Source organism: Exiguobacterium sp. J17977, assembly GCF_018616375.1.
Lineage (GTDB): Bacteria > Bacillota > Bacilli > Exiguobacteriales > Exiguobacteriaceae > Exiguobacterium > Exiguobacterium mexicanum.
This window is the reverse complement of the sequence record NZ_JAEQBB010000002.1, coordinates 57,081-170,473: the sequence shown is the minus strand read 5'-3', so window position 1 is coordinate 170,473 and position 113,393 is coordinate 57,081. Positions and strand designations below refer to the sequence as shown.

The 113,393-nt window shown below is 50.6% G+C and carries 129 protein-coding genes and 1 tRNA gene (2 of these 130 cut by a window edge); 73 read left to right on the top strand and 57 right to left on the bottom strand.

The window, feature by feature from the left end:
• Positions 1-1,472: the 3' portion of a methyl-accepting chemotaxis protein gene (locus KNO58_RS04390; RefSeq protein WP_214752066.1), read on the top strand. The gene continues 508 nt to the left of window position 1, outside the view; only the last 1,472 of its 1,980 coding nucleotides appear in the window; the start codon falls outside the window, past its left edge; the stop codon is at positions 1,470-1,472.
• A 65-nt stretch (positions 1,473-1,537) separates the two neighbouring features.
• Here the strand turns inward: KNO58_RS04390 and KNO58_RS04385 are convergent, their stop codons facing one another.
• The 4 genes from KNO58_RS04385 to cls (KNO58_RS04370) form a co-directional block, all read right to left on the bottom strand.
• Positions 1,538-1,960 (bottom strand): RrF2 family transcriptional regulator, encoded by a 423-nt coding sequence (locus KNO58_RS04385; protein WP_214752065.1) that lies wholly within the window; start codon positions 1,958-1,960, stop codon positions 1,538-1,540.
• Between the two features lie 3 nt (positions 1,961-1,963).
• Positions 1,964-2,524, bottom strand: a complete 561-nt coding sequence (locus KNO58_RS04380; protein WP_214752064.1) for a class I SAM-dependent methyltransferase — start codon at positions 2,522-2,524, stop codon at positions 1,964-1,966.
• 138 nt (positions 2,525-2,662) lie between these two features.
• On the bottom strand, positions 2,663-3,568 hold the full coding sequence (locus KNO58_RS04375) for a GGDEF domain-containing protein (protein WP_214752063.1): 906 nt from the start codon (positions 3,566-3,568) through the stop codon (positions 2,663-2,665).
• A 231-nt stretch (positions 3,569-3,799) separates the two neighbouring features.
• On the bottom strand, positions 3,800-5,257 hold the full coding sequence (cls, locus tag KNO58_RS04370; RefSeq protein WP_214752062.1) for a cardiolipin synthase: 1,458 nt from the start codon (positions 5,255-5,257) through the stop codon (positions 3,800-3,802).
• A 95-nt stretch (positions 5,258-5,352) separates the two neighbouring features.
• Between cls (KNO58_RS04370) and KNO58_RS04365 the strand changes: the two genes are divergently transcribed.
• From KNO58_RS04365 to KNO58_RS04350, 4 genes are all read left to right on the top strand, one after another.
• On the top strand, positions 5,353-5,778 hold the full coding sequence (locus KNO58_RS04365) for an OsmC family protein (protein ID WP_214752061.1): 426 nt from the start codon (positions 5,353-5,355) through the stop codon (positions 5,776-5,778).
• A 79-nt stretch (positions 5,779-5,857) separates the two neighbouring features.
• Positions 5,858-6,346 carry a GNAT family N-acetyltransferase gene (locus KNO58_RS04360; protein ID WP_214752060.1) on the top strand — a complete coding sequence of 163 codons (489 nt, stop codon included), beginning with the start codon at positions 5,858-5,860 and terminating at the stop codon, positions 6,344-6,346.
• A gap of 59 nt (positions 6,347-6,405) precedes the next feature.
• Complete coding sequence (locus KNO58_RS04355; protein WP_214752059.1) at positions 6,406-7,404, top strand: Gfo/Idh/MocA family oxidoreductase; 999 nt, start codon at positions 6,406-6,408, stop codon at positions 7,402-7,404.
• Positions 7,405-7,632: 228 nt separating this feature from the next.
• Positions 7,633-8,679: a lipid II:glycine glycyltransferase FemX gene (locus tag KNO58_RS04350; RefSeq protein ID WP_214752058.1), complete on the top strand. Its 1,047-nt coding sequence runs from the start codon at positions 7,633-7,635 to the stop codon at positions 8,677-8,679.
• A 40-nt stretch (positions 8,680-8,719) separates the two neighbouring features.
• Here KNO58_RS04350 and KNO58_RS04345 read toward each other — a convergent pair whose 3' ends face one another.
• A complete protein-coding gene (locus KNO58_RS04345) occupies positions 8,720-9,754 on the bottom strand; it encodes a PTS sugar transporter subunit IIC (RefSeq protein ID WP_214752057.1) in 1,035 nt (344 codons plus the stop codon).
• Positions 9,755-10,005: 251 nt separating this feature from the next.
• Between KNO58_RS04345 and KNO58_RS04340 the strand changes: the two genes are divergently transcribed.
• Together KNO58_RS04340 and KNO58_RS15420 are read left to right on the top strand one after the other, a co-directional pair.
• Entirely contained in the window at positions 10,006-12,669 is a 2,664-nt protein-coding gene (locus KNO58_RS04340) for a cation-transporting P-type ATPase (RefSeq protein ID WP_214752056.1), read from the top strand.
• A gap of 56 nt (positions 12,670-12,725) precedes the next feature.
• Positions 12,726-12,860: a hypothetical protein gene (locus KNO58_RS15420; protein ID WP_260570643.1), complete on the top strand. Its 135-nt coding sequence runs from the start codon at positions 12,726-12,728 to the stop codon at positions 12,858-12,860.
• Between the two features lie 72 nt (positions 12,861-12,932).
• Here KNO58_RS15420 and KNO58_RS04335 read toward each other — a convergent pair whose 3' ends face one another.
• The 3 genes from KNO58_RS04335 to KNO58_RS04325 all read right to left on the bottom strand — a co-directional run bounded on the left by KNO58_RS04335 (position 12,933) and on the right by KNO58_RS04325 (position 14,402).
• Positions 12,933-13,205, bottom strand: a complete 273-nt coding sequence (locus KNO58_RS04335; protein WP_251026078.1) for a hypothetical protein — start codon at positions 13,203-13,205, stop codon at positions 12,933-12,935.
• Positions 13,206-13,325: 120 nt separating this feature from the next.
• Positions 13,326-13,958 carry a hypothetical protein gene (locus KNO58_RS04330; protein WP_214752055.1) on the bottom strand — a complete coding sequence of 211 codons (633 nt, stop codon included), beginning with the start codon at positions 13,956-13,958 and terminating at the stop codon, positions 13,326-13,328.
• Positions 13,959-14,045: 87 nt separating this feature from the next.
• Positions 14,046-14,402 (bottom strand): PilZ domain-containing protein, encoded by a 357-nt coding sequence (locus KNO58_RS04325; protein WP_214752054.1) that lies wholly within the window; start codon positions 14,400-14,402, stop codon positions 14,046-14,048.
• A gap of 146 nt (positions 14,403-14,548) precedes the next feature.
• On the opposite strand from KNO58_RS04325, the gene KNO58_RS04320 reads away from it, so the two are divergent.
• Positions 14,549-14,797, top strand: coding sequence for a hypothetical protein (locus KNO58_RS04320; protein WP_214752053.1), 249 nt, complete (start codon positions 14,549-14,551; stop codon positions 14,795-14,797).
• A gap of 33 nt (positions 14,798-14,830) precedes the next feature.
• On the opposite strand, the gene KNO58_RS04315 is transcribed toward KNO58_RS04320, so the two are convergent.
• The 5 genes from KNO58_RS04315 to KNO58_RS04295 all read right to left on the bottom strand — a co-directional run bounded on the left by KNO58_RS04315 (position 14,831) and on the right by KNO58_RS04295 (position 20,139).
• Complete coding sequence (locus KNO58_RS04315; protein WP_214752052.1) at positions 14,831-15,526, bottom strand: queuosine precursor transporter; 696 nt, start codon at positions 15,524-15,526, stop codon at positions 14,831-14,833.
• 775 nt (positions 15,527-16,301) lie between these two features.
• A tRNA-Thr gene (locus KNO58_RS04310) sits at positions 16,302-16,372 on the bottom strand.
• 110 nt (positions 16,373-16,482) lie between these two features.
• The gene (locus KNO58_RS04305) at positions 16,483-18,858 is read right to left on the bottom strand and encodes an immune inhibitor A domain-containing protein (RefSeq protein ID WP_214752051.1); all 2,376 of its coding nucleotides are present in this window, start codon (positions 18,856-18,858) and stop codon (positions 16,483-16,485) included.
• Between the two features lie 136 nt (positions 18,859-18,994).
• Positions 18,995-19,789, bottom strand: coding sequence for a class I SAM-dependent methyltransferase (locus KNO58_RS04300; protein ID WP_214752050.1), 795 nt, complete (start codon positions 19,787-19,789; stop codon positions 18,995-18,997).
• Positions 19,790-19,827: 38 nt separating this feature from the next.
• Positions 19,828-20,139 carry a hypothetical protein gene (locus tag KNO58_RS04295; protein ID WP_021067357.1) on the bottom strand — a complete coding sequence of 104 codons (312 nt, stop codon included), beginning with the start codon at positions 20,137-20,139 and terminating at the stop codon, positions 19,828-19,830.
• Between the two features lie 180 nt (positions 20,140-20,319).
• On the opposite strand from KNO58_RS04295, the gene KNO58_RS04290 reads away from it, so the two are divergent.
• From KNO58_RS04290 to KNO58_RS04245, 10 genes are all read left to right on the top strand, one after another.
• A complete protein-coding gene (locus KNO58_RS04290) occupies positions 20,320-21,183 on the top strand; it encodes a cation diffusion facilitator family transporter (protein ID WP_214752049.1) in 864 nt (287 codons plus the stop codon).
• Positions 21,184-21,269: 86 nt separating this feature from the next.
• On the top strand, positions 21,270-21,746 hold the full coding sequence (locus tag KNO58_RS04285) for a GNAT family N-acetyltransferase (protein ID WP_214752048.1): 477 nt from the start codon (positions 21,270-21,272) through the stop codon (positions 21,744-21,746).
• A gap of 47 nt (positions 21,747-21,793) precedes the next feature.
• On the top strand, positions 21,794-22,780 hold the full coding sequence (locus KNO58_RS04280; protein WP_214752047.1) for a LacI family DNA-binding transcriptional regulator: 987 nt from the start codon (positions 21,794-21,796) through the stop codon (positions 22,778-22,780).
• 108 nt (positions 22,781-22,888) lie between these two features.
• The gene (locus KNO58_RS04275) at positions 22,889-23,833 is read left to right on the top strand and encodes a carbohydrate kinase family protein (RefSeq protein ID WP_214752046.1); all 945 of its coding nucleotides are present in this window, start codon (positions 22,889-22,891) and stop codon (positions 23,831-23,833) included.
• On the top strand, positions 23,830-25,260 hold the full coding sequence (locus tag KNO58_RS04270; RefSeq protein WP_214752045.1) for a sucrose-specific PTS transporter subunit IIBC: 1,431 nt from the start codon (positions 23,830-23,832) through the stop codon (positions 25,258-25,260). The genes KNO58_RS04275 and KNO58_RS04270 overlap by 4 nt, the downstream gene beginning before the upstream one ends.
• 19 nt (positions 25,261-25,279) lie before the next feature.
• Complete coding sequence (locus tag KNO58_RS04265) at positions 25,280-26,698, top strand: sucrose-6-phosphate hydrolase (protein WP_214752044.1); 1,419 nt, start codon at positions 25,280-25,282, stop codon at positions 26,696-26,698.
• A 107-nt stretch (positions 26,699-26,805) separates the two neighbouring features.
• Entirely contained in the window at positions 26,806-27,093 is a 288-nt protein-coding gene (locus KNO58_RS04260; protein ID WP_214752043.1) for a hypothetical protein, read from the top strand.
• Positions 27,094-27,174: 81 nt separating this feature from the next.
• A complete protein-coding gene (locus tag KNO58_RS04255) occupies positions 27,175-27,591 on the top strand; it encodes a YhfM domain-containing protein (protein WP_214752042.1) in 417 nt (138 codons plus the stop codon).
• Positions 27,592-27,617: 26 nt separating this feature from the next.
• The gene (locus KNO58_RS04250; protein WP_214752041.1) at positions 27,618-28,331 is read left to right on the top strand and encodes a hypothetical protein; all 714 of its coding nucleotides are present in this window, start codon (positions 27,618-27,620) and stop codon (positions 28,329-28,331) included.
• Positions 28,332-28,392: 61 nt separating this feature from the next.
• Entirely contained in the window at positions 28,393-28,800 is a 408-nt protein-coding gene (locus KNO58_RS04245; protein ID WP_214752040.1) for a YhfM domain-containing protein, read from the top strand.
• A 23-nt stretch (positions 28,801-28,823) separates the two neighbouring features.
• Here the strand turns inward: KNO58_RS04245 and KNO58_RS04240 are convergent, their stop codons facing one another.
• A complete protein-coding gene (locus KNO58_RS04240; RefSeq protein ID WP_214752039.1) occupies positions 28,824-29,669 on the bottom strand; it encodes an alpha/beta fold hydrolase in 846 nt (281 codons plus the stop codon).
• Between the two features lie 115 nt (positions 29,670-29,784).
• On the opposite strand from KNO58_RS04240, the gene KNO58_RS04235 reads away from it, so the two are divergent.
• The 3 genes from KNO58_RS04235 (at position 29,785) to KNO58_RS04225 (ending at position 32,627) form a co-directional block, all read left to right on the top strand.
• Positions 29,785-30,780, top strand: coding sequence for a helix-turn-helix transcriptional regulator (locus tag KNO58_RS04235; protein ID WP_214752038.1), 996 nt, complete (start codon positions 29,785-29,787; stop codon positions 30,778-30,780).
• A gap of 219 nt (positions 30,781-30,999) precedes the next feature.
• Entirely contained in the window at positions 31,000-31,860 is an 861-nt protein-coding gene (locus KNO58_RS04230) for a metal-dependent hydrolase (RefSeq protein WP_214752037.1), read from the top strand.
• 8 nt (positions 31,861-31,868) lie between these two features.
• Positions 31,869-32,627, top strand: coding sequence for a DUF817 domain-containing protein (locus tag KNO58_RS04225; RefSeq protein WP_214752036.1), 759 nt, complete (start codon positions 31,869-31,871; stop codon positions 32,625-32,627).
• 39 nt (positions 32,628-32,666) lie between these two features.
• On the opposite strand, the gene KNO58_RS04220 is transcribed toward KNO58_RS04225, so the two are convergent.
• Positions 32,667-33,074: a hypothetical protein gene (locus tag KNO58_RS04220; RefSeq protein ID WP_214752035.1), complete on the bottom strand. Its 408-nt coding sequence runs from the start codon at positions 33,072-33,074 to the stop codon at positions 32,667-32,669.
• Positions 33,075-33,645: 571 nt separating this feature from the next.
• Between KNO58_RS04220 and KNO58_RS04215 the strand changes: the two genes are divergently transcribed.
• The 6 genes from KNO58_RS04215 to KNO58_RS04190 all read left to right on the top strand — a co-directional run bounded on the left by KNO58_RS04215 (position 33,646) and on the right by KNO58_RS04190 (position 37,823).
• Positions 33,646-34,059 carry a hypothetical protein gene (locus KNO58_RS04215; RefSeq protein WP_214752034.1) on the top strand — a complete coding sequence of 138 codons (414 nt, stop codon included), beginning with the start codon at positions 33,646-33,648 and terminating at the stop codon, positions 34,057-34,059.
• A gap of 263 nt (positions 34,060-34,322) precedes the next feature.
• Complete coding sequence (locus KNO58_RS04210; RefSeq protein ID WP_214752033.1) at positions 34,323-35,183, top strand: ABC transporter permease subunit; 861 nt, start codon at positions 34,323-34,325, stop codon at positions 35,181-35,183.
• A complete protein-coding gene (locus tag KNO58_RS04205) occupies positions 35,183-36,223 on the top strand; it encodes an ABC transporter permease (RefSeq protein WP_214752032.1) in 1,041 nt (346 codons plus the stop codon). Before KNO58_RS04210 ends, KNO58_RS04205 begins: the two co-directional genes overlap by 1 nt.
• Before the next feature lie 235 nt (positions 36,224-36,458).
• A complete protein-coding gene (locus tag KNO58_RS04200) occupies positions 36,459-36,875 on the top strand; it encodes an SRPBCC family protein (RefSeq protein WP_214752031.1) in 417 nt (138 codons plus the stop codon).
• 80 nt (positions 36,876-36,955) lie between these two features.
• Entirely contained in the window at positions 36,956-37,573 is a 618-nt protein-coding gene (locus KNO58_RS04195) for an HAD family hydrolase (protein ID WP_214752030.1), read from the top strand.
• Between the two features lie 7 nt (positions 37,574-37,580).
• Complete coding sequence (locus KNO58_RS04190) at positions 37,581-37,823, top strand: hypothetical protein (RefSeq protein WP_214752029.1); 243 nt, start codon at positions 37,581-37,583, stop codon at positions 37,821-37,823.
• 81 nt (positions 37,824-37,904) lie between these two features.
• Here the strand turns inward: KNO58_RS04190 and KNO58_RS04185 are convergent, their stop codons facing one another.
• The 3 genes from KNO58_RS04185 to KNO58_RS04175 form a co-directional block, all read right to left on the bottom strand.
• On the bottom strand, positions 37,905-38,324 hold the full coding sequence (locus KNO58_RS04185) for a DUF7674 family protein (RefSeq protein WP_214752028.1): 420 nt from the start codon (positions 38,322-38,324) through the stop codon (positions 37,905-37,907).
• Between the two features lie 59 nt (positions 38,325-38,383).
• Complete coding sequence (arr, locus tag KNO58_RS04180) at positions 38,384-38,800, bottom strand: NAD(+)--rifampin ADP-ribosyltransferase (RefSeq protein ID WP_214752027.1); 417 nt, start codon at positions 38,798-38,800, stop codon at positions 38,384-38,386.
• A 140-nt stretch (positions 38,801-38,940) separates the two neighbouring features.
• Positions 38,941-39,387, bottom strand: coding sequence for a GNAT family N-acetyltransferase (locus KNO58_RS04175; RefSeq protein ID WP_312845890.1), 447 nt, complete (start codon positions 39,385-39,387; stop codon positions 38,941-38,943).
• Between the two features lie 91 nt (positions 39,388-39,478).
• Here KNO58_RS04175 and KNO58_RS04170 point away from each other — a divergent pair, with 91 nt between their 5' ends.
• From KNO58_RS04170 to KNO58_RS04150, 5 genes are read left to right on the top strand one after another with little or no spacing between them, the layout of a single operon-like run.
• Positions 39,479-40,006, top strand: a complete 528-nt coding sequence (locus KNO58_RS04170; protein WP_214752026.1) for a Rossmann-fold NAD(P)-binding domain-containing protein — start codon at positions 39,479-39,481, stop codon at positions 40,004-40,006.
• 53 nt (positions 40,007-40,059) lie between these two features.
• Positions 40,060-41,073, top strand: coding sequence for a phosphotransferase (locus KNO58_RS04165; RefSeq protein WP_214752025.1), 1,014 nt, complete (start codon positions 40,060-40,062; stop codon positions 41,071-41,073).
• A gap of 29 nt (positions 41,074-41,102) precedes the next feature.
• Entirely contained in the window at positions 41,103-41,762 is a 660-nt protein-coding gene (locus KNO58_RS04160) for a hypothetical protein (RefSeq protein ID WP_214752024.1), read from the top strand.
• Entirely contained in the window at positions 41,753-42,448 is a 696-nt protein-coding gene (locus tag KNO58_RS04155; protein ID WP_214752023.1) for an HAD family hydrolase, read from the top strand. The genes KNO58_RS04160 and KNO58_RS04155 overlap by 10 nt, the downstream gene beginning before the upstream one ends.
• Before the next feature lie 28 nt (positions 42,449-42,476).
• Positions 42,477-43,499, top strand: a complete 1,023-nt coding sequence (locus tag KNO58_RS04150) for a serine hydrolase domain-containing protein (protein ID WP_214752022.1) — start codon at positions 42,477-42,479, stop codon at positions 43,497-43,499.
• On the opposite strand, the gene KNO58_RS04145 is transcribed toward KNO58_RS04150, so the two are convergent.
• Both KNO58_RS04145 and pyrH read right to left on the bottom strand, forming a co-directional pair.
• A complete protein-coding gene (locus KNO58_RS04145; protein WP_214752021.1) occupies positions 43,492-44,328 on the bottom strand; it encodes a GGDEF domain-containing protein in 837 nt (278 codons plus the stop codon). The genes KNO58_RS04150 and KNO58_RS04145 overlap by 8 nt on opposite strands.
• Positions 44,329-44,539: 211 nt before the next feature.
• The gene (pyrH, locus tag KNO58_RS04140; protein WP_214752020.1) at positions 44,540-45,277 is read right to left on the bottom strand and encodes a UMP kinase; all 738 of its coding nucleotides are present in this window, start codon (positions 45,275-45,277) and stop codon (positions 44,540-44,542) included.
• A gap of 143 nt (positions 45,278-45,420) precedes the next feature.
• On the opposite strand from pyrH, the gene KNO58_RS04135 reads away from it, so the two are divergent.
• Entirely contained in the window at positions 45,421-45,867 is a 447-nt protein-coding gene (locus KNO58_RS04135; RefSeq protein ID WP_214752019.1) for an NUDIX hydrolase, read from the top strand.
• Positions 45,868-45,913: 46 nt separating this feature from the next.
• Here KNO58_RS04135 and KNO58_RS04130 read toward each other — a convergent pair whose 3' ends face one another.
• From KNO58_RS04130 to KNO58_RS04120, 3 genes are all read right to left on the bottom strand, one after another.
• Positions 45,914-46,615 (bottom strand): class I SAM-dependent methyltransferase, encoded by a 702-nt coding sequence (locus KNO58_RS04130; protein WP_214752018.1) that lies wholly within the window; start codon positions 46,613-46,615, stop codon positions 45,914-45,916.
• A gap of 313 nt (positions 46,616-46,928) precedes the next feature.
• Positions 46,929-48,152, bottom strand: a complete 1,224-nt coding sequence (locus tag KNO58_RS04125; RefSeq protein WP_214752017.1) for an MFS transporter — start codon at positions 48,150-48,152, stop codon at positions 46,929-46,931.
• Between the two features lie 100 nt (positions 48,153-48,252).
• On the bottom strand, positions 48,253-49,494 hold the full coding sequence (locus KNO58_RS04120; protein WP_214752016.1) for an MFS transporter: 1,242 nt from the start codon (positions 49,492-49,494) through the stop codon (positions 48,253-48,255).
• A 122-nt stretch (positions 49,495-49,616) separates the two neighbouring features.
• Between KNO58_RS04120 and KNO58_RS04115 the strand changes: the two genes are divergently transcribed.
• Complete coding sequence (locus KNO58_RS04115) at positions 49,617-50,411, top strand: helix-turn-helix domain-containing protein (protein WP_214752015.1); 795 nt, start codon at positions 49,617-49,619, stop codon at positions 50,409-50,411.
• Here KNO58_RS04115 and KNO58_RS04110 read toward each other — a convergent pair.
• A complete protein-coding gene (locus KNO58_RS04110; RefSeq protein WP_214752014.1) occupies positions 50,408-50,809 on the bottom strand; it encodes a group-specific protein in 402 nt (133 codons plus the stop codon). The genes KNO58_RS04115 and KNO58_RS04110 overlap by 4 nt on opposite strands.
• Before the next feature lie 196 nt (positions 50,810-51,005).
• On the bottom strand, positions 51,006-51,455 hold the full coding sequence (locus tag KNO58_RS04105) for a hypothetical protein (protein WP_214752013.1): 450 nt from the start codon (positions 51,453-51,455) through the stop codon (positions 51,006-51,008).
• 126 nt (positions 51,456-51,581) lie between these two features.
• Between KNO58_RS04105 and KNO58_RS04100 the strand changes: the two genes are divergently transcribed.
• The 3 genes from KNO58_RS04100 to KNO58_RS04090 are packed head-to-tail and all read left to right on the top strand — an operon-like array spanning position 51,582 to position 53,239.
• Positions 51,582-51,884, top strand: a complete 303-nt coding sequence (locus KNO58_RS04100; RefSeq protein ID WP_214752012.1) for a hypothetical protein — start codon at positions 51,582-51,584, stop codon at positions 51,882-51,884.
• A 58-nt stretch (positions 51,885-51,942) separates the two neighbouring features.
• Positions 51,943-52,530 (top strand): hypothetical protein, encoded by a 588-nt coding sequence (locus KNO58_RS04095; RefSeq protein ID WP_214752011.1) that lies wholly within the window; start codon positions 51,943-51,945, stop codon positions 52,528-52,530.
• Positions 52,520-53,239, top strand: coding sequence for a hypothetical protein (locus KNO58_RS04090; RefSeq protein ID WP_214752010.1), 720 nt, complete (start codon positions 52,520-52,522; stop codon positions 53,237-53,239). The genes KNO58_RS04095 and KNO58_RS04090 overlap by 11 nt, the downstream gene beginning before the upstream one ends.
• 12 nt (positions 53,240-53,251) lie before the next feature.
• Here the strand turns inward: KNO58_RS04090 and KNO58_RS04085 are convergent, their stop codons facing one another.
• The gene (locus tag KNO58_RS04085; protein WP_214752009.1) at positions 53,252-53,569 is read right to left on the bottom strand and encodes a hypothetical protein; all 318 of its coding nucleotides are present in this window, start codon (positions 53,567-53,569) and stop codon (positions 53,252-53,254) included.
• Between the two features lie 157 nt (positions 53,570-53,726).
• Between KNO58_RS04085 and KNO58_RS04080 the strand changes: the two genes are divergently transcribed.
• From KNO58_RS04080 to KNO58_RS04015, 14 genes are all read left to right on the top strand, one after another.
• Positions 53,727-54,116: a DUF5412 family protein gene (locus tag KNO58_RS04080; protein ID WP_251026076.1), complete on the top strand. Its 390-nt coding sequence runs from the start codon at positions 53,727-53,729 to the stop codon at positions 54,114-54,116.
• A gap of 39 nt (positions 54,117-54,155) precedes the next feature.
• Positions 54,156-54,839, top strand: a complete 684-nt coding sequence (locus KNO58_RS04075; RefSeq protein WP_214752007.1) for a hypothetical protein — start codon at positions 54,156-54,158, stop codon at positions 54,837-54,839.
• Positions 54,840-54,892: 53 nt separating this feature from the next.
• Complete coding sequence (locus tag KNO58_RS04070) at positions 54,893-55,174, top strand: hypothetical protein (protein WP_214752006.1); 282 nt, start codon at positions 54,893-54,895, stop codon at positions 55,172-55,174.
• Positions 55,175-55,207: 33 nt separating this feature from the next.
• Complete coding sequence (locus KNO58_RS04065; protein ID WP_214752005.1) at positions 55,208-55,456, top strand: hypothetical protein; 249 nt, start codon at positions 55,208-55,210, stop codon at positions 55,454-55,456.
• A gap of 164 nt (positions 55,457-55,620) precedes the next feature.
• Positions 55,621-56,331 carry a DUF2750 domain-containing protein gene (locus tag KNO58_RS04060; protein WP_214752004.1) on the top strand — a complete coding sequence of 237 codons (711 nt, stop codon included), beginning with the start codon at positions 55,621-55,623 and terminating at the stop codon, positions 56,329-56,331.
• 55 nt (positions 56,332-56,386) lie between these two features.
• Complete coding sequence (locus KNO58_RS04055; protein WP_214752003.1) at positions 56,387-56,920, top strand: DUF2199 domain-containing protein; 534 nt, start codon at positions 56,387-56,389, stop codon at positions 56,918-56,920.
• A gap of 15 nt (positions 56,921-56,935) precedes the next feature.
• Positions 56,936-57,697, top strand: coding sequence for a hypothetical protein (locus tag KNO58_RS04050; RefSeq protein ID WP_214752002.1), 762 nt, complete (start codon positions 56,936-56,938; stop codon positions 57,695-57,697).
• A 25-nt stretch (positions 57,698-57,722) separates the two neighbouring features.
• On the top strand, positions 57,723-58,232 hold the full coding sequence (locus KNO58_RS04045; RefSeq protein WP_214752001.1) for a GNAT family N-acetyltransferase: 510 nt from the start codon (positions 57,723-57,725) through the stop codon (positions 58,230-58,232).
• A gap of 39 nt (positions 58,233-58,271) precedes the next feature.
• Entirely contained in the window at positions 58,272-58,652 is a 381-nt protein-coding gene (locus tag KNO58_RS04040) for a hypothetical protein (RefSeq protein WP_214752000.1), read from the top strand.
• Between the two features lie 183 nt (positions 58,653-58,835).
• Positions 58,836-59,630 (top strand): hypothetical protein, encoded by a 795-nt coding sequence (locus tag KNO58_RS04035; RefSeq protein ID WP_214751999.1) that lies wholly within the window; start codon positions 58,836-58,838, stop codon positions 59,628-59,630.
• 12 nt (positions 59,631-59,642) lie between these two features.
• Positions 59,643-60,125, top strand: a complete 483-nt coding sequence (locus KNO58_RS04030) for an SRPBCC family protein (protein ID WP_214751998.1) — start codon at positions 59,643-59,645, stop codon at positions 60,123-60,125.
• A 7-nt stretch (positions 60,126-60,132) separates the two neighbouring features.
• Positions 60,133-60,609 carry a GNAT family N-acetyltransferase gene (locus KNO58_RS04025; protein ID WP_214751997.1) on the top strand — a complete coding sequence of 159 codons (477 nt, stop codon included), beginning with the start codon at positions 60,133-60,135 and terminating at the stop codon, positions 60,607-60,609.
• Positions 60,610-60,628: 19 nt separating this feature from the next.
• Positions 60,629-61,609, top strand: coding sequence for a Gfo/Idh/MocA family protein (locus KNO58_RS04020; RefSeq protein WP_214751996.1), 981 nt, complete (start codon positions 60,629-60,631; stop codon positions 61,607-61,609).
• 61 nt (positions 61,610-61,670) lie between these two features.
• Positions 61,671-62,036 carry a hypothetical protein gene (locus tag KNO58_RS04015; protein ID WP_214751995.1) on the top strand — a complete coding sequence of 122 codons (366 nt, stop codon included), beginning with the start codon at positions 61,671-61,673 and terminating at the stop codon, positions 62,034-62,036.
• Here KNO58_RS04015 and KNO58_RS04010 read toward each other — a convergent pair.
• The 5 genes from KNO58_RS04010 to KNO58_RS15370 form a co-directional block, all read right to left on the bottom strand.
• Positions 62,030-62,575 (bottom strand): ATP-binding protein, encoded by a 546-nt coding sequence (locus KNO58_RS04010; protein ID WP_214751994.1) that lies wholly within the window; start codon positions 62,573-62,575, stop codon positions 62,030-62,032. The genes KNO58_RS04015 and KNO58_RS04010 overlap by 7 nt on opposite strands.
• A 66-nt stretch (positions 62,576-62,641) precedes the next feature.
• Positions 62,642-63,454, bottom strand: coding sequence for an SDR family NAD(P)-dependent oxidoreductase (locus KNO58_RS04005; protein ID WP_214751993.1), 813 nt, complete (start codon positions 63,452-63,454; stop codon positions 62,642-62,644).
• A 67-nt stretch (positions 63,455-63,521) separates the two neighbouring features.
• Complete coding sequence (locus KNO58_RS04000; protein ID WP_376778140.1) at positions 63,522-64,070, bottom strand: AAA family ATPase; 549 nt, start codon at positions 64,068-64,070, stop codon at positions 63,522-63,524.
• A gap of 79 nt (positions 64,071-64,149) precedes the next feature.
• Positions 64,150-64,440, bottom strand: coding sequence for a hypothetical protein (locus tag KNO58_RS15375; RefSeq protein ID WP_251026074.1), 291 nt, complete (start codon positions 64,438-64,440; stop codon positions 64,150-64,152).
• Positions 64,433-64,906 carry a class I SAM-dependent methyltransferase gene (locus tag KNO58_RS15370; RefSeq protein WP_251026073.1) on the bottom strand — a complete coding sequence of 158 codons (474 nt, stop codon included), beginning with the start codon at positions 64,904-64,906 and terminating at the stop codon, positions 64,433-64,435. Before KNO58_RS15370 ends, KNO58_RS15375 begins: the two co-directional genes overlap by 8 nt.
• Before the next feature lie 184 nt (positions 64,907-65,090).
• Here KNO58_RS15370 and KNO58_RS03990 point away from each other — a divergent pair, with 184 nt between their 5' ends.
• Positions 65,091-65,657 (top strand): histidine phosphatase family protein, encoded by a 567-nt coding sequence (locus KNO58_RS03990; protein WP_214751991.1) that lies wholly within the window; start codon positions 65,091-65,093, stop codon positions 65,655-65,657.
• A 159-nt stretch (positions 65,658-65,816) separates the two neighbouring features.
• Here KNO58_RS03990 and KNO58_RS03985 read toward each other — a convergent pair whose 3' ends face one another.
• Together KNO58_RS03985 and KNO58_RS03980 are read right to left on the bottom strand one after the other, a co-directional pair.
• Positions 65,817-69,197: a dynamin family protein gene (locus KNO58_RS03985; RefSeq protein ID WP_214751990.1), complete on the bottom strand. Its 3,381-nt coding sequence runs from the start codon at positions 69,195-69,197 to the stop codon at positions 65,817-65,819.
• A gap of 17 nt (positions 69,198-69,214) precedes the next feature.
• Positions 69,215-69,835: an NAD(P)-dependent oxidoreductase gene (locus tag KNO58_RS03980; RefSeq protein ID WP_214751989.1), complete on the bottom strand. Its 621-nt coding sequence runs from the start codon at positions 69,833-69,835 to the stop codon at positions 69,215-69,217.
• A gap of 219 nt (positions 69,836-70,054) precedes the next feature.
• Here KNO58_RS03980 and KNO58_RS03975 point away from each other — a divergent pair, with 219 nt between their 5' ends.
• The 4 genes from KNO58_RS03975 (at position 70,055) to KNO58_RS03960 (ending at position 73,914) form a co-directional block, all read left to right on the top strand.
• Entirely contained in the window at positions 70,055-71,101 is a 1,047-nt protein-coding gene (locus KNO58_RS03975) for an FUSC family protein (RefSeq protein ID WP_251026072.1), read from the top strand.
• A 58-nt stretch (positions 71,102-71,159) separates the two neighbouring features.
• Positions 71,160-71,831, top strand: a complete 672-nt coding sequence (locus tag KNO58_RS03970) for a WGR domain-containing protein (protein WP_214751988.1) — start codon at positions 71,160-71,162, stop codon at positions 71,829-71,831.
• A 74-nt stretch (positions 71,832-71,905) separates the two neighbouring features.
• The gene (locus tag KNO58_RS03965; protein ID WP_214751987.1) at positions 71,906-72,415 is read left to right on the top strand and encodes a PH domain-containing protein; all 510 of its coding nucleotides are present in this window, start codon (positions 71,906-71,908) and stop codon (positions 72,413-72,415) included.
• A complete protein-coding gene (locus KNO58_RS03960) occupies positions 72,412-73,914 on the top strand; it encodes a PH domain-containing protein (RefSeq protein ID WP_214751986.1) in 1,503 nt (500 codons plus the stop codon). The genes KNO58_RS03965 and KNO58_RS03960 overlap by 4 nt, the downstream gene beginning before the upstream one ends.
• Before the next feature lie 208 nt (positions 73,915-74,122).
• On the opposite strand, the gene KNO58_RS15415 is transcribed toward KNO58_RS03960, so the two are convergent.
• Positions 74,123-74,245, bottom strand: a complete 123-nt coding sequence (locus KNO58_RS15415) for a hypothetical protein (RefSeq protein ID WP_260570668.1) — start codon at positions 74,243-74,245, stop codon at positions 74,123-74,125.
• Between the two features lie 286 nt (positions 74,246-74,531).
• On the opposite strand from KNO58_RS15415, the gene KNO58_RS03955 reads away from it, so the two are divergent.
• The 8 genes from KNO58_RS03955 (at position 74,532) to KNO58_RS03920 (ending at position 80,365) form a co-directional block, all read left to right on the top strand.
• Positions 74,532-75,794: an NCS2 family permease gene (locus KNO58_RS03955; RefSeq protein WP_214707809.1), complete on the top strand. Its 1,263-nt coding sequence runs from the start codon at positions 74,532-74,534 to the stop codon at positions 75,792-75,794.
• Positions 75,795-75,858: 64 nt separating this feature from the next.
• The gene (locus KNO58_RS03950) at positions 75,859-76,467 is read left to right on the top strand and encodes an Imm64 family immunity protein (RefSeq protein WP_214751985.1); all 609 of its coding nucleotides are present in this window, start codon (positions 75,859-75,861) and stop codon (positions 76,465-76,467) included.
• A gap of 78 nt (positions 76,468-76,545) precedes the next feature.
• On the top strand, positions 76,546-77,034 hold the full coding sequence (locus KNO58_RS03945) for a DUF3916 domain-containing protein (protein ID WP_214751984.1): 489 nt from the start codon (positions 76,546-76,548) through the stop codon (positions 77,032-77,034).
• Positions 77,035-77,133: 99 nt separating this feature from the next.
• Entirely contained in the window at positions 77,134-77,595 is a 462-nt protein-coding gene (locus KNO58_RS03940; protein ID WP_214751983.1) for a DinB family protein, read from the top strand.
• Positions 77,592-78,323, top strand: coding sequence for a hypothetical protein (locus KNO58_RS03935; protein ID WP_214751982.1), 732 nt, complete (start codon positions 77,592-77,594; stop codon positions 78,321-78,323). The genes KNO58_RS03940 and KNO58_RS03935 overlap by 4 nt, the downstream gene beginning before the upstream one ends.
• Positions 78,316-78,807, top strand: a complete 492-nt coding sequence (locus KNO58_RS03930) for a GNAT family N-acetyltransferase (protein WP_214751981.1) — start codon at positions 78,316-78,318, stop codon at positions 78,805-78,807. The genes KNO58_RS03935 and KNO58_RS03930 overlap by 8 nt, the downstream gene beginning before the upstream one ends.
• A 5-nt stretch (positions 78,808-78,812) precedes the next feature.
• Complete coding sequence (locus tag KNO58_RS15460) at positions 78,813-79,781, top strand: barstar family protein (protein WP_312845867.1); 969 nt, start codon at positions 78,813-78,815, stop codon at positions 79,779-79,781.
• 29 nt (positions 79,782-79,810) lie between these two features.
• Positions 79,811-80,365 (top strand): suppressor of fused domain protein, encoded by a 555-nt coding sequence (locus KNO58_RS03920; protein WP_214751979.1) that lies wholly within the window; start codon positions 79,811-79,813, stop codon positions 80,363-80,365.
• 52 nt (positions 80,366-80,417) lie between these two features.
• Here the strand turns inward: KNO58_RS03920 and KNO58_RS03915 are convergent, their stop codons facing one another.
• A complete protein-coding gene (locus KNO58_RS03915; protein WP_214751978.1) occupies positions 80,418-81,128 on the bottom strand; it encodes a GntR family transcriptional regulator in 711 nt (236 codons plus the stop codon).
• A 162-nt stretch (positions 81,129-81,290) separates the two neighbouring features.
• Here KNO58_RS03915 and KNO58_RS03910 point away from each other — a divergent pair, with 162 nt between their 5' ends.
• Entirely contained in the window at positions 81,291-83,180 is a 1,890-nt protein-coding gene (locus KNO58_RS03910) for a beta-glucoside-specific PTS transporter subunit IIABC (protein ID WP_214751977.1), read from the top strand.
• A 12-nt stretch (positions 83,181-83,192) separates the two neighbouring features.
• On the top strand, positions 83,193-84,647 hold the full coding sequence (gene bglA, locus KNO58_RS03905; protein ID WP_214751976.1) for a 6-phospho-beta-glucosidase BglA: 1,455 nt from the start codon (positions 83,193-83,195) through the stop codon (positions 84,645-84,647).
• Positions 84,648-85,002: 355 nt separating this feature from the next.
• On the opposite strand, the gene KNO58_RS03900 is transcribed toward bglA, so the two are convergent.
• The 5 genes from KNO58_RS03900 to KNO58_RS03880 all read right to left on the bottom strand — a co-directional run bounded on the left by KNO58_RS03900 (position 85,003) and on the right by KNO58_RS03880 (position 89,958).
• A complete protein-coding gene (locus tag KNO58_RS03900) occupies positions 85,003-86,127 on the bottom strand; it encodes an HNH endonuclease (RefSeq protein ID WP_214751975.1) in 1,125 nt (374 codons plus the stop codon).
• Positions 86,128-86,239: 112 nt separating this feature from the next.
• A complete protein-coding gene (locus KNO58_RS03895; RefSeq protein ID WP_214751974.1) occupies positions 86,240-88,096 on the bottom strand; it encodes an AAA family ATPase in 1,857 nt (618 codons plus the stop codon).
• Between the two features lie 298 nt (positions 88,097-88,394).
• Entirely contained in the window at positions 88,395-89,261 is an 867-nt protein-coding gene (locus tag KNO58_RS03890; RefSeq protein ID WP_214751973.1) for an AraC family transcriptional regulator, read from the bottom strand.
• An 89-nt stretch (positions 89,262-89,350) separates the two neighbouring features.
• Complete coding sequence (locus tag KNO58_RS03885) at positions 89,351-89,566, bottom strand: hypothetical protein (protein ID WP_214751972.1); 216 nt, start codon at positions 89,564-89,566, stop codon at positions 89,351-89,353.
• 65 nt (positions 89,567-89,631) lie between these two features.
• Entirely contained in the window at positions 89,632-89,958 is a 327-nt protein-coding gene (locus tag KNO58_RS03880) for a hypothetical protein (protein WP_214751971.1), read from the bottom strand.
• Positions 89,959-90,070: 112 nt separating this feature from the next.
• On the opposite strand from KNO58_RS03880, the gene KNO58_RS03875 reads away from it, so the two are divergent.
• A complete protein-coding gene (locus KNO58_RS03875; protein ID WP_138859434.1) occupies positions 90,071-90,334 on the top strand; it encodes an excalibur calcium-binding domain-containing protein in 264 nt (87 codons plus the stop codon).
• Between the two features lie 220 nt (positions 90,335-90,554).
• On the opposite strand, the gene KNO58_RS03870 is transcribed toward KNO58_RS03875, so the two are convergent.
• Together KNO58_RS03870 and KNO58_RS03865 are read right to left on the bottom strand one after the other, a co-directional pair.
• Positions 90,555-91,535 carry a S1 family peptidase gene (locus KNO58_RS03870; protein WP_214751970.1) on the bottom strand — a complete coding sequence of 327 codons (981 nt, stop codon included), beginning with the start codon at positions 91,533-91,535 and terminating at the stop codon, positions 90,555-90,557.
• A 266-nt stretch (positions 91,536-91,801) separates the two neighbouring features.
• Positions 91,802-92,659, bottom strand: a complete 858-nt coding sequence (locus KNO58_RS03865) for an alpha/beta fold hydrolase (RefSeq protein ID WP_214751969.1) — start codon at positions 92,657-92,659, stop codon at positions 91,802-91,804.
• A 194-nt stretch (positions 92,660-92,853) separates the two neighbouring features.
• On the opposite strand from KNO58_RS03865, the gene KNO58_RS03860 reads away from it, so the two are divergent.
• The gene (locus tag KNO58_RS03860) at positions 92,854-93,612 is read left to right on the top strand and encodes a glucose 1-dehydrogenase (RefSeq protein WP_214751968.1); all 759 of its coding nucleotides are present in this window, start codon (positions 92,854-92,856) and stop codon (positions 93,610-93,612) included.
• A 33-nt stretch (positions 93,613-93,645) separates the two neighbouring features.
• Here KNO58_RS03860 and KNO58_RS03855 read toward each other — a convergent pair whose 3' ends face one another.
• Complete coding sequence (locus tag KNO58_RS03855) at positions 93,646-94,443, bottom strand: AraC family transcriptional regulator (RefSeq protein WP_214751967.1); 798 nt, start codon at positions 94,441-94,443, stop codon at positions 93,646-93,648.
• 140 nt (positions 94,444-94,583) lie between these two features.
• Positions 94,584-94,844, bottom strand: coding sequence for a DUF1294 domain-containing protein (locus KNO58_RS03850; RefSeq protein ID WP_251026070.1), 261 nt, complete (start codon positions 94,842-94,844; stop codon positions 94,584-94,586).
• 208 nt (positions 94,845-95,052) lie between these two features.
• On the opposite strand from KNO58_RS03850, the gene KNO58_RS03845 reads away from it, so the two are divergent.
• Entirely contained in the window at positions 95,053-95,835 is a 783-nt protein-coding gene (locus KNO58_RS03845; protein ID WP_214751966.1) for a LysM peptidoglycan-binding and 3D domain-containing protein, read from the top strand.
• A 45-nt stretch (positions 95,836-95,880) separates the two neighbouring features.
• On the opposite strand, the gene KNO58_RS03840 is transcribed toward KNO58_RS03845, so the two are convergent.
• Complete coding sequence (locus KNO58_RS03840) at positions 95,881-97,095, bottom strand: cation:proton antiporter (RefSeq protein WP_214751965.1); 1,215 nt, start codon at positions 97,093-97,095, stop codon at positions 95,881-95,883.
• Positions 97,096-97,243: 148 nt separating this feature from the next.
• Between KNO58_RS03840 and cls (KNO58_RS03835) the strand changes: the two genes are divergently transcribed.
• On the top strand, positions 97,244-98,710 hold the full coding sequence (cls, locus tag KNO58_RS03835) for a cardiolipin synthase (protein ID WP_214751964.1): 1,467 nt from the start codon (positions 97,244-97,246) through the stop codon (positions 98,708-98,710).
• Positions 98,711-98,759: 49 nt separating this feature from the next.
• Here cls (KNO58_RS03835) and KNO58_RS03830 read toward each other — a convergent pair whose 3' ends face one another.
• From KNO58_RS03830 to KNO58_RS03810, 5 genes are all read right to left on the bottom strand, one after another.
• Complete coding sequence (locus tag KNO58_RS03830; RefSeq protein WP_214751963.1) at positions 98,760-99,737, bottom strand: hypothetical protein; 978 nt, start codon at positions 99,735-99,737, stop codon at positions 98,760-98,762.
• Entirely contained in the window at positions 99,734-100,762 is a 1,029-nt protein-coding gene (locus KNO58_RS03825) for a DUF58 domain-containing protein (protein WP_214751962.1), read from the bottom strand. Before KNO58_RS03825 ends, KNO58_RS03830 begins: the two co-directional genes overlap by 4 nt.
• Before the next feature lies 1 nt (position 100,763).
• Entirely contained in the window at positions 100,764-101,672 is a 909-nt protein-coding gene (locus tag KNO58_RS03820) for an AAA family ATPase (RefSeq protein ID WP_029595449.1), read from the bottom strand.
• A gap of 96 nt (positions 101,673-101,768) precedes the next feature.
• Positions 101,769-102,464: an amino acid ABC transporter permease gene (locus KNO58_RS03815; RefSeq protein WP_128122477.1), complete on the bottom strand. Its 696-nt coding sequence runs from the start codon at positions 102,462-102,464 to the stop codon at positions 101,769-101,771.
• Positions 102,465-102,470: 6 nt separating this feature from the next.
• Positions 102,471-103,319: a transporter substrate-binding domain-containing protein gene (locus tag KNO58_RS03810; protein ID WP_214751961.1), complete on the bottom strand. Its 849-nt coding sequence runs from the start codon at positions 103,317-103,319 to the stop codon at positions 102,471-102,473.
• A gap of 714 nt (positions 103,320-104,033) precedes the next feature.
• On the opposite strand from KNO58_RS03810, the gene KNO58_RS03805 reads away from it, so the two are divergent.
• Complete coding sequence (locus tag KNO58_RS03805) at positions 104,034-104,573, top strand: GNAT family N-acetyltransferase (RefSeq protein ID WP_214751960.1); 540 nt, start codon at positions 104,034-104,036, stop codon at positions 104,571-104,573.
• 156 nt (positions 104,574-104,729) lie between these two features.
• Here KNO58_RS03805 and KNO58_RS03800 read toward each other — a convergent pair whose 3' ends face one another.
• Genes KNO58_RS03800 through KNO58_RS03790 form a run of 3 tightly spaced genes read right to left on the bottom strand, consistent with a single transcriptional unit; the run spans position 104,730 to position 106,539 of the window.
• Positions 104,730-105,179 (bottom strand): GNAT family N-acetyltransferase, encoded by a 450-nt coding sequence (locus KNO58_RS03800; protein ID WP_131472669.1) that lies wholly within the window; start codon positions 105,177-105,179, stop codon positions 104,730-104,732.
• A gap of 17 nt (positions 105,180-105,196) precedes the next feature.
• Positions 105,197-105,913: an MBL fold metallo-hydrolase gene (locus KNO58_RS03795; RefSeq protein ID WP_214751959.1), complete on the bottom strand. Its 717-nt coding sequence runs from the start codon at positions 105,911-105,913 to the stop codon at positions 105,197-105,199.
• 14 nt (positions 105,914-105,927) lie between these two features.
• Complete coding sequence (locus KNO58_RS03790; RefSeq protein WP_214751958.1) at positions 105,928-106,539, bottom strand: NUDIX hydrolase; 612 nt, start codon at positions 106,537-106,539, stop codon at positions 105,928-105,930.
• A 142-nt stretch (positions 106,540-106,681) separates the two neighbouring features.
• Between KNO58_RS03790 and KNO58_RS03785 the strand changes: the two genes are divergently transcribed.
• Entirely contained in the window at positions 106,682-107,188 is a 507-nt protein-coding gene (locus KNO58_RS03785; RefSeq protein ID WP_214751957.1) for a DinB family protein, read from the top strand.
• 41 nt (positions 107,189-107,229) lie between these two features.
• Here KNO58_RS03785 and KNO58_RS03780 read toward each other — a convergent pair whose 3' ends face one another.
• The 4 genes from KNO58_RS03780 to KNO58_RS03765 all read right to left on the bottom strand — a co-directional run bounded on the left by KNO58_RS03780 (position 107,230) and on the right by KNO58_RS03765 (position 112,905).
• On the bottom strand, positions 107,230-107,895 hold the full coding sequence (locus KNO58_RS03780) for a hypothetical protein (RefSeq protein WP_214751956.1): 666 nt from the start codon (positions 107,893-107,895) through the stop codon (positions 107,230-107,232).
• A gap of 100 nt (positions 107,896-107,995) precedes the next feature.
• Entirely contained in the window at positions 107,996-110,401 is a 2,406-nt protein-coding gene (gene parC / locus KNO58_RS03775) for a DNA topoisomerase IV subunit A (protein ID WP_214751955.1), read from the bottom strand.
• 2 nt (positions 110,402-110,403) lie between these two features.
• Entirely contained in the window at positions 110,404-112,371 is a 1,968-nt protein-coding gene (gene parE, locus KNO58_RS03770) for a DNA topoisomerase IV subunit B (RefSeq protein WP_214751954.1), read from the bottom strand.
• A gap of 129 nt (positions 112,372-112,500) precedes the next feature.
• Positions 112,501-112,905 carry a CoA-binding protein gene (locus tag KNO58_RS03765; RefSeq protein WP_021067467.1) on the bottom strand — a complete coding sequence of 135 codons (405 nt, stop codon included), beginning with the start codon at positions 112,903-112,905 and terminating at the stop codon, positions 112,501-112,503.
• 353 nt (positions 112,906-113,258) lie between these two features.
• On the opposite strand from KNO58_RS03765, the gene KNO58_RS15455 reads away from it, so the two are divergent.
• Positions 113,259-113,393, top strand: partial view of a GGDEF domain-containing protein gene (locus KNO58_RS15455; protein ID WP_214751953.1) — the start only. Its footprint extends 921 nt past the window's final position; the window shows 135 of its 1,056 coding nt (coding positions 1-135); the start codon lies at positions 113,259-113,261; the stop codon falls past the right edge of the window.

Sequence of the window (113,393 nt, the reverse complement as noted above, 5' to 3'; positions counted from 1 at the left end):
CAGGGACGGACGGTCGCGGGGTCATTGCGGTCGACGTCGACGTCGACGATATCGCGGCCGTCGCGGCGAGCATTCAAATCGGGAAAGAAGGTTACGTAACGATTCTTGATGCGTTGCAACAGTTCGTCACCCATCCGACGATGGCGGCCGGTGAGAAAGGGGAAGGCGAATGGATCGAACCGCTCTATGCGGAAGATACGGGCCGCTTTGCCTATGAGTTCGAAAATAAAGGCAAACAGATGGACTTCATGACGAACGAGTTGACGGGATGGAAGATTGCCGGGACGTTGTATGATGAGGAAATCACGGATGAGACGTCCGGAATTCTTTGGACGACCGTTGGGGTCATCGGCTTGATGCTCGTCTTGGCAACGGGACTGCTCTATGTCATCTTACGCTCGATTTTGCGACCATTGAACCGTTTGACGGTCGGAGCTGAACGGATTCAAGCCGGTGATTTGACCGAAGATATCGTCGTCGAGTCGAATGACGAAGTCGGTCGTGTCGCCGCGAGCTTCAACGAGATGACGCGTTCCTTGCGCGCCATCATCCAAAATCTCGATCAATCAATCGGACAAGTCGCCGCCTCGTCACAGGAACTGATGGCGAACTCGGCACAGAACACGGCCGCCTCGGAACAAATCGCCGGTGCGGTCCAACAGATGGCCGCCGGGGCGGATGACTCGAAACGTCAACTCGACGATAACGCTGTCTCGCTGCAAGCCATCACCGGTGGTATCATGCGTATCGCCGAAAGCTCGACCGACGTATCCGAGCTGTCCCGCGAGACGGCGCTCGAGGCCGAGAACGGGACGACGGCCGTCACGGAGAATGTGGCTCAGATGCAAGCGATCGACTCGTCGGTCGAGACGTTCGGGAAAGTCATTCACTCGCTCGCCGAACGGTCGAACGAGATCGGGAATATCGTCGACGTCATCAACGGCATCGCGACCCAGACGAACTTACTTGCTTTAAACGCTGCGATTGAAGCGGCCCGGGCCGGCGAGAACGGCAAAGGTTTTGCCGTCGTCGCGAGTGAGGTACGGAAACTCGCCGAACAGTCGCAACAGTCGACAAAGCAGATTTCCGAGTTGATTGACAATATCAAACAAGAGACGGAGCGTTCGGTCCAGTTGATGAAAGAAGTGTCGGCCCATACGAAAGCCGGGCTCGAGACGACAGAAAACACGGCCAAGCGTTTCCGAACGATTATGAACCAGACGCAGGCGATGACGCCGCGCATCGAGGACGTGACGGCGACGGTCGAAGAGATTGCCGCCAACGTCGAAGAAGTCTCGGCCGCAGCGACGCAAATCGCCCATATTGCCGACGAGAACTCGGTCGCTTCGAAGCAAGTGGCGGCGACGACCGAGGATCAACTCGGTTCGATGGAAGAAATCGCCCAATCCGCGAAGTCGCTTGCGGATATGGCCGAAGAGTTGCAGGAGCTTGTATCACGCTTCAACGTATAATGAAAAAAGGGATGATGATCTGCTCGAGGCAGATCACCATCCCTTTTTGTTGTTACAAATATGCTTCACTGACTGATGACCGATTGAATGCTCTGGTTGGAAAGATATTCATAGAATTGTGTTTCAGCGCTATCCATGACGCGCTTGATTCGGCATTCCGAGGCAGGTGTTTCCTGGACGAGCATGTTGTGTTGTTTGGACGTCGTGTTCGAGCATTCGAACAGGTGTTGACGGCCCTCCAACGCGAGAATGACATCGAGAAACGAAATACGGGATGCCTCGCGTGCCAGTTCATATCCTCCTTTTGCGCCAGGAACCGCATTGACGAGTCCATCTTTACGCAAGTTGGTCATGATTTTTGACAGATAGGTTTCCGATACGTTCAACACATCAGCCAGCTGTTTGATCCCGGTCGGTTCGGACGAATTGAGGTGTGCCAAATAAGCCAACGCATGAAGGGCGTAGTCCGTACTTTTAGAGAATTGCATGGATCATGACTCCTTTTTGGCAATAATGATATAGACTGGTTGATTCGCAATCGTCGAATCGGGGTGAACGATTTCAAGGATATTGAATCCGCTCGCCCGCATCGATTGCTCCATCTCGTTGGCAGTGACGCGGGGTCCTCGTGCCGTAGCCTGTTTCTCCAATTCGAGACATAAGAAGCGTCCGCCAGGTTTTAAAGTCCGGTAAATTTCTGTGAGGGCGTCATGCAGAGGAGATACTTCGTGAAGCGAAATCGAGGCGACGGTCTTGTCAATCGTGCCATTAGCCAAAGGTAGCTTTCGAAAATCTGCGAGAAGGGGAGATACATTTGTGAGTCCTAGTTTCAGCGCTTTCGTCTCGAGGTAATCGAGAATGCTTTGATCGTGATCGGCTGCAAACACCCGTGTGACCAAAGGAGCGAGTGGGAGACTCAAATAACCGGTCCCTGCGCCTAAATCGAGAACGTGGTCATCAGGTGCCAAAGACAAGTAACTTAATACTTCTTCTGCCGGCATCCGTTGAAGGGAGTCGAGTCGGGCCGCTTTTTTAGTGACTTGCTCATGCATGATAAACACTCCTTTAATTATAGATATAACGAGTCTGTAATAACTATAATCAATTTTCTCAAGGTTGTAAAGGCTAGCCATCTTGACGGAATCGGATGTCCATATAAAAAAGGATGCACGGGCGCATCCTTTTGCGAACTATCGCTTGCTCGACACTTGGTTACGACCACGGTTCTTGGCGACGTAAAGTGCCTCGTCCGCGTCTTGGAGCGCCTGTTCGACCGTCTTTCCGCCCTCGAGCGAACTGACACCGAACGAGCAGGTGACGCGTGGAACGGGGCCGAACGGTTCAGCATTAATCTTTTGCCGGAGCTTATCGGCGAGCTGGACGCCATCGGCGAGCGTCGACTGGGGGGCGACGATTAAAAATTCTTCACCGCCCCAACGCCCGATTGAGTCCGACTTGCGGATGTTGCGCCTGAGCAATTGGGCGATCGAGCGCAAGACGAGGTCACCGGTCGGGTGACCGAACGTATCGTTGACGAGTTTGAAATAATCGATGTCGAGCATAATCACTGCGGCGGGTGCCCGTTTGTCGACCGTCTCTTGGGCCGTCGTCGAGAGGACGTCGCCGACTTTCTTCCGGTTATACAGTTCTGTCAATGGATCGAGCGAGGACAGGTGTTCCATCCGTTCTTCATAACGCCGTTGCTCGGTCGCATCTTCTAAAATCCCGACACCGCCATCGAGATCACCGTCTGGCGAATAACTTGGGGACATCGTCGTGCGAATGAAGCGAGGTTGCCGTTCCGGCGGTTTATACCAGCCGGCCATGCGAATCGTCTGTCCGTTCAAGACGTTGCGGATGGCAGCTGCCAAATCGAACGCAGATGACGAGCACCGCTCTAGCGATAGACTCGAAATCGGCAATATACCCAACAAATCGATGAAAGCTTCATTATAGCTGACGATCTGGCCGTGCAGGTTGAAGGCGAACAAGCCAATCGGAAGCTGGTCCCATGAGGAAGGATCGGGTTTCGTGGTGTCTCGGTCTTGGTGAATGGGTTCATGATCAGCCATTGTATGACATATGCGTGAACGCATACTTCCTCCTTTCCTAGCCGTAGCGGTAGTGTAGGACGTTAGTACTGATACTTTATACCCTAATTTGGGAAAGAACTAGCGAGTATTCTTTAAAAAGCTAACAAAATTTAGAATATGACGAGAAATCGTCACAGCTTGTTGTGAGATGATCTTTCAGCTCCACCAGATCAAAATCGCCCCATCATGTCGATGGCTAATCCGACACGATAGGGCGACTCAAAAGAATAGAGATTATAAGATTGGACTGAGCAATCGTGACACGCCTTCGCGCATCCGGACGGTCCATTTCCGGGCTGCGTAATCATCGACCGTGTACTTCCGGCTGACGGCGACGTCTGATTCGAACAGTGATGCGAGTTCGAGCGCGACCCGCTCGTCATAGATGACGGCGTTCACTTCAAAGTTCAAGCGGAAGCTGCGGGCATCCAAGTTCGTCGTCCCGACGGTTGAAATCTCGTCATCGACGACGAGCGTCTTGGCGTGCAGGAACCCTTCCCCGTACATATACACGTTCGCCCCATAGTCGAGCAGTTCGCCGAGGAATGACAGCGACGCCCACATGACGAACGGATGGTCGGGCTTGCCGGGTATCATGATGTCCATCTTGACGCCGGACAGGAGCGCCATCTTACAGGCGTCCATGAAACTCGCGTCCGGGATGAAGTAAGGCGTCTGAATAATGACGCGCTCTTTCGCCGACATAATCATTTTAATCATCATGTTTTTCAAATGTTCCGTGTCCGAGTTCGGACCGCTCGTCACGATTTGCATCGGCGATTTGTCCTTGATGTCATGGCGGGCGAAACAGAACGAGTTCTCCGGGTCATGATGTTTGCTGCCGGAATAGTTCCAATCGAGGATGAACCGGTGTTGTAAATGATAGACGACGTCCCCTTCGACACGAAGGTGTGTATCGCGCCAGTAACCAAACTTCTCGACGAGGCCGAGGTATTCGGTGCCGACGTTGAATCCACCGACGTAGCCGATTTTGCCGTCGATGATGACGACTTTCCGGTGGTTCCGGTTGTTCAATTTAAAGTTGATCAGGCCGAGCGTCGGCGGGAAGAAGACACGGACCTCGCCGTTATGGGCGATCAATTCTTTGAAGTCGGAGTTGCGGAGGCTGCGCGAGCCGACCGCGTCATAGAGGAGACGCACTTTGACACCCGCCTTGGCCCGTTCAATCAGTTCATGGATGAGCGCCTTCCCGAGCGCGTCCCGTTGGATGATGTAGTACTGAATGTTGATTTCCGTCTCGGCGCTCCGGATGTCGTCCATGAGCGCTTTGAACTTCTGTTCGCCGTCGTGCATGATGGCGGATTTATTATGGACGCTAATGAGCGATTTCGAAGAGCGCAAGTTCATCTCGAGCAGTTGCTCATACTTCTCGAACACTGGTTGAGCCAAAGCGGTTTCTTTCCGGCGAATCTGTTCGATTTGACTATCGACTTGCAGCGCGTGGAACGACCGCTCTTCGACGCTCAAGTTAAAGAAGTTGTCCTTTTTCAACTGCCGTCCGAGAAACATGTAGACGATGAACCCAAGAATTGGCAAGAAGAACAAGACGAGCAACCAAGCCCACGTCGCCCCGACATCACGGCGCTCCGCGAAAATAACGGCTAACGCGAACAATAAATTCAATCCGAGGACGATATACAGTCCCCAACTAATAATGACCGACCAATCCAAACGACCAACTCCCTAAACGACAATTTCAGTGCATAGATTAATAATACCTCATTCAAGGGAATAGTAAGCTATCGAAACATAAGGAGGAGACAAAGATGCATTTACAAGTGAATTGGAAACAGGGAATGGCGTTCCAGACGACGACGCCGTCAGGTCATGACGTGACGCTCGACGCCGGGGAAGACGTTGGCGGCCTCAACACGGGTCCGCGGCCGACCGAGATGCTCCTGCAGGCGACGGCTGCCTGTACAGGAATCGATATCGTCTCGATTTTGCATAAGATGCGCTTGCCGCTCGAGCGGTTCGAGATGAAAATCGACGGTGTCCGGGCGACAGAACATCCGAAGAAGTTCACGGCGATTCACATTTTATACGTCCTCGACGGGGACATGCCGGAAGAACGGGTCCGCCATGCCATCGAGTTGTCGGTCGACCGCTATTGTTCCGTGTCGCACAGTCTAAACGCGACGATGACGTACAGTTATCAGTTGAATGGCGGCGAGGTCGTCCCGTTCGCGTGATGTGAGCAAGATGGTTGAAAAGAGTCGAAACGGTCCGTTATATTTGTATTTCAAATACTGCAATACAAAGGAGGACGTTATGATTCGACTCGCGACGAAACGCGATGCCAAACACATCGCGGACCTAATCGAACAACGAGCCGTAGCGCTAAAACAACAAGGTAGCGACCAATGGACGGAATATTTGGAGCAAGACCTCATGGATCGGGTGCAGACGGACATCACCTCGGGACACGTCTACGTGTACGAGCAAGACGGATCGGTATTGGCTTCGATCGCCTTACTTCCGGCAGATGACTGGGATCACAATTTATGGGAAGATGGCGAACGCGGCCAATATATCCATCGAATCGTCGTCAGCGAACGATTGAAAGGCAGAGGCGTCGGTCAGCAACTGATGGAGCACGTCTTGCGTGAGGCCGACACACATGAACCGATCCGGCTCGATTGTGTGGCCGACAATGCGTTCTTGAATAGTTATTATCCACGGTTTGGCTTCGTCTTCGTGGACTCACGGGACGGATACAACACGTTCGAATACAATATGGATGAGAGTGTCAGTGCATAAGGGGTCAACCAACCCCTTTTTTTGATATACTGAGAAGCGAATTGATGGGAGGAAACAAGATGATCAATACAATACTTGTCGGTTTCGGTTTTTCCGCGACGACATTCCATGTACCATTTTTACAGGAACTCGATGACTTCCAAATCGCTGGTGTCGTCTCCTCACGCCCAGAGGACGTACGAGCCGCACTCGGCGACGTCACTGTATACGCGACGTTAGACGAGGCGCTTGCGACAGACGCTTCGTTGTTCGTCATCACGACGCCATCCGATTTACATAAAGACATGGTCGAACGGTGCCTGGAAGCAGGGAAAGACGTGCTCGTCGAGAAGCCGGCGTTCGTGACGACGGAGGAAGGCGAGGCATTGATTGCGCTCGAACAGGCAAGTGACGGCATCGTCAACGTCTTCCATAATCGCCGGACGGATGGAGACTTCTTGACGGTCAAACGATTGCTCGAAGAACACCGCCTCGGTGACTGGAAAGTGCTCGAGTCACGGTTCGACCGGTTCCGTCCGCTCGTTCGTGACCGCTGGCGCGAGAATGCTGGACCCGGCGCCGGTATTCTATTTGACCTCGGCAGCCATTTGATTGACCAAGCGCTCGTCTTGTTCGGGGCGCCGGATCAAGTATCGGCCGATGTCATGATTCAACGTGACGGTGGCCAGTCCGATGACGGGTTCCATGTGACGTTGTATTATGGAGAGAAACGGGTCTATCTTCGCTCGAACCCGTTCATTGCCATCGAGGCACCTCGATTCGAAGTGCACGGGACGGAAGGCAGCTTCCTTAAAATCGGGCTCGATCCGCAAGAGGCGTGTCTCCGGAACGGGGAAGTCAGATGCCCCGACCGTGAGACCGGAACAATCGTCACGGATGCGGAAGCGACGATTGACATCGAACCTGGCGACTACGTATCGTTCTATCAAGCGCTCGCGGATAGCTATACGACACGACGTCCGCTCGTCACGCTTCAAGATGCGTTGTTGACGACACGCATCATCGAGACGGCCCGTGAGTCGTCCCGTTCGCAACGTGTCCTCGACTTCAACTTATAATCCTGTAGGACGACCTGCCGTATTCGGTAAGGTCGTCTTTTTTATAATTTTAGAGAAATCTCGATGATTTTATTGTGAATCAACAAACTCGCTTCATGTTTGTTAACAACAAAAAGCTATCCTCATCTTTCAAATAGTCAGTCATGAATGGGAACAGGACATAGGAAACGACTCGTGATGTCCGATTGTGATTTAGACCATTGACGATTTTGAGGAAGAGGGGATTGAATGATGTTCAATCAAATCGTGAAGAACCGTTGGGAATGGGAGAATTGGCTACAGGAGGTCAACTGTGATGCGTATGACCATTACGACTACGTGTTGGCCAACTGTGAACCCGGCGAGCAGCCTGAGTTGTATATCGCAGCGAAGGACGATGGGATTTTAATATACCCGTACATCCGTCGTCCAGTCGCCCATCGTTATGACGATCTCGTCACGGCGTACGGTTACGGTGGTCCGTTCCGAGAGGGAAACTTCACAAACGAGGACGTTCGAGAGGCACGCAAACTCTTTCTGCAGCGTCCTGAGAATCAAGCGACCGTCACCGAAACGATCCGTTATCATCCGTGTCGCCTCGACCCGGATTTGATGCGAGCGTTCGGACGAGCCGTCCCGATTCGCCAGACAGTCCATGTCCGGATTGATGATTCGTTCGAGCAGTTGGAGCAACGTTTCAGCAAGATGACGAAACGGAACGTCAAGCGGGCCATCCGTGAACAGGTGACAGTCGCTCGCGGGCAGGCGCATGAACTGTGTGAGTTCATTCGATTGTATCGGGCCACGATGGACCGACGTGCTGCGAACGACGTCTATTATTTCCCGGACCGATATTTCGAGGACCTGTGGAACAGCGATACGTGTGAGACGGAACTATTGTTCGCCGTTCATGACGGCGTCATCGTGGCAGGTGTGTTCATGTTGTTCGGGGACGACGGGGCCCACTATCATCTTGGTGGATCGGATGCAGATTACTTGGCGCTCCGACCGAACCACTTCTTGTTCCGCGAAATGATCCGTCGCGCGGTCGAAAAAGATAAGGCGTATGTTCATCTCGGTGGCGGTGCGACCGGGGAAGATGCGCTTTATGACTTCAAGCAGAGCTTCTCGGGTGATGAGCCGCTCACGTATTACATCGGCCAGGCCGTGCTCGACGAGGTGGTGTATCATCGGTTGAACCAAGACCATTTGCTCCGCTACGGGCCATCTGATTTCTTTCCGCTCTATCGGACACCAGTCGCAGAGACGGTCACCGAGGTCCAAGCGGAACGATAACAAAAGGTTCTCACTCGAGATGGAGTGAGAACCTTTTGTATTAAGCGGCCTCTTCGTCGGAAGCGGCCATTTTTTCGGTTTGGCGGGTGATTGGGAAGTTTTTGAACAGCTTACTACCGACGAGTCCAGCCACGATTCCGACACCGAACAAGATGAGCGCCGTCACGGTCACGGTCTGCCAATCGTTGAATCCGTACATGACAAGCAATCCCGGAATCCCGGCAGCGGAACCTGGGGCATCGTTCACCATACCGGTCATGGCGACGATGAGTCCGGCAATCGCACCGCCGACAAAGTTGACGCTGTAGATGGGAATCGGGTTCGCCGAGATGAGGTCGGCTTGCGTGAGCGGTTCGATGGCGACTGATAGTTGGTCTTTCTTCGTCCCGATGTTCAACCGCTTGAACAGCAAGAAGTTCATCGAGATTGACGCCGTCAACGCAAGGGCGGCGATGGCCATCGGCACACCTGTCAAACCGAGCATGGCTGTGAGAGCCATCGAACTAAGTGGCGACGTCGAGACGACCGTGACGATGCCACCAAGGACAAGTCCCATCACGACCGGGTTCTGTGTCGCAGCAAGTTCGATGACCGCACCGATTTGTGTCAGCGTGTTCGTGACGAGCGGATCGACGCCTGTCGCGACGAGACGGGCGAGCGGAGCCATGATGATGACGTAGAAGATCATGTCGACACCGGCCGGCAAGTGCCGGTCTAATTTACGACCGGCGAGCGCGAGGATGTAGCCGGCGAAGAAGCCGGGAAGAATCCCGAATCCGGCGACCGATAGTCCGAGCATGAGCGCGTAAACTGGATTGATGCCGAGGGCGATCGATACGAGCGCGGCTGCTGCCGGACCTGATAATGAACCGGCTGCTTGTCCTACTTCTTCATATAAAGGAAGCGGGAGCAGACCGCCGATGGCGTAGGCGTTGAATGCCTCGACCAGGAAACTGGCGATGGCGGCGCCGGCAAGGGCGCCCATCGCTTTCATCCCGAACGGGGCTTTGTAGCTGAATAATGTGAATAAGGCAAGAATCAACAGTAAAAGTGCGATACCTTGAATAATGACCATATGGTGTACCTCTTTCTCTCTGTTCTATATTTCCTCTATAGTTAACCATTCGAACGGTTCTGTAAAGCCATTTCATCCATCTGACACGACTTTTTTTGGTGGTAGCGTTTCCATCTTAGGAATTGGATAATTGTGAACAAAATTAACTGTGAAATTCGCGAAAAAACAAGCTCATATGTGTCAGTCCGGCCCGGAGTGGGAACAGAAAGGGGAAAGACTTTTCATATAGGAATGACCAAGGAGGAGTAGAGATGCAGATGGAGAACAAAAATTGGCACGCACTCGAACCGGATGCGGTACAGAGTTCGCTCGAGACGGACACGGACAGTGGTCTGTCGAAAGGGGAAGTGTCAAGTCGGCAAGAGCAGTACGGGAAGAACGTATTGCCCGAGAAAGAGAAGACACCTGAAATCATAAAATTTTTGCGTCAATTCAATGATATTCTTGTCTTTGTCTTACTCGGTGCCGCGGTCGTCACCGGTTTTTTAGGGGAGTACATCGATACGATCGTCATCGTGCTCGTCGTGACGATTATCGCGGTCGTCGGTTACCTTCAAGAGAACAAGGCCGAGCAAGCGTTAGAAGGCATCAAAAAGTTACTCGAGACGAAGGCGAGCGTCATCCGTGACGGCAAGCAGAGCCAAGTCGACTCGAGCGACCTCGTCGTCGGGGACATCTTGGTACTCGCTGCCGGAGACAAGGTACCGGCTGACGCCCGTGTCATTCAAGCAGAGAAGTTCAAAGTCGAGGAGTCGGCATTGACGGGAGAAGCGACGACGGTCGAGAAGAAAATCCAAGTCGTCCCGGAAGACGCCGTCCTCGGCGATCGCAAGAACATGATTTATTCAGGTACGAGCGTGGCGACAGGAAGCGCGAAAGCAATCGTCACGTCCATCGGAGAAGGCACGGAGCTCGGCCAAATCAACGCCTCGATTGCTGAAGTCGAGACGGTGAAGACGCCGCTCATTCGCCAGACGACGAAGTTTGGTCAGACGGTATCCATCGCCATCCTCGTCATCTCGGTCGTCATTTACGCGTTCGGTTACTTCGTCCGCGATTTCGACCCGATTGAGTTGATGCTGACGACGATCGGTCTCGCCGTCGCCGCTATCCCAGAAGGATTGCCGGCCGTCATCTCAATCATTCTCGCGCTCGGTGTCCGTAACATGGCCGAGAAGAAAGCCATCGTTCGTAGCCTGCCGTCGGTTGAGACGCTAGGTGCCGTATCGGTCATCTGTACCGATAAGACCGGGACGTTGACGAAGAACGAGATGACCGTCAAACAAGTCGTCACGGCCAAACACGACATCGAAGTGTCAGGGAGCGGTTATGAGCCGGACGGTGATTTGGAATTGAACGGTCAACCGTTCGATTTGGATGATGACGAGTCGATGATTGATTTGCTCACAGTCGGGAAAACGTGTAACGACGCCCAGTTGTACGAAGAAGGCGGCGAATGGGTCGTCAATGGTGACCCGACGGAAGCATGCTTGCTCACGCTCGCCGAAAAGGCGGAGCGGCCGATCGAACGTTTGGACGTCATCTCGAAGATTCCATTCGATTCGGAGTACAAATATATGGCGACGCTCGTCGATTATAAGGGCGAGCGCATGATCTTCATCAAAGGGGCGCCGGACCGCCTGTTCGATATGGCGGAAGACACGGAGTTTGACCGCGCCTACTGGGATGAGAAACGAAAAGAGATTGCCGACCGCGGACAACGCGTGCTCGGGGGCGGCTTCAAGCGCGTCGACGCCTCAAAAGAGACGGTCGACCATGAAGACGTTGAGAACGGCATCACGTTCCTTGGCCTATACGGTATCGTCGATCCACCACGTCAAGAAGCGATTGAAGCGGTCGCGGCTTGTCGTGACGCTGGGATCCGCATCAAGATGATCACCGGCGACCATAAAGACACGGCCGTCGCCATCGCGCGAGAACTCGGCATGGAAGTTGAAGGTGCCCTTGAAGGGAAAGAATTGACGAACATGTCCGACGAAGAAATCAAAGAGGCGTCGGTTCATAATGACGTCTTCGCCCGGACGAGCCCGAACGATAAACTTCGTCTCGTCAAAGGGTTGCAACAGAACGGATTAATCACGTCGATGACCGGAGATGGTGTCAATGACGCACCGGCCTTGAAACGGGCCGACATCGGGGTCGCGATGGGGATTAAAGGGACGGAAGTCGCAAAAGAAGCCTCGCAGATGGTCCTCGTCGATGACAACTTCAAGACGATTTATAACGCCGTCCGTGAAGGACGCCGCGTCTACGATAACTTGAAGAAGACGATTTTGTTCTTGCTCCCGACAAACGGTGGACAAGCACTCCTCGTCGCCATGAGTATCTTGCTTGGCGCATCGGCACCACTCAGCCCGGTTCAAATCCTCTGGGTCAACATGGTCGTCGCCATCACACTCTCGCTCGCCATCGCGTTCGAGCCGCTTGAAGAGAGCACGATGAAACGCCCGCCGCGTCCGGCGAACGTACCGCTATTAAGTCGCTATTACGTCTTCCGCATCACGTTCGTCTCGATTTTAATCGGGGGCGGTAGTCTCGTCATCAACTATATGCTCGGTGATTTCGATTACTCGACCGACAAGTTGCAAACAATCACGCTCAATACGATTGTCATGGCGCAACTGTTCCATTTGTTCAACTGTCGGACCGAGCTCGCGCCAGCCTTCAACCGTCACTTCTTCGACAATAAAATCGCGTTTGTCGTCTCAGCACTATTGATTGGACTCCAGTTGTTCATCACCTACGTCCCGTTCATGCATACGCTGTTCGGTACAGCACCGCTCGAGCTGCAAGACTGGATTTATCCGGTCGCGTTCGGTCTCATCGTCTTTGTCATCGTCGAAATCGAGAAAGCCATCTCGCGTCGTGTCATCGGTAACAAAGACATACACTGATGTTTTAGTGAAGACGGAATGTGGAATTCATGTATTATGCAGAGGAGGGATGCTCAATGAAACGTGATGAATCACAGCCTGGGGTACACCCAGATCCAGTCCCGGATGAACAGTCCGATCCGGCCACGAAACCGGCACCGACACAACATCCAGATCCGGATCCGGAACAGGATAATGACGACTCAAACTAAGGACGCCGATGTTAGAACGGCGACTCATACAAAAAGGGATTTCCGATCAATGTCGGAAATCCCTTTTTACTGTTATTTCTTCGGTGCCGGGCTGCGATACTCGGTCATCTTGTCGAACTCTTTCTCATTGAAATATTCGACGATGGTAAAATCGCCGACCGGACATTCCCAACGGTCCTTGGCGACCTGACACTCTTTCAGTGTCACGTTCTGGTCGTACATATCAAGCTCGAGCGTATCCTTCAAAAACTGATTGACTTGTTTGTCGTTGATTTTGAAGTATTCGCTCAAGATGATGTCTTCGCCTCTGTCGTTCGTAAGCGTCATCACTTTGAAAAATCTCATGGGTGTACCTTCTTTCGTCTGTAAGCTGAATTCTCAGTATATAGGAGCTGGCCCGATTTGGGAACCGTCATCCTGATTTCCATCAGCATGCCCCTAACGCGAATGCGACAGGGGCTCGGCTCATTTCATTTTTAGTCGGCTTGGCGGTGCCTCGTTGAACGGTTGTTTATGGCGAATAATCAGCCAGAACAGTAACCCGAACAAGGGGATGTAAGGCAGCGGCGACAAGCTCATCTTATAGCGTTTGGCATCCCGGTTCATCAACGTGATTTGGATGAAAGCGAGCAAGAAGAAATCGACTGTCATCGTCCGGACGAACTGGTTCTGTTCGACGTACGACCAATACTCGGCCACGTTGCCGGTCGTCGAGGCGGCGATGAACAATCCAATCGTGATGACCAAGAGCAGCACCCCGAGCAGTCGGGTCGGGAGCGGTTTAATCGGTGTCGGATAAGGCGATTGCCGCGCGAACGCCAAATACGGCGCGATGATGAAGCCGCCAACGACGAAACCGGTCGCAGCCGGTAAGAGCGGGTTCGGGCGCAACTGGTTCACCTCGGACCATAGAAGCGGGAACAAGGCGAGCGGATAGACACCTAGGATACTGAACAAGGAAAGCGAATATCCTTCATAGGCGTCCGTGTTATACGTGATGAAGTCGAGCAAAAACCGGCTCGAGAACGGTTCGTTCGGGCCGAGGAGCGCGATGGCAATTGCAGCGGCCCATGGAATGAGTAAAAACTTTCTAGTCATGCCCTACACCTCGAGTCTGTCTCTGTTTCCATTAGTATACCCCGGAATCAAGCGAACAAAAAATGAGAAGTGTCAATCGACACGTTCTCATTGATTTTCACGAGCATACGCCTTGATCATCGTCACGAGTTGTTGGGTCTCATCCGAATTCGTCTCAAGAAGAATCCCATAGTCATAATAGCTTCCCATCTGTCCGCGATGACGGACGTGTCCAGTCACATCCAATGGTTGAATCAATGGGACGAGGTCCAGTTTAACTTGGACTTTCAACCCTTCAGACAATGGAAATAAATAGTCGCACCGCATCTTCAGACCGTGGGCACTGATATTGAGCAGTTGTGCTTCCCCGTCATGCAGTTCTTTATCTTCCCAGATGAGGCGATACGGGATGAAGCGGGGAGTTGGTAAGATATAGCGAAACGTTTCTTGTCGTCGATAGCGCATCGGTTCACCTCATTTCTCTACCTAGATTATCGGCTATTTGAAGTGAATCGTGAAGGGGGAAAGCCACCAAAATTTAGGAAGCGCGGTTTACAGGATTGCAAACGCTTTCTATAATAGAAAGACAGAGTTGGTGAAGGAGGGATCGTATGAACGTCAAGGATTTGCTACGACGGTATTCGATCGACGAACCAATCATCTACGCGAAAAATCTACACGGGCAGTGGGTCAAGCTCGAACAACTGCCGCCCTACACCATACTAGAGGTCGAGGCGAAGGACGAGGCCATCGAGGCGCTCGCCATCGACGCGTACGTGGCGCTCACCGTTTGTCGGGAGAAATCGTCGCTTGAAGACGCACGCCCTTATGCGGTGCGGCTTCATATCAAAGCAAAGTAAAAAAACCGCGAGCCGAGGGGCTCGCGGTTTTGCTTAAGCTGCTTCTTCTTTCTCGTCTTCCTGTGGGACGGTCCGTTTCGCATAATACATGAACGGTGTCGCCATCCAGGCGATGATGAACTTGGCGACATATGTCGTGATGAAAATGTTCCACCAGATATCCCATTCCATGCCCCAGAAGGCGATCGTACAAAACGTGAGCGTGTCGATGAACTGAGAGACGACGGTCGAACCGGTCGTCCGAAGCCAAAGTTTTTTCTCACCCGTCTTGGCGCGAATCTTCGAATAGATGAAGACGTCGAACAGTTGCGAGACGAGGTACGCGGCGAGACTACCGAGCGTGATGAGCGGAAGCATCGAGAACAGCGCTTCGAAGCTCTCATGCATGAACAGCGCCTCTTCGAACGGCTCATAGAGCAATGCGTATTGCATGAGCACGGTCGAGACAATCAAGATGAAGAAGCCGAGCCAGACGCCTTTTTGGGCAGTGTGCCGACCATATTTTTCATTCAAGATGTCTGTCGCTAAATAAAGGGAACCGTAGACGATATTCCCGAGTGTAAAGATGAAACCACCGATTACAATCTGCTGCGTCACTTGGATGTTGGCGACGACCGAGGCCATCGCGATCCAGGCGAACAGTCCAACGCGTCCGAACAGCTTATAGCTGAGGACGAGCAGACCGAGCGTGAGCAAGGCAGAAGGAATCCATAACCATTCATTGAGCATGGGGATTGTACTCCTTCCAAATCATTCATTCTGTCAACTTTACAAGTTTATAGAGGAACGGAAACTGTGTCAAGACAGTTCGTGACTAAACAGAAAAAGCTCTCACCCGAGTCTTGGATGAGAGCGATATATTTAGTTAGTATGCGATTATGCACCACTTATTTCGAAAGCAACCGAAAGTAGCTCGAGAAATTGGTTATAATATTCCTAGAAAGGTGGGGAAATTTTGAAAGTTATATCGGCAGTGATTTTATTATGTTGCTCTTTATGGATGACAATTTATTTGTACGGAGAATATGCCATTAGTTCTGCTAGATTTAATCCTTCTTTAGTGATATTCCCAGTAGCACTTTTTATATTGTCTATCATTTTCTTTTTCACTTCTAAAGAAAGCTATCAAGCGAATGAAAACAATTTGAATGAGTAGTAAGGAGTCTAGTAAAGATTTAGGAATACATCAAATAAGCGTCCTTCGGGGCGTTTTTGTCGTCTGTCATTACATTCATGGTTACAATTTATTACGTGATATTGCAATACAATGAGGTCACGTAAAGCAAATAACTATGTCCCTCCAGAAAGAGACAGCCGAGGCGTTTGGTGCCATGATGGAGCACAAGACCGTTGATTGAGATAACAATCGTTCGACAAATGATTTAGCCTTGTCGACAACACAAAAATCGAGAAACTGTGCAATTTCTGTGCAATGACAAAAAGAAAGCACCTCCTGTCATAAACAGGAAGTGCTTTAAACCGCTTGGTTGAGCGGTATTATTGATGCCTCCGACGAGAATCGAACTCGTGCTGCAGCATTACCATTGCTGAGGTCTGCCACTAACCTACAGAGGCGGTTACAACTAGTATGTTACACAGTCTGATCTGAAATTTCAAGCTTTTTTAGAATAATAAGACCCCCTTCCTCCTCATAGTGAGAAGGAAGGGGGTGCGTTGAATCAAGCTTACTTCGTCCGGACCCAAACAGCTCCAGCCGAGTTGTCTTTCGCTTCGCCGACAACGTCGACGACGAGTCCGTATTGTGGAAGTTTACGGCCCGCATCTGGGATGAGCGAGTTGATGTACGTGTTGGCGTCGTTGAACTGTTTCACGCCTGGTTGAGCTTTGTAGTCATAGATACCACGGCTCGGTGAATCGATGTACCAAGGGAGCGTCTTATCTAAGCTGAACGCCGCGTCGGCGATCTGGTAACGTGTGCTGCCTGATACTGTTTCTTTGCCGTTCAAGTTGCCGATGAGTGCCTCAGGGTGTGAATCGACGACACCGAGGAAACCTTCACCCGGGTGGAGGCCAACCCAGTTGTCTGAGAACGAATCATCCGCATACCAGACGACGAGACCTGTGTTGTACTTGACGCCACGGCCGTTCAAGAGACCTGTATCCGCACCAGCATGGTTGCGCCATTCGAGGTAGTAGTAATGCGGTTTCGAATCCCAACCGTCCGACTTGACGAAGCCGTCGAGCGTGACTTTCTCAGCGCCTTCCGCATCGTCTGCGAGAAGCGATTGACCGCCTGATGTGATTGACAAGTTGTCGAGTGCGAACCCTTCAAGCGCAAGTCCGCCGTCTGTCACGTATTCGAAGACGATTTGTACGTCTTGCCCAGCGAACTGAGACAAGTCATACGATTTGTTCACCCAAGCGCCTTTTGTCGATTCCGCACCGTTTCCAGTGTTGTCATCGCCATAGACATCAAGGACGACTTCTTTGCCGCCACTGAGTGCTTTCACGTACAAGTAGTCGTAGTCGTACTCGATATCGAAACGTGTGTCGAACGCGAGCGTACCGTCCGCGCCGAGTTTGACCGTCGGTGTCGCGAGTTCGGTATGCAAGTTATCGCCTTTCGTCGAGTAGTAGTAATACTTCCCGTATGCCGGCTCGATACCTTTCACTTTCTTGTCAGGAAGGTTTACTTTCAACAAACCAGGGTTCGTCGATTTCGTCACCGACTGATCGAGTTTCGAGACGAAACCTTGTTGCGTGATGTCTTCAAGATCGACTTCCGTGATGTTTGCCCAGTTACCGCCCATCAATTTTTGGAAGTACTCTTTGTTTTGTGGCGAGAAGCTCGTCGGCTCCGTTCCTGCCACTTTACCAGCCCAGCTGCCGCCGCTCATGATCGACCATGATTGGACCGGCTCACCTTGACCAGTGTACTGTGTGTCGTATTCATCTGGAAGCCCAAGGTCGTGACCAAATTCGTGAGCGAAGACGCCGACTGCACCGTCTTCCGGTTGAATCGTGTAATCGTAGGCCGCCATTTTACCGCCCCAGTATGGAACTGCTGCCTTTGTATTGTTGACCGGATAAACACCGTTTAATACCCAACGGTGTGACCAGACCGCGTCGTCACCGAGGACACCGCCACCCGCTTCTTGGCCTGTACCGGCATGGATGATCATCAAGTGGTCGACCAAGCCGTCCGGCTCGTTGAAGTCGCCGTCGCCATCAAGGTCATACAAATCGTATTGATCGTGCTCGGCGAGATCGACGCCCGAAGCGACCGCCGCGTTCAACGCGTCTTTGACGAGTTGGCGTGGACCAGGTCCGATGTTATCATTTCCACCGGCCGGATTGTCACCGCCGTAGTCTTTCGCTGTCCCCGGGACACTTAACCAGTCCGAGACGGTGCCATCGACCGTATAGCTGCCGCCAGACTGCTCCTCATAATACTGTTTGAACGTCTGGACTTTGTCACCGTTGAACAATTCGAACGATTCGTCGCCGAACATATACTGCTCGTAGTGTTCTTTACTGAAGTTATCACTATATAGATATCCTTCTTCTTGAACGACGTTGTTATGTTTGAAGTCGCTATACTCGACGAGAAGGACGAGAACTTTGTCTTCACGGACGGCGCCATTATAGCCTGCCTGTTGAGCTGGATCGACTTTGACTTGACCGTTCGGTTTGCCTTTACGATAGTTCGCTTGACCTTTTTTCGCTTTGTCGAGGAGACGCTCCGATTCTTTCTCGAATTGGTTATGTATCTTCTCTTTCGCTTTGGCTGCTTTTTCATTTAACTCATCGTCGTGCTTATGAACGTCTGTCGCGTTGCCTTGTTTCTTCTCGATATAAGCGTCGACGGCCTTTTGGCGCTCGGTGGCCGAAAGCCCTTTTTTGATGACGCCTCGTTTCTCGAGCGCTTTGGCGAGTCGATCCTCATCGATGATGTTGTGATCGAATGGAGCATTCGTGCTCGGGGTTGGTAGCGGTGAAGACGCAAGTGGAGCGGCGCCGACGGCCGGGATCGCACTGACGCTCATGACTGATGTCAGCGCGACGGCGAGCGTCGTACGACGGATGGAACGTTTTTTCATTTGTATTAACCTCCTGTGAAAATAATGGGAAATTGTGTGAGCTTGAATCCAACGTTAAACTTGTGTCAGATTAATGTCAATATTCAGAAAATATGAATCAAAAAAAGAGACTTTCGTCCCTGTTGGTCCTTAAGACCTAAGGGAGTTGAGTCTCCATGTCGATGACACCGTAATGAAATTTGGACGTTTTGCGCACAACCCTTGTAAAACCAAACGTTTCGAACGTCTCACTCTCAAAATGAGCCTTTAAGACAATCCGTTTGGCCGCGACACGACGGGCTTCCGTCATGAGTTCGTGAGACAATGGGTTCGTGTTGGCGAGGGATCGTAATGGGTTCAAGTGAACTGATTCTGAAATCGTCTTTTCGAACATCGGATCGAAGTAGACGACGTCAAACGAATTGTCCGGACACGTTTTCAAATAAGTGAGGGCATCCGTCCAGACGACCTCGAGTCGACGCATCGCCTCATTGACCGCATCATGCTTCTCTTCCCAGACGGTCATGCCTTCTTTGACGAGCATGGCGGTGACGAATTCACTCTCGAGTCCGACGGCACGACCGGTCGGACCGACGGCGTGACTGAGGACGATGCTGTCTGAGCCGAGTCCGAGCGTGCAGTCTAGGACGCGGTCACCTGGTTTGATTGCGGTAGCATCGACGAGCGGGTCGTTCCCGCCGCGCGCGAGCTGCTTCACGCGGAACACCGAGCTCGATGGATGGAAGAAAAACGGTTCATCTCCTTCGAGCGGAGTATATTCGACACGACGCTTATCAAATACGAGCACGCCGGCGTGGTGACGTTGCTTTAACGTGTCGATGGAGTGTTTGCGCCGGGCGACGAAACGAACGCCATAAGTCGCCGCATGAGCCTCAGCGCGTTCGATGATCGCCTCGGTCGGGCGTAAACAAGTCGTAACGATATAGGTCATAATATCTCCTTACTGAAAAAATGAGACGCAGAGGCGTCTCATTTTTTCTTGCTGAGTAAATCCGACAATTCGTCGATGAGCGCCTTATGCGAGGCGAGTTCTTTCTTCTTCTCATCGTTCGGGTTGATCGGGCGTTTCGAGCGGCTTTGAAGCGCTTCGAGCGTCTCATCGATTGACGATTTGAGCGTATCGCGATCTTCCGGCTTGAGCGTCACTTCATGCGGGTTTTCACCGCTTGCGTCGAGTTCGCGCAGACGAGCCATCAATTGTTTTGCTTCTCGGTTCAAATCGGCGAGCAATCTGTCAATTTGTTCCAAACGAAGCTTGATTCCATCACGTTCTGTAAACATTCGTTTCACCTCTTTTGTTGGGTAACCGTTAGGTATCTTCTTATTTACTTTACCATAATTTTTGAAAGACGAAACTACCGGGAATATATTCCATTTTATTTGAGTAAGGGAAACACTGTTTCTCTATGCCCACACGACATTCGACTGGTATACTGACTTAGCTAATAAGGAGGTGGTCGGATGCAGTCGACAACTCATCCACCAAAAGCGCTCAAAGGCGCCATTTTGTCCATCACGACGTATTTGGTCTTATCAGTCCTAAAAGTCGTCTTCGGTTATTTGTATAATTCGGAAGCCGTCCTCGCCGACGGATTCAACAACACGACCGACATCATCGCATCAATCGCCGTCTATATCGGCATTCGCATCGCCGCGCTCCCACGGGACGCTGAACATAAATACGGGCACGCCAAGATGGAGACGCTCGCCGCACTCGTCGCCTCGCTCATCATGGTCGCCGTCGGCGTGTTCGTTCTATTGAACAGCATCGCCACGTTGCTCGCGGGCGAATACGTGGAACCGAACCCGCTCGCGGCCGTCGTCGCGTTCGTGAGCGCGCTCGTCATGTTCGGCGTATATGCGTACAATTCAAGATTGGCGAAGCAGACCCGGTCACTCGCCTTGAAGGCGGCGGCGAAAGACAATCTCGCCGACGCCATGATTTCAATCGGGGCGACGCTCGGCGTCCTGTTTGCCTACTTTAAATTGCCGTGGATGGATACGGTGCTCGCCGTCCTCATCGCCGGGATGATTATCCGAACGGCGATTCAAATCTTCCTCGACGCGACCCATCAGCTCTCGGACGGATTCCCCCCGGACCTCGTCGATTCGTATGAGGAGACGATCCAACAGTTCGATGCCGTCAAAGAGGTCCGCGAAATCAAAGGACGTCACCTCGGCAACCACGTCATGCTCGATGTGACGATTGCCGTCGAAGGAAGCCTTACTGTTGAAGAGGCGCACGATTTATGTGACGACATCGAGCGTGAACTCGACGAGCATCATGCCGTCGATTCGGTCCACATCCACATCGAGCCGGTCTGATTTCGGTTATCTTTTGCGCTTCACGGCGCCGTTCGTATATAATGATTGTGGAAAGACAATGAGATAACTGTTAAGGAGGGCACGGGATGGAAATCGTGCGTCAACCTATTCGTCAGATTGATGAGATCGAATATGAGCATTTTAAAAAATACGGTCAAAGTTCTTACGGTATGTCAGCCGAAGAGTTAAAAGGCATCTTTGTCGAGATGGGCGAAGAGCAGGTGTACTCAGCCGACGCCCATAGCTATGGGGAGGACTTTTATTTCGACCTCCGTGTCGATGGTCAAACGGTCGGGAAAGTGTTGCTCTTGAAACTGGCTCGCGTCTATCAGCTCGATTTGATGGTGTTCGACCCATTCAAGGACAAAGGCTATGCGACAGAAGGACTTCGCCTCGCGCTCGAGCAATCCGATTTGAAAGAAGGGCATACGGTCCGTGCCGGTATCCCGTCGACGAGCCCGCATCAGGAAGCGGTACGTCACGTTCTCGAAAAGAACGGCTTCGAGAAACGGAACGGCCTCTACTATTTAAACTTTAAAAAACGATATGTAATTAACCATTGAACTGACGGCGTCTGACGCGTCAGTTTTTTCGTATGGAGGTTTTTGAGATGAAACAAGTGACAATCAATGACATCGCCAAACTGGCCGGGGTCGCGAAAAGCACCGTTTCCCGTTACTTGAATGGGGGCTCGGTCGGACAGGCGACCCGCGACAAGATTGAGCGCGTCATCCAAGAGACGAACTATGAGCCGAACCAGTTCGCGCAAAGTTTGAAATCGAAACAGACGAAAATGATTGGGGTCATCGTGCCGCGGCTCGATTCCTATGCCGCTTCACGAACGATGATGGGCATCGACGAACGACTGACCGAACGCGGTTATCAAATGCTCGTCGTTAACACGGCCCAACAGACGGAGCGTGAGATAGAGCAGCTGTACAACTTGGCGAAACAAAAAGTGGCTGGCATCATTTGGCTCGGGACGACCGTGACGGAACGACACTTGCAGGCGATTCAAGACATTCAAATCCCGGTCCTCTTGATCGGTCAGGAACATGGTCACGTCCATAGCCTCGTCTATCCAGACTTTGATGCGGCGTATGCCCTCGGGAAGCAGTTCATGGATTGGGGACATCGCGATATCATCTATGTGGGTGTCGAGGAGTACGACATCGCCGTCGGTCAAACGAGACGTGACGGTTTCTTACGCGCCTTCAATGAGGCCGGGGCGGATGTGAAGATATATACGACATCATTTAAAATCGACGATGCGATTCCGATTGGGATGCAGATTGGACATGAACAGTCGGCATCACTCGTCGTCTGTGCGACCGACAATATCGCCCTCGGCGTGTTGAAGGGACTTGCCAACGCCGGCAAGACGGTCCCGGGCGACATCTCGGTGAGTGGATTCGGCGGCTATGATTTTACCGAAGTGCTCCATCCGTCGATCACGACGGTCCACCTGCCATATCGACGGACCGGTTCCCGTGCGGCTGACATGATTCTCCAGTTGTTAACAGGTGAAACCATCCCAATGAAAACGTTCACAACTTTTGAATTAAAACTGCGCGAAAGCGTTGACATTTTAAATTAAATCGTTTACATTTGTGTTGCGGAACCGGTTCCGCAACATTTTTTATTCATTTTTGGAACCGGTTCGATAGATGCTACGAAGCAACCATTTAGACATGGAGGTGGACGGATGAACACCGTACATTGCATTGGGGAACTACTGATTGATTGGGTTTGTGAGGACGCCTCGAGCGACCTCGTCAACGGGACGACATTCGTAAAGAAAGCAGGGGGCGCTCCGGCAAACGTTGCTGCGGTCGTCAGTAAGCATGGAGGAAGCTCAAGTTTCCTTGGTCAAGTCGGGGCAGACCCGTTCGGGCGCTTTTTAAAACAGACGCTCGTCGATAACGGTGTCGGCGTCGAGAATTTGGTCGAGGAAGGTGACACGACGTTCGCGTTCGTCTCGATTCAAGCGGATGGAGAGCGTGACTTCACGTTCCGCCGCGGCAGCGACGGCGACTATGCGTTCGAGTCGATTGACTTGGCGGCATTCAAGCCTGGAGACATCGTCCATTTCGGATCGGCGACGGCGCTCCTCGACGGCGAGTTAAAGAACGCCTACTTTAAACTGCTCCAGTTCGCCAAACGTGACGGCTTGTTCGTCTCGTTCGATCCGAACTACCGTGACGCGCTCGTGACCGACCTCGAGGCGTTCAAACAAGATTCGCTCCACTTCATCGCCGAAGCGGACTTCGTCAAGTTGAGCGAAGAAGAGGCGCACTTGTTGACGGGACTCAACGATTTAGACGAAGCGGTCGCTTCGCTTCTCGCAGCGGGTGCGAAACGAATCGCCATCACGCTCGGCTCTCGTGGGACGCTAATTGCGACGAAAGACGTCAAAGACGTCATCGCCTCCGTCAAAATTGACAGTATCGATTCGACGGGAGCGGGCGACGCCTTCGTCGGAGCATATCTGTATCGGTTGTCGACACTCGGGATCGATGACGGCCGACTCTTGCAGGACATCGAATATGCGAACGTGACCGGCGCACTCACGTGTACGGCCTACGGCGCGATTCCAGCCATACCATCACAACAACGCGTGCTTGAAGCGCTAGGAGGGAAACCAGCATGAACTACAGACAAGAAGCAGAAGCGATTTTAGAGGCGATTGGCGGGAAAGACAACGTCGCCGCCGCGGCCCACTGTGCGACCCGGCTCCGCCTCGTCTTGAACGATGAATCAAAAGTCGATGAGAAGAAATTGGACGCCTTAGACGTCGTCAAAGGAACCTTTTCGACCGGTGGCCAGTACCAAATCATCATCGGTGCAGGTACGGTCAACAAAGTGTACGCCGAATTCGCCCAATTGACAGGGCTCGGCGACATGTCGACAAGCGACGTCAAGTCGGCCGGCGCAAAGAAAGGCAACCCGCTCCAACAGTTCGTCAAGATGTTATCGGATATCTTCGTCCCGATCATCCCGGCCATCGTCGCCGGTGGTCTCTTGATGGGGATCAACAACTTGCTCACGGCACCTGATTTGTTCTTCGACGGCAGCTCATTAATTGACCAGTACCCTGGCATCGCCGATCTCGCCGCGATGATCAACACATTCGCGAACGCCGCCTTCGTCTTCCTACCTGTCCTGATAGGTTTCTCCGCCGCCAAGCGGTTTGGGGGTAACCCGTACCTCGGCGCCGCGCTCGGGATGATCATGGTTCACCCGGACCTCGTCAACGCCTATGCACAAGCAACGGTCGGCGATATCCCGGTTTGGAATATTCTCGGCTTTGAAATCGAGAAACTCGGTTACCAAGGACAAGTGTTACCGGTCCTCGTATCCGCTTATATTTTGTCGAAACTTGAAATCAATATCCGTAAATTCATGCCAGCTTCACTCGATATCTTGCTCACACCGCTCCTCTCGCTCCTTATCACGGCGTTCGTCACGTTCGCTTTCGTCGGACCGATCACGCGTGAAGCGGGTAACTTGATTATCGACGGTCTCGTTTGGACGTACGACTCACTCGGCTTCTTCGGCGGTCTCGTCATGGGTCTCTTGTACGCACCGATCGTCATCACAGGGATGCACCACAGCTTTATCGCTATCGAGACGCAACTTCTCGCCGATATCGCACGTACGGGCGGATCATTCATCTTCCCAATCGCAGCCATGTCGAACGTCGCACAAGGTGCGGCTACACTCGCTGTCTTCTTCTTGACACGTGATCAAAAGATGAAAGGTGTCGCTTCGGCATCTGGTATCTCGGCACTCCTTGGAATCACGGAGCCGGCCATGTTCGGGGTCAACTTGAAACTACGCTATCCGTTCATCGCGGCCATCATCGGTTCAGGGATCGCCTCGGCGTTCATCGTCGGACGTGAAGTCCTCGCCGTCGCCCTCGGTGCGGCAGGTCTTCCAGGGATCATCTCAATCGCACCAGCGTCAATCGTCTCTTACATCATCGGGATGGCCATCGCCTTCGCGGTCGCCTTCGGATTGACGTTCGTGCTCGCGAAACGCCAAGCGAAAAAAGAAGCAGTCAAGGAAGCAGCCTAAGGAAAAAGGAAGTGATGTTATGAGTTGGACGAAGGCAGAGCGTTACCGCTCGTTACGTGACGTGAGTGCCCTCGAGATGGAGACGCTCCGCACAAAGACAGCGGCTTCCCCGTGGCGGTTCGGATACCATATCCAACCGCCGACGGGACTCCTGAACGACCCGAACGGATTCACGTATTACAATGGGGAATATCATATGTTTTATCAGTGGTTCCCACTCGGACCGGTACACGGTCTCAAGCATTGGTATCATGTCACATCACCCGACCTCGTCACATGGACGGACCGCGGGGTAGCGTTAGTCCCGGAGACGACCGAAGATTCACACGGTGCCTATTCAGGCAGCGGGTTCGTGAAGGACGGAGAACTCCACGTCATGTACACCGGCAATCACCGGACGGATGACTGGACGCGTCACGCCTCGCAAGTGATCGGCGTGTTACGGGATGGAAAGATTGAGCGACGTAACGTCGCAATCCCGGACGTGCCGGCCGGATACACCGAACACTACCGTGACCCGAAAGTGTGGCTCGAGGACGGCGTCTATTACGCCGTCGTCGGTGCACAACGCACAGATGAGACGGGATGCGTCGTGTTGTATCGATCGAGCGACTTGGACGAGTGGACGTTCCTCGGTGAGATTGAGACGGGACTCGATTCGTTCGGCTACATGTGGGAATGTCCCGACGTGTTCGAACTGGACGGGCAGCACGTCCTCGTCTTCTCGCCGCAAGGGATTGAACCGGACGGGCATCGGTATCACAACATCTATCAGTCCGGTTTCTTGATCGGCAAGCTCGATGTTGAGACGTTGACGTTCACACACGGCGCGTTCGAGGAACTCGATTTCGGTTTCGATTTTTACGCGCCTCAGACGACAGAACAGGACGGGCGTCGCGTGCTCGTCGGTTGGATGGGACTCCCTGAAATCGAGTATCCGACGGACCGGTTCGGTTGGGCCCACGCCTTGACACTACCGCGTGTGCTCACAATCGAGGACGGGTCGCTCAAGCAGCGTCCGGTGGCGGAGATGACAACGCTTCGCCGAGACACGTTCCTCGACGTGTCTGGCACGTCAGTCAGTATCGCAACTCCGGACCGGTACGAGCTGGAGTTGAAAACGGACGGGTCAGACTTTAGCCTCGACTTGCTTCAAGTCGGCGACGAGTCACTCGTCATCCGGTACGACGCAGCGGCCGGCGAATTGACGATCGACCGGACGCATACTGGCGAGCCGTTCGCGACCGAGTATGGCACGACGCGGACGAAGGAGATTGCCGTGACGTCGCTTCATTTGTTCGTCGACTCGTCAAGTGTCGAATGCTTCGTCAATGACGGGGAGGCGGTCGCGACGCTCCGCGTCTTCCCGAGTGAGCTTGAGAAACAGTTGCGCTACGAAGGCGCGACTGCGAGCCTGACCGGTTGGACGTATCAATAAGGAAAAGCTGAGCTTCGGCTCGGCTTTTTTGTTTCCCATTAAATTGAGCACTATATGCTATTCTGAGAATAGGTAATAAATTACATATGATAAAGGGGATGGTTTACGTGTGGATGATTTTGGGATTACTGGCGATTGGGGCGACACTGGTCAATTTATATACGTTCAGCGTCGGGAAAGATTACAAGCTGCCGATGGCGATTGCGTTGTCCTTGACAGCATTGACAGTATGCGCGGATTACAGCTATTTATCTGTCTGGGTCGAAGCGGAGGATTGGAGTGCGTTGGCGGATGTCATACCAGGTATGGGACGGGCATTATGGGTTCTCACCAGCATCTCAATCATCTTGAACCTATTGCCGATTTTCTTAGAGAAATCGCGAAGACAGGCATGAGTGATTCGATGTCAAAAATTGTGAAACCTTTCGTCCGGATTTTCGTAAAAGATGACTATCAACGCGAATGGGGTGGAGGGAATGAAACGAAATCGAGCCATTATGACAGTGGCTTCGGCGATGTTCAAGGCTTTCATAGAGCCGGAGGAAAGTGAATTGGATAGAGAAGAAATGATTCAAGCGCGAGTCGCCCAGTCGTCAGGGATCGGTTCGTTCAATGAGACGGATTTCATCATGTTCAATGAGATCGAGAAAGTGAGACCGTTTGCGGACATGTTGCGGAATGCAGATGAGGCGCTCGAAGATTCCATTCACGGGGAACCTGACTTTGACCTGGAACTTCATTGGAAGGGCGGCGTGATGGCACAGTATCAGCTTTGGCTCGGTCAGAAGCAACAACCGAGCTATTTGATGGACGTGACCCATCCACACCTCATCTACCGCGTGTCGGGAGACATGACGAATCAGTTGATTCAAGTGCTCGGGGTGGATGAATAAGGTGAGGAACGTGAGGGTTATGAAAAATGGATTACATTAATTTGAGTTTTCGCTTCGATAAGGATCTTTCGAACAAAACGTATGGTGAAAAGCTCCTTCAATTTTTTGACAAGTACGATGTGGAAATTGGCTTTCTCGGCTATTTTGAGCCCATCAACATACCTTTTTCACGAGAACGATTCATGAATATGTGGGGTGTCGAACAGGATGGTATGTCTGATTTTTTTGCGCGCCTGCATAAACGAAAAAGTTTTCTACTCATCAATCCAAGTTATGACGGAACAGCTAGTGTGTATATCTCGCTCAGTCTATCGAAAACCCATTACAACGACCGGCCAAATCGATGGCTTACTCTATTTAAAGCGATGTGTATCGAACTTAACCCATATCGAGCTGCCATGTGTATGGACCCTAGTTCCAAATCTTCGCTTTATGATTATGACCGGGAAAATTTTTGGTTTCTCAAACCAGAAGAAGTCTCGTGGTTCAATTATTGGAGCGATGATTTGCTGGCCTTTGGGGATGCGTCTGATATTGACGCATTCGAATGGTTTAATCGAGAACGAATCGAAAGCGGATGTTTCTATCAATTGACGGACCAGATAGATGCGTCCGATCTGGAATCGCTTATCGAAGAGGCAAGAATCATGTTTGGCAACGGGTTGCTGTTGAAACGAGAACTCGTTGAAGAGGAAGATATCGATTGGGATGAAGATTACTTTGATTGGGAACACAAATGATTTACATAAGTGCTTAGTTATTCATTACAAGAGGCAGAGGTGACTTATGAGGCGAGAACGGATGGGTACTTTAGTCGCTCTAACAGTTTTGACAATTGCTTTGACCGGCTGTGGCTCGAACGATTTTCGGACGGATGGGATTGAAGAAGTCCGCGTCTCGGAATCGGACGGATTTAGCAGTTTCCAAGAGCGCGATGTCATCACTTTCGACGAGTCGGAAGCGATTCGAGTGTTCGAAGACATGCTGCGTGAGGCAGACGAACTTCCCGGTGTCGCCAATTCGGTCGGGCCGGAATACGATATTGAGATCCGCTTCGAGGACGGGGAGACGGACCGCTATTACCTCTGGCTGAACGATGATCCCAAATCCGTCAGCAGCCTGTACGACGCGGACGACACAAACATCGGTTACCGCCTCCCGGCGGACGTGACGGAGGAATTGATCAATCTGCTCGAGTCAGGCGACTAAAAAAAGACGCCTGGAATGGCGTCTTACGAGTTGAGGCGGATAAAGCGCTCAATCTTTTGCTCGCTCTTCCGCGCTTGGCGACCGATCCAAATCAGATGACCGGGGCTGTTCAAAATGGTGAGTTGGGCGTGGGGGATGAGCCGCTTCGCATGATGCGCGTGTCGGACCGGCACGGCCTTGTCATTTTTGGAGTGGACGATATACGTCGGGCACGTCACCCCGAGCAGCGCTTCATCGGTCACTTGTTGCCGCAAGTCGAACTGGGCACCGAGACCGAACGCCATTTGGTTCGCGACCCGTTTCAATAAGAAGATATCGTACGGGGTCACTTCGTCACGAATGACATCGAGTGCGAGCAGGCTCGTCGATTGAATCATGCGGGCTGTCGCTTCGAACGGCTGTTTTTGAATCGCCCGGAGGACGAACTTTCTCATCGCGAACTGTAGTGCGATGAACGCCGGTTGGGCGACGTTACGGCTGACGTAGTGCCGATAAGGGAAGTCGACGACACTCGTCACTGCGGCCGCGAGCGTGAGACTGAGCGCATGCTCATTCTGCGACGCAAGCTCGATGGCGGTTGGTCCCCCGGCCGAGATGCCGTACACGTGATACTGATGGATGGCCATGACTTCCATCATGCGACGCAAGCTAGCGGCGAACGCTTGCGGTGAGGCTGAAAATGAGTACGGAGTCTCACCGTAGCCGGGACGGGATGGGACAATGACCCGGAAACCGGACACGACGAGCCGGTCCACATGGTATGGTTCGAGGCTAGACGACTGGGTCCCATGAATCAGGATGATGACCGGACCGTGACCACGGTCCATATATTCGATTTTCGTGCCGTTGACGTGCGCGTAATGTTTCAAAACGGAATGGCCTCCTTAAACCGATTGTAATGGAAAATAACTTTATTTCATGGAAATAACATGCTACTGTCTGTTTATACATATTTTACATAGAGAAATGAAAGGGGATTAAACCGTGAACAACCGAGAACGGTTACTCGAGGTGAGACGGTTTTTCGAACGCCACACAGATGACAATCATCCAAAGACGTTAGAAGACTTGCTCGAATATTTATCTACTATCGGAGATACTTCTAAGTTAGCAAAAAAATCAGTGAAAGACGACATCCAAGCATTGACCGAATCGGGGTTCGAGGTGCAGGATGAACTCGAGAAGAACGGTCTCGCCAAAAAATATTGGCATTCGGCCCGCCTGTTCGAAATTCATGAGCTCCGGATGATGGTCGACGCCATCGTCGCTGCCAAGTTCATCTCGGAGGACGTGACAGAGCGGATCGTCGAGAAACTTCAAAAGCTGACGAGCATCCCGGAAGCGGAGACGCTCCAGTCGATTATCAAGACACCGAAGAAAAAACACGGCCAGATTCCTTACCATATCGACCGCATCCAACGCGCGATTCAGGAACAGAAGGCGATCTCGTTCCAATACACGGACGTCGTCGGTTTTGACGCCACGAAGCGGACGTTCCCGCTCCGCCGTGACGGCGAACGTTACGTCGTCAATCCGATTGACCTCCATTGGAACCATGAGCAGTACTATTTGATCGGCATCGATGAGTCGATCGGGGAGATCCGAAACTATCGCGTCGACCGCATCGTCAACTCGGAAATCGTCGAGGACGACACGCCGCGTTTGAAGCATCATTTGCCGGACGACTACTTCCAAAAGTCGTTCAACATGTACAACGGGCTCGACGAGGAAATCGTCCTCGCCGTCGACGAACGGGTCCTCCCGGTCATCTTCGACAAACTCGGTGAAGACGTCTCAATCACGCAAGACGGTGACCGCTTCCTCATCCGTTTCGATGCGGCCGTCTCCGACGGCTTCGTCTTCTGGCTCTTGTCGCTCGGCACGCAAGTCGAGGTGCTCGAACCGGTGACGCTCCGCGACCATATGCGCGAGACGATCGAGGCGATGGCTGGACGTTACGCGAAGGCGAGCATTCACTGAAACGATTGAAATGAAGGTATGATATACTGCTTGCGACACTTGTAGAAAGGGGACAGGCGGATGTTGAATTGGATGCCATTAATCATTCCGATTGTCGCTGTCATTTTTGTCGCCGTCGTCGCAAGACGCGCCATGAAAATGGACCGAGAAAAATAAACTAGGACGGACATCCTTCTCGTCATGAGGGGGATGTCTTTTCCGTCCAAAAGGAGGAGACCGGTGGATACGATTACCCATACGCTGTTCGGTCTGACGCTCTACGGGGCGGCCGATAAGCGAGAGCTACAACCAAACGAAAAACGGGCCTTGTTCGTCACGACGCTCGTCGGGAGTCAAATCCCAGATAGTGACGTCATCTCACGACTATGGGACACGGAAGGGATGTATCAGATGTGGCACCGCGGCATCACCCACTCGATTTTCCTCGTCCCGTTGTTCGCGCTACTCATTTACATACTCGTACGTCTCTTGTTCAAGGTGACCGATGTCCGCTATTTCTGGTGGGCGCTCTTGTCGGTGTTCATCCATAACACGGCGGACTTGTTCAACGCCTGGGGGACGGGTTACTTCGAACCGTTATCGGATGTCCGGGTCACGTTCGGCGTCATCCCGATCGTTGATTTCGTCTATTGGGGCATTTTCCTCGTCGCCTGGCTGGTCGCACGTCGAACGGACGTCAGGCATACGGTGTATCGCTACGCCTGGGCAGCGATCGTCGTGCACGTCCTGATTCAAAGTACGCAAGGCGCGTACTTATACCAGTCGTATGCCGCCGATCACGACGAGGTGGCGTTGTCGGCCTCGTTCATCCCGACCCAGTTCACTGTGATTACAAAGACCGATGAGGCGGTATCGATTTACAGCGACTCGGTCTATCAAGAACCACAACTCCAGTATGAGTTGACGAGTGCGGAAGATGCCGATTTGAATCCGCTCTTCGCCGAAAATAAAGAAGCGATCACGCTCAAACAGTGGTCCCCGTTCGTGGTCGTCGTCGAGGATGACGAGCGGCTCGGTTTATACGACCCGCGCTTCTTTGACGGCGAGTCGTCATTCCTTTACGAATACATCGAATTGTAGGTGATTCCGTGCGACGTCTCCGGTACTTATTCATTTTCGGTTACGAACAGGCACTCAGCTGTATCTTCCCCGTCGCCATCTTCGGGGCACTCGCGTTGACGAAATGGTTCGACTTTCCCCTCCCACGTTATGACGTGCTGCTCATCTGGTGTCTGCTCGTCCAAGTCGTGCTCGTCAAGACGGGGCTCGAGACGATGGAAGAAGTGAAGGTGATCAGCTGGTTCCACGTCATCGGGCTCGGCCTCGAGCTGTTCAAAGTCCAGATGGGGTCATGGAGCTATCCGGACGAGGCGTTGACGAAAGTTTGGGGCGTCCCGCTCTATGCAGGGTTCATGTATGCGAGCGTCGGTAGCTACGTCGTCCAGTCGTGGCGTCGCCTCGATTTGGAATTTCTCAAGATGCCACCGCCACTCATCGCGTTTGGCCTCGGGATCGCCATCTACTTCAACTTCTTTTGGCACCATATTTGGCTCGATTTGCGCTGGGTGTTGATTGGGCTCGTCTTTCTCGTCTTTGGCCGGGCGATCGTCACGTACCGCCTCGACGACCGTCGCTTCACGATGCCCGTCGTCGTCGCCTTCTTTTTGATCGCCTGCTTCATCTGGTTCGCCGAGAATATCGTCACGTTCTATAACGGTTGGGCGTATCCGAACCAGTTGAGCGGCTGGGCGCTCGTCGACCTCGGCAAGCTGTCGTCGTGGTTCCTGCTCGTCATCATCAGTATCTTGCTCGTGGCGTGGCAGAAACGAAGACAGGAACTCTCATGAAAAACGTGTGCACCCGCTCAGGGTGCACACGTTTTTTGGTTACATCGATGGTTGTTTGGAGCGGGCGACCATATGGACGATGAACACATAGAGCGGGAATGTGAATGTGAGCGCGATGATGAACAGCCCGACGGCCGGACTTGGCCATGCCGCCTCATTTGGAGCGGGGATGATTCGTGTCCATCCGTATGTAAAAAGGAACAGATAAGGAAAATACAATACATAAAGAAAGACGTTCCAAGTAGATGGACGTAGTCGTTGAATGAATCGGATGATCAATTTTGCGGCAACGAGCAAAAGGATGAATAGAAGAAAGCATAAAATCGGCCATGCTGCATCTCTTACAAGTAAAACAAGACGACCACTGTTGGCGAACAGCTGAATCGCAAGGCAGAGTGTAAGCCCAAGTAAGACGGAAATACGATGGATCAGCAGAAATTGTTTCATGTTCTTCTCCTTTATTGAAACGATTATGGATGCGGTCTCGTATAGATAATCGAGGTGATTTAACGTGCTTACACACATTGGGATTTGGCTATTCAGCATAATCTTTACCGTGGCTTCAATCTCATATTTCAACACATGGCGTCGAAAACGTACAGTTCGAACTTTTTTTCAATGGAGTGGATGTCTGTTTTTGGCTGGCTTGGCATTTTCGGTTGCGCTCCCGGATGCATACGACCGGATTAATCGTCAATACATCAAGGAAACTGGACCTTGTTTCATCGTTGAAAATACGTCGCGACGTGGAGGCGTGACGTTGTGGATGAATGGGGAGGCATACAATTTTCGTAGTGCACCGAGTATCCCATACGGGGAGCACATGATGTACGACTGTGAAGTCAGATTAACGGTACAAAATCGAAATGAGGTCAGCTATACCTTATATGATGAGGGCGTCATCGTATTCAACGTGATGGATTGATGTGACTTTAAAGTTATACGCTTAGATTTTAGTGTTTCAAGATGGGTTCATCCGTGATGTGATCGACATACTTAAGAAGAGGCAGTGATTATTATGTTAGATTTGATGGGGTTCTGGTGTATCGCGCTCATGCTTGCCGGTGGGATGACTATGTATTTTGTCCAATGGCAGAAGGAGCGGAAGCTAGGAAAGCTGTTCGCGTCGTTCAGTATGTTAGGACTTGTAGTTCTCGTTTTGCTCATGACGGTCCCCGACACGTATGACCGGATGAGTGGTGAGTACAAAACGGAGACTGGGCCATGTTATGTCGTTGATAATGGCTCAAAAGCCCGCAATATCGATGTTTATGTGAATGATGTCCCGTATGAGACCCGGGTTCGACCTGATATCCGATTCGGTCCGGGAATCGAATACGTTTGTAGAGTTACATTGACACAACAATTAAATACACTCGTCGACTATGAGTTACGGTCTGAAGATGGCGACGTTCTATTTTCGACTTATTAAAGTGTTCCTTTTACGAAGGAATGCTCTTTTGCTCTTTATAAATGAGGGATGTACATGTCAGGTTAAAACACTGCTTAAGTGGTCTCTGCACATAAGAGCAACTTAAGAGTAGCATAATTCATCTCTTTATTTTTTGAATATTGTTATTATTTACAATATTACTGTGATAGAATCAAAAAACATACATATGGATTTTTTTAACTTTAAAAAACAGATAAATGTTTTATTTTGGAGAAAATCATGTCTCAAAAGGAGAGAATCGGATGAATTGGATTGCTCAAAAATCGGCTCAGTTTTTCATCACCATATTTGTATTGATTGCAATCAGTGCCTTGCCTTCACTCGTCGTACAACTCGAGTTCGTGCCCTCAAATTACTGGAACGGAATACAACAACAATTCAGTCAGTTGGCGAAATTAGATGAAATTACATATTACAACGTCACCGCACAACGCGAGTTACCGTTATTACCTGATCTCGCCCCGCTCATGAAAGAGACGGTCATCATCTTTATGACGTCACTCGTCGTCTCGGTCGGGTTTGCGCTGCTGTACGCTTATTTCTTTTATCGGAGCGGGAAACGTGTGCGCACGGTGCTTCAACAAACGAGCCAGACGCTTGAGATGATTCCGGATTTGTTTTGGCTCATCTTCTCGCAATTCCTCGCCATCACGATTTATAAGAAGACGGGGTTCGATCGGATTGAAGTCGCAGGTGGGTTCGCCGAATACATACGCTTTTTGCCGATCGTGACGTTGACGCTCACGATTCTGTTCTTCTTCCTCAAATGGTTGACGAAACATATCCTCGAGGAGGAAGTGTCATTGTTTCTCGAACTGGCACGGGCCAAAGGCGTCCAACCGGCCGCCCTGTTCTGGAGACACTTGCTCCCGAATTTGGTGTATCGCTTCTACCTGTTTTTCCGCTCGAACTTGATTACGGTGCTATCGAGTCTACTCATCATCGAATATTTATTTAACGTGCAAGGGATATTTCGGTTCGCCGTCTATAACCCGGTCATGCCGATTCTGCTCGTCATCTTGTTGGTCGTCTATATTCCGATCTTCATATTAGATTTAGTAGCGGAATGGCTCATCCCGAATGCCTGGAAAGGAGGGATTTGATGCGACGTACGTTACTGCGTGACCCGATTTTCATGATTGGATTCGTGATTTTTGTCAGCTTGCTGTTACTCAGTATTGGCAATACCGTATTCCGTGATGGCCAAGTCGATCAATTTTTGAACCGTTACTCCGACGAAGGTCGACTGATTGGCATTCCACCACTCGAACCGTCTAAAGACCAGTGGCTCGGTACCGACCGGGCCGGGAACGACTTGTTCCAGATGATGATTGAAGGCTTTAAGTGGACGGTAGGTATTTGTGCGACCGTAGCGCTCGGACGTATTGCGATTGGGCTATTGATTGGGATTCCACTCGCGTTTCGCGGGGGGCGCGTGAACCGATTGTTTAAAATGGTGTTAGATGGATTCCTAATTCTACCGATTTCCCTTCTTGCCATGATGATGCTATTTTCGTCCCTGTCGTTCGCAGACTCGACGATGGTGCCACCGCTAGTTGATCGCGTGACGCTTCAATTGACGGTCTTCGTGTTGCTCGGTCTACCTGCCGTAACGCTGTACCTGATTACAGAAATCCGGCAGTTGCTCCAACAAGAGTTTATGATTGTCGCCGAGACGTTAGGCGGCAGCGTCTGGCATCGAGTGAGGCGACACCTGTGGCCGCACCTCGTCCCGACGATGGTCATCGTCTTCATGCAGCAATTCGTGCAAACACTGATGTTGCTCATTCACCTGTCCTTGTTCGGCGTCTTTTTCGGAGGGACCATTTACTTATTCGAAGGTGTGATGCCGACACTGTTTGAATGGTCGTCGATGTTCGGCTATTATTTCAAGCAGTTCACGGCGACGACCTGGATGACGAGTCACATGTTCCTCGTCCCTGCGATTGGATTGTCGATGCTCGTCTTCCTCAGTAACTTGCTGACGAGCCGCCTCGAGCGGGCGTTCCGGTTACGACGCCAAGAGGCGGTCGTCACGGAAGAGACTATATCTCAAGCCGAGGCAGCAGCTGCGTCACTCGCGGATCCGTTCACACTCGTGCATGCGGATGGTAAACTTCAACAGAACAGTAAGCCTAGTTGATATGGCGCAATTTCCACACGTTTCGTATTCCACACGTTTCGTAGGCTGATTCAAAACTTAGCTCACAACGAATCGGGTCTATCATGGGTAGTCGCCACAGCAAGCAGTACAGTAGAAAGAGGATTTCATCGAATGTATATCGAATGAAGTGATGCGAATGGTCGTTTGTAAGGCATGTCTTTTAGTGCCGACCATCTGATGCATCGAAGGAATTCATTTTAAAGGAGATCATGACATGGAATCAAATACTGTAACTGTGACATCAATTGTGGACGCACCGATTGACAAAGTATGGCGACTTTGGACAGAACCTGACCATATTAAACAGTGGAATCATGCATCCGAAGATTGGCATACGACGGAAGCAGAGAATGACTTGAGAGCCGGAGGAAAGTTTCGGAGTCGGATGGAGGCCAAAGATAAAAGTATAGGCTTCGATTTCGAAGGTGTATATGAGGAAGTTCAAGTCAATCAACTCATTCAATATCGCCTCGAAGACGACCGGAAAGTAACAATTTCATTTGTTTCGGAAGGTGAGCAAACAAAAGTGGTCGAGACGTTTGACGCTGAATCGATGAATCCGCTTGAGTTGCAGCGTCAAGGTTGGCAGGCAATTCTTGATAATTTCGCAAAGTACGTTAGAACACAATAAATTGAAGACACGCTGTGTACATGTTGGAATCGAAACGTATACAGTGTGTCTCTTCTTTAATTATATGAGGTGACTATTGAATGGATAGTATCATATTCGATTTGGATGGGACACTATGGGATCCGATTGATACGGTGTTGGCAGCTTGGAACAGTCGTATGCATGAACTCCAGGTGAAGCGTGAACCACTGACACGAATGGAATTTGCAGGCACGATGGGTTTACAAATGGATGAGATCAGCCGACAGTTCTTTCCGGGTTTAGCGGATGAAGAAAGGAGGCAAATCGTTAATCAGTGCTGTAGGTTTGAACAGACAATGCTGAAAGAACGGGGCGGTCATCTTTACGCGGATGTGGAACAAGTCTTAGAAATCCTCTCTCTAAGGTACAAACTCTATATCGTCAGCAACTGTGAAGATGGATACATAGAATCGTTATATCACTTTCATGGGCTCAATCGTTATTTTTCTGATTACGAGAACCCTGGTCGTACGGGGCTCTCAAAGGGCGGTAACATCAATCTGATTATGGAGCGAAACAATCTTTTAAGTCCAATCTATGTAGGGGACACGGAAGGTGATCTGGTGGCGGCGAGATATGCGGGAATCCCGTTTGTCTATGCCAGCTATGGTTTCGGGTCAGTCCATGAATATGAGCATAGGATTGAGACATTTGCTGACCTACTGGACATCCGATGAGTTTCATATGGAGACGACAAACATCAAGACGTTCGCACTCGCGTTTATTGTTATTTATGTCGTAATCAGCCTTCCGGCAATGTTGGGAATCGGCTATGTCATTGATTGGATTCCAGAAGCATCGGTATTTCAAAAAATAAAGGGATATACGATTGAAGGTCTTGCGAACAACTATCTATTCAAATCAGTCGTTTCAGGCATTATCAGTGTGCTTATTCAGTCCTATTTCTATAAAGGTTGGAAACAGTAAGGTAGACGATTCGTTATGAAGTATTGAATGAAATCAAACAAATTATTAATCGACCAATTCAAAGATTTTTCTAGAAGTGACTTATCGCTCAGGACCACCAACGTATTTCGTTTTTCCATCCCAAAAATCATTAAGATGATTCCACCATTTTAGTGATTCTTGATGCAAATACTCATGAAATACATTCGTCTCTCTTCCGGCGTATAGTAATTTGTTTTGCATATCTTCCAATAATCCGATTGTCACAGCTTCTTTAACATAAGGGTCACCAGTTGTGTGCAACAATTCAATAATATGAAACACAGCCGGAAACTCCTTCAACTTACTTTGTCTATACAAGTCAACGATGTGCGCAGCAAAATCAGCAAAATCGATATACAGTAACTGCTCATCACCGGTCTCATAATTGTCTTCAATATATTCATTCCATCGATTTTTATAGGAAGGGCACGCTTGTAGAAATAGTTCCATTACTTCGCTTTTAGCGATTTCTTTTTTCATAGTTTTCCCTCGTTGATAATATTGTGTAAAGGAATGATTCAAGGTGCTTCTCGTTCGTGTCAGTCGTCAATCACATCTTCCCCAGCTTGCCGCAGTTTCTCAAGCGATTCAAGCATATGCGCGATCACATCGTCAGGGTGGCGCTCCCACGCCCCGAGTTCGGCTACGACTTTGAGCGGGGCGTGGGAACGATACGACCGGGTCGGATTGCCAGGGAAGCGTTTGTCCGTCAAGTTCGGGTCATTCTCGAAGTCGCCCGTCGGTTCGACGAGATAGATGCGCTCACGAGCCTCACCGCTCGCAAGTTCGGCACCCCATTTGGCTGCGTCGAGGGTGGCCGTGAAATAGATGTAGTTCGACTGCTTGTCTTGATAGTTCGAGCGTCGCTTCGGTTCAAGCAAGTCCCCTAGCTTCAGTTCGGCTTTCGTGCCGTGGAAAAACGGGCCCGGGTCGAGCGGTCTCTTGTCATCAGTCATGCTTCATCTCTCCTTCAGTCAGGTTGTCTTCACAGTATAGTGGATGAATTTAGGAGAAGATAGTCTGTTTTTGGCTCGTGAATCGCGATATAATAAAGACGGGAAGAGCGATAGGCTCTTCCTTTTTCATTACTTCGAATTCAAAGCTGTTTTCGAAACGAATAGCTCGTGATGGCGTAGTCCATCTTGTCTGTATAAAAGCGGTGCGCCTCTGTCCGGGCAAGTCCGGACTCGAGGGCGACGTATTTAGCACCAAGGTCGCGGGCGTATTCGTGAACGAAGTGAAGCAGCATCTCACCATATCCCTTCGAGCGATGGTTCATGCACGTCACGAGGTCGTAAATGAAAACGTGCTTCTCGAGATAGAGATTGACACGTACCTCAATCCCCGCGAGTGAGACGATTGTATCGTCGGCGTATAACGCATACAGTTCATAGCCTTGCGGTCGCATGGCGGAGACGAGCTCGAGATAGGCCTCGAGCGTCAGGTCGGTGCGCAGTTGGTTCATGACAAGGAACGAGTCATCGAGTTCGCGTGGCGACTCGATTGATTTGATGGAATAGATGGTCGATGGAATGGGAATCATGCCTCCTTGAGGTGATGTTGCATGTAGATTTCGCTTTTATAAGTCAGGATTCCTTTGCATACTTATAAAGCATAGAAAGGACAGATACATCGTGAAACATGCGTTAGTGATTGGCGGCAGCGGGATGCTGGCGGGGGCGGCCCTTTGGTTAGCGGAGATCGGGTATCACGTATCCATCATCGGACGGGATGCAAAGAAAATGAGCCGATTGACCAAACGATTGCCAGATCGGCTGTCTGCCATATTGGTCGACTATCGGGACGACTTGCGTCTCAAGGAAGCACTGCGACGTCCGATGGCGATTCACGGAGACTTCGATCTGGTCGTTGCCTGGATTCATTCGGACGCAACTGACGCCTTGCCGTGTGTGTTGTCAGTATTGCGCGGTGGCACGGACGTGTTCCATGTCCTCGGGAGCCGCTCCAACTCAAGCGATGTGAGAAACGGGCTGACAATCCCTGAAGACGTCCGTTATCACCAAGTGCAACTCGGCTATCAGGTCGTAAAGGGGCAGCGCCGCTGGTTGACGCATGAAGAGATTGCTAGAGGCGTGGTCGAAGCGATTCAAGGAAATAAGACGTATCATGCTGTCGGCATGATCGAGAACGAATCGGTATAAAATGGATTTGATCGGAGGCGGCGTTCGTAGAGATGGCAGAGGTGAAGTTTATAATGAAGTTGGCACGACATGAAGAATTTTTTAAAAACGTTTGTCGGGTGTCTCGACTTGGGGAGTTGAGAAGTCGGCCGACCGCCGTATCAGGTGGATTGTTGCATGATATGTATCAGATTGAGACCGACAGCGGGAAGTACGCGATCAAGCTGTTGAATCCGCAAATTATGAACCGTCCTGAGGCGCTCCAAAATTTTATAAATTCAGAGCGGATTGCCAACCTCGCCATGAAAAGACTTCCTGCGTTAGCGGCCCACATTGTAGACGGTGAGTCGATTCAAACGTCTGACGGACATTTTTATCTCGTCTTCGATTGGATGGACGGGAAGAGTTTCTCGCCCGATGAGATACAACCGTTTCATTGTGAGCGAATCGGAGACATCTTGGCAACCCTTCATAGCCTGGAGGACACAAAGGTTCTCGTGTCTGTTGAAGCGGAGGACGAAGAAAAAGAAATTGACTGGAATTTCTATGTACAGAAAGGGATTAAACAGCAAGCCGAGTGGGTCGAACGCTTACGAAACACCATCGAAGACTTGTATACGTGGCATCGTCAGGCCGTCCAATCGTCAAGCCTGTTCACGACAAACCGTGTCATCAGCCATCGCGACTTGGATTCGAAAAATGTGTTGTGGCATGACGACCGTCCGCTTGTCATCGACTGGGAGTCGGCCGGTTCGATTCATCCGATGCATGATTTGATGGAGACGGCACTCTATTGGTCGCTAGATGAGGCGGGCATCGTAGACCGGACCAAATTCTTTTCATGTATACAAGCATATGAACAACAACGAGGACGAAGCGATGTGGATTGGCGACGTGTCTTATGGTATGGCTATCTCGGGAAGTTGAACTGGCTGGAGTACAACTTGAAACGGTCCCTTCAGATCGAGAGTGCGAGCCGTGTGGACCAAGCCACGGGCACGAGCCAAGTCGTCGTAACAATCGAGGATTTACATATATATGCCGCACAGATTCCCCGGTTACTGAGCTGGTTACGTCAAGAAACATAAACATTCGCATTGAGGAGCTGTCAGCAATAATGAGAATTCTAATCGGACAACCAAAGATGGAGCAACACTTAGAGCAATTCACTCGAGACATCATCGCGCATCCTGATGTGGACTTGGTGTTGTATCCAGAAGGCTATTGTCAATACACACATTTGGATGAGGTCAAGGAGCTCGCGAAGACGTTTCAGACAGTGGTTGTGATGGGCTATCGGAATGAGCAGAACGTGGACAGGGCCCTCATCATCGACAAACGAGGAGAGACGGTGTTGGACCGTGCCAAGACTCCGGAAACGATGCCGCTGTTCATGCCTTCAACCGTGGAGGATGACGGTCGCCGATACGGGTATGTGCTCTGTCGAGAAATCTTTATGGGGCTGGACGGACTCAAATCGGAAGAACCCATCCAAATCATCTTCAATCCAATCGGCGTCGGCATGTTCAGTGAAGAACAGTACACTGACTGGTCTGGAGAAGCGAAGCAAATCGCGAGGCATCAACGCTCCATCATTCTCGGGACGAGCCACGCCGACGGGTCGTACCGAAACTGTGGATTTTCGATTCCGATGGCGTATTACTTTGATAAGACGGGTGAGCCCGTATTGCTGTCGAAAAACGATACGCGTACGCGGATTGTCGATACGGAAGAGAAGACCGTCGTCGTGCTTGAAGGTTCGCTCCCATGTCACTGACTCAAACGATTCAAACGACCGGTGTGTCTGCGTTGAAAGCCGTGCTCTTTGATTTGGATGGCACGCTGCTGAACCGGGATGAATCCGTGCGTCGGTTCATCCATGACCAGTATACAAGACTGAAGGGACATCTGACCGGCATCGAAGAACGAGATTATGTCACCCGTTTCATCGAACTCGACCATCACGGCTATCGATGGAAAGATGCGGTGTATGACCAGTTGATTCAGGAGTTTGAGATTAGCGGCATCACTCGACAAGAACTGCTCGATGACTATGTGAACCGGTTTCAGCATTTCTGCGTCGCGTTCCCGAATCTAAAACCGATGCTAAGCGCCTTGAAAGCGCGTGGTCTTCGACTCGGCATCATCACGAACGGATCTGGCGAATTTCAAATGAAGTCAATCCGTGGTCTAGGTATTCACGACTATTTCGATTGCATTCTCGTCTCTGAATGGGAAGGTATGAAAAAGCCAGACCCCGAACTGTTTCAACGGGCCCTTGAGCGATTAGACGTTACGCCAGGAACTGCCATGTTCGTCGGGGACCATGCGCTCCATGACATTCAAGCAGCCAAACGAGTCGGCATGCGGACGGTTTGGAAACGGAACGACCGCTGGGAGGAGTCTGATGCAGGTGCCGACGAGTCGATTGACGATTTGTCCGAGTTGATTGTGATGCGATGAATTGATCTTTAGGAGAGGAAGGTGCTGTATGCCGTTAGATGTAGCATTTATCGAGGAGCGGATGGAATTTCATCGCGTGCCGGGGTGTAGTATCGCCTGGCTTGAACATGGGCAACTGCTGGACTCTAAACAGTTCGGCACGGTAGCGACGGAGAGCGGTCAACCCGTGACGGCGGACACGCGCTTCAATGCCTGCTCGATGAGTAAGTTTCTGACCGGTGTCCTCGTTATGAAGTTGGTCGAAGCGGGTCAGTTAGCGTTAGATGTTCCGGTGAATGACCGGCTCGTCTCGTGGCAACTAAAGGATGTTGTCACGACACCATCCGAGGTGACGTTGCGTCAGTTGTTGCGTCATGAGTCTGGAATCATCGATGCGACGGAAAGTTTTGGAGAACTCGATGTCACGTTCGGACGTCCGTCGATGACCGCTTTGTTGAACGGAGACACGCCGTATCACGACGGACCGGTTCAGGTGACTGGCGAGCCGGGCCAAGCGTTTCACTATTCGGACGCCGGATTTTGTGTGATTCAACTGTTGATTGAGGACGTCATGAAGCGCCCGTTCGCGGATGTGATGCGTGACGAGCTGTTCGTCCCGCTCGGTATGCATGCGAGTGGATATGACTTGGAGGTGGAGCGTGTGACGTTCGCGAGCGGCCACGACAAGCACGGCCATCCCGTCGCCCCCATCATCCCGCATTATCCATATCCAGCGGCGGCCGGTCTATGGACGACGACAGAGGATTTGTCGCGCGTCGTCGTCGAACTGATGGAGGCGGTGAAAGGGAACAGTCGCGAACTGTCTGCTTGGGCGGTAGAAGACATGCTGTCTGGTTCGGCGTCGAACCCGTTCATCGGACTCGGTGTCTTTCTCGATGGGAAACAGGAGCGGCGTGAGCTATCGTCGCTCGGCTGGGGAATCGGTTTTCAAAGCATGCTCGTGGCGTACCCGTACATCGGAAAATCACTGATCATCATGACAAATGCAGAATTAGGGGTACACCAAATGGATGGTCTGATTGGGGAGATATTTCGCGTGACATTCAACTGAATGCGGACATGTTCGCAATGATTTCGTCGACGACCGCATTGCCATTTTCTCGATTCACGTCATAGAACGTATCCTCAAACATCAACGACACATGTTCACCGTTTTGGAGCTCGTACTGTTCGAGTAACGGATGAATCCGGTCATGGACGACGCGGACGGCCTCTGGGGACGTATACGGGTAGATGATGGCGAACGTGTCCAGGGCGATGCGATACTTATGATCTGTTCGTCTCGTGGCCAGATGGAGCTCGTCGCTGAAGTAGTTCAAGAACCATTCATATTCGGTCCGTCCATAGCGCTCCTCGAAATGTCTCAGTTCTTGGATTTGAATGAACGACACCGCGAAGGCGTCCCCATGGCGAATGAGGCGATCGCGTTCTGCATTCAAGTCCATCTGAAACCGTTCGGCGTTATCGAGCCACGTCTCAGGATCGACGGCCACGAGCTGACGGGCCCGCTCCTCTAACTCGAGCTGTGACAGCTGCACGTTCTTCACGAGTTGATGAACGAGGCCGGACAAGACGGACATGACCATCAGCAGAATCGTAAAACTGATGCCTCTGCCGTTGAAAAACTGAACGTTTCCTGCTTCATAGATGGACGCGAACCATCGGAAATAGATGAACAAAAAGAGGAGGAGCGTGACAGACAGGGTCAGCCCGGCCCGCATCCCGAAGATGAGGGATGATAAGACGATGGCGGGTAAAATCAAATAGCCGAGAAGGCCGGTGTTACTTTCGGACAAAAGGATAGTGAACGCCATCGTGCCGATCATCATACAAGCGATGAGCCCGAACAAATAAAACGATTCATTGTTCCATAGCTTCATGTTCAACCCTCCATTTGTTTCGAATCGGCTCGCCATGAGCCACCTCCTCAATTACCCGCTATATGTGGGGAGTAACCAATCAAAGATGTCCTTACCTTCATTATAGAATATCAGATTGAAACGACGAGCTCATTTTTCGAATCGGGGCGAGTGCGTTCTTCGTGATTAAGTAAACGACACCACCGGCCTTTTGTTCCGGTGGTGTCGTCAGTTATGGCGCTAAGTTGGTCTGGCCGTCATGAATCAACGTGCCAATCGATGCACCCGAACAGATTCGCTTCATCGCGCCCGTCTCTTCAAAGTCGAACACATGGACCGGAAGATGATTGTCTCGCGCGAGGAGCAGTGCCGATTGATCCATCACCTTTAAGTCATGGCGCAACACATCGTTATAGTGGAGCGACGTATACTGTTTCACCGTGCTCGAAAGATTCGGGTCATCCGTATAGACGCCGGAGATTCCGTTCTTCGCGACGAACAGGGCGTCACAGTGCATCTCAACCGCGCGCTGTACCGCCGGATAGTCTGTCGAGACGAATGGTTGTCCGTTACCTCCTGCGAAGATGAGGACATACCCTTTAGTCAGATGGGTGAGCGCCTTCAGTCGAATATACGGCTCGGCCATACTCGGAATCGGCATGGCCGTCATGACCCGAACTTCGCGGTCGGTCTTGCTCTTCAAGACACCGCGCAGCATCAAGCTGTTGATGACGGTGCCGAGTGTGCCGATATTGTCGGCCTCGACGCGGTCGATGGCCCATGCGTCGGCCATATTGCCTCGGAAGATGTTCCCTCCGCCAATCATCAGAGAGACGTTGATGCCCATGTCAATCAATGACAGGATTTCAGCCGCAATTTGATTGAGGTTGTGTGCATCGAAATTTGAGTTGTCCTCGCCGGCGATGGCCGCCCCGCTCAACTTGATGAGCACGCTCTGATAGTTGTTCATCGTTACACTCCCTTTCCGATTCCAAATCTCCAAAATTATATAGGTTTTTCAATTAATTAGCAATAGTTTTAACGTATCCGTTATAATGGTGAATGAGTAAATGAGGAATGCAAGACGATGTACTCCAAGAGGGGGCGAAGCATATGAAATTATGGTTTGGCGCGGCGGGCATTTGTTTTGATGAGAATCAGCGGGTGTTGATGGTGAGGAATCGAGATGTGAACGGATGGAGCGTCCCGTCAGGTGGAATCGAAAACGATGAAACGGCCGAGGCATGTTGTGTCCGCGAGTTGAGGGAGGAGACGGGCTATACAGCCAACGAAGTCATGCGTCTCTCGACGAAACAGAAAGTCAGTGACGGTTATCAGATTCAGACGGTGTATTTTCTTCTCACGCTGGATGAATCGATTGCCAGGGGGCGGATTGACCGTGACATTATGGAAGTGGAATGGATCTCGCTCGATACGTTGCAGGAAGTAGACCACTTGTATCCGGAAGATGTCCAGCTCATTCTCGATACGCACGGGTTGTATGTACAGCAAATCAATCTCACAGACTCTCATAAAAGAAACCAGCCACTCGAGACGTGAATCTCGAGTGGCTGGTTTTTTGACCAGTAGCAGTTATCAAGTCAGCTCATTTTTTAAACAACGCCGTCCATAGTGCCGAGACCCCAAAGACGTCTTCAGTACGGTCGGCCTGTCGCATCTTGCGAATCTCGACTTCCTCGAACGAATGGAAGATGGACCGAAGTTTTTCAGGCGTAAAGCCAAGACCGCCGCTCAGGCTTCTTCGGCGATATACTTCCCAGTCCGTGATATCTGAACCGCCGAGCTCACCACCTTCCACGAAGCACGTGATCGCAAAGTGACCGCCTGGCTTTAACGTTTTCCAGACTAAATCGATATACTGTTTTCTTCGATGCGGTGCGATATGGTGAAAACATCCTGAATCGTAGATGACGTCGTATGCGGAATCATCTAGTTTCAAATCAAACAGATTGTCATGGATGAAGTTCACGTCCACTTGTTGCTCAAGGGCACGTTCTTTGGCCCATTCAATCGACGTGATGGACAAATCGACGGCATCGACCGTACATCCGGTCTCGGCAAAATAGATGGCGTTGCGGCCAGGACCGCTTCCTAACTCCAATACATGACCAGACGTCAGAATATCCCGCTCAAAATAGCTGACCAAGTTCTCATCCGGCTTGTTCACAAAGAAGGGAATGCCCTTGTCTCGATCTGCGTAAAACGAGTCCCAAAATTCACTAGGTTCCCTCAACAGGGAGTCCAACATATTCAATAAATCTTCTTCAGTTCGAATCGTCTCTTTCATGGTATCCCTCGCTTTTATCGTCTCATTACTACTCCTTAATTATACGATTTTTTCCAAATGTGAAGATGTCAGGGACATGACATTCAAGTTAATTCCTATTGGATTTGAAGGTAGTAGATGGTCTTGCAAATCGTTTGTAAAGGGCTCAGGGATGAGCGTCTAGCTTGTGATTTCAATTTCCATGTCATCCATTGCAGTTTGTTCACAATCGATTAGATAAAGGTTTTTGAAAGTGTGAGGTGAATGACTTGATAGCGATAATTCCTAATTATTACAACTATTATAATTATGTTACAAATAAGGTGCATTAGAATTATGAGACATTCTCTTCAACGACGACCGCCTCATACAGTCCTCGTTTCGAACGTTCTAGCACGACCCGAACCGTGACCAAGCCGACGAGTAAGAAGGCGAGCGAGAAGGCGACATACGTCGAGCGAATCCCGACATATTCAGCGAGGAGACCGATGCCGAACGTCAACCCGATAATCAAGACGGACTCCGCTACGTTGATCACTCCGGAGAAGCGGCCCATCAGGTCGGTCGGGACATTGTTTTGATAGAACGACAAGAAGCCGGTGTTCGCGAACGACAAGGCGAATGTGAGCAGGAAGAATCCGACGGCTGCAACCACGAATGACTCGGAGAAGGCGAAAACGAGATAGCCGACAGGCGTGAGGATGGCACCGAAACTGATTAGAAACGGTAACGTCATCCGAGCACTGAACGTCGCATTGATGATGGATCCTGCGATAATCCCGCCTCCGGCGACACTGACGAGAAAGCCGTAGCGGCTCTCAGAGAAGCCGAGCACTTGCGTCGCGAACGACGCCTCCAGTGAGTCGAGCCCCGACATGAAAATCGTCATGACGCAGAATAGACCATAGACGAGTGTCACGTAACGCATGGTCGACGCGAATCGGACGACCGTCTTCCAGTCCTCGATAATCATGCGCAGGCTCAATACCTCGACCTCGTCGCTACCGGTGAACAATGTCGGTAGAAGTGAGAGAATCCCGACGGACGCGAGCAACGCCAACGCGTTCAACTGGATGGCGAACGTCGGTGTGCCGATCATGAACAACAATCCCGCGATAGCCGGGCCTAAGATGAACCCGGCCGATTGGACGAAGTTCTTGAGCGCGCTGAACCGTTGCCGGTCACCGCTCGGGACGAGCTTCGTCATATAGACGAGGGAGGCCGATTCGAAGACGGAGCTCGCGACATTCAAGACAAACACGAGCACATAAATGAGCGCGAGTGAGTCGATGAATGCGAGACTGAAGACGACAATAGCGCGGAGCGCATCCAGCCACATCATCAAGCGACGCGTATCGGTGCGGTCGATGACCGAGCCTGACCAAACGTTCGCGCATAGTGCCGCGAGCGGGACGAGGATGTAGAGGACAGACACGGCGAACGGTGATTGCGTCATCTCGAGGACAATCAAGTTGAGGGCGATGAAGTACACCCAGGCGCCGAGGTGCGAGATACCGACACCAGCAAGTAAAAGTAAAGGTTGTTTCCAAGTACGCATATCCAACGTCCCCGTTCAAAAGTAGATTTTGAACAGTATGTCACAAAAATGATTGATACACCAGAAAAATCCAAATGATTTCAAAATTTTATGGATTTGATTATCCGGCTTGCTCACTTTCCATAGATTGGACAAAGAGGCTGCGATATACTTTTTGATAGAGCCAGATGGCCGTCGTCCCGAATGCGATATAGACGACCGCCATTAGGAGCGGTGGAATCCATCCATACAACGAGACGCTCACGGCGCCGATGAGCAGGGCGCCCCGATAGCGGAGCCCATTGACGGCAAGGTATTGGCTACGCTTTGATTCGTCCATGAGCCGTGCGAGTAGCGCCTGGTGAATCGGGACGTACAATAGCTCCCCGAGCGTGAACACGAACGTGCCGACGAGCATCGTGACGACAGAATCGCTGACGAGGAGCATGGCGAATCCAGCACTGAACAAAACGACCCCGGTATATAACACCGAGCGCTCATTGAACGGCTTCGTCCATTTCAAGACGAGAAAGCTGAACAAGAGCACGAGCACCGTGTTCTCGCTCCGCAACACACCGAGCAACATCGTCCCTTCGAACGGGATGCCAAACAGCGATTCAGGCGTCGTGAACGTGTCCACGAGATGAACGGCGAGATAGTGGGTCAACTGCAGCTCGAGCGACAACGTCAACACACCGGCAATTAAATATGCGGTGAATAACCGGTCGCGAAACACGATCGCGTAGCCCTGATAGAGCTCGCGCCAAGAAAGAGGGGACGTGTCCGGTTGCGGTCGGTACGTATCGTTCAATCGCATCCGAATCAACAGTAAGCATCCAAACGATGCCAGCGCCGCGCCAACCAAGAGGTCGAACAGATGCGCTTGGAACAGGAAGCCACCGGCGATGCTGCCGACGACGATGGAGATGTTGAGCGTCCAGTAACTGAGCGCGTACAAGAATTTACGATTATCGCTCGTACTGTCATCAATCAAAATCGCCTCGTTCGCCGGTGTGACGATGCCGCTGACGATGTTGTTCATCAAAAAGAAGATGAACGTCAGTGTCGGGGCGGTCAAAAATGAGGAGTTGCAGAGCGCCATGCCGACGAGGCTGATGAAGCGGAGGCGTTCCCCGGAGATGAGCACATGTTTGCGGCTATAGCGATCGGACCAAGCGCCGCCATACAAACTGCCGATGAAGGACAGCACGGTCGTCATTAAAATCATGACGCCGGCAAGCGTCACCCCGAACTGTTGGGCAAAGTAAATCGTCATGAACGGGAAAATGGCCGCTTGTGTCAATTTTTGAATGAAGTTGATCGTGATTCTGATTTTTAAATTGGGATGTAACGAGTGGAACATATGGTCACCTGGCTTTCATCGAATTGTCGACCTGTGATCGGTCTACTTCGATTATGGAAGGTGAGGCGGCTTGCGTCGTATCGAGAATTGCGCAATTGGACCGCAATAATAGGAGGGTCATCATGCAACTAAAGTTGGAGTTACCGAATGTGGGCATTCATGTCAGGAATGAACGAAGTGGATGGCGAGAGGACGTGGTCGAGACGGCCAGGCATCGATTGACCGTGACGCTCTCTGGGAAGATAGGTGTTTGTGTCGGATTGCGGGACTTTCGATTACAGGACGGTGAGACAATCTTATGTGGCCCAGAGATACAATGCCGGCGTTTCGTCACGAGTGAACAGGCCACGTTCGTGACAATGGACTTCGACAAGCATGAGTTCGAGAGTTGGTGGCAACAGTCGAGCGGAGAGGATACACCGGTCACATTTCAAGAGTTGACGACAATCGTACCTGAGACGTTGAAACGTCATATCAACATGTGGATGTGCGATTTTCTTGAGGACGGAGATGCGACGCTTGAGCGTGACATCTACGCATTTCTCAAGACGTTCGTCGCGGAACGTTCTGCGTTCAGCGAAAACGAATCATATGACGCCGTCTTCTCGTATATCGAACAAAATGTAGCGACGGTCATCCGCATTGAAGAATTGAGCCGATTGGCGAACCAGAGCAAATATCAGTTCATCCGCAATTTCAATGCGTTGACCGGATACACCCCGTATCAATACATCACCCGATTGCGGCTCCAGAAGGCGAAACACCTGTTGCGCTATTCGAATTTGAATTTGCTCGAGGTGAGCATCGCCGTCGGGTTCAGCAGCCCGGCCCAATTGAACAAGCATTTCGCCGACTGGGTCGGTTGCAAGCCGGCACGGTTCCGGGAGAACAAAGGGCATCGGGTCGAGACGACTTAACGGGCATTGCGTGCGAAGTGGGTCGTGATTGATTGCGGCACGTCCTCGAGCGATCCGGTCAATTGGGTAACGTGCGGCAAATGATAGAACGTGCTCGTCGTCTCAACATCGTCGAAGCGATTTGTAACGTCATGGATGAACACGGGAACACCTGCACCGAGGGCGATTCCGAGCTCGACATGGCTGCTGTTGCCGGCCGGAAGCAAGATGACGACGAAGTCCGACGCCTTGATCGCCTCGAACTCGCTCGTGCCGATGGCTCGCAAGCCTTCAATCGACGTGGCGCGGTCGTTCGTCGTCCAGTCGTATGTATGGGTGTGACCGTCGTTGATGAGATGATCGCGCAACGCTCTGACCTGTTCGATGTTTGCGAAGCGTGAGCCGATATAGAAGTTCATATGACTCCTCCTAGAGTATGTTATTTTGTTTGATTCATATTGAAGGTGAATCCTCACCATAGCACAATTGCTTCTAGTATCCGTACGGACAAAGGCCCAATCCAATTCGGGGAGAACAAAAGATAAACGATGGACATGAAAAGGCTCGTGCCGCAGATCATGACTGCTTGAAAACGACGCGTAATGCTATTTCCGCTCACGGATTGACTCGATCGAATCGTGTCACCGCGAGTTCATGGATGACGAGCAACAAAATCGCGATGAAAAAGACGAGCAAGGCCACGTATTCCGGATTGACGTTCAGGAAGTAATTGAGCCCGAACAGTGGTGTCACGAACAGGATGTAGAGCGGATACTGAATCGCAAACAAGGCGTCCAATAGCACGAGGTCATAGACGTATGACTCGAAACTGATTAAGGTGAACACGGTCACATTTGCGAATAAAATAGCCACAATCAACAGTTTGGCGACACGATTCCGTAATAAACACGTCCCGAACATGCATACGAGCAGTAAGCCGGATGCGACCGCATGAATCGGCTGAATCGTCGCGTCAGGGAACATGATGGATGGAATGAGGTTCACGATAAATGCGAGTACATAAAGCGATGACAAGACGATGAGGCATTTCTTTGGATTGCCCATCAGGACACCCCTTTCTTGACGAGGGTTATATTTACATTTACTTACAAGTGTAATTTTACACTAAAGGTATAGGATGTCAAGATAGATAGGTGAAGTCAGACCAAAAGAAAGAAAGGTGGAATGACAATGACAACAGATGAATTGAAAGCACTATTGCCGGCGGAAGAGGTCGAAATCAAGCTCGAAGATATGGAAGGGTTGCCTCGTTTCGCATTCATCAACGAGAGCGCTCGTTTCGAGGAAGTACAGGAGGAGTATCAAGACGACGAGGAGCCATGGCCGGACGGGCTCTACGTCATCGGGTATGAGGACTTTTTAGGGGACCCCATTTGTGTGAACATCGAGACGAATCACGTCGTCATCGTCAGTCATGAGACGTTCGAAGCGGAGGAGACGTTGTCGACTTCCGTCAAGGATTGGTTACGGTAAGATGGGCGGGCCATTGTTTGAACAGCACGTCATCATTTCTTCATTGGGTGAGGAGGAAATGGAACGTCAGATGTTCACGACAGACGGAGCTTCAAGACAAGTAAGGCTGTTGACGAGGGAAGATGCCGCACAACTTCGTGCTTTACAAGAAACCGACTTGCGGTTCATCCGTATTGGTTACGACAGTGTTGGGAGTTGGTTAGCGATCGATTTAAGCAATGGGGAGCTATTCTTTTGTGACGACGAATACAGACCGAGTGATGTGATTCGCACACCGATTGAAACGGTTATGAACTGGGCGCCGACGAAAGAGCGACTATTGCTCTTGACGCAACGTCTAAATCTAGGAGAGTTGTCTGAACAAGAACTTCCTCGAAAATGTAATACCCCGACGTTCGATGAGATGATTGAATGGATTCTGTATGTGAAGACGGGGCTATTGACTCGGGAGAACGTCTCCGCTTGGGCCGGACGTGTACTGTGGCAATCGGAAGAAGAGATGTTTGAAGGGTACATGATTGATGCACTGAATAATATAAGCGTGATCGATATGCCGGGCGAGACTGGTTCATATTTTTATCATGAAGTCGATTTGGACGAATGGATTGAGCAATTGCGGAGAAGGATGCGTCCAGATGAGGATTGAGGTTCAGCGAGTGGTTGAAGAAGGTGGTACGTGGCAGGTTTATGATGTGGACGGCATTGATTCATTGCTTTGGCTGTGCCACCTAAAGATTCGTCAATTGAAGCCAGCACTTCCTAAAGCGTCGAACATCACCATCCTATTTTGTGATGTAGCACTACGTGAACACGTTGAAGACATTAGACACTCGTTCGGTGCTTATCCAGTCTACATTACAACGTTGAATGAAGATGTGTCCCTCATGCCGTCTGTTTTGGCAGAGATAGAACGAGCGCTTCAGTCATATGATGTTACGGCTTTTACCGATGACATCATCCAAAGCTTGCGTGATTACGTTGAATCAAATGAATATGTGTTCTCTTCTCGGTTGATGTCAGAAATGAATAGACCCGGATCGATTCGAGCGATACTCAAAGTCCAAATTCATGCAGATGATACAGAGTTGATTTTGGAGTTGTTTGATGTGCGCCAGAAACGTAAGTTGATTCAGCGTGAGACGGTCATTCGTCTTAGACCATATGAATTTGTCACCTCATTCCCCGCGTCCTATCGCTTGTCTCGTCAGTTGTATCGGCTTCACTGGGAATCGCTGTATACAGTGGATGTCATCGGAATGTTCGGTGACCGCTTTCGGTATCGTATCTATCCAAAGCAAGATGGTCATTGGGTTTTCCATGCTGCTCAGCTCGAGCATAGACGTTCAGAGCGCTAAATCGCCGTGCGGTTAACCGTAGATAAAGGACCAGATGAACCAGCATAAGTGAATCGTCGCGATCGAATAGAGCGCAGTTAGCGAACCGAGTAAGCACGGGTTGTCACGTTTGTTGAAGTATCGAATCGTATATTCTGAGATGACGGCGCTCGTGAGCGGAATCACGGACACCATCATGAGGAATGACAAAAACAAAAAAGTTTCTACCCCGATTAGCGCAATGATGAAATGGTCTTGATCGATTAAGGCACCTTCCACATAAAAGTACTGACGACCGAGAATGTAATTCCAGGCGACAAAAGATAAAATGCCAAGTATTCGGATATGCAAGTGACAATCCCCTTTCCTATAAAATGGATATAGATTACAATAATTATAAAACGTGGCGGATTGATTAACAATTCGAATCGAAGGTAATCCTATATTCAATTTGGCGCTGAAAGGGTGCGATGGTCTGAAGAGAATGAAAATAAGCGATAAGGTGTATTTGGGAGCAGCCACTATCGCGATAACGCTTCTGTTAGCCGGGTTTTCCTACGCCATCTTTGATTTCTTGACTGCAGCTGATACGATTGACGGCGTGCCTGTCGGAGAGCTTGTCTATGAAGAGGATTCTCCAGACGGTGCCTTCACAGTCGAATTTTATCGAACGAGCGGAGGCGCGACGACCGGCTTCGCTATGCTCGGGGTGATGGAGCGGAAAGAAACAGGGGAACGGGCTCGAATCTTTTGGGAATATCCGTGTGAGACAGTTTCCGTCGATTGGGACGACGTACACATATTTATAAACGACATCAAACTGGAAAAGATGATGGACGTGTATGACTTCCGGTACGGCATCGCGGAACGTGAGGTTGATTCGTCGATTCCAGATTGATGATTAGTGAATTGATTCCGTAATCGGGGAGGCGACGCCATGCGTTGGATGATTCGGCTTGGATTGACCGCAGTGCTGACGGTGGGAGCAGTCTTCGTCGGACTTCGTCTCATCAGCTTGTTGATGGAATGGTGGTATGAGCCTCCGACCTCGGGGTTGAAATTGCGACCGACACCTGAAGCATTTGAGGACTCAAACGAGATGTTCGAAGGTACGATGAGGCATCCGAAAGAAGATGAACAGTCTCTTTTGAAACTGGACTATTTGGATTATACGATTGATTCTGTGGCGACCGTCATCGAACGAGGCGATGGTCTCTTCTATTTGGTGTTGTTACTAGCCTGTGTATTGCTTAGCGTACTGATTTTTGCCGCTAACATTCGTTTTCAGCACCGCAAGCGAGCTGACGAAACAGCTTCGTTCACGACGCGGACGTTCTCGCGTCATTCAGTCCCGAGCTCGATGACGAGTGTCGAAGAACCGGCTTGGACAGGTGTGACGATTCGGGACGCGCTCATCGCGTTCAATCAGGCGTTGCCGCCGGCGAAGAAATGGTTGCCGACAGAAACGGTTTCAGAGTGGGCGCGGCGCATCGAATTGACGGACGTCGATTTCAAGTCGTATTTAGATGAACGTTATGGCATGACAGATCCGGTAACGCCAGAACAGGTTGCGCGTTTCCGCACGACACTCGAACAGTATGAGAACCGATCGCATCACTGAACTGATTTCGTCGAAGCTGGATGAACATACGAAACAAGATAGGAGACATGACGATGGCTCGAATCAAATCATTTACGTTTTGGCTTACACTTTTTGCGGTGCTGATTTGTCTTTATAATGTGAGCGGTGCTGATGATAAATCGATTCTCTTCTTTCTGACGAGTCCACCATTTTGGATTATGGAGACGCATTGGTTCGTCGAGACGATCACACACCCTTCCAATATCCCGATGTGGGTCAAATATGGGGTGACCATCTTATTTTGGGCGATGGTCGGTACAGGGCTTGACCGCGTGTTTCTAAAAAAAGATGACAATTCAATCGTTCAACTTTGACAGATTGATGACTGATGAGAAGGAGCGAAACAGATGGAGTTCCATTTACCGAAGCGAATCAAGACGTTCTATTGGCGCGTGTTTCCGGTACCGTTTGTATGGATTGCCTATCATCAAATCGTTCACGATTGGCAATTGGAGCAGTTCGGTTTTGATGAGCTGGAAGATGTCGGGACATTGCTCTTTATTCTTAGCGTAAGCGCATGCGAGGCTGCGTTAGTGACGGTGTTCCTATGGTACGTCGTCGAATCAGTGAAGAAGCGGCTGCGTACATCCGAATAATCTCTCGTGATGTTGGACCTGATATACAGGTTCTTTTTTAACGTTTTCAAAAGTTTGGTGCGACAGAATCGTGATTATCATTGAATCAACTTATCGGAATCAATTCCCTCTTTTTTGTAAATTCAGTATACTCATGTTATTGATGTTAGAAAGAGGGCGATGAGATGAGACTTGAGACAAACCTTCCAGGATTTTCGGTCGAAACGATTGAACAGGTGGAGCAACAAGTCGGAGCACGCTTCCCGGATGGCTTGCGTGACGCATGGGGTCATGGGAACAAGTTCGAACTTGGAGATTGGTTCTTTTATCCGATCAAGGACGAGCGTTTTTTCAATAAGACGTGGGATGATGTGATTCGAGCCAATGAATTGAAGCAAGAGGAGTTGCCGCAAGGGTTCGTGACGCTTGCGACGAATGGGTCTGGTGATGAGCTCGGTTTTCTAAAAGACGACCGGGAGACGATTTACGTCTGGTGGCACGAGATAGACGAACTCGAGGTGGCGGCGCATTCGTTTGAGGCGTTCGTCGAAGTGACGCAGGCTGAAAACGACGTGCTCGAGACGTTTTGCGAACGAGTCGAGGAGAATGGACTCGTCTTTGGTCTATCTGCGGAGCAAGACGAAGGGTGGGCGTACGCACCATCGCACGTCGAAGATACAGACGTCTTGTTATTCTTTTCGTCCCGAGAGCTTGCGCTCGCTTGTCGGGCTGAAGAATGGGCCGACTATCATGTGATCGAGTTGCCGGTCGAATTATTTCTTGAACGCTGGTTGCCGAACATGTCGGATGAAGAGCTGCTGTGCGGCCTCGATTGGTCTAGCGAGCTGGTAGGGTTGGAATATGACCCAGAAACCATTCTAGAGTATTTCGAATAATTTTATTTCACATACTGCAAACATAATCTGTTTTATAGAAAAGAGAGTAGCAACTATGATAAATCCTTTTTCCAAAAAACGCGATCATCTCGACAATTGTTCGTGTTCAAACTGTCGAGAGGAACACAAAACCCCATCAGGTTACGGTTCTGTCATGCCGGCAAGCATCGAAGGCTTTTCGAAGAGACAGTTGAAGCGACGCGTCGTGTTGACCGATGACCTATGCGTCGTCGATAAGGCTCATTTTTTTGTCTACGGCTGTGTGGAGTTCCCGATTGTCGGAGAAGATGAGATTTTTTCTTGGAACGTCTGGGTGTCACTTAGTGCCGACAATTTTTTCCGCATGCTCGATTTGTGGGATGAGCCGTCCCGCGTCGAACTTGACCCGATGTTCGGCTGGTTCGCCACCGAACTACCTGGCTATCCAGACACCATCAATTTGAAGACGAACGTTCATACCCGAGAAGTAGGGATGCGGCCGTTCATCGAATTAGAGCCGACCGACCATCCGCTTGCTGTCGAACAGCGGGAAGGAATCACCCGCGGACGGATTGAAGAACTGGCTCGCATCGTGGAACGCGACGCATGAGAGGAGAACACATCTTTGAACGATTATAACGTAGGGAATATCTTTGAGCTGTATTCAGGCAACGAGACCCTTTCGGTGGAGCAACAAGCGATGATGGATCGCATCGACGCCTACGTTGAGGCGAACCAGTTCAAACAGCTCGAACATTACCTTCGACAGACCCGAGGCATCGAACAGATGTTGATTGACCGTGTGATGATGGATCCGACCGATAATAGCCGCTGGGACTGGCTCATCGGGTATGAATTGATTGATACCATCGAAGATTTTGCCCGGGTGAACAGCTTCGGTCTCACCGCCCATACGTTTCATCCGGATGATCCGTTCTATTTCGCGCTCGCTTTATATTGGACCGGTTGGAATGACTTTGTCATCACGGACGAGGATGTCGCCTGGGCAGAGTCACTTATCGAACAAGGACCGGAAGAAGTGAGCGGCCTGCTATGTATTGCGTTGGCGAGGAGAGACATCGATCATTTCGATTATACATATGTTCAACGAGCGATTGAACGATGCCCGTGGGCCGTCGAACCATATATTCGTCTCGGCGAACATCGCTTGCGGGCCCATCTAGCAGAAGGAAAGATGCTTCTACAGCAAGGGCTTGACCGGGTGAAGTATACGTGGGGATTCGATCAAAAGGGGCGCTGGTTCAACACGGGCTCGCAGTATTTCAATCCCACCACGTGGCGACAAGACACAATCGCTGAGCTGCTCGGTCTAAGCATGGACCACGACGAGTATAAAAAATACGAGCGGATCATCAATACAAGATAGTCACCCTAAAGAACGGAGTATTGGAATGATCTCAATCGCATTAGCCAAACCATCAGATGTGAATGCAATCGAACGACTGTATCACGCCTGTAAAGACGATTTGCTCGCCCGACAGATTTTCCAATGGGACGACACGTACCCGAACGGCTCCTATTTCGAAGCATGTATCGAAGAAGGCTCTGTCTATATCATGAAAGGCGGTGAGCAGTTGATCGGCGTCGTCGTGCTCGACGAATGGCAGTCGCCGGAATGGGAAACGATTGACTGGCGTCACGACCATCCACTCGTCATCCATTCTTTAATGGTGCATCCGGAGCGGCAAGGTCAAGGCAGTAGAAAAGCCATATTGCATGCCTCGGAACAGTTTGCGAAAACGGAAGGCTACACCAGCATCCGGCTCGACAGCTTTTCAGGGAATGAGGCAGCCTGCAACTTTTACAAACGACACGGCTACGTCGAACGCGGAAGCGTCCATTTCGATTCGAAACCGAAAGGGCATGAACGGTATATTTGTTTCGAGAAAGCACTTGATTGAACAATCAAACTTCGAGGTCCGGCCTTGGAAAGGAGCCCTATGCTAGAATTTGTTCGTGATTCGCAAGCCGTCGTTTACTTATTTTATCCCGCATCGAAACGTCTCTTAATGCACAGGCAGTTGAGTCAGTGCCTAGATGGTTCAATCGAGTCGTTCGATGTCATGTACAAGACGCATGGTTCAGGTGCCTCTCAGATTCAAACGCGTCTGACGCTGCAATGCGGCGATCAATCTTCGCTTCAGATTGAGAAAACGTTAATCACACTGACATTACCCGAAGCATCGATTCAAACGTGGATGAACGGACTTGCAACCGAGTCCGATCTGTATCGTGACTCTCCTGTCCCGGCCGTATTTATAGGAGCGTCAACCCTTGCTCGAGTCGAGTGGGTGATGTTAAGCAGACGTTCATCACTCTAGTCGTCCCCTGACAAGGACGACGATTGGGGTCGGAAAAAATCTCACTACATAGAGGGACTATGAAACAACCAATCGAAGTGTCTACCTATCAGCGGACAGTTCCCGTACCGAGTGACCAGGCGTTCATTTGTCTAGCATAAGATGAACAGATCATCAACATGACATAAAAGGGGAGATTCAACGATGTGGGATCAAACAACGAAATTACTTATGAAAAAGGCAAAGAAGCATCGAAAATGGACCGAAGGCGTATTTGTCAATCCAGTCTATTGGATGGTTAATGGAACGCCATACTACATGGCAGGGTTTACGCGAAACAATCAACCGGTAGCAACCGCCTACTTCACAATCGGGGAAGAGAACGTGGACGAAGTCCTGATTGCGCAGCCGAATCTGTCCTATTTTGCCGACTTAAGCGGCAACTTATCGCGTATGGCGACGGATCGCTCTAACATTCCGATCTCTTATTACACGAAACCGTTGGACATAACGGTTGTGGACGCAAGCCCACAGGTTCAACAAGGGAGAGACGCGTTTGCGCACTTTTGGGAGATTCAACAAACGTATAATCAGATGCTTCAGGACTATACGGCGTATTATAACGATGACGTATTAATCCGAAAGCACATTACGGACACAGATTTGTCTAAGATGAAAGAATTCGCCGTGCTCGCAGATATCTATCAGTATAAAACCTTGAAGATTTTAACGAGTCAGGGTGAAGACGTTCAAGCGTTCGCGGCGTTTCTCGAAAAGACGAAAGAATGGTCCAGCCTGTCTCGAGAAGAAAAGAAATTCATCAAAGGGATTGCGGTCGGCAAAGAAAATATGCAAAAAAGCATGGAGGCTCTAGACGTGATCGAGGCCAATGATTTTGACCAAATGTTCAAGTTGAATTATGACCACTTGATTAATAAAAACAAAGCAATCATCGAGGGGCAGCGACAGTATATCCGTTATCCGAAAGGGATTTCTTAAGGGGGATTTGATGTGAAACAACTTGAAGTGGCTACATATACGATGACAATCGACGCACCGATTGACCACACGTTCGCTTGTCTCGCAGAAGACGAACATATCATCAAATGGAACGACCATTTGATTGAGAACATCTACGAGGATGGTGACGCCTCACTGGTGACGGGAAAACGGTTCATCTCGGTCCAACAGTTCGAGAAGAAAGAGATTCGGGTCGAATCCGAGTTGACGTATGTCAATCGTCCTTCCGAATGCGAGGTGCAGGCGGTGACGAATCAAGGGGTATCGATTGCGACGTATACGTTGAGCGAGACAGCAGACGGGACCGACGTGACGATTCACATCTCACTCATCCCATCCTCATGGCTCTATGCCCTTTATGTGAAGGCGTTCAAATGGGCCATCCGGCTGGTGTATGATGAACAGTTCAAACAATTCCGGATTTACGCCGAGGCGAGTGCGCCAAAACCGTCACCTGCCCGAGAGGCGGAGTGATTCAGCGATGATTGAACCGATTATCGCTTCGACGCGTGACGCGGTCCGTTCGTTCTTTATCGATGCCTGGGGCTCATCTGAGATGGTCATCTCGACCGGGACGTATGATTGCGTCTCGCTTGACGGGTTCGTCTGGTCGGAAGGGAACATCATCATCGGCCTCGTCACGTATGTCATTCGGGAAGACGAGATTGAAATCATCTCGCTCGACAGTCTGCAGGAGAAGCGTGGCATCGGCTCGGCGCTCCTCGATGAAGTCGAACGAGTGGCCCAGCAACATCAGCTCGAACGGCTGTCGCTCATCACGACGAACGACAATTTGGAGGCGCTCGCGTTTTACCAACGTCGAGGCTGGCGCCTCGCGCGGATTATCCCGGGCGCGGTCGATGCGGCCCGGTTCCATAAGCCGTCAATCCCTGTCATCGGGGAGCACGACATCCCGCTCCATGATGAAATCATGCTTAGCAAAGTCATCACAACCTAAAGAAAAGAGGGATTAACCCATGATTCGATTCGGTATCATCGGCACAAACTTTATCACCCGTTCTTTTATTGAAGCGACTCATGAAGTCGAAGACGCATCCGTGTCCGCCGTCTATTCCCGGACAGACGAGCGCGCGAAAACGTTCGCCGAAGAATTTGATATTCCACATACATTCACCTCACTCGAGGAGATGGCGTCCAGTGAATTGATTGATGCGGTCTATATCGCGAGCCCGAACTCGCTCCACGCCGAGCAGAGCCTGCTGTTCATGCGCCACGGCAAGCACGTCCTCTGTGAGAAGCCGTTCGCCTCGAACGTCGAGGAAGTCAGGCAGATGCTTGAGACGGCGCGCGAACAGGACGTCGTCTTGCTCGAAGCGCTCCGCAACCTGTTCATGCCGAACTTCGATGTGTTGCGTCAAGAACTCCATCGCGTCGGACCGGTCCGGCGTGTCATTTTGAATAAGTCGCAATATTCGTCCCGCTATGACTTGTATAAGCGTGGGGACAACCCGAACACGTTCAATCCTGCCTTCTCGAACGGTTCGCTGATGGACCTCGGCGTCTATTGCCTCGGCCCGGCTTTGAAACTGTTCGGTCGACCGGAGGCCGTGCAGGCGAACGCGGTCAAGCTCGAGTCAGGTGTCGACGGCAGCGGTTCGGCCATCTTGTCGTATGACGGGATGGACATCATCGTGCTCCACTCGAAGATTCATGGCACGGACGCCCCGTCCGAGATCATCGGGGAAGCGGGACGTCTCGTGATTGACGATATCGGTTCGCTCGACCGCCTGACATTCGTTGGCCGCGACGGGACGACCGTCGAACTCGGTTTAGAACAGGCGAGCCATATGACGTATGAGATTCAGACGTTCGTGAACATGGTTGAAGCAGGGGAGCGGGAGACCGAGATTCACTCATTTGATGATATGTTCACACTCGCGGACGTCATGACCGATATCCGGCAGCGCATCGACGTGCGGTATCCGGCTGACGCATAACAAAGAGCCTCGAGCACACATACTCGAGGCTCTTATTCTAAATAGAAGGTGAGGAACAATAATGAACGTACAAGAGATTTTAGAGGAGATTGAAAAGATATATTATTGGGACTCTCGTGTGCTCGGGTGTGATTGTCGGTACTACGGGGATGAAGTGTTAATCAAAATCGAAGAAGAAAATGAGCCTTATCATCACCAGATCGAATTTTTAGGATGTATCAAAGTGGACATCGTTGCTCCTTTGAACGACCGGGTGGCACCCATCAAAGAATTAACTAGATTACAGCTACCTTACTTTATGCACGATATCGCTGTCTCGAGTTACATATTGGATGGGACCGAGGTGTTCGTCTGTAATCTGTTGTTCCCTCCCGCAAGCGCTGAAATCCATTTCACCAAAATCAGGATCGGGAAGGAATATCATTGATGCTGATTCTGCTCTAACGCATTCATCACCATCGCAATTCGTTCCTCGGTCGAGTAGTCGCCTTCGATTCTTAGGATGGGACAAGCCAGTTCAGCCAGCCATTGTTCATGCGACGACTTACTTCTCACTTCCGTCCCGGCATGGTCGTAGAGGGCGGCCCAACTCAAAAACGCTTGTGATTGCTCGTATAGGCTACCGCCAGCGAGTGCTTCCGCACCATAGCGCTCGAGTTCCCGTTGTTGCAATCTGGCCAAGCGGACGTCGGGCGGAATCCATAAAAAGATGACAAAATCAAAATAGGGCATGAAGCAGTCGCCCCAGCCGACAAGTGACCCTGACAGAATCCACTGTTCAGATTGGAGCAACTCTTCCTTGAGCATCTCGCGTCGTTCAGGGACGGGTCTCGGTTCGGTGAACTTGGTGGTCCAAAAATAGTCATCCGTATCGAGATATGTATGCGGCAACACGTTCGCTAACGCGTCGCCAAGTGTTGACGTCCCGGAGCCCGAAGCGCCCACTATGTGAATGTAGTGTTTCATTTCTTTTCCTCCCTTCTATACAGACATCATAAAAATATTTGAAGCCATGACTACGTATGTTACTGTTCAGAACGGTGAAGGACGAGACCCGTCGATATCTGTGAAGCCATAGTGCGCGGACAGCGCCGCGACAGTGAGGGTTTGACCGCTATAAAGATTTTTGTCCAAATCGTTCGCGAGCGCGACGACGGCACGACCGACGTAGGCGGTCGTCTCTGTCGTCCCGTCCTCTGGGTTGAAGCCGGCGTCGAGGACACGCTCCGTCCGCATCCAGCCGGGGCTCAAGGCGACGACCGAAATCTTCAGGGTCTCGAACTCCTTGGCCATCACGTAAGTCATCCGATTGATGGTGTTCATGGCTAAATCATAATACAGGTTGCTGGCGACGCCGCTGTCTGTGAACGAAGTGATGTTGATGACGACGGCATGTTCACTTGCTTGAAGGAGAGGGACGGCGTGTCGAATGGTTGAGAGATAAGCTTTTGGTCCTGCGACCATCATCGCATCCCAGTGTTCGTTCGGTCTCTCCCAAAAATGTCGTCCTTGTCCCCGAGGCACCGAATCTTCTGAACCACCGAAGATGCTATTCACTAATAGATCGATTCGACCATGTTCTAATTTGATTCGAGCAAACAGGCGTTCAAGTTCTTGTTCATCTGTATGATCGCATGGGACAGCGATGCCAGTCCCTCCACGTGACGTGACGGCAGAGGCCGTATCTTCAATCGTCTCCGGTCGACCGTCCGTTCGTTTCGAACCAGAACTTCTTCCCGTCACATAAACGGTCGCGCCAGCGTTCCCGAGTTCCAACGCAATGCCTCTCCCGGCTCCACGAGAGGCACCGGCGACGAGCGCAACCTTCCCTTTCAATGGGTACATTTCTGTTCCTCCCTTAGCAAGTATGAATCATAAAAATCAGTTGAATGAGGTATTCAACGAACAAAACTCATATGTTTATATGGAGCTCTTGAATATCGGTGATGATGGTTTTCTCAATCTCTTCTTTAGACAGATTGCAGGTCAATATGGATTCATGGTTAACCCCTAACCAATCCTTGGCACGATACCACTTCTTTAAATCGTGTTCGGTAAACTCGAGGTCTTCACCTTTTGTTCGATGTCGTTTGAACGTTTCTTCTAAGGACAGGTCGAAGTAGTAGACAAGCGCATTTCCATTAAAGGCGTCAATCAGGTTCAATATCATCTTTCCATACCTTTCTTTGATTAGGATTCCTTCGAGGATTACAATCGGACAGCGTTCCATTCCATATAACGCAATCCGTTCAATCAACTCAATCGATGAGTTATTGTCTTTGTCACGTGTATGTAAGATATCCCTTCGAATTACGTCTTGGGAGACGAGCATCGTTTCAGGTCCAAAGTTCTTTTGAATCTGTTTGGCGATGGTCGTCTTTCCACTACCAGAATTGCCTCGCAATATAACTAGAATCGGCTTCATCATATTCTCCTTTTTACGCGATTGGGATGTTGAAATATTAGGATTGACTGGTGAGTGAAACAATCAATGGTAGCAAACTGCGAAGCCTTCACTATGTGAATACTTCGCTCCAGATTCAGCCTATACTTTTTGCGGCGACCATCGTGAACTCCCATGGCATATTCTCATCGTTCCAATCTCGATGTTCGTCAAAACGACGGATTTGAAAGCCGGCGGTGATCACCGAATTCATGATGTCGCTCAGCGTATGGTGTCTTAGCAAGACATCAGGGAAGTCCTTCTGTTCGTCTTCATCAAAAAAGGATTTAAACGCGATATTCTCTTCATATAACTTGTTATCAAAATATACGGGCATCAATGTAGACTCAGGACCAATGCATCTTTTAAGAGGATGATAATCACTCAAAATCATGGTTCCCCCCCGGTTTCAGGATGGAATAAAGGATATCGCATAATCGCTCGAGGTCATCAAAGTAATGTAGGATGCCTCCCTCTAAATAAAGAAAATCGAATTGGCCATCATATTTGATTACATCGAGATTATAGATATCACCTAACACATAGTCGATTTTCGTCTGGGCACAGGCAGCTAATTCCAGTGCATATCTTCTGTTCTCTTCGGACACGTCGAAGATGGTGACGTTCGCACCCATCAACGACAGCGGGACGGCTCTTCTTCCGTTCGACCCGCATAGATTGGCCACGTTCAGTCCATCCACGTCATGAAAATAGTCTCGGTGCTTCTTCAAGCTAGCTCGCGGGTCTTTTAAAATTTCTTTTGCCTTGTCTGCTGGCGTGCCGTCGCGCTTTTGCCAAAACTCATAGGCACGGTATTCCCAAGCGGTTTTATTGGCTTGTGTCTGATTATTCAAACGCATCCGTCCTCTCTTTTGATTCAGTTGTATGTAACGCTTTGAAAAGCTGTAAGTGGTTCGAAGCAGAATCAACAGCATTTAAGAGAATAAGGATTATACTGAAAGCACGCTGGATAATTTTACAATAAGTTTCAGTGGAATGATAGTGGATGACGACATACCTAAAACAGGAGACGAATACATGACGACCTTATATTTCGTAAGACATGCACACTCTACATATACAGCCGATGGGTTGACGAGACCTTTATCTAAAAGAGGGGCGGGTGACGTGCCTCACATCACAAACAGATTAGGTAAAGAAGCGATTGAACTCGTCGTCTCGAGCCCATATAAACGAGCCATTCAAACCGTCCAAGGGATTGCTGACCAGCTTGGAACAGAAGTGCTACTCATGGACGATTTGCGGGAACGGACGTTGACGACAGAACCGGCGGAAGATTTCACGTTGGCGATGACAAAAGTGTGGGAAGATCCTACTTTTGCATGGGAAGGCGGCGAATCGAACGTTGTCGCTCAACAGCGGGGAGTCCGTGCGATTCAGTCACTACTCGACCAATACGAAGGAAAGCGAATCGCAATCGGTACGCACGGGAATATCATGGTGCTCATCCTTAATTATTTTGATGGACAGTGTGGCTATACGTTCTGGAAAGAACTCGATATGCCGGACGTTTATAAAGTGACGTTTAAAAAACATGAACTAGTGAGCGTCGAAAAGCTATGGGACCGTCAAGAAGTGGTTTGAAAGCCGTTCATGCCGTCATAAAAAAGGATGGGGCCGGTCTCGGTCCCATCCTTCAAAGTCTACTCTCTATTCAGATACAGATGGCGGATAAACAAGCCGAGTGCGACCGTCATGATGACGGCCGGAATCAATCCGACGAGCAACAAGGAACCCATGCGTTCAGTCCTTTCTGAGCGCAGCGAGGCGCTGTGTCATGTCTTGGAACGATTGTCCGTCCGAGAGCACGCTCAATTCACCGGCGACGAGGTCGTTCACTTCACGGTCCCAGTCCTGGCTGAGCGTCGTCTCGAGTTTGGCGAGCTGCGTCGCCGTCCGTTCGACTTGATGACTTCCGACGCGCGCGAGCTGTTCACGCACTGCCGTCTTCAACAGGGCGCTCAAGTCGTCGCGCAACTTCGTCCGGCCGTCGCCTTCGAAGAACTGGTTCGCGTTCTTATAGTGCTTCAAGACGGGACGGAACGGGGCCGCCTCGAACGTGACCGGGTCGACGGCGTCGCGGAGCCAATCGATATCGATGTCATCTTCGAACGACAACGTCGGCAGGAGCGGACGCAGTTTGAGCGTCTCGCGCTCGATTAAGCGTTCCGTCTCTCGTTTCAAGAAGCGCTCGAGTCGATATTGGAACACTTGCAACTCTTGATGGATGTCATACGCATACTTGTCGAGCGTCCGGGTGAGTGCGCGCTCGAGGCTCGCTTTCGATCCATCGACCTCGACCGGGTGGAACGTCTCTTTGACGAAGTCCGACAGCCGGAGGAGCGAGCGAGTCTCGAGGTGAGCGAGCAACTCGTCCGTCTCACGCTTGAACGGGTCTTCGAGCGTCGTGACGTTGAGACGATTGTCAGACGTGCGCACTTGTTGGAGTTTGTCACGACGCGCTGCCTTGACGCTCGCATCCGCTTCGGCCTCGCGGACGACGTCCTCGAACGCGGCGACGAGGGTACGTGCCTCATCTTTGATGCGGACCGCGTTCGCCTGACGCAAATCGTGGTCGACGAATTGCTCAAGCTTGGCCGAGAATCGGTCGAACCCGGCATCCGCTCCCTGGATGGCGTTTCGGCTCGAGATCGGCAGCACCGTCGGATGACGGACACCGAGCTTCGTCAACTGGTTCGACACATAATCGGTGACGGCGAACCGTTCCGCTTCATCCGCCGCCAAATCTGACGCGTTGACGAGGAAGAACATGTGATGGTCACCTGTCCCTTGGACCCGTCCGAGCTGGATGACGAGTTCACGGTCGGCCTCGGTGAAGGCGTGATTGTAATACGTCACAAATAAAACGGCATCGGCGTCACGCATGTAGCCGAACTGCACCTCGCTATGTCGGTTGAACTGCGAGTCGGCACCCGGCGTGTCGACGAAGATGATGCCACGTTCGGCCCAAGGGGAGTCGATGGCGAGCTCGATCTCTTTGACGATGCAGCTCTTCTCTTCCTCCGTGACGAACGAGCAGAACGTGTCATAGTCGACCGTCTCCTGGCTACCGAGATAGGACAGGGGAGCGTTCTTGACGGCGTTGACGAACGGGTGGTCGAGATGGAGCGCGTCGAGTGACGCCCCGTAACCGTTCAGCTCCGCCTCGAGCTCGGCACGTGTCTTGAACGTGATCAACGCACTCTTGTTGGCGCGGCCGTTCGGCGGCACGATTTTCGTGATTGATGCCGTCAGTGGGTTCGGTGACGTCGGGAGCACCGTCTCGCCGAGCAACGCATTCAACGTCGACGACTTACCGGACGAGAACGCCCCGAAGATGGCAAGCGTGTACGTCTCGGATTCGGCCCGGGCCAATTTATGACGGAGCGATTTGACGCGTGACTTGAATAACGGATGGCTCTCTAATATTTCACATACCGCATACTCATATGAAAATTCAAATGAAAAAGCGGTAATATCATCCACCAAAAGCGAGGTCGAAGCAACTTCTTGTTGTTGATGTTCGACTTGTTTCTGCGGCAATTGATCGGCCGTGACGTAGTGGCGGGTCTCAAGGTCCTTCAAACGCGAAGCAGAGAGGTCACGTGTCGTGTAATTGGTGAGCTCGTCTCGCTGTTCCGCCAGCTGACGTTTTAGCGCCAGCGTGTCGAGCATGTCATACAACTCATCTTGCTCGGTCTCGATGACGTGGATTCGGTCTTTGCCTTCGGCCTCAAGATATGTTTCGACAGACGTGACCCACGGTTCGGACACTTTCGTCACCCAAGAGGCGAGAGCCGACTCGATGTCGCGGCTGAATTGAAGCACCGTGTCACCACTGAGCGATGCGCCGGACTTCACCTGGTCACTGATGAGCGTGCTCGGTGCGGACGGTAACGTGTCCGGCCGGGACAAAATCGCCTCGGGCAGCTTTAAATCGCGGACGATGTCTTCCGCGTACTTGATCAAGTGGGGGCGAAGGTTCGTATCGATCAACCGGTTGAACTCTTTGACGGCGACGTCTTCACGACGCAGCCGTTCCTGGCGCGTCTTGTCTTTTGAGAAAAACAGGCCGACCTTGAATTCTGGCGCACAACTCTCGAGATAGTCCCGCAGCAATTTGCGGAACTCGTAGTTCATGATTGGCGCGCTCGCGACAATCGGCGTCTGGTGTTTGAAGAACTCGCGGCGGAACGCGGTGAGCCAGATCGCTTTCTTGTCGAGACGTTGCAGGCGGGCTTGAATCTCCGTCGGTTGCTTCTCGATAACCGGCAACTCGTCCAAGAGGGCGTCGTTCGCACGAGTGGACCGGGCGAGCAACGTATCGACGAGCAAGTCGGCGCGTGCTTCCGCATGTTCACGCGCGGCGTCGATGACGGTTTGGACGTACGTCCGGAGGCGTTCGACCTCATTTTCCGGGTGATCGAGCTCACGGAGCGAGATATAGAACATGTCGTCCGGATTGATCGCGTGACGGGTGAAGGCAGTCTCGAGCGAGCGTTTGAACGTGTGGAACGGAAGCTCTCCTTCATCGTGCTTATCGATTTGGTTGATGATGATTGAGTAGGGACGTCCCTCGGCGCTGAACTGTTTCATCAGTTTGATGTTTTGTTCGGACTGGACGTGATTGTAATCCATCATGAAGAACAGATGGTCGGCGAGGAAAAGCGAGCGTTCCGTCGCTTGACGGTGTCGTTCATCGGTCGAGTCAATCCCGGGCGTGTCCATGAGGACGACGTCGCTTCCGAATGGGAAGCGGGGCAGGGCGTACTCGACTTCTTTAATCTCTTCGATTTTGCAGTAGTCGCTCAAGCGGTCGAGCTCATCCGGCGCAAGTCGAATCCAATCTGTGTCGTTGACGGCGACCGATGCCCCGACGTCCCCCTGTCGAAGCGTCACGATGTTCGCACTCGTCGGAATCGGGCTCGTCGGCAACACGCCATCCCCGAGCCAATTGTTGAGGAGCGTCGACTTACCTGCTGAAAAGTGGCCACAGACGGCAATCCAAATCTCGTTTTGTGTCACTTTTCGGAGTGCGGTCTTGGCGAGACGAGCCGACTCGGTCTCAGCTCGTGTGTCAAATACGTCGGTCAATTGCGCGAGGCGCATGCGTTGTTCGTTCATAAATCCCCATCCCCTACTTATGATTCCGTCGTGATGCCGACGCGGTGTCTACGATATGAGTTGTTTTTCCAGGCTTGAATGACGAGCTCCGCCACATCGTCACGCGAGATTGGTCCCGAGTTCTGCGTCCCGAGCACGTCAGCTGTGATGACGATGTTCCCGACGGACGCGTCTTCAATCAATTGCGTCGGGCAGACGATTGTGTAGTCGAGGTTCGACGCATCGAGCAGTTCATAGGCTCGGGCGTGATCCTCGGCCGCGCTCGTCATCGAGCGCTTCGATTCGCGCGTCTCGAAACGATAGTTGTCAGAATCATGTGCCTGTAAGATGCCCGCCGTTCCGACCGTCAAAATACGTGTCACTCCGTTTGCTTGCATCGCCGAGATGACGAGCGGCGTAAAACGGGACAGGACATCCTGCTTATCCGTACCGAGCGCCGATATGACGACGTCGGCTGATTGTACCGTCTCCACGATGGCATCCGTATCGGTTGCGTCCCCGATGATGACCGTGAGTCGTTCTCTCGGCTCGACCTCACGGCGTGACAACAGTCGGACATCGTGTCCGTCTTCTAATAAACGTTCGAGCAACCGCATCCCCGTGCGGCCGCTCCCTCCAAATAAAGCAATGGTTGACAAGTAAACCCCTCCCCATCAAGATTAAAGAAAATATCCAACGCCATCATACCACGGAAGCGCTCTCGAAACAGGGGACAACGGCTTAAAATGTTGTGAGGTTTCAGGGCATGTCAAGTAGGATACAAAAAGTTAAGACGTGTATAAGGGAGGAAGACACTTCGTTGTCGACACCGCATGAGATTTGGAGCTAGAACAATTAAGACCGGGATATCCGTCGCCTTGGTATTGCTTATCGCCGAGGCATTTCAATTTCAACAGATCGTCGTACCGGCACTTGCGGCCTCGCTCGCGTTGTTGCCGTCCGTCTATCAGACGGGTGTCCGGCTATTAGAAGAACTAAAAGGGAACTTGATCGGGGCTTTACTCGCCGTCTTCTCGTTGATGTTGACGCCGAACCCGACCCCGATCGCCATCGGCGTCGTCATCATCATCGCCATCTCGATCCTCCTCTTCTTGAACCTCGAGTCGACGACCCGGACCGTCATCTTGACGACGATTCTGATCATGGAAGGGGCGAGCCAATCGGACATGCCCGTCTGGATGTTCGCCGGGGAACGTTACTTGCTCATCATGATGGGGATCACGGTGGCACTTCTCGTCAACGCGCTCTTGTTCCCACCACGCTATGAACGGAAGCTCGAGGACGAGATTACGACCGTCTTCCAAATGGCCGTCCGCATTGCCCGTCTGTTCTCGGAAACAGAAGGTGGACGTTCGTCGTTCGAGTCACTCGAAGAGACGAAAAAGAAACATCGAGGCTCAAAGACGACGTATGACTTCTTTGAAGAAGAGATTAAAGCCAACCGCTGGCTCGAGAAGAAGACGCCGATTTATCGCCGGGCCGTCTTGAAGTCGAAGATGATTGATACGAACAGTGCCGCCATCCACGTGCTCGACAAGTTGCATGACGATTTTCTGACACTCGAACACCTGCCTCCACAGCTCGAGGACGAACTGATGCGTCATATGCGACACTTGCTCAGACGGCATGAGCGCCTATTTTCAGCCTATGAACTCGAAAACGAGCATATCATCGACCGGGAAGAGGATTTGATTCATGAGAACTTCGATTTTGCGAAGTTGATGATTGAGAAGATGCGGGATGAAGAGGAAGACCTCATCTTGACCGTCGTTCCGCTCGTCGCGACGATGACGGATTGGGTCAAGGCGATGAACGAGCTCGAACGCTACCTCATCACCGAGATGAAGAAACACGGAGACAATTTGAAAGTGGAGCCACGCAAGAAATGGTTCTTTGAAGACTAAACCGCTCTCGAGCGGTTTTTTGTATACTTAAGCTAAGTCATTACATAAGGAGAACAAGATGCAGACTTACTTACAACATACGACAAAGTTTTGGAACATCCGCGTCGGCACAGACGAGTTTGTCGTCCAGTACGGAAAGCTCGGCACGATCGGCAAAGTCCAAATTAAATCGTTCGAAGACGAAGACGATTGCCTTAAGGAAGCAGACAAGCTGATTCGTCAGAAACTTCGGAAAGGGTACGTCGAGACCGAGATTGACTGGGAAGACTTGATTTACGTCGACGACCCGGAAGTCGGTCCCGACCAACTCACCGCACATCCTCGGTTCAATGCTCATTTTCAGGAGGACTTCTACTTGGATTGCACGGATGAGTACAGTCCGTTCGGCAGTGATGAAGGCGCCGACGTGCTTGTGATGTTCGAGGACGTGATCCGAAAAGAACGGGACAACAATTTCCTCGTCGGTGCGTACGACATCATTTCGGGCTGGATGGAGCGGGATATATCGAGCCCTGACGACTTGGTGACATATGAATACGGATTCGACTGTGATGTCGCCGTCATGTCGAGTGCGTTCGCATCGATTAAACTGACCGGTCATCTGGACGCTGCGCTACAGGAGGAAGGCGTTGCCGCACTCGACCGTCTTATCCAGCAAGTCGAACCAGAAGACAGACCGCGGTTTAAATTGATGAGCGTGCAGTTGAGCAGTTTCCCGACCTCAATTTGAAACTTTTTTAGGGAGTGCGCCGTATACTAGAGGTAGAACGGACACATGCTCCGAATCGTTAGGGGGAAACACCAATGTCAGACATAGAAACAACACCGACAACATTCAGCGGCACATTGCCAATCGAGGCACGCACCGTGTTCCGACTGTCGAGCGCCATCTTTTATCTCATCGGGCTCGTCATCACAGGCGGCCTCGTCGCGGCCGCGCTCTATTTTGACTGGCCGACATGGCTGCAATATACGATGTACGCCTTGCTTGCCATCGACCTCATTTATAGTGTGATCGACATCGTCGTCTTCCAAAAATGGAAGCAAGAGCGGTTCACGTATGACGTGAAACCACTCGAGATTCGCCTGCATCACGGCATCATCACGACGCACGACGTCTTGATCCCGATGACAAAAGTCCAATACGTCCACGCCCAGCAGGGACCGCTGCTACGAAAGTACGGCTTGCAGACAATCACCATCGGAACGGCTGCCGGGTCACACGACATCTACGCGATTGAAGAATCGTTTGCGAAGTCACTCCGGGAACAGATTGCGGTGTATGCCCGCATCGAGGAGGAGGATGTCATATGACGGAAGCCGCCCTCACGTGGCATCGACTACCGAGTCGCGTCTTGCTGTTGCGTGTCTTAGAGGTCATCAAGTCGTTCATCATCCCGCTCGTGTTGTTGTTCGTCATCAACAATGACTGGAGCTCGACGTTCGGCATCATCCTGCGCGTCGGGATTCTGCTGTTCCTCTTGCTTGATATTTTGCAGAAGTTCTTCGGCTGGCTCAACTTCCGTTATGCGCTCGACGAGAAGACGGTATATGTCATCGACGGTAACTGGATCAAGAAAGAAAAGTCATTGCCGCTCTATAAGATTCAGAGCGTCCACTCGAACAGCCCATTTTTGTACCGGCTGCTCGGTGTCGTCGAATTGACGTTCGATACGAACGCGAACAGTGACGACGCCTCGTTCAAATTGGCTGGCGTCTTCCCGAATGAGGCAAAACGGCTCGAAGACATCCTCGACCAGGTCCGTCACCGCAAGACCGAGACCGACGTACCGGTAGAAGGGGAGACGGACGTGACCGAAACACCGGTGACGATTGAAAAACCGACGAGTCGTTTATTGTACGCCCTCTCGACCCGAGAGATCATCATCGCCTCGTTGACGTCACTGTCGGTGTTCGCCATCTTCCCGGTCGCCTCGACGATCATCTCGTCCATCGATGACTTCATCAATCTCGACGGGACGTTCGATACGATCGGCGATTGGGTCGTCCACGCGTCCATCATCGCCATCGGCCTGCTCGTCTTGTCGGTCCTGATGTTGTCGGTCGTCATCGGCATGGTCATCAACTTCTTGAAGTATGGGAACTTCCGGCTAGAACGACGCGGTGACCGCATCCGCGTCGAGAAGGGACTACTCAACCGGTCCGCTAAAGAGATTCCGTATGAGAAGATACAAGCGGTCCGCATCAAAGAGACGTTCATCCGGCGCTGGTTTAATATCGTCGGCGTCGAACTCGTCGCAGCCGGGACGATGGATGAGTTGAAGAATGAGTCGTCGACGATCCTCCCATTTGTGAAACGGGAGCGGGCGATGAATGTGTTGAACGAGCACTTCGACCAGTTCGTCTGGTCTGACACGCTGTATCGTTTGCCGAAGCGTTCCCTTTGGGTCAAACTGCTACGCATCAGCTGGGTCGGACTTATCGTCTCGGGTGTCGTGCTGTATTTCTTCCGCGATTACGCTTGGTGGCTCATTCTGCTGTGGGCCATCATCATCGGCGGCCGCCTGTTGAGCTATATGACGACACGCTACGCCCGGAACGGTCGCTTCATCGAATTACGGACCGGTGCCTTCAACGTCACATCGTTCTTGACGGACAAGCCGCGAATCGAACAGATACAAGTGACACAGACGCCACTCCAGCGACGCTTCAATGTCTGTAACGTCTTGTTTTCGACGCGTGGTGTCTTATCGCATGAACTGATTGAGGATATCCCGAAGCAAGAAGCGGACGCCATGTTGAACTGGTTCTCCCGTTATACGGTAGAGGAAGACATGAAAACACCGGGCTAAATCGCCCGGTGTTTGTTCGTCACGTCAACTTCACCATTTTCGCGTTTCTGTTACTGAAAAATGGGAACAAGTATGGTATGATGCAAGTAGAAAGAGACCGGTGCTGGACACACCGGCCTCTGGCTTACAGGCTACCACTTCAAGAGTGGCCCAGCCGCCAAAATGGTTAGTGAATCAGAAAGTGACCCATCTCATTGCGCCGAGGGGGTCATTTTTTTGTGCGTTCAGACGTTGCACGATCGGATGTTTGGTGTAACACCAAGTGAACGATAATCGGAGCGAGGATCGGGACGATCACATAATCGCCGACCCAGGTCCATAGTAGTTCCATCCGCACCACCGCCTTCCTCCATTGTGGACTTGGCGGCTGACCCCACTATTGCTGCGTTAACCTGCCTCTTCATTATAGCAGATTCTTGTCAAAAAAGATGCTAAAAACAGGAACGTTTGTTCTTGTTTTATAAAATGAACCTTTCGTCCGAATGGGTCTCACGATTGGGTCCAAAGATGGATTTGAACCAATAATAGCTTGTATGTCAGAGGTCAGACAGGATATAATCAATCTCGTGTGTATAACCACATGGGTGGGTGAGGGTGCCAATAAAGGATTGATTCCTATGGCAAAACAAACAGAATGGAAAACAGAAACATACGGGGGCGTGCTGAACTTTCTGGCGACAGCATACATCCCGGCCGTTCACGCGGCAATCTTGACACAAGCCGGACTCCCGTTCGAGGGAGCGCTCGTCGGAGCGATTTTGACAAGCATCATCGGAACGTTCATCGCAGGGCTGTTCAACTTGCCGCTGCTCCTGTTACCAGGGATGGGCATCAACGCGTTGTTCACGTATACGCTCGTCCTGCAGATGGGGCTGAGCTGGCAAGGCGCGCTCGCCGTCTCGTTCGTCTCGGGGGCGCTCGTCGTCCTGTTGACGGTAACAAAAGTGGCGAGGAAACTGGCGAACGCGTTCCCGCCAATCATTCATGACGGATTGACGGTCGGGCTCGGCCTGTTCCTCATCTTGATCGGACTCGAGGCGGCGGGGATCGTCTCAGGCGGTGGCGGGGCATTGCTTCACATCGGAGACCTTGGGGAACGGCCGGTACAGGTCGCGTTCCTGTCGCTCTTCGTGGCCATCCTGCTCTTCTTGAAGATGGGACCGAGCAGCTTCCTCTGGACGATCGCGTTCGGGGTCGGTTTGAGCGCCGTCATGGGTACGCTCGACTGGACCGGTGAGTTCGCGCTCACGCCGTTCTTCGAGTCGTTCGGTACCGTGTTCGGCAACGTCTCGTTCGCCGAGTCGGCGTCACCGATTTTCTTGGTCGCTGTCGGCGTGTTGACGCTCGTCTTGCTGATTGAGAACATCAGCCTGATCCAGAATCAGACGCGCGCCATCGGCAAGGATGCGGACGCACCGAAAGGGCTCGTCGCCCAAGGGCTGTCGACGATGGCCGGTGCCATGTTCGGCTCGAGCCCGACCGTCTCGACGGTCGAGGTCGCGGCCGGCATCTCGGTCGGCGCTCGGGGCGGCATCGCCTCGTTCGTGACGTCAGGGTTGTATGTCGTCTCGCTCTTGTTGCTGCCGCTGTTCGCAATCATTCCGGTGACGGCGATTGCGCCGGTGTTGATCATCATCGGCATGATGATGTTCCAGAACGTGAAGCATCTCCCGCTCGACAATTGGGAGCATGCCTTCCCGGCTATTCTCGTCATCATCATGATCCCGTTCACGTATTCCATCGTCGATGGCATCGGGCTCGGATTCATCGCCTACACGATGATTGTCTTGTTCAAGAAGGGCTATCGGTCGCTCAGTCCGGTCGTCGGTGTCTTGACCGTATTGTTCTTGGTTTTCTTTTCTTTACCAGTCTGGCTATAAGATAGGGCGGTACCGTGTAGACGGTGCCGCTTTTTTGTATGATGAGACAAAGGGGTGTGGTTCTATGGAGAAATCAGGTGGGTTCGTTTCAATCGGAATCGCATTCACAACAGGAAGAGGTCTGCTTCACAATCTCCAAATCATTTGTAAGGTGTTAATGCGAGATGGTGGGAAGTTAGATCAAATCACCTATAGCAAAGACGAAGAGGGAACTGAATGGGTGACGATTGAACCGAAGGGATCAGACCTCGACTTGTCTCAAATCCAATATTATGGTTCCGTCACCCTTTCGACTGCCCGGTTTGGTCGACGTGACCAAGTCGTGACCGTGTCGTTGAGAGATGAAGTCGGTTTTGAAGGGCTGCTCATCGATTTAGACTGGAAGGACTTGTTCGTAGAAACGAATGATGTGGAATCGATTGACAGAGTTACAGACAGTGTGGAACGACTGCTTATGGACGTATACCGAAGCACATCCTTCGCCTATGCGATAGCAGGACACGAGATTGAGCTGGACTTGGCACCTGAGACGCTTCTTCAAGACCGTAAACTGATCAATAGTCTGTCCCTCTCTGTCATACCAATCGAGGATGGTCTCAAAGTGATTCACGGGACAATCGCACTTGATGGGATTACGTTACAACTCAGACGAACATATTCAATTAATCTATAAAGCATTACAGGGACATGGTATAATTTCCTTAATTTAGAAATTATTGAAGTTTTAATTTACAGTGAATGAGGATGAACCATGAATCGAGAGCAAAAAATACGCGGCTTGAGACGGAAATTAAGAAAAATGGCTGAGCACGTTGAGGAAACGACGTCCACGTTTTCTACAACCTTCATCAATGGATATTGGAACAGCAAAATCCCGATTGGTCAGCCCATTTTGTTCTCCAAACGCTTCAAGATGCGCGGGAAACGTCTCGTCGTAGACACATTGCTGGATGGAGCAATCCGTTTGAAACATCTTCTACCTGACAAGTCTTATCAGATTGTCGTGCTATTAGACATCCCTACGCTGTGGTCGTCTGAAATCATTGTCTTTCAATCGGACGAAGCTTATCGAGCGTTTCTTCTAAATCAGAATTGGACCCTTGGATTGATGGAGTTCAAGGAACACGAAAACTTATTGCGACAATTATCTGGCAACATGGAACTGAAACGGTACGTGTCTGTACTATGTGATGAGGATGGTCAGTTTGAAAGTGAAAGTTGGTTACTTCTTGTACAGTAGAGAAAGTTTGATGTAAATCATCAAGAAAACGTTACTTCTCAACTCGAAATAGAATAAGTCAAAACGAGCGAATAGCTTAACATGTAAGGAGCCATAATCATGACCGACAAAACGAACACCCTTCATTTATTTTATACATATCTAAACTGGCTCGATTCACTGACCGACATTGATGAAGACACGTGGGACGCACCGCTCACAACCGGGAAATGGTCCATGAAGGCCATCCTCCTCCATATGACAAACTGGGATACTTATCTCATTCAAGAGACGGTCCCTGCGCTTCAAGCTGGGAGAGAAGTGGTGTTCCCTGAGTTCGATGCGTTCAACCAGCGTGCCATCGATCAAGCGAAACGAGGCATTTTAGCGCGCGACGTGCTCGCGGAAGCAAAAGCGGCGAGACAAACGTTGATTGAGACGATTGAACGACGGGGCACCCTGTCGCCAGACGCGGAAGCGACGCTGTTTCACATCATCGAAGACTTCATCGAGCATGACCGGCATCATGAATACCAAATTGACACGTTCCTACATCAGAGCGGACAGGAGAAACCATCATGAATCAACGACTATTCCGTCTCGGCGGCATCCTCGGATTAAGCATTGCCCTCATCACGACACCAGCTCTCGCAGCGGAGACCGAGAAGACACCCGAGGCGTATGCCGACCAGCATTTTGAAGACATCGTGCTCGATCATATCCAAGAGGGTCCAGCGTTATATGACATGACGACGAGTGAGAACCTATCGTTCGGACCACTCCATCCCGTTATGACTCCCTCCCGGACGTATATGACATCTGAGGAGAAGTTTCCGCTCGGAGAGGCGCTAGAGTTCACTAACGAATATGTCGCGGTCGTCTATCAGGATGACGTCCCGGTCAATGTAATTGGAACATATGAGGTAGCGGAAGAGGAGTACGGCTTCTCAACATTCGGATATGGGCAAGAGTTGGCGATTGCCCTGGATGCGTTGGACGACCAAGAAGGCGATATTGTCTATCAGGCGCAACGTAGTGCCTGGTTCGAAATGAATGGTGAGACGATGATCCCGTTGACGCCGGGAACGAAAACGTTTGTCGGAGAGGAGACGATTTCGCTAACTTCGTACAAAGAACTGGCTGGCGACCTATACACCGCACCTGGTGAACCGAGTGATAGCGACCTGGTCGGTGGGGCACCTGCTGCAGATGAATCAGCGACACCACAAGAGCTTCGCCGTTACGGAATCGCCTTTTTAGCGTCTATCCCGCTCATCTATCTCGTGTTCCGCCGGCGAATCCATGGATAAAACCGCTAAGATCTTGACGTTTACGACAATCGACCCGGCTATCGATCGAGCCACCATCACGGCATTCCGAAACGACGCCCATCGTTGCAGCTATGGAGAGACGTGTCCGTTCGAAGAAGCGTCCTACTTGAAATGGATAGAGAGACGCGTCGACCGATTTCCCGCTGGATTTGTGTTGGTCAAAGAAGATGGACAGCCCATTGGTCAGCTTGAATTGCAAATCGTCTCGATCGATGACGTCGAGGTCGGCTTCATCAACCTTATCTATCTCGTACCTGCGTATCGAGGGAACGAATATGGTAACCTGTTGACCGATTATGCCGAAACGTTCTTCAAAAGCAACGGGGTCGAGTCCTATCAGTTAAGGGTATCACCATTCAATGCACGCGCCATCGCATTTTATGAAAAATCAGGCTTTCAAAAAATCAAGGAAGTGACGCAACCACACGTGCTGTGGTGCTACATGAAAACAATCGGGAGGTGAGTGGGTTGCGGGTCACGATTGACGTGTCCACCGTCCGAACTTCAAAACAGTTGCACCTGCTCTTGAAAGACAACTTACAGTTCCCGGACCACTATGGGGAGAATTGGGATGCATTTTGGGATGTCATCACGGACGAGGATGGATTACCAGACATCGTGGAGTTTGTGGGGTGGAATTTATTGAGTCAGCGCCTGCCGGAAGATGCTGGTTATTTAAAAAGTTGTTTGGCTGACTATGCGAAGGAAGCGGACCTGAAGCCGTGTCGCGTCATTTATGACACGACGCAGATGGTCATTTTGCCGTCCCATGCCTTACAAAAAGGGGAGACGCAGCGATTGATTCATCGACATTTGGCGGACGCACCGTCCCCGTTACGCGTCGAGCGAAAGACATCGTCGCGCCTGCCGAAGAGACAGCGATTCTCGTTCGAACGTTGGATAGAGTCATCTGTCTTAGAGGGGACTGTAAACGATCTAGGAGCGGTCGATGCATGGCTGACTCTCAATGATAACGAAAACCAAAAAGACGTGGTGATCATCTGGGACGGTGCAGATTGGCTTCTCAGCTATTATTCGGACGGTTTAACTCTCCAAGGGACACAAATCGAAGCGGTTGAGCCGGCAGACACCGCCGACTACGAGACATTCTTTCACCATGTGACACGCGGTGCATTCCCAATCGAGCTGACGTTTTGTTTCGGTGGCACGTTCGGACCACTGAAGAAGGTATACCGATTGACGCTACATGACGTGAAGTGGGAGCGGTTGATTGAAAAAGAGTTGCTGCCGCAGCTCGACCTCCCGAAGACAAGGGGATTTTGGCAGTCCCTCTCACGGCCGACACAGAAACAGACGCTAGAGACGTTCACAGGAGAGTTCCACCCGAACATATTTGGAAACTTTGTATTGGCGCGTGATGTGAATGACTGCTATCACTTCTTAGACCATGTGAACGGAACAATCATGAGGTTTTAATTAATAATTAAGAGAAAGTTGGAAGTATCGTGGATTATTTAGAACATCTAGAAGCCCATTGTGGAGAATTTGTCGCTGGATACGACGTCCCCGATTTACTGGGGGACCATGTCCAAATACTCAAATTGAAGGAACCAAAACTTTTTGGCATCGTGAGCGTAGCAACACTAGGATTACATCTGCATTCGCTTCAATTCGAGGATGGATCGGTCGCCCATCAAGAACTGTTGTTTCGCTTCAAACAAAAGCGTGCCGAAGATGACATCGTCCAGTTGGTATGGCACTTAGTGACCCATGCGCTCGAGACACATCAAGCGTTCGATTTAGGTGAATACTTCAGCCTGCCAAAAGGTGTGCTCAAACGGTACAAGTTTTCCTCCATCTACGTGACGGCACCGTTCTACTCAGATCCATCGTTTTTAAAATATGAAGGCGAACCCCACGACGTGCTCGTCGTCTGGTTCGTCCCGATTTTCCCGTCAGAGGAACGCTTCATCGAGGAGCACGGTGCCGAAGCATTCGATGAACTGCTTTTTAAAACAGATGATGAGCTACTCGATTTGAAACGCAAACCGCTCGTTTGAGTTCGATACGTGTTGACCGACAAGCCCCCATGCGCACGCATGGGGGCTTGTTTTACATATACGGTCCGTTCGCTTGGACGACGAACTGCGAGTGCTCGTAATGATACGTGATGCGTGAATAGTCGAACGGCTTCCCGTTCGAAAGGTGAAAAATAGTCTCGATGCGGAGCGTCGGGTCCTCCATCTGTAAACCAAGATATCCGGCCTCCGTCTCAGTCAATCTCCCGACCTGCATGTACATGTCCGAAAAGCCGATGGTGACGCCGAGTGCGCCTTGGACGTAATCGAAAATCGAGTCGGCGACGATTTCTCGGTTCAAATATGGGACGATCGCCTTCACATAGTATGACTCCTCGTAACAGAACACCTCGCCGTCGACGAAGCGGACCCGCTCGACGCGATAGACGTCATCTGTCACGTCGATGCCAAGATTCTGTGCGACCGTCGCGTCCGGTTTCGTGACCGAGACATCGAGCACGTCCGACGTCAACACCCGGTCACCGAGGTTGCTCTTGAACCCTTGCGTCGAGAACAGGCTCATATAGCCCGGACGGTTGTGGCGTCGGACGAAGATGCCACTCCCCCGCAATTGAAAGATGACGCCTTTCCGCTCCAGCAACTCGAGTGCTTTCGTGATCGTACTCTTGCTGACGGCATATTGGCTCATCAACTGCTCGAGGACGGGTAGTTTATCTCCTTGTTTCAAATCGTGTTGATTGATGTACTGTTCAATCTCTGCTGCCACTTGTTGATATTTAAGCACGCTCATCCCTCATCTACTTGAAAATGTTGCCTTCATTATACCACACACATGTCTACGAAACGTTCACAAACTATTTATTGTATCGCTATTGATTAATTGTACCGGTACAATTATAGTAAGAGTGTACAAAATGTAAGCGTTACATTAAAGGAGGGTGTTCAGTTGAGTAAAGTTCGGGATTATTCAAAGCTGGCTCGGGATATTTTAGAGGCTGTCGGAGGGGAAGGCAACGTCATCAATGCGGCGCGCTGTGCGACGCGACTCCGTCTCGTCTTAAAGCGGTCGAATCCGCAGGCGAAAGAACAAGTCATGGCGATGCCAGGCGTCATCACGGTCGTCGAGACGGGCGGCCAGTTCCAGGTCGTCATCGGGCAACACGTCGGGGAAGTGTTCGATGAGTTCACGAAACTGGTTCAAATCGAAGGCGCTGAGGTAGAAGACGGAAACAAGGGAACCGTCCTCAACCGCATCATCGCGACGATGTCCGCCGTGTTCGCACCGTTCATCTATATCTTGGCCGCAGCCGGGATTTTGCAAGGGGTACTCATTATCACGACATTGTTGTTCGAAGGTTTCGCCGAGACAGGGACGTACGAAGTGTTCAGCTTCATCTCATGGGCGCCATTCACGTTCTTACCGATTTTCATCGCCATCACGGCATCGAAACATTTTAAGACGAACACGTTCATCTCCGTCGCGGCAAGCGCGGCCTTGGTCAGTCCGACATGGGCCGAGATGGCGGCACGTATCACGTCAGGGGAGACAATCAGCTTCCTCGGGCTCGCCTTGTCAGGTACGACGTATACGTCATCGGTATTACCACCGCTCTTCCTCGTCTGGATCTTATCCTACGTCGAGCGGTTCTTGAACCGTCATATGAATGAGGTCATCCGTCCGTTGTTCGTCCCGTTCTTCAGTTTGGTGCTCATGGTGCCGCTCACGATTCTCGTCATCGGACCGATCACGACGATGGGTGCGGTCGGGATCGCCAACGGCTACAATTTCTTAGCGGAGAACGCACCACTGCTCGCCGGGGCCATCATCGGTGGACTTTGGCAAGTCGTCGTCATCTTCGGCGTTCATTGGGGTGTGACGCCGATGGTGCTCGCCAACTTCGACCTATACGGACGTGACTCGTTCCAGGCGTATCAGACGATCGCCGTTATCGCCCAAGTCGGCGCCGTCCTCGGTGTCATCTTGAAAGCGAAGAGCCAAGAGATTAAAAAAGTCGGTGTCTCGGCTGGGATTACTGGACTATTCGGAATCACGGAGCCTGCCATCTACGGGGTGACACTCCGCTTCAAGAAACCGTTCATCTTTGGATGTATCTCGGGAGCCATCGGTGCCATCGTGGCCAGTTTCTTCAACCCGTATTACTTCGCTTACGCCGGACTACCAGGTCCACTCACGCTCGTCAACGGAATCAGTGAAGATGTGCCGACATCGATTTGGGGATTATTGATTGGGACGGCGATTGCCATCGTCCTTCCGGTCGTCTTGATTCAAATCTTTGGCTTCGGGGAAGACACAGCCAAACAAGTGACAGAAGTGACGGAAACACCTGCGACAGCAGAAGCGAGTGCGACGCTCGTTCAAGAAGAGACAATCACTTCACCACTTTCGGGGAAAGTCATCGCCTTGAGCGATGTACCGGACGACGTATTCGGCTCCGGGGCGATGGGGAAAGGTTATGCCGTCGAGCCAGACGGGAATAAGGTCATTGCACCGTTTGACGGGACAATCGTCATGGTCGCACCAACGAAACATGCGATTGGTCTCCGTTCGAACACTGGGATTGAACTCTTGATTCACGTCGGTCTCGATACGGTGACGCTCGACGGCAAGCCGTTCACCGTTCATGTCAAAGACGGGGACAGCTTCAAAGCAGGCGATGTACTGACCACGTTCGACCGCGACATAATCGCCGCCCATAACGTATCAAGTATCACACCGGTCATCGTGACGAACAGCGCGACATACGCCGATGTGCTTGTTCAACCGAGCGATGAGACCGACACGACAAAACCGATAATCACGATTGTGAACAAATAAGGAGGAACTACAATGAAGACATTACCGAACGACTTTCTATGGGGCGGCGCTCTAGCCGCCCACCAATTTGAAGGCGGCTGGGACGCCGACGGCAAAGGGCCGAGTGTCGTCGACGTGTTGACGGCAGGCGCTCACGGCGTCGCGCGTCGGATCACGGACAAGGTCGAGCCGGACGAGTTTTATCCGAACCATGAAGCCATCGACTTCTATCACCGCTATAAAGAGGACGTCGCGCTCTTCGCTGAGATGGGCTTGAAGTGTCTCCGCACGTCGATCGGTTGGAGCCGGATTTTCCCGAACGGGGACGATGCAGAGCCGAACGAAGCTGGTCTCAAGTTCTATGACGACTTATTTGACGAGCTGTTGAAGCATGATATCGAGCCGATCATCACGTTGTCGCACTTCGAGATGCCGCTCCACCTTGCACGCGAGTATGGTGGGTTCCGCAACCGTGCCGTCGTCGACCACTTCGTCCGTTTCGCTGAAGTCTGTTTCGACCGCTACAAAGACAAGGTCAAATACTGGATGACGTTCAACGAGATCAACAACAAGATGGACGTCAACAACCCGCTCTTCTTATGGACGAACTCAGGCGTCATCGTCGAAGAAGGGGAGAACGCGCGTGAAGTCATGTATCAAACGGGTCACCACGAGTTGATTGCGAGCGCCCTCGCCGTCGCGAAAGGGAAGGCCATCAACCCATACTTCGAGATTGGGGCGATGGTGTCCCACGTACCAATCTATCCATATTCATCGAACCCGGACGATGTCATGCTTGCTGAAGAAATGATGCGCCAACGCTACTTCTTCCCAGACGTGCAAGTGCGCGGAGTCTATCCGAGCTACGCCTTGAACGAGTTCGAACGTGAAGGCTATACAATCCCGTTCCTCGATGGGGACGAAGAGATTTTGAAAAACGGTACCGTCGACTACCTCGGTTTCAGTTATTACATGTCAACGACCGTGAAGAGTGACGTCGTCGCCGACAACAGCGGTGATATCGTCAACGGCGGTCTACCGAACGGCGTCGAGAATCCGTATATCAAGTCAAGTGACTGGGGATGGGCGATTGATCCGGTCGGTCTCCGTTATGTGCTCAACCGATTGTACGACCGCTATCAAATCCCGCTCTTCATCGTCGAGAACGGATTCGGTGCCGTCGATGAGATTGTTGACGGGAAAATTCATGATGCGGCCCGCATCGACTACTTGAAAGCACATATCGAGCAGCTGAAAGAGGCGGTCGTCTATGACGGCGTCGACTTGATTGGTTACACGCCATGGGGTATCATCGACATCGTCTCGTTCACGACGGGGGAGATGAAGAAACGCTACGGCATGATTTACGTCGACCGTGACAATGAAGGCAACGGCTCGATGGAGCGAATGAAGAAAGACTCGTTCGATTGGTACAAGCAAGTAATCGCAACGAACGGGGAAGCGCTCGCGTACGAACCTTCGAAGTAAAAAATACCAATATTAACTTTGCCCTTTTAGTTTTTCAATGAATGGTGAGTTTTATTATTTTTGATTTAATTTAATGAGTCCTATTTTGTCAAGATTCGATCTTAGTATTAGGATATTTCTTAAATATGAGAGATTTGAGAGACTTAAAAAAATCACCTATGTATTTTCAAGTCAGAGTCATTATTGACTTTTGGATGAATTTAAAACAAGCAATCTAGAGGAAGTTTCCACTAGTCGAATGTAATATTTACTATGTCTATGGCAACATCAAAAAAACTAAAAACTTGGAACCAGTATTTTTTGGTCCAGGTTTTTAGTCGCCTTGTTAGATCTTTTAGTATTTAACTATTGACTGCTAGTTTGAATTAAACAGCGAGGTTAGATTTCGCTTTTTTGATTGAATTTGTTCATCTGTAATTACATCGGTAATCAATTTGCTAAGTAGATTATCTTTAAAATTTTCTGGAAGGGTAGTCATGTCGAATATTTTATCTAAATCAGTAAATAAATCTGGAAAGGAAGCTTTTAATTGATGTTTGTATAAATTATTGTAAATAATAGATTGAGTAATTATTTTTTGCAAATAATCTTTATGAAACGAGTATATCTCTTCCAATCTAAAGTATTTAATATTGTTATCTACTTTTGTTTTAAATTTAATGTTCGATTGAGTATCTAGTTCGTGATTGTGCTTATATTTTATTGATATAGCAAAATCCTTTGAGTTTCCTAGTAAAGTATTTACGTAATCTATACTCGTAGTTTCTCCAGTGCTAAAATTTCTAGAGAAACGAAAAGCGTTTTCGATACCCTGTTCAAAAGGTGAATAGAAATCTTGATAGTTAAAATCGATTGTACCTTTCAAAGATTGATTACAAACTTTACAACAAGGGACTAGATTATACGGGGACATGGCAAGTAATGGATATTTATCTTTAGGAATAAAATGATCTAGTTCAGGACTAGTACCTCGTCTAAGGGGAGGGCTATCTTTTTCAATTTCTTTTTTGATTTTTCTAGCGTGATGTGATGAGTTTTGGTTATCACTTCTGATTGTGAAAATAAACTGAGCATTGCAATAAGGGCATACATTTATGTTGTAACATTCAACGTAATCAATTCTACTCCAATATGTATTTTCATCTATAAATCTACCTTTAGAAAAAGAAGAGTAGCAGTCTAGAAAAAATACTTTTATAAGTTCATATGTGAAATTATATTCCTTAGACTGAAAAATTAGTTCATCATTTAATTTTTTTTCATAATTAAACTGAATTTTTTGAAGTTCATCAATTGGAACTTTGGAAAGCATATCTATATTTTCAATCACAAAATTTAAGACTCTGGAAATTGCAACAATTTTTTTTGAATCAAAATTAAGCAATTCGTATAGCATTACATTTTTTTTTGCTACTTTTTTCTTCCTCCCAGAACGCATTTCTTTAGAATACTCATTTCTAATTTCTTTTTTTAATTTCATAGGATTTTGACACTTATCTCTAATACGTATCAGTTGATCTTTTAGAGACAATGATTGTAAATATGTTTCACATATATATTTGGAATGAAAATTAATTAAATCTTCTGTTGGCTTAATATGTATCATTTTTCTCACCTTTCTCTAATATTTTTTCTAAATTGTGAATTTTCAACTTCAAGTTCAGTAATTCTGTTTCAATATCAATACGAGAAGGTGGAATAAGTTTTAATTGTTCTTCATAAATGTCAATTAACTTATTTTTAATTAAAGGTTCTGCTATCATGTGAATACTTTTTCGAATTGTATCAGCATTTTTAAGCGTATCTGTTGGGTGGCTATTTAATAAATTATGAATCAAACTATTGATTTTATCTTTTGCAAACTCACCAATTAATCCGTCTTGTAAAAAGAAAACATTGGAATAAAGTTGATGAATATTTGCACCGAATGTTAGGTGGTTGTCTTCTAAACTATTTGTAGATTGTATAGAACCCTCTATTTTTTTTAAGAAAAGTACTCTGTCATTTGGCAAATCAGAAATTATAAATGGTGAATGGGTGCTAACTATTATTTGAACGGGTACATTATCTTGACTGAATATTTCCTCAATCCCTTTAATTAAAATTTTTATAAAATGCTTTTGCCATTGAGGATGAAAATAAAGTTCACCTTCATCCAAAAGTAGTAAGTTTAATTTTTGTTTTGAGTCTTTAGATAACAATTTACTTGCCGAATAAATTCTTGAAAACATATTTAAAATACCGTATTCACCACTACTTAATTCTGTCCAAATCAACCCACCCAGTTTTTTCTCACGCCATTTTATCAAAAACCCCTTCATATCTGCATTTAGTAAATCAAAATTAATAGTAGTTCTTTCGTAAAGGAAATTGAACAATAAACCTTCTGTAAGGATAAATCTGTCTAAAATATGTATTTCTTTTTCTAAAATTTTAAAATCTTCCTCCAATAAGTTTAGGGGCCATTTCTTATTGTAAAGTATATTAAGAATTTCATTCTTTAAGTATAAAAATTGATTCAAAATGTTCAACTGCTTAGATTCTATTTTACTTTTTTCAACTTCGATATTATACATATTTTTACAAATACCTTCTAAAAAAAGCTGAATTTCTTTTTTTAATGGTCCTAAATTCTTATTTAAAATATTATCGATTTCTGTATAAAGGTAATATGTACCATTTTTCAAAAAACGTCTTAAAAAGTTTAATTCTTGATCTGACCTGCTATTGTTTAATAATAGTGCGGAATCCATATTTAAGTTAATCAACATTACTAAAATTTCTTCAGCTTCTATAGAGAAAAACTTTGATTCAAATTCGGACTCAATAGTTTGGAGATATAAATATATATTATTTGGAATGTTGAAAAATTTTGATAGGTCACTACCTTTGAATTTATCAACGAAAAGAATTTGATCTTGTAAATCTTCTATATAAAACTGGTCTATATTATTATGTTTTTTAATTAATTGGTTTGTAGAGATGTTTATATGTTTTGATTTGGAGTGATGCGAACTTTGTTTTCTAAAGTATCCAGTATCAATAGTATTTGAAAAGAATATAGTTCTAAACATTTCACCGGGAATTTTATTATTGAAATTAAATAGCTCATTATTATCAACTTTAACTTTAACATTTGAATATACAGTATATTTCTCATCATCAGTAACTATTAATACATATTTTCCAGTGTTATAACCGCTCAGCAAGTCCCTTATTCTATTTAATACCGTTGTTTTACCAACACCGTTTGCCCCCACTAGAGCATTAACCTCTACTATATTTTTTTGAATGTTTGATGAAAAAAAATTATTTATATAATTGAAATTTTCTGCATATGATAGATGTGAGCTTTGTATATCATAAGAGAAAATATGGTTACTTCCTAAATTAAACGAAACTTGATTGTTTTTAGCTTCCATGTCGCACCATAAATAAACGATTTTCATTCCTCATTCTCCTTTATTAAGATTATTCCTATTAATTATAAGTCATAAAATGGATTTAGTTGACCGCCTAAAAAATATAAATTGTTAAGTATAAGTAAGGGATACAAAATAAAGTGATTTTATAAGTATTTATAACAATTAATGTTAGTAATATAAGATATGACAGGTGCTAGTAAAGCATTTTCGATTGGTACAAACACATAATCGAGACGAGCGGGGAAGCGCTCGCGTACGAGCCTTCTAAGTAAACAAAAATACCTCTTGAAGACAATTGTCTTCAAGAGGTATTTTTCTGTGCTTACGTCGTTTTCGGTTTGACCGCCACCCACACTTCGCTATAGACGTTTTCCGACGGTCCGTCATGCTTCGTGAACGAGATGCTTGGCAAGTCGGCCAGTTCGTAACCCGACGTCGGCAGCCATTCGGCATACGTCTTGGCCATCGTCTCCTGAAGCGTCTCCGGGAACGGGCCGGCATTCGGGAAGACGGCCCATAGGTTCGACTCGATTGTGATCTGTTCAAGGTCTTCATACGGATTATCTTGTGTCGTCGCGAAGCCGATCATGTGTGTCAGTGAACCTTTTTCGTCCAAATAGTCTTCATCGAAGTCGTACGATACGTTGAGCACTTGGTGCGGATAGAGGTCCGCCAACTGATGCATCTCGCTTTGTTGTTGCTCCGTGATTGACTGGGCCAACTCGACGATTGCATTGTTCACACCTTCAAATTGAATCGGGACGCGTTTGGACACGCCGACGACGTTGAATGAAGGCTTGTGTTCTAATTTGAATTCCATTGAAATTCCCCCTTTGATGTCGATGAAGAATGTGAATTTCGGGAATGACTTTTGAATCTTGTTCTTGATCACTTCTGACGGTAAAAAGCCGCACCAGTCTCGAAACGCTCGCGAGAAGCCGTCGACGGATTGATAGCCATACATAAAGGCCACGTCCGTGACCGATTTCCCATGAATCAAGTCCTTATTCGCTTCGGACAGTCGACGGTTTCGGATGTATTCGTTAAGTGTCATCCCCGCCATGTACGAAAACATGCGTCGGAAATGATAGTCCGACACCCCGACGATTCGTGTGATATCCTGACTCGTGATATCTTCTGTTAGATGTTGATCGATATGGTCCATCAATCGATTCAATGATTCAAGCATTGGCATTCCCTCCTTTCTGCATTCATCATACTTCGAACATTGTAAGGGTACTCGATGATTTTGATACGGATGTCATCGGATAGAAGACATCACTGATTGTAGCCGATGAACATCGTGAACATGATGAGAATAATCGATGATGTCATGAGTAGGAACGCAAGCGAACTCGCGAACACGAGGAATCCTTTGGAAAAGTGGTGTCGTCGTCTCCAAATCCCGATGACGAATACCACGTTCAGCATGAGAAACAATGCGAGCAAGAGTAGCGGGAGCGCCCGGTCCTGTATCAAAATAAGTAAATCCATAGATGTGACCTTCCTTTACTGGTTCGTTAACAATGAAATAAGTGATGCTCGGTGAAGACGAGATATCAACAATCGTCTCCTTGCCAGACGCGTGTCGTCCAACAATATTCGTTCGGAAAATCGTCAAGAGTAAACGCATGATCAAAGGTGAGGTGGTGTTTGAAGGTCTTTTCCCACATTTTCTGAAGTTGGTCGAGAGGCTGTTCTTCTAACTGGATTCGCCGCGAAGAATGGCGTCGGGTGATCAAACACTTGAGGGCTTCAGAATCAAACACCAACCGTTCGATGAACTCCAAATTAAGGGGTTCAACCATTTCGTGTTCAGATACGAGTAAATTTCCTTGATAGAGCTGTTCATCAGTATTGTCGATATAAAAAAGTGATGAGGTCAATGTACTCGTCCTTCCATTTGAATATTTTATAAACTAGGTTAGTTAGCTGAATCCCTCATATAATAGACAAGAATAAGAACGCATAATGCTTGTGACTAAGGAGGAAACAACTATGAAGAAGCTACTTCGCGCGACCATCGCCGGCATCGCGTTATTCACGCTGAGCGTCGCACCGTCCGAAACCGTGGACGCCGCACCGAAAAAATTCAAAAATTGTACCGAGCTAAATAAGACGTATAAGGGCGGTGTCGCCAAGACGAAGACGACGAAAAACAAAGGCGGGAAGACAAAGTACAAACCTTACGCCAACAGTTCGCTGTATGAAGCGAACAAATCAAAAGATCGTGATAAAGACGGTATCGCCTGCGAACGCTAAGAGATGAGAGGACAATCGTCCTCCGTCTCTTTTTTAGTTATTGAAACGGTACGATACGTCTCCCGCAGCATCGTAGCCGGTGATGGACTCTACCGCACAGGACACATTCTGACATATCCCCGAATGTTCGGCCGACGGTTGACCACGTGATTTTTTTTGCTGACAGCGTTTGAATAAAAAAGATGAGTGCTTACTTAAACATAGTTAGCACTCATCTTTTTTATCCTTGGTTTGGGATTTCATTTTGTCTTACCAATTCTTGAATAACAGGAATGAAATCTAAGAGTTTTTTTGACTTTACGACGAAACCTAAGTTCATCATCATTTCGGTGCGAATTTGAGGTGTAGTGTTCAAATTTGTTGGTATGTTTTGAGGAACAATGCGTCCGGCTTCGGTAATTCGTGGACCGGAATGAAGAATGCCGATAAACATTATTCTACCTCCCATTATTAAACCATCGGGAGTGCTATAAGAACCTTCATTAAGTATGAATACCGGAGAACCACTAGAGCCTGGATAACAAGCAGCATCAATTACAAAGTTTGGTTGCCCGTTGTAATTGAAAAATGGATGCGTAGCCGTAACACCTTTTCTAAGGATTGGGACATTATTGTGAGAATCACTTAAGCCGTTTGGATAACCTACCATCACAATATCTTCAAGAACATTTAATTTTTCTAAGTCTTTATCTGAAGGAATCAAGTCGGCTGTTAGTTTAATATAGTAAACAGCCTCACGTCGTCTTTCGACCTCAGCAAGGATAGAAGCAATTGGAATGAGACATAAATCAATAGAAGGATCAGGGTGAAGAATGATAAGTGAATCTAAATTGGAGATATCAATATTCATTGTTTCTTGATGGTTTGGTGAATTGTCGGCATTTCTTTTCTTAAAACTAAAAGAGGCAGATTGATTTCCTACAACTACATGCTTATTTGTAACAACACAAGGCACATCTTGATTTTCAGAGCCGAGATTCAATTCAAAGATAAAACCTGTTCCAACACCTGATTCTGTTTGTATTCTGACAGTTGCATACATAAGTTGGTTGGAAAGACTTTTGATATTAAGCAGAATGATCACCACTTTCTGTTTAGTATTTCTATTTTCTCTTATTGTAAAATCAATATCAAATTTAACGTTATATGATTTATCGCTCATGGAACGGGCTATAAGGCTTTTGACAAGCCAAGAGCCCAATCAATCACTTGGGAACGCTTTATAATGAAAGCTCAACGAGGACAGGTTGAACGAAAGAACTTAGTCCGGCTGAATTTTGTAAATATATATGATATGTAAATCTGTGCGTTCCTGGCCTCCTCTATACGGAGCTTTTGAAGCGTCAGAGACTAAAATCATTCGAGACAAGGTTATGAGATGTGATTGACTCACTCCCACCAAAACGACTCCCGAAGATAGCAACATAAAAGTCACTTGAACAAACACTATCTTTTGCTTACGGTTCATTAGAGACTGCTCGCTTTCTCAGTTTGTAAAAACTGTCGCACTTGTTCAATCGGGAACGCAGGATTCCAATGGACGAAGTGGCCACCTGTCATTCTTATGTAAGTGATCGGCAGCTCATGTCGTTGCAGGTCTAGAATGGCTGACTTCGTCAATCGGGCTTCTTTGTCGTCCAGTCCGACAAAATCGCCGTAGAAGAGCAAGGTTGGGACTTGCAGTGAACGCATGAGCTGCGGCACGTCAAGGTGATAGAAGCCGAACAACAGATTCAATCCGCCTCGTCCGAGCTTAGCCGGGGCGTCCAACGCACGTCGAATCTCGTCTCGTTCAAGGAGACCTGTCTGTGCGCAGAACGTCTGGAGTTGTTCCTCTTGTATCGGAGATGACACTTTGTCTGAAATAATTTTCGTCTCGATTTTCCGAACGAGTCGAGGTCCAAACAGATGATAAAATCCGCTCAGGAGCGGGACGGCAAGACCGAACACCCCATACTCTCTCAACGGAACGCGCGGGAACGCCTTATGCCCTTGATCGAGCAAGACAAGCCGCTCCACTTGCTTTGGAAAATGCGTGGCGAAAGCGAGACCGACCGCACCGCCGAGCGAATGCGCCATCACGTGGACGGGTCCAAGTCGATGTGTGACGACGTAGTCGTTCACCCAATCCGCCAACTGTTCGGACGTCACAAGGCGATCGATACCTTCACTTCGTCCGAACCCTGGCAAATCGAGCAAATGCACTTCATAGTCGTCGCGCAACGCCTCGGCGAGCGAACGTCCTTCTTCGCCGGTGAACCCTCCAGCCGGTAAAAATAAAATGGGTGGCCCGCTCCCGAGCACTTCTACATGATAACGATTCAATTGAACCCCACCTTTCAACTCCCAATATCTGTATCTTTTCATTGTACGTGACCATTGAAGTGAACAAAAGCAGATTCTTCCAAACAGAGACACGTTTCCCTCAAAATCCGGGTATAGACTAATGACACGTGAGCAGATTGCACTTGTCGTTTTCTCTGTCGCTCTTGAGTTGTCTCAACAAGGAGGAATGCGGTGTGAAATTATCAGGTAAGACGGCACTCGTCACCGGGGCCGGGTCAGGGATGGGGCGGGCAATCGCCAAACTGTTTGCCGAGGAAGGAGCACGCGTCGTCGCCGTCGACATGAATGGGGATACGGTCGAAGCGGTCGCGTCAGAGATTAAAGCGAGCGGCGGGGAAGCCGTCGGCGTCGCCGGGAACGTAACGAAACAGGAAGATATCGACAAAATGGTCGAGACGGCGATGAGCACGTTCGGTTCGCTCGACATCTTGGTCAACAATGCCGGCATCATGGACAACTTCTTGACCGTCGGCGAAGTGACCGACGAGGTATGGGACCGGGTCATCGCCGTCAACTTGACCGGACCGATGAAACTGGCCCGGGCCGCCATCAACATCATGGACAAGCAAGAGTCGGGTGGTGTCATCATCAATAACGCCTCGGTCGGTGGGCTGTTCGGGACACGTGGCGGTGCCTCATACGTCGCCTCGAAACACGCACTCATCGGGCTCACGAAAAACATCGCCGCCACGTACGGCACGTTCAACAAGATTCGGGCTAACGCCATCGCGCCGGGCGGGGTCAATACGAATATCGGCGCCACCATCACCGCGCCGAGCGAGCTCGGGATGCGTGCCATCCAAGGGGCAGGGGAGGCCCCGATCGGTGAACCGGAGCAAATCGCCAAGGTCGCGTTGTTCCTCGCCTCCGATGATTCGAGTTTCGTCAATGGCGACGTATTGAAAGCGGACGGCGGTTGGACCGCCCGGTAACGAGAAAAGCCGACACGCGCGTGTCGGCTTTTGTTATGTCTTCTGTTTACGGAACGCGAGCGGGGTGCGGTTATGTACTTTTTTGAACGTCTGGACGAAATGGCTCACGCTCGTGTAGCCAAGCCGGTTCGCTACTTCAGCGACCGGAATGTCTGTCGCACACAACAGACGTGCGGCCCGTTGCATGCGGACGTCTTGGACATAGGCGAGCGGTGAGGTGTCTCCCCACTTCGAAAAGTAACGGCAACACTCGGCCCGGCTCAGTCCACCGGCAGCGGCGATGTCTTCGAGCGACAGCTTCATCGTGTCATGGTCGTGTATATAGGAAATCATGTGTTGCATGCGCTCCTGCCCAGGCCGTCTCATCACGGGCGGCCTTTGAATCCAATAGCGCCAAACGACGACAAGCTGCAGTGTCGCGTCGAGCAACGCGAAAGCCGAGTCTTTCTGTAAACTCCGGATTACTTTATGAAGCGTCTCGAGGATCGCCTTGTCACCCGGTTCAGCCGGATGCAGTATGTGATGGCCGATCGTCCCGATAAACGGTGTGACGTATTGCTCAGCGAGCGGCGGTGCCACCAAGTCGAACGGGTCGACATGAAGTATCGTCATTTGAAACGAGTCGCCTGTCCGCTCGACTTTTGTGACCTGTCCTCGGTCGAGCAGCAACGCCATCCCAGGCCGAAGCCGTGAACGGGTCCCGTTGACCCGGACCTCGACTTGGCCATGGGTGACCAGCCAGACTTGAAACTGCGCATTGGTCGTGAACCCGATCTCCATCGTCCGTTCGGTCCACGTCTCGACGTCAATCATATTTGTTTCGACTTTCATCCCCACACCTCAACAATCAAACATTTATTTCGGTTTCGCACCGACTGGAGACTTTAATTTCTCACCACCAAGCGTCAATCCAGACATTTCGATGACATCTCCGTTGGACAGTACGAACGAGTTTCTTCTATATAATGGCGTCAGAAGATGAACCAGCCCGTGATACCGGCATGTACCAAGATGGCTATCGGGACACCAATCCGAAACATCGGCTTCAACGTCTTATGTCGGAAGAGGCGCATTGCGAGATAGGCCCCGAATGCGCCACCAATCCAGACAAGAATAAGTAACGTTTGTTCTGAAATTCGCCATTCTCCTGATTTTGCACGGCGTTTATCGAGGAAAAATGTCATAAACGCTAGTAAATTAGTCACAATGTAATATAGCAGTAATAGTTCCAAAGACTAAAACCTCCTTTCTCTACTCTATAGTATAGACGAAAACGGCTCAACAAAGCCATTTGTATCTAGATTGTAAAATTTCAGACTCCTCTCATCCCCTTGAAAGCTTCTGTAACTGAACTGATACGACTCTCATATCAGGCTGTAACGGCAGTGAAACATACAGGTGTTACAGTAAGGGGGCGTTAGAAAAGGGAGGAATATTCTTATGAAAAAACCACTATTGACACTAACGGCACTCGCTGGCCTTAGTTTAGGAGTCGCTGCTCCAGCTTCGGCAGCATCAACACACACAGTTCAGTCTGGAGATACACTTTACCGTATCGCCGTGAACAATGGTGTATCAGTTAATGACATTAAACAAGCGAACGGCTTAAACTCTAATATGATCTACCCAAATCAAGTATTGAAGCTCGCGAAGTCAGAAGCTAAAGCTTCAAGCGCTTCAAAAACGTATACAGTTAAAGCAGGCGACACGTTGTATCGCATCGCGACAAACAACGGCGTATCTGTCAACCAATTGATGACATGGAACGGTCTTAAGTCAGATCTCATTTTCCCTGGTCAACAATTCTCTGTAAAAGGTGCCAAAGCAGCATCGGTTGCAAACAGTGCACCAGCCGCTAAACCAAAAGCATCAACATCTGCACCAGTGACGAAACAGTCTACGTCGACAACGCAAACCCAAGCTCCGGCTTCAGGTAAGACGATGACTGTGGAAGCAACGGCTTACACGCCATACTGTGCAGGATGCTCAGGAATCACGGCAACAGGAATTGACGTTCGTTCGAACCCGAACCAAAAAGTCATCGCGGTTGACCCTTCAGTCATCCCACTCGGCTCTAAAGTTTATGTCGAAGGCTACGGCGAAGCAATCGCTGGAGATACTGGCGGCGCCATTAAAGGTAACAAGATTGACCTCTTGATGCCGACACAAGAGCAAGCGCTCAACTTCGGTCGTAAATCAGTCCAAATCACAATCTTAAACTAATCGATTTACCCCAAAAACACCGCAGGCGCGGTGTTTTTTGTGTGTTCAGCTCCAAGGATTCTTGATTTTGTTCAGTCCGAGACGTCTGGCCAGCGGTTTGATGGTCAATCCGTGAAGCGTCACAGATAAAAAGACAAGTCCGAGCGTCATCGGTAACATTTTTTCAGCATCTGTCACACCTAGCTCCGTGATTTCAGCCGCAAAGAATCCGGTCACCGTCATGGCCACGATGCCCCGAGGCGCAATCCAGCCGATGAATAACCGCTCGTTCCTCACTAATGGCGTCCCCATCGTCGCAGAGAGGATGGAGAAAGGTCGAACGAGGAACAAGATGCCGGCAATCGACAGCAATAATGGGGCTTGAAAGACGGCAAGTAAGTCTGAGCGACTCAAACTGGCCGTTAACATGATAAACACCGATGAAATTAAGAGGATGGACACGTTCTCTTTGAATTCACGAAGATGGGTGAGAATCTCTGGCCTCGCGAATTTCGAATTTGCCATTGTCAGCCCCATCGCCGTCACGGCGAGCAGACCGACCTCATGCATGACCCATTCACTCATCGAGAAGACGAGCAACACGCCGCTCAACGTCAAGGTTGTCTGCAAATATTCGGGGACTCTCCCTTTCGCGAACGAACGCATCAAGACGACGCCGAACACAATCCCCAATAAAATCCCGACCAAGCAGGAGCCTAAAAAAGGAAGATGGGTCGTCAAGCTGTCGTTTTTATAAAAAGCAAACCCGAATTGGACGACGAACAGCCCCAGGAGCGCCCCAATCGGATCGACAATGATGCCTTCCCATTTCAGCACGTTCGCCACGTGCGGAACCAAATTCGCTTGCCGTAGGAGCGGGATGACGACCGTCGGGCCTGTCACGACGAATAAAGCGCCGAGCGTCATGGCCGGGAGCCAGTGGATATCCCCGACGGTGATCAACAAGACCGAGGTGGCGAGAAAGGAAAGCAGCACCCCGACCGTCACGAGCCGGGCGATGACTTTTCGATACTCACGGATTTCACGAAATTCCAGACCAAGGCTTCCTTCGAACAAAATGAGGGCGACGGCGAATGAAATCAATGGGCTATATAAGTCGCCAAGCATCGACTCCGGGTCAATCCACCCGAAGATTGGCCCGACAAGCACTCCGGCCACGGTCATGATAATGATGGCTGGCAGGTCGAACCGCCAAGCGAACAGTTGAGCCAAGGCACCGATTGCAACAATCAAACTAAAGCCGATCATCATCGTCTCCATCATCTTGTCCTCATTTCTGATTGAGATTTCCCGGTATGTCTGTTAGTTTTTACCCAGAAACGGAAGCAATCAAAAATTCGACGCATATTCTCCCCCATCTTTTTTGACGGGAACGGGTATGTTAGGGAGTAAAAGGGAGGGAAACGAGATGATCCCGACAGAAATCATTCTGAGCGTTCTCGGTATCGTGCTGATTGTCTTGAACGTCACGTTCGCCGTCACCATCATCTTTTTCGAGCGGCGTGACATCGGTTCGACGTGGGCTTGGTTGCTCGTGCTGTTTTTCATCCCACTGCTCGGTTTCTTTATCTACATCTTCTTCGGACGGTTAATCAAATCGAACAACTTTTATCAAGTCGACGAGGAACGGCGTCATGAGTATGCCAAACACGTCGACGACCAATTGGCCGAGCTCGATGCGCATGAGGGCCTGTTCGCTCTTGACCCGCTTTTGTCCAAATATCGACGGCTCGCCCGTTTGAACTTATCCTCTACGAATGCGCTCGTGACGTATCATAATGCGATTCAGGTCATTCATGACGGCGAGCAGAAGTTCGAGGCGTTGTTCCATGACATCGAGGTGGCGACGCAGGAAATCAACATCCAGTACTATATCATTCAAAACGATTCGCTCGGTCAAGCGCTCATCGAGGCGCTCACTCGCCGGGCCAAGGAAGGCGTCAGAGTACGTTTACTCTATGACGCCGTCGGCTCGAGGGGGTTGCGACGTTCCCATTTCAAACAGCTTCTCGCGCACGGCGGCGAGGTGAAGTCGTTCTTCCCGTCACGCCTCGGCATCAACTTCCGCGTCAACAACCGCAATCACCGCAAGTTATGTATCATCGATGGGGACATCGGCTATATCGGCGGCTTCAACGTCGGGAATGAATATTTGGGCACGAATCGACAGTTCGGCTATTGGCGCGACGTGCATCTGCGGATGAGAGGGGAGGCGGTGCGTGAACTGCTCGAACGTTTTCTCCTCGATTGGAACCGCGCCGTGCCGACGAAACATCGGGCCGAGAAAGAAGACTTCCTTTGGCCGACCGTCCTGCTCGAGACGGCCCATTCCCCGGTTCAAATCGTCACATCAGGCCCGAACTCGTCGACCGAACACTTGAAAAACATGCTCGTCAAGATGATCACCGAGGCGAAAGAGACGATTTATATCCAGACCCCTTATTTCATCCCTGACGCTAGCTTCCTTGACGCCTGCCGCAACGCGCTCATGTCTGGGACGAAGATCCGCCTGATGATTCCGAATAAGCCGGACCACATGTTTGTCTATTGGGCGACGTATACGAATGCAGCCGAGCTTGTCCGCTACGGTGCCGAAGTGTACACGTATGAAGGTGGTTTCCTCCATGCGAAGACGCTCGTCATCGATGGTGAGGTCGCCTCGATCGGTACGACGAACATCGACGCCCGCAGTTTCCGACTCAATTTCGAGATCTCGGCGCTCGTCTATGATGAGGTTGTGGCCCGGTCTGTCATCGATGCGTTCAATCGAGACCTCGCATGTGCCGACAGGTTGACGATTGAGCGTTATGAGACGCGGACGAAATGGATCCGTTTCAAAGAGAGCGTGTCACGCCTGCTCAGCCCAATTCTCTAAAAAAGACCAGTCAGTTCGCCGGGTATTCCCGGACGATCTGGCTGGTCTTTTATTTGTTGAGCGTCTGGGTGACTTGTCGTTCGAACGCCTCGACAATGGGTACCGGGGCTTCTTTCTCCCCATACTCGGCCGCCTCGAGCCAGACGGCGAAACGACTCCCTTCGGCGAATCCGATACGGTCGAACCATTCCAGGACCGTCTCTTCACGATGGCGAGGATGGGCCTGTTCGAGCCGGCGACCGGCATCGAGTAAACGAACGTGTCGTGGGGCCCGTGTAGCGCGACGGACGGCATCCGCCGCCTGATAGCGCTGCTTCGGCACCGTCACATCCTCTTGAATCTCTTTACGGCGTTGCAAGTAGATGAACAACGCGACCAATCCGACCAAAAGGACGAGAAACGCCAAAATCAAGAACAGCGATTGATTCGTCGCCGATTCGAGCAACGTCTCATTCGAAATCGTCTCGGCATCGATGTTCGGATTGTCCGGTACGATAATCCGGTTGACACGGTCGGACGGATCCAAGTTGAACCCATCGAACCAGCTCCCGATCCACACGAAGATGGGACGAATCCAGGCGACGAGGTTACCGAACAATAACTCTTTAATCGTCCGGATGATCACGGCCAGGCCGAGACCGATTGCGAGGGCGACGACGAGTGTCGACAGCATCCGTTTATAGTCACGGCGGTAATAGAGGCTCCGCTGCCAAAACAAGAACAGGAACGGAAAGACGATCATCGCGAGCGGCTGCGACGCCGGCGGGAACAACCAATCGACGATCAAGAAGAGCACGCTGGCAATCGCGTAACGGTCCGTCCAATCGAGCGTCCGGATAAAGGCGTGGACGTACGTGAACAAGAGCAACGTCACACTCATCTCATAGGAGAACCACAGGGCGGCGATGCTCAAGAACGTCTGCACCCCGAGTTGCCACGTACGAGGCAGGCGGAGCGTCAACAGAAACACGAGCGGAAAGACGTGACCGACATAAAAAGCGGCGAAGACCCACCAAAGCAGTCTCATCGGCCGTCACCTCCGAGCCGTAAAATCGATTGGCTGCCGCCGTATTTGGCGACTTTCCGTTCGAACAGTGACCGGGCGAGCGGGAAGTCACGTTCCGATAGACAGGCGAGCGTCGTCATGACCTTACGGAAGTGCGTCTCGCCGCTCCCTGGGGCGAGGTCATAGGTGATGCCGTCTTTCGTCAAGGTCGGCACAATCAGCCCATAGCTCGCGTTCTCTTTCTCGAAGTCGCGGCATAGCGCTGCCGCCTGCGAGATCACCCGCTCCATCTGATGGGTGAGGGCGCGCCCGTCTTTCGTCAACAAGTCGAGCACGACGACATATTCGTTCGCTTGGACGGGCTGCTCAGTGCGGGCGAGCAGTTCACCGGTCTTCGCATAGGCCGACCAATACAGTTGCCGCATCGGTTGCCCATGATACGGGGCCACCGATTGGAACGTCTCCGGATCCCGGTAGGCGCTGTGACGGACCATCTCTTCCCCAGGTAACGTCGGCGGCCGCTTCGGGATCGGATAAGGCAGGAATTCAGGGAACACATAACCAATCCGGTCGAGCGGGTCTTCCTTATAAAGCGAGAACATGCGGAGCGGGTCACGAATCTCCATACCAATCGCCTCCATACGGATCGGGCCGCGCCGAATCGCTTTGAGCGGGAGCGTATAGGCGACGGCCGCCTCGCGTCCGACATAGTTCTCTTGGCGCCAGAAGGCGTGTTCCTCCGACTCGACGGTCGGATGGAGATATCCTGACAGGCGGACGACACCGAGCGGGACAGGCGCCGTCGACACCAATTTGATCGTATACGTCTCTTCATCGTTCGGGAACAGCTTCAGCTCGTCGGTCACTTCGACGTGAACGTACTCGGCGAGCCGGAACAACAGCTCCGGCATGATGAGCGCGTATAGGCTGAAACCGATAATCACACTCGCGAGGAAGACGTTGCCGTACAGGGCGGTGAACACCCCGACGACGAACAAGAGCCACATATACCCGGACTCGAGGTAGCGAGGGCTGACGAGTTGCATGTCACACCTCGGATGGGACCGGGATGGTCTCGAGCACAGATTTGATCAGTTTAGACGGTTTCGTCTTAAGCGACGCCTCGACCGTCAAGACGATGCGGTGTCCGAGAATCGGCAAGGCAAGCGCGCGGATGTCTTCCGGTGACACGTAGTCCCGTCCGTCCATATAGGCATGGGCCCGGGCCGCCATCGTATAGGCGAGCGTCGCCCGTGGACTCGGTCCGACCTCGATGTCCCGGTGGTGACGGAGCGCCTCGACGAAATCGAGGAGATAATCCTCCATCGCCTCGTGGAACAAGACGTCACGGACAGCTTGCTGCATCTCGGCAAGTTCGGTCTGTTGCAACGTGAACGGAGCCGCACTCAAATGCTCGTTCCGCAGCAATCGACGTTCCGACTCCCGTGACAACGGGGCGAGCGAAAGTTTGAACAAGAAACGGTCGAGCTGTGCCTGCGGCAACGGGAACGTCCCTTGCCCGTCGAACGGGTTTTGCGTCGCGATGACGAAGAACGGGTCGGGAAGACGCAGCGACACCTCACCGAGCGTCACTTGACGCTCCTGCATCGCCTCGAGCAGTGCCGACTGTGTCCGTGGTGTCGTCCGGTTAATCTCATCGACGAGTAAAATCGACGTGAAGATCGGTCCGGTCCGGCGTTCGAACGTGCCCGTCGTCGGATTGAACAGCTCCATCCCTAAAATGTCACTCGGTAGCGTGTCCGGTGTGCACTGTACGCGTTGGAACGCGGCCGAGACCGACGTCGCCAGGCTTCGCGCGAGCGTCGTCTTGCCGGTACCAGGCCGGTCCTCGAGCAGCACATGCCCCCCGGAGAGGAGGGCGATCGTCGACAGCTTAATCGCCTTCGACTGCCCAATCACTTGATCGTTTAAATGTGTCGTCCATTGTTGCACCATAATGTAAGTCCCCCGTCTATTTTCTGAATATTTATAAAAATCATAGCACACTCGACGCTTACGCAAAACGATAAACAAAAAACGATGACGTGATCGTCATCGTTTCGGTGTATCCAAATAGCGTTCGAAATGCCGCTCCAGCCAGTCTTGGAAGAAGGACATGAACGTACAGATGCCCCAATAAATCAAGGCGACGACCAAGTAGACGGTCATATAATCGAATTCCCGGCCCCCGACGATTTTCGCCTTATTGAAAATTTCCGGGACGGTGATCATGGCGGCGAGCGAACTCGCTTTAATCAAATCGAGAAATACGTTCGAAAGCGGGGGGAGGGCGATTCGCGTCGCCTGTGGCAAGACGACCCCTTTTAGTGTCTGCCACTTCGTCATCCCGAGCGAGCGGGCCGCCTCGACCTGTCCCGGGTCGACGGCACGGATCGCAGCCCGGACGATCTCTGCGATATAGGCCGCCGAGTTCAGGCTGAACCCGATGATTGCCGCCGTCAGCGCCGCGAACTCGATGCCGATGAACGGAAATCCTGAATATAAGATGAACAGGATAATCAGAATCGGTACCCCCCGCATGAACGAGATATAGAACGTCGACGGGAACCGCAGCAACCGCGACGGTGACAGTTTTCCAAGGGCGAGCACGAGACCTAGCAACAAGCCGAACAACATGCTGACGAATGAGATCCAAAGCGTGTTCGGCAAGCCGCCTAGCAGATAAGGGAATGAGCGCACAGCCAGGTCGACGTCAAAAATCGCTTCCCATTTCACACCTTCGAACATGAGCGCTTAGTCCAATTCGACGATGGTCGCGTCGACGTCTGGTTCGACCGAGACATCGGCACCGTTATAGAACGTTTCCGACAACTCTTTCACCGTACCGTCTTCAAGCATCTCAGCAAGGACGCGGTCGATGTTCTCTTGAAGCTCTGCGTTCTCCTTGTCCATCAAGAATGCGACTTCCTGCGGGTTATAGGCGATATCCGGGTGAATCGTGATATCGAACTCCGGGAAGAAGGCGAGGGCGAGCGTCTGGAGATAGTAGTCGTTCAAGATAACGTCGGTCCGTCCTGTCGAGACGTCACGAAGATACTGGTCGTTCGTCGCGTTGTCGTAGATGACTTCCTCCGCCCCGTATTGACGAGCCACGTCCATGAAGACGGTCGTCGCTTCACCAGCGGCTTTCTTGCCTTTCAAGTCTTCAAGTGACTCAATCCCAGACAGGTCGCTCTTCCGAACGATGGCCGTCCCGTACGTGTACTTGTATGGCGTCGAGAAGGCAAACTTCTCTTTCCGGTCCTCGGTGACCGAAATATCGTTCGCCGCGACGTCGACTTGCCCGTTTTGGACGCTCGTCAACATGTTGTCGAACGCCATCTCTTTAAATTGGACCTCGAGGTCAAGACGTTTCCCGACCTCTTTCATGAGCTCGACGTCAAACCCTGTCAACGCATCGCTATCCTCTTCGCGGAACGAGGCCGGGTAGAGCGTGCCCGCTGTACCGACCGTGAGTGTACCTTCTTCTTTGATCTCATCCCAGCGCGAAGTTTCGGCCTGATCGGTGCTAGAATCACCACACGCCGCGAGCGGGACAGCCAATAATAGGGATGCTGCCAAACCTTTAGTCATACGTTTCATTCAAGTTCCTCCTTAAGTTATCATCTGTCTAAAAATAGCATGACATCCGCTTACAGGCAACTCCTAAGAGCGGATGAACAGCGTTAAAGTTATTTTTGAAACATAAATCCATAAAGCGCTAACATGTTGATGAATGAAGGATTCAAACGAATGACACAGTTTATTAATTATGATGAAACAGATGTAGACTTGTACAAAAAATAGTTGTGCGAATGGGAAGGACCATTATCCAACAATGAGTAAAATCGAATCAAAGAATCGTTGATGTTCGCTATGATGTATCAAACAGAAAGAGGAGTTTCATAGCAATCTAGCAAATAATGTAACAGGTGCTTGATGAACGACGAGCAACCAGCTTAAAATCAGTTACAATAATCTAGCTACGGGAGATGGACCAACCATGACAGTTATGACGATAATCATCGTTTTAGCAATTGGCTTAATCACGCTTATGATTGGACTCTTTACAAAGAAAAGATGGGTGACCATCCTGTCGCTCATTCCACTAGGATTGTCACTTTGGAATTTGATGACCCTATTCTCGATGGGTATGTAATGTGGGCATGAGATGATGACAGTAGAAGAGATGTAATTGAAGTGTTGTCGACAGACCCACCGATTTTGATTTCATGACCGCCACTTTACGGCTAGTCTAGTGAGACCATTTGGTTCAAGGATGGAGCGGTCATTACATATAGAAGGGAGAATGATGCAATGGATCGCGCAAACATCTCGATCAAAGCGTTAGATGAGTATTCCATCAGCGTCGTAAATGAAGCCAATAACCCGTTTCCAGTCATCGGGAAAATCATTCCGAGTTTTTGTGACGGGGTTTGGACGTATGAGGAACAGTTATATGAGAAAACCCACGAGACGTGTTTCCCGGACGATTCACTGGACTGGCAGGCATACATCAACAGTGAGGACAAACAAGTATTCTTGGCGTTCGACGATAAGATATGTATCGGACAGATCCGTGTGGTCAAAGACTGGAACCGTTTTGCGTATATCGAGAACATCGCGGTCCGTGCCAGTTACCGACAGAGCGGACTCGGCCATTTGCTGATGGAAGCTGCGGAGACGTGGGCAAACGAGCAGTCGTTACTCGGATTGTCACTCGAAGCGCAGAACGATAACGTGATGGCGTGTCGATTTTATGCGAAAGAAGGGTTCGCACTCGGCGGTGTCGATACGCTCAAACAGACCGGCAATCCGAACATCGACATGACGTTGTATTGGTACAAGATTTTCTGATTTTATCGAGAGGAGAGACGTCACATCTGACATCGATTTCTCTGTTTTTTTCTTCTAGTTAACATAACATATATTATCAGTAAAAATAAAACTCCGTCTCAATCCTTTAGTATACTTAAAGAAGTGAGACGGAATCTGAAATTTGAGATAAGGGATTCAAGATCGCGTAAATCGAATCAAAGTGACACCCGGTTCCGGTTCAAACTCGGCACTCGGTTCGAACCCGAGCTTCGTGTACAGCTTCTTGGCTGGACCGTTATGTTTGCCGGTGTGCACATAGACAAGCTTATCTTCATGCAAGCTGAGCACGTGTTCGAGCAACGTCGTCGCGAGTCTCGCCCTGAAATATGTCGGATCGATGCATAATTTCGTGACCTCGACCGTGGTCTCGGCTGCTTCGACCGTGATGAATCCAATCAACCGCTCATCGTTATATAAGCCATAGCTTGTACCCGGCAGATTTTGAATCACTTCGACCGTCTCATATCGTGCCGGAATCTCATCGAATCCGATCAGCTCGGCCTCGACCGCATAGGCGTTCCGTTGAATCTCGAGCATCTGCTCGGCCAGTTGATAATCTGTCGTCTGAATCTCGCGTAACTCCATCTGTCAGCACCTCCGGCTTATCGTGAAAATAGACGTGCTTGCTTGCGTTTGGCCCGTTTCAGCGCCAAATAGAGACGATGTGTCCCAGCGACCGGCTGTCCGTGCCCGACGAACGTGTGGCGCGGTGCCAGGTCGATCAACTTCTCCGCATGTTCGACCGCTGCCCGTTTATCCCATGTCGCGACGCCCGGGAGCGGGAACAATGGGCGCACGTCCCCTGCCACGGCGACTCCCCCACGTGTTTGAAACGCGTCTCCGGCAAACAATACCCGTTCCTTCTCATCGAAATAGGCGATGGAGCCCGGCGTATGACCGGCTGCCGGATAGACCTTCAGACCGAACAACCGCTCTCCTGGGTCGAGCAATTTATCCGGCAAAGAGTGGATGGTCGGGAGAGACCCTTTTAGTTTGAGTGGCCGCTCATCCGGGTCGGTCGTCTTGTCCCCTTCAAGGAGACGGGCATCTCGCCGTGAGACGTACAGCTCGGCGTGCGGATGCGCCTTCAAGATGGTATCGACACCACCAACGTGATCGCCATGGGCGTGCGTCAGCAAGATGGCGAGCAGCGGCCGCTCCAGTGCCTCAATATATGCTAAAATCGCTTCCGCGTTACGCGCGAGGGCGGTATCAATCAAGATGAGTCCAAGTTCCCGCTCAATCAATTGGACGTTAATCGGTAATACAGGCGCATAGAATGTCAGTTGATGAACGTGATCAATCCGTGTGACTTTCATGGTATCCCCTCCCCTTAATCAAACAACGTGATCCAATCTTCTTGCCATCTAGCCTCAAAACACATATAAAGCTGTTCCTGCGTGTTACGTGCGGTCGATAGAGGTGGTAAGTTGTCCCGCGTGAAGAACGCGACCTCGCTCGTCTCATGGCTCACCTGTGCCTCGCCACCAATCAGCTCGCATTCGATGAACAGCTTATAGTAATGCTGCGACAGCGGTGGATGGTCGTGATGATGCATATCGAACAAGGCGAGCAGCCGCACCGGTACGACATGGAACCCGGCCTCCTCCTCGATTTCCTTGATGATATTCTGGGCCGGGGATAGCCCGACCTCACAAAACCCACCCGGTAACGTCCAAAGCCCGTCCGACCGCTCCTTGACGAGCAAGAGCGCATCGTCCCGGAAGACGACACCACGCACATCGAGTTTCGGTGTCGGGTAACCATCGACGTGCGTCAGTTTCATAACCTCCTCAAATGCCAGGTCTGACTGTCGTTCGAACATCTCAGTCGCGATCCGTTGGAGTTCGACGTAACGTTCGCGATCGAACTCGTCTTTCGTAAACGTCAAGCCGGCCTGTGCCAGCGCCTGGAGCCGTTTGGCCCAGTCGAGCCATTGAGACATAGTGATCCCCCCATCATTTATCCTCTTACCCCATTCGCCATACGATGGGCTTGTTCCTTTTAGCAATACCCGCTCCCATGAGAAAGTACCGATCCTCCCCGTGATATACTGATACGAGAACAGTGGTCAAAGGAGGAACGATATGTCGATCGCAGTGTTATCCCAGTTCAAGGAAGACTTGGACAGCTATACCGAACGGCAGTTGCGCTATCAGGCAGCGGCAGACATCTGGTCAATCGGACAGATGTACGACCATATCATCGTAGTGGCCGAGGAATATGCAGACGAGATTGAACGGTGTCTCGCCTCACAGGAAGAACAACCGCGCGGGAAGACCGAGTTCGGTGAGCGATTGTTTCAAGCCGGCGGGTTCCCTCCGATTAAAATCCGCTTACCTGACGAGATGAATCAGCCCCCGAACAATACGGACAAGCGTGAGACGCTCGAGCGACGACTCGATGAGTTGTCCGCGCGCCTGAGTCGGCTTGAACCGCTCGTCCGCTCGGCGAACCGTGACGTCAAAGCCCGGCATGGCGGTTTTGGCTGGCTGAACGCACAGGAATGGTACGACCTCATCGAGATGCATACCCGGCATCATTTGCGCCAACAGGCCGATTTGGAGCGCTATCTGATGGAGGCTGACATTTAAAATGCAATTAAAAAAAGACGCTTCGAGCGTCTTTTGGTTTACTACTCATAATAATAGCTTTCCGTGAACGGGTAATTTCGTTCGTACCGCTCACACCAGTCGAGAAAACTCTCATTCTCCGAATCCGCATGAGTGTAAGCCACCCAATCCGCCAGCAAGTCGCCATAGTATCTAAGTTCTGCCTCATATTCCGCTTGCTTCTCTTCACTCAGTACGGACTGGTTCAGCTTCCTCGCTTCTAAAATGATCTCTCTGTCCTCATCAACCTCACTGAGATAGAGATTTTCGTTAATGTGATGAAATGCGAACCAAAGTGAAAATATTTTTTGATCCATGAGCGCTTGGACTGCAATCTGTTCGGATAGCCCACCGAGTGCGAATGCCTGTTCATACTCTTGTAGCCAGCGATAAGGACGAGGGTCATTCGGAAAACGCTGCTTCCACTCATGGAGGGTCGGTTGTAGCACCTTCGTTACGAGCGAATACACGAATATATTATAGGAGTCATCTGGGTCGGACGATTCGTCATGCGTGTATAGCCAGGAAACGAATTCCTGTCGTTGTTCAAAACTCCATGTCTCCACCGTTTTAAGAAACGGCGCCATGGCGGCAAGTGCCTGTTTTCGTAATCCTCGACGCTTCAATTCACAAAACGTGCGAAATTCCGGATAATTGTTCATGTGTGGGTCGTTCAGCAAATCGTGCATGGAATGATCTCCTCGTTCGTGGATTCACTTTCGTCTATTCCCTCTAGTATACCGAAACCAAAAACCCCTGCACAACGTCTGTTGTACAGGGGTTCATACGTTAATCGAGGTACACGTCCTCAATCTCTCCGAACGTCTCTTCATCAAACACGAACGAGCCATTAGCGTAGCGGTCTAGAAGCGTCAATTGCTTCGTCTTGACCGTCTTCGCTTTCTCTTTCCCGATGATGTGGAGCGTCTCATCGTCATGGACCGGGAGCACACGACGAATCTGGTGCGGTTTCGATTTGACTTCGCGGATGAGCATCGTCCCGCGCAAATTACGGTTCGTGCAGTCGAACTGGTCCTCGAGCTTCATCTTCTTGACCGCTCCACGTTGCGTCACGAGGACGAACAGTGGCGGTGTGAAGAAGGCGAAGGCATCGGCGACCATGTCCCCATCCTTCAAGTTCATCGCTTTGACACCGGCGGCCCGCTGGCCGACGACCGGCACGTCATCTTCTTTGAACCAGAGGCCGTAACCGCGCTCGGAGACGAGGAACAGTTGGCCTGGCCCGTCACTGATGCCCGCAAAGACGACCTCGTCGTCGCCTTTCAGCTTGAGCGCCATGAGCGCCTTCGACTTGCGTTGGGCGTCATAGTCACGGAGCGGCGTCCGTTTGACCATCCCTTCACGCGTCACGAACAGACAGTGCGCGTCGGTGTCGAACGTCGAGACGACATCGGCCGAGACGACTTGTTCGCCTTCGATCGGCACGAGGTTGGCGACATGTTGTCCGGCGTCCTTCCATTTAGACTCCGGAATCTGATGGACCGGGATGAGCAAGTAGCTGCCTTTGTTCGTCCAGACAAGCAAGTGATCCGTCGTCATCGCCTGAGTGACGAGGACAGGACGGTCTTTCTGCTTCATGTCCGGCATATCGTCGCTCGAGGCGCCATACGATCGCATCGATGAGCGTTTGACGTACCCGTCACGACTGACGAACACCATCGTCTCTTCGACGGCGATCATGACTTCGGTCTTCAGTTTCAACTCTTCGACCTCGGACTCGATGACCGAGCGCCGCGCGTCGCCGAACTCGTCACGGAGCGCCGTCAACTCTTTCGAGATGAGCTTCCGTTTCGTGGCGTCGACGTTCAAGATGTTGGCGAGGCGGGTGATTTCTTTCTGGAGTGCCTTCGCCTCTTTCTGGAGCTCGACGATATCCGTGTTCGTCAACCGGTAGAGTTGGAGCATGACGACCGCTTCGGCTTGGCGGTCCGAGAACGAGAACCGCTCCATGAGCTTCTGCTTCGCCTCGGACTTGTCTTTGGCCGACCGGATGAGTTCGAGCGTCTCGTCCAAGACCGAGATGGCCTGTTCGAGCGCGTCGACGATTTCGGCGCGTTTCTTCGCCTGGTCGAGTTCGAACGTCGTGCGTCGGGTGACGACTTCTTCGACATGCTTCAAGTATGCGTCGATGATCGGCAACAGGCCCATCTGTTTCGGTGTCCGGTTGACGATGGCGACCATGTTGTAGTTATAGGCGAGTTGCAGGTCGGTATGCTTCAAGAAGAAATGGAGCACACCTTCCGCATCGGCTTCCTTCTTCAACTCGATGACTACACGGACGCCGGTCCGGTCGGTCTCGTCACGGACTTCAGCGACACCTTCGACTTTACGGTCGAGACGGAGCTCTTCCATCTTCTTGACGAGGTTCGCCTTGTTCACCTCATATGGAAGCTCGGTGATCGTGATCTGTTCACGACCTCCCTTGAGCGGCTCGATGACCGATTTGGCACGGATGATGACCTTGCCTTTGCCGGTCTCGAACGCCTTCAAAATACCGTCTTTGCCCATGACGATCCCGCCAGACGGGAAGTCAGGTCCTTGCATATAACGGAACGCGTCATTCGTCGTCTCGACCTCGCCCTTCAAGCGAGCGATGGCGAGGTTGAGCACCTCGGTCAAGTTGTGAGGCGGAATCTCGGTCGCATAACCGGCAGAGATCCCCGTCGTCCCGTTCATGAGCAGGTTCGGGAGGAGTGACGGCAAGACGAGCGGCTCCTCGGTCGAATCGTCGAAGTTCGGCGTATAGTCGACCGTGTTCTTCGAGATCGACGTCAGCATGACACCGGCAATCTTCGACAGACGAGCCTCGGTATACCGCATCGCGGCAGCCGAGTCGCCATCCATCGAGCCGTTGTTCCCGTGCATGTCGATGAGCGGGTAACGCAACTTCCAGTCCTGCGACAGGCGTACCATCGCCTCATAGACGGAACTGTCACCGTGCGGGTGATAGTTACCGATGACGTTCCCGACCGTCTTGGCCGATTTGCGGTACGGTTTCTCGTTCGTGTTACCTTCATGGTGCATCGCATACAGGATGCGGCGCTGAACGGGTTTGAGGCCGTCGCGCGCGTCCGGGAGGGCCCGGTCCTGGATGATATATTTCGAGTAACGCCCGAAGCGGTCACCGACGACCTGTTCGAGCGACAAGTTTAAAATGTGTTGAATCGTCGACATCGTTACATCACTTCCTCAATCGCTTTAGTCACGTGTTCATTGGCGATGATCGAATCATCTTCCTGGAGGCCGAAGGCGACGTTCTCCTCGATCCACTCACGGCGATGGGCGACATTGTCTCCCATGAGCACCGAGACACGCTTGTCGGCGACGGCAGCGTCGTCGACCGTGACACGGATGAGCGTCCGTGTGTCCGGGTTCATCGTCGTCTCCCACAGCTGGTCGGCGTTCATCTCACCGAGACCTTTGTAGCGTTGGAGGATATAGCCCTTCTTATACACTTTGACGAGCTTCTCGAGCGCCTCTTCGTCCCAAGCATACTCGAACTGTTCCGACTTGCCTTTCCCTTTCGAAATCCGATAGAGCGGTGGCAAGGCGACGAACACTTTGCCGGCCTCGACGAGCGGGCGCATATAACGGAAGAAGAACGTCAACAAGAGCACTTGGATGTGGGCCCCGTCCGTATCGGCATCGGTCATGATGATGATTTTGTCGAAGTTGCAGTCCTCGAGGTCGAAGTCGTGGCCGACCCCGGCCCCGATCGCGTGGATGATCGTGTTGATCTCCTCGTTCTTCATGATGTCCTGGAGTTTCGACTTCTCCGAGTTGATGACCTTCCCGCGCAGCGGCAGGATGGCCTGGAACGTCCGGTCACGGCCCTGTTTGGCCGAACCGCCGGCCGAGTCACCCTCGACGAGGAACAGTTCGTTCTTGGCGGCGTTCTTAGACGTCGCCGGAGTCAGTTTCCCGTTCAAGATGCTCGAACGTTTCTTCTTCTTGCCGTTGCGAGCCTCTTCCCGGGCTTTCCGGGCGGCTTCGCGGGCCTGGGCGGCACGAATCGCCTTCTTGATGAGCATCGTCGCCATCTGCGGATTCTCCTCGAGGAAGATCGTCAGTTGTTTGGCCATGACACCATCGGCGCTCGTGCGGGCCTCCGGCGAGCCGAGTTTCGACTTCGTCTGCCCCTCGAATTGGAGGAACTCTTCCGGGATCCGTACCGAGACGATGAGCGTCAAGCCTTCACGGACGTCTCCGCCGTCGAGGTTCTTGTCTTTTTCCTTCAACAATCCGTTCTTACGGGCGTACTCGTTCACGATGCGGGTCATCGCCGTCTTGGCGCCGACCTCGTGCGTACCGCCATCACGTGTCCGGACGTTGTTGACGAACGAGAGGACGTTCTCGGAATAGGCGTCCGTGAACTGGAAGGCGAGCTCGAGCTCGATATCGTTCTCCGTCCCTTCGAAGTAGACGATCGGATGAAGCGTTGCCTTGTCGTCGTTCAAATATTGGACGAACTCGGCAATCCCTTCCTCGTAATGGAACGTCTCTTCTTTTCCAGAGCGCTCGTCCGTCAGCGTGATCGTCAATCCTTTTAATAGGAAGGCTGATTCACGGAGCCGTTCGGCAAGCGTGTCGTAGTTGTATGTCGTCGTCGAGAAGATCGAGGCGTCCGGTTTGAAGTAGACGCTCGTCCCTGTCTGACGCGTCTTTCCGGTCTCGAGGAGCGTCGTCTGCGGGATCCCGCCGTCGGCAAACGTCTGCTCGAACACTTTGCCGTCGCGATAAATCGTCACGAGGACCTTGCTCGAGAGTGCGTTCACGACCGAGGCGCCGACCCCGTGGAGTCCACCTGACGTCTTGTAGCCGCCTTGGCCGAACTTACCGCCGGCGTGAAGGACCGTGAAGATGACCTCTGGCGTCGGTTTCCCGGAGGCGTGCATCCCCGTCGGCATCCCACGCCCGTGGTCTCGTACCGTGATGGCGTCATCTTTATGGATGGTCACATCGATTTGGCCACCGAATCCGGCGAGCGCCTCATCGATTGCGTTATCGACGATCTCATAGACGAGATGGTGCAAGCCGCGATGGTCGGTCGAACCGATGTACATCCCCGGACGTTTCCGGACGGCAGTCAGTCCTTCGAGCACCTGGATGGCGTCTTCATTGTAGTTAAATAAGTCTGTTGACATCTTCGTCACCTCAATTTCGAACACACGTTCGTTTTTCTTACCTATTGTATAGCTGTTTTTAAATTCTGGCAAGCCTCCCTCCGCGAGCTGGGCTCGTGAAAAAAAGGAGACCTACCAAGGAGGTAGGTCTTAACCGAGAAGGCGGGCGTGCTCGACATAGATGCATCGATTTTCGATGTAGTCGAGTCCGGCATCGCGAGCGATCCGCTCGGCGTCCGGGCTGGTGAGCCCGAGCTGGTTAAAGACGAGACCGACATCCCCATGTCGGACGGCATCTTCGGCCACGCCGGCCAAATACTCATTGCGTCGGAAGACGTCGACGATATCGACGCGCCCCGGGATGCTCTCGACCGTCGGATAGACTTTGCGTCCGTTCCACGTCTCGAGCGTCGGATTGACAGGGATGACTGTGTAACCTTGCAGAATCAAATAGTCCGCGATTTGGTTCGCGGTCTTGTTCGGGTTCGCTGACACGCCGACGACAGCGATCGTCTTCGCCTCGGTGAGCCATTGTTTCAAACGTTGATCGTCCATCCTGAAATCCCCCTTTTGTTTACGTTCTCAGTGTACCTTTACCTGAATCACCGTTTCAAGCTTTATTTTCTTTTATCATACAACTGTAACTCTTTCAAATTTTTAAAACAAATCAATTGGTTCACCATAACTTATTATGTAAACCATATTATATGACGTTTTTTCTCCGGTTCTCAGGTCGATGTGTGTCTCGGATGAAAATGCAGTGCGAACGAACGTTGCGTGAAATATCTATTTCACGCAATTATATGTACGCATTTAAAGCGTTCGCAAGGACACGATTGACTCGATTCTCGAACGCCCATGGGCAAATCGATGTCAGTTCGGTATACTTAGAGTCAGGAGGTGTTCGCGTGGGAACTGCCTATGAGGAACGTCGCGGTACACTATACAATTACCGCATCACTTTTTACGGGAACGCGCTCGCTTGGCTCATCCACGTCGTGTTCTTGATCACGTTTTGGCAACTCGATGTCACGGTACTCGCC

Bases quoted from the DNA above. Each gene is read 5' to 3' on its own strand.
- KNO58_RS15415 (WP_260570668.1), bottom strand. From the start codon at position 74,245: ATGGAACTACTATGGACCTGGGTCGGCGATTATGTGATCGTCCCGATC.
- KNO58_RS03840 (WP_214751965.1), bottom strand. From the start codon at position 97,095: ATGGAGACGATGATGATCGGCTTTAGTTTGATTGTTGCAATCGGTGCC.
- KNO58_RS04100 (WP_214752012.1), top strand. From the start codon at position 51,582: ATGACAACAGATGAATTGAAAGCACTATTGCCGGCGGAAGAGGTCGAA.
- KNO58_RS04195 (WP_214752030.1), top strand. From the start codon at position 36,956: ATGGATAGTATCATATTCGATTTGGATGGGACACTATGGGATCCGATT.
- KNO58_RS04190 (WP_214752029.1), top strand. From the start codon at position 37,581: ATGGAGACGACAAACATCAAGACGTTCGCACTCGCGTTTATTGTTATT.
- KNO58_RS04090 (WP_214752010.1), top strand. From the start codon at position 52,520: ATGAGGATTGAGGTTCAGCGAGTGGTTGAAGAAGGTGGTACGTGGCAG.
- KNO58_RS03785 (WP_214751957.1), top strand. From the start codon at position 106,682: ATGTCGATCGCAGTGTTATCCCAGTTCAAGGAAGACTTGGACAGCTAT.
- KNO58_RS04145 (WP_214752021.1), bottom strand. From the start codon at position 44,328: ATGAAGCTATGGAACAATGAATCGTTTTATTTGTTCGGGCTCATCGCT.
- bglA (WP_214751976.1), top strand. From the start codon at position 83,193: ATGAAGACATTACCGAACGACTTTCTATGGGGCGGCGCTCTAGCCGCC.
- KNO58_RS03765 (WP_021067467.1), bottom strand. From the start codon at position 112,905: ATGGACGATCAACGTTTGAAACAATGGCTCACCGAGGCGAAGACGATC.
- KNO58_RS03965 (WP_214751987.1), top strand. From the start codon at position 71,906: ATGTCAGACATAGAAACAACACCGACAACATTCAGCGGCACATTGCCA.
- KNO58_RS04305 (WP_214752051.1), bottom strand. From the start codon at position 18,858: ATGAAAAAACGTTCCATCCGTCGTACGACGCTCGCCGTCGCGCTGACA.
- parE (WP_214751954.1), bottom strand. From the start codon at position 112,371: ATGTCAACAGACTTATTTAACTACAATGAAGACGCCATCCAGGTGCTC.
- KNO58_RS15420 (WP_260570643.1), top strand. From the start codon at position 12,726: ATGAAACGTGATGAATCACAGCCTGGGGTACACCCAGATCCAGTCCCG.
- KNO58_RS04025 (WP_214751997.1), top strand. From the start codon at position 60,133: ATGATTGAACCGATTATCGCTTCGACGCGTGACGCGGTCCGTTCGTTC.
- KNO58_RS04385 (WP_214752065.1), bottom strand. From the start codon at position 1,960: ATGCAATTCTCTAAAAGTACGGACTACGCCCTTCATGCGTTGGCTTAT.
- KNO58_RS04035 (WP_214751999.1), top strand. From the start codon at position 58,836: ATGTGGGATCAAACAACGAAATTACTTATGAAAAAGGCAAAGAAGCAT.
- KNO58_RS04265 (WP_214752044.1), top strand. From the start codon at position 25,280: ATGAGTTGGACGAAGGCAGAGCGTTACCGCTCGTTACGTGACGTGAGT.
- KNO58_RS04040 (WP_214752000.1), top strand. From the start codon at position 58,272: ATGCTAGAATTTGTTCGTGATTCGCAAGCCGTCGTTTACTTATTTTAT.
- KNO58_RS04275 (WP_214752046.1), top strand. From the start codon at position 22,889: ATGAACACCGTACATTGCATTGGGGAACTACTGATTGATTGGGTTTGT.
- KNO58_RS04215 (WP_214752034.1), top strand. From the start codon at position 33,646: ATGTTAGATTTGATGGGGTTCTGGTGTATCGCGCTCATGCTTGCCGGT.
- KNO58_RS04055 (WP_214752003.1), top strand. From the start codon at position 56,387: ATGATAAATCCTTTTTCCAAAAAACGCGATCATCTCGACAATTGTTCG.
- KNO58_RS03855 (WP_214751967.1), bottom strand. From the start codon at position 94,443: ATGAAAGTCGAAACAAATATGATTGACGTCGAGACGTGGACCGAACGG.
- KNO58_RS04110 (WP_214752014.1), bottom strand. From the start codon at position 50,809: ATGAACTTCTATATCGGCTCACGCTTCGCAAACATCGAACAGGTCAGA.
- KNO58_RS04350 (WP_214752058.1), top strand. From the start codon at position 7,633: ATGATGTTCAATCAAATCGTGAAGAACCGTTGGGAATGGGAGAATTGG.
- KNO58_RS04330 (WP_214752055.1), bottom strand. From the start codon at position 13,958: ATGACTAGAAAGTTTTTACTCATTCCATGGGCCGCTGCAATTGCCATC.
- KNO58_RS04280 (WP_214752047.1), top strand. From the start codon at position 21,794: ATGAAACAAGTGACAATCAATGACATCGCCAAACTGGCCGGGGTCGCG.
- KNO58_RS03830 (WP_214751963.1), bottom strand. From the start codon at position 99,737: ATGAGACTGCTTTGGTGGGTCTTCGCCGCTTTTTATGTCGGTCACGTC.
- KNO58_RS03820 (WP_029595449.1), bottom strand. From the start codon at position 101,672: ATGGTGCAACAATGGACGACACATTTAAACGATCAAGTGATTGGGCAG.
- KNO58_RS04185 (WP_214752028.1), bottom strand. From the start codon at position 38,324: ATGAAAAAAGAAATCGCTAAAAGCGAAGTAATGGAACTATTTCTACAA.
- KNO58_RS04120 (WP_214752016.1), bottom strand. From the start codon at position 49,494: ATGTTCCACTCGTTACATCCCAATTTAAAAATCAGAATCACGATCAAC.
- KNO58_RS04360 (WP_214752060.1), top strand. From the start codon at position 5,858: ATGATTCGACTCGCGACGAAACGCGATGCCAAACACATCGCGGACCTA.
- KNO58_RS04150 (WP_214752022.1), top strand. From the start codon at position 42,477: ATGCCGTTAGATGTAGCATTTATCGAGGAGCGGATGGAATTTCATCGC.
- KNO58_RS04270 (WP_214752045.1), top strand. From the start codon at position 23,830: ATGAACTACAGACAAGAAGCAGAAGCGATTTTAGAGGCGATTGGCGGG.
- KNO58_RS04155 (WP_214752023.1), top strand. From the start codon at position 41,753: ATGTCACTGACTCAAACGATTCAAACGACCGGTGTGTCTGCGTTGAAA.
- KNO58_RS03945 (WP_214751984.1), top strand. From the start codon at position 76,546: ATGAATCGAGAGCAAAAAATACGCGGCTTGAGACGGAAATTAAGAAAA.
- KNO58_RS04365 (WP_214752061.1), top strand. From the start codon at position 5,353: ATGCATTTACAAGTGAATTGGAAACAGGGAATGGCGTTCCAGACGACG.
- KNO58_RS03930 (WP_214751981.1), top strand. From the start codon at position 78,316: ATGGATAAAACCGCTAAGATCTTGACGTTTACGACAATCGACCCGGCT.
- KNO58_RS03895 (WP_214751974.1), bottom strand. From the start codon at position 88,096: ATGAAAATCGTTTATTTATGGTGCGACATGGAAGCTAAAAACAATCAA.
- KNO58_RS04245 (WP_214752040.1), top strand. From the start codon at position 28,393: ATGGGTACTTTAGTCGCTCTAACAGTTTTGACAATTGCTTTGACCGGC.
- KNO58_RS04375 (WP_214752063.1), bottom strand. From the start codon at position 3,568: ATGCGTTCACGCATATGTCATACAATGGCTGATCATGAACCCATTCAC.
- KNO58_RS04070 (WP_214752006.1), top strand. From the start codon at position 54,893: ATGGCTCGAATCAAATCATTTACGTTTTGGCTTACACTTTTTGCGGTG.
- KNO58_RS03970 (WP_214751988.1), top strand. From the start codon at position 71,160: ATGCAGACTTACTTACAACATACGACAAAGTTTTGGAACATCCGCGTC.
- KNO58_RS04290 (WP_214752049.1), top strand. From the start codon at position 20,320: ATGCAGTCGACAACTCATCCACCAAAAGCGCTCAAAGGCGCCATTTTG.
- KNO58_RS04320 (WP_214752053.1), top strand. From the start codon at position 14,549: ATGAACGTCAAGGATTTGCTACGACGGTATTCGATCGACGAACCAATC.
- KNO58_RS03990 (WP_214751991.1), top strand. From the start codon at position 65,091: ATGACGACCTTATATTTCGTAAGACATGCACACTCTACATATACAGCC.
- KNO58_RS04335 (WP_251026078.1), bottom strand. From the start codon at position 13,205: ATGAGATTTTTCAAAGTGATGACGCTTACGAACGACAGAGGCGAAGAC.
- KNO58_RS04095 (WP_214752011.1), top strand. From the start codon at position 51,943: ATGGAACGTCAGATGTTCACGACAGACGGAGCTTCAAGACAAGTAAGG.
- KNO58_RS04005 (WP_214751993.1), bottom strand. From the start codon at position 63,454: ATGTACCCATTGAAAGGGAAGGTTGCGCTCGTCGCCGGTGCCTCTCGT.
- KNO58_RS04315 (WP_214752052.1), bottom strand. From the start codon at position 15,526: ATGCTCAATGAATGGTTATGGATTCCTTCTGCCTTGCTCACGCTCGGT.
- KNO58_RS03890 (WP_214751973.1), bottom strand. From the start codon at position 89,261: ATGCTTGAATCATTGAATCGATTGATGGACCATATCGATCAACATCTA.
- KNO58_RS03885 (WP_214751972.1), bottom strand. From the start codon at position 89,566: ATGGATTTACTTATTTTGATACAGGACCGGGCGCTCCCGCTACTCTTG.
- KNO58_RS04075 (WP_214752007.1), top strand. From the start codon at position 54,156: ATGCGTTGGATGATTCGGCTTGGATTGACCGCAGTGCTGACGGTGGGA.
- KNO58_RS04325 (WP_214752054.1), bottom strand. From the start codon at position 14,402: ATGCGCTATCGACGACAAGAAACGTTTCGCTATATCTTACCAACTCCC.
- KNO58_RS04135 (WP_214752019.1), top strand. From the start codon at position 45,421: ATGAAATTATGGTTTGGCGCGGCGGGCATTTGTTTTGATGAGAATCAG.
- KNO58_RS03800 (WP_131472669.1), bottom strand. From the start codon at position 105,179: ATGGAGTTACGCGAGATTCAGACGACAGATTATCAACTGGCCGAGCAG.
- KNO58_RS04130 (WP_214752018.1), bottom strand. From the start codon at position 46,615: ATGAAAGAGACGATTCGAACTGAAGAAGATTTATTGAATATGTTGGAC.
- KNO58_RS04160 (WP_214752024.1), top strand. From the start codon at position 41,103: ATGAGAATTCTAATCGGACAACCAAAGATGGAGCAACACTTAGAGCAA.
- parC (WP_214751955.1), bottom strand. From the start codon at position 110,401: ATGTCGACGATTCAACACATTTTAAACTTGTCGCTCGAACAGGTCGTC.
- KNO58_RS04010 (WP_214751994.1), bottom strand. From the start codon at position 62,575: ATGAAACACTACATTCACATAGTGGGCGCTTCGGGCTCCGGGACGTCA.
- KNO58_RS04105 (WP_214752013.1), bottom strand. From the start codon at position 51,455: ATGGGCAATCCAAAGAAATGCCTCATCGTCTTGTCATCGCTTTATGTA.
- KNO58_RS03935 (WP_214751982.1), top strand. From the start codon at position 77,592: ATGAATCAACGACTATTCCGTCTCGGCGGCATCCTCGGATTAAGCATT.
- KNO58_RS04210 (WP_214752033.1), top strand. From the start codon at position 34,323: ATGAATTGGATTGCTCAAAAATCGGCTCAGTTTTTCATCACCATATTT.
- KNO58_RS03810 (WP_214751961.1), bottom strand. From the start codon at position 103,319: ATGAAACGTATGACTAAAGGTTTGGCAGCATCCCTATTATTGGCTGTC.
- KNO58_RS04045 (WP_214752001.1), top strand. From the start codon at position 57,723: ATGATCTCAATCGCATTAGCCAAACCATCAGATGTGAATGCAATCGAA.
- KNO58_RS04165 (WP_214752025.1), top strand. From the start codon at position 40,060: ATGAAGTTGGCACGACATGAAGAATTTTTTAAAAACGTTTGTCGGGTG.
- KNO58_RS03805 (WP_214751960.1), top strand. From the start codon at position 104,034: ATGGATCGCGCAAACATCTCGATCAAAGCGTTAGATGAGTATTCCATC.
- KNO58_RS03815 (WP_128122477.1), bottom strand. From the start codon at position 102,464: ATGTTCGAAGGTGTGAAATGGGAAGCGATTTTTGACGTCGACCTGGCT.
- KNO58_RS04200 (WP_214752031.1), top strand. From the start codon at position 36,459: ATGGAATCAAATACTGTAACTGTGACATCAATTGTGGACGCACCGATT.
- KNO58_RS03955 (WP_214707809.1), top strand. From the start codon at position 74,532: ATGGCAAAACAAACAGAATGGAAAACAGAAACATACGGGGGCGTGCTG.
- pyrH (WP_214752020.1), bottom strand. From the start codon at position 45,277: ATGAACAACTATCAGAGCGTGCTCATCAAGTTGAGCGGGGCGGCCATC.
- KNO58_RS03825 (WP_214751962.1), bottom strand. From the start codon at position 100,762: ATGCAACTCGTCAGCCCTCGCTACCTCGAGTCCGGGTATATGTGGCTC.
- KNO58_RS04125 (WP_214752017.1), bottom strand. From the start codon at position 48,152: ATGCGTACTTGGAAACAACCTTTACTTTTACTTGCTGGTGTCGGTATC.
- KNO58_RS04020 (WP_214751996.1), top strand. From the start codon at position 60,629: ATGATTCGATTCGGTATCATCGGCACAAACTTTATCACCCGTTCTTTT.
- KNO58_RS03780 (WP_214751956.1), bottom strand. From the start codon at position 107,895: ATGCACGATTTGCTGAACGACCCACACATGAACAATTATCCGGAATTT.
- KNO58_RS03940 (WP_214751983.1), top strand. From the start codon at position 77,134: ATGACCGACAAAACGAACACCCTTCATTTATTTTATACATATCTAAAC.
- KNO58_RS04205 (WP_214752032.1), top strand. From the start codon at position 35,183: ATGCGACGTACGTTACTGCGTGACCCGATTTTCATGATTGGATTCGTG.
- KNO58_RS04250 (WP_214752041.1), top strand. From the start codon at position 27,618: ATGGATTACATTAATTTGAGTTTTCGCTTCGATAAGGATCTTTCGAAC.
- KNO58_RS03845 (WP_214751966.1), top strand. From the start codon at position 95,053: ATGAAAAAACCACTATTGACACTAACGGCACTCGCTGGCCTTAGTTTA.
- KNO58_RS03875 (WP_138859434.1), top strand. From the start codon at position 90,071: ATGAAGAAGCTACTTCGCGCGACCATCGCCGGCATCGCGTTATTCACG.
- KNO58_RS04015 (WP_214751995.1), top strand. From the start codon at position 61,671: ATGAACGTACAAGAGATTTTAGAGGAGATTGAAAAGATATATTATTGG.
- KNO58_RS04285 (WP_214752048.1), top strand. From the start codon at position 21,270: ATGGAAATCGTGCGTCAACCTATTCGTCAGATTGATGAGATCGAATAT.
- KNO58_RS04060 (WP_214752004.1), top strand. From the start codon at position 55,621: ATGAGACTTGAGACAAACCTTCCAGGATTTTCGGTCGAAACGATTGAA.
- KNO58_RS04340 (WP_214752056.1), top strand. From the start codon at position 10,006: ATGCAGATGGAGAACAAAAATTGGCACGCACTCGAACCGGATGCGGTA.
- KNO58_RS04175 (WP_312845890.1), bottom strand. From the start codon at position 39,387: ATGATTCCCATTCCATCGACCATCTATTCCATCAAATCAATCGAGTCG.
- KNO58_RS03985 (WP_214751990.1), bottom strand. From the start codon at position 69,197: ATGAACGAACAACGCATGCGCCTCGCGCAATTGACCGACGTATTTGAC.
- KNO58_RS04345 (WP_214752057.1), bottom strand. From the start codon at position 9,754: ATGGTCATTATTCAAGGTATCGCACTTTTACTGTTGATTCTTGCCTTA.
- KNO58_RS03950 (WP_214751985.1), top strand. From the start codon at position 75,859: ATGGAGAAATCAGGTGGGTTCGTTTCAATCGGAATCGCATTCACAACA.
- KNO58_RS03795 (WP_214751959.1), bottom strand. From the start codon at position 105,913: ATGAAAGTCACACGGATTGATCACGTTCATCAACTGACATTCTATGCG.
- KNO58_RS04255 (WP_214752042.1), top strand. From the start codon at position 27,175: ATGAAACGAAATCGAGCCATTATGACAGTGGCTTCGGCGATGTTCAAG.
- KNO58_RS04295 (WP_021067357.1), bottom strand. From the start codon at position 20,139: ATGTTTACAGAACGTGATGGAATCAAGCTTCGTTTGGAACAAATTGAC.
- KNO58_RS03790 (WP_214751958.1), bottom strand. From the start codon at position 106,539: ATGTCTCAATGGCTCGACTGGGCCAAACGGCTCCAGGCGCTGGCACAG.
- KNO58_RS04380 (WP_214752064.1), bottom strand. From the start codon at position 2,524: ATGCATGAGCAAGTCACTAAAAAAGCGGCCCGACTCGACTCCCTTCAA.
- cls (WP_214751964.1), top strand. From the start codon at position 97,244: ATGATCCCGACAGAAATCATTCTGAGCGTTCTCGGTATCGTGCTGATT.
- KNO58_RS03900 (WP_214751975.1), bottom strand. From the start codon at position 86,127: ATGAAATTAAAAAAAGAAATTAGAAATGAGTATTCTAAAGAAATGCGT.
- KNO58_RS04300 (WP_214752050.1), bottom strand. From the start codon at position 19,789: ATGACCTATATCGTTACGACTTGTTTACGCCCGACCGAGGCGATCATC.
- KNO58_RS04115 (WP_214752015.1), top strand. From the start codon at position 49,617: ATGCAACTAAAGTTGGAGTTACCGAATGTGGGCATTCATGTCAGGAAT.
- KNO58_RS04220 (WP_214752035.1), bottom strand. From the start codon at position 33,074: ATGAAACAATTTCTGCTGATCCATCGTATTTCCGTCTTACTTGGGCTT.
- arr (WP_214752027.1), bottom strand. From the start codon at position 38,800: ATGACTGATGACAAGAGACCGCTCGACCCGGGCCCGTTTTTCCACGGC.
- KNO58_RS04065 (WP_214752005.1), top strand. From the start codon at position 55,208: ATGGAGTTCCATTTACCGAAGCGAATCAAGACGTTCTATTGGCGCGTG.
- KNO58_RS03960 (WP_214751986.1), top strand. From the start codon at position 72,412: ATGACGGAAGCCGCCCTCACGTGGCATCGACTACCGAGTCGCGTCTTG.
- KNO58_RS04355 (WP_214752059.1), top strand. From the start codon at position 6,406: ATGATCAATACAATACTTGTCGGTTTCGGTTTTTCCGCGACGACATTC.